General features: G+C 51.5%; 92 protein-coding genes, 3 tRNA genes and 6 pseudogenes. 21 read left to right on the top strand and 80 right to left on the bottom strand.

What is annotated here, in order from left to right; all coding sequences use genetic code 11:
• Positions 1 to 24 precede the first annotated feature (24 nt).
• Positions 25 to 711 carry a tRNA/rRNA methyltransferase gene (locus QUE74_RS27300; RefSeq protein WP_001223153.1) on the bottom strand — a complete coding sequence of 229 codons (687 nt, stop codon included), beginning with the start codon at positions 709 to 711 and terminating at the stop codon, positions 25 to 27.
• A gap of 399 nt (positions 712 to 1,110) precedes the next feature.
• Positions 1,111 to 1,251 carry a YjjY family protein gene (gene yjjY / locus QUE74_RS27295; RefSeq protein WP_001303782.1) on the bottom strand — a complete coding sequence of 47 codons (141 nt, stop codon included), beginning with the start codon at positions 1,249 to 1,251 and terminating at the stop codon, positions 1,111 to 1,113.
• A 95-nt stretch (positions 1,252 to 1,346) separates the two neighbouring features.
• Here yjjY and arcA point away from each other — a divergent pair, with 95 nt between their 5' ends.
• A complete protein-coding gene (gene arcA, locus QUE74_RS27290; protein WP_001194358.1) occupies positions 1,347 to 2,063 on the top strand; it encodes a two-component system response regulator ArcA in 717 nt (238 codons plus the stop codon).
• 59 nt (positions 2,064 to 2,122) lie between these two features.
• Here the strand turns inward: arcA and creD are convergent, their stop codons facing one another.
• From creD to creA, 4 genes are read right to left on the bottom strand one after another with little or no spacing between them, the layout of a single operon-like run.
• Entirely contained in the window at positions 2,123 to 3,475 is a 1,353-nt protein-coding gene (gene creD, locus QUE74_RS27285) for a cell envelope integrity protein CreD (RefSeq protein WP_000920297.1), read from the bottom strand.
• A 57-nt stretch (positions 3,476 to 3,532) separates the two neighbouring features.
• Complete coding sequence (gene creC, locus QUE74_RS27280) at positions 3,533 to 4,957, bottom strand: two-component system sensor histidine kinase CreC (RefSeq protein ID WP_001219599.1); 1,425 nt, start codon at positions 4,955 to 4,957, stop codon at positions 3,533 to 3,535.
• On the bottom strand, positions 4,957 to 5,646 hold the full coding sequence (gene creB / locus QUE74_RS27275; protein WP_001188688.1) for a two-component system response regulator CreB: 690 nt from the start codon (positions 5,644 to 5,646) through the stop codon (positions 4,957 to 4,959). Before creB ends, creC begins: the two co-directional genes overlap by 1 nt.
• Before the next feature lie 12 nt (positions 5,647 to 5,658).
• Positions 5,659 to 6,132 carry a protein CreA gene (creA, locus tag QUE74_RS27270; RefSeq protein ID WP_000875487.1) on the bottom strand — a complete coding sequence of 158 codons (474 nt, stop codon included), beginning with the start codon at positions 6,130 to 6,132 and terminating at the stop codon, positions 5,659 to 5,661.
• A 210-nt stretch (positions 6,133 to 6,342) separates the two neighbouring features.
• On the opposite strand from creA, the gene robA reads away from it, so the two are divergent.
• Complete coding sequence (gene robA / locus QUE74_RS27265; RefSeq protein WP_000371674.1) at positions 6,343 to 7,212, top strand: MDR efflux pump AcrAB transcriptional activator RobA; 870 nt, start codon at positions 6,343 to 6,345, stop codon at positions 7,210 to 7,212.
• On the opposite strand, the gene gpmB is transcribed toward robA, so the two are convergent.
• A complete protein-coding gene (gene gpmB, locus QUE74_RS27260; protein WP_000942351.1) occupies positions 7,209 to 7,856 on the bottom strand; it encodes a 2,3-diphosphoglycerate-dependent phosphoglycerate mutase GpmB in 648 nt (215 codons plus the stop codon). The genes robA and gpmB overlap by 4 nt on opposite strands.
• A 51-nt stretch (positions 7,857 to 7,907) precedes the next feature.
• On the opposite strand from gpmB, the gene yjjX reads away from it, so the two are divergent.
• Entirely contained in the window at positions 7,908 to 8,423 is a 516-nt protein-coding gene (gene yjjX / locus QUE74_RS27255) for an inosine/xanthosine triphosphatase (RefSeq protein ID WP_001361184.1), read from the top strand.
• On the opposite strand, the gene trpR is transcribed toward yjjX, so the two are convergent.
• Both trpR and sltY read right to left on the bottom strand, forming a co-directional pair.
• Positions 8,417 to 8,743 (bottom strand): trp operon repressor, encoded by a 327-nt coding sequence (gene trpR / locus QUE74_RS27250; RefSeq protein WP_000068678.1) that lies wholly within the window; start codon positions 8,741 to 8,743, stop codon positions 8,417 to 8,419. The two genes, yjjX and trpR, sit on opposite strands and share 7 nt — an antisense overlap.
• Before the next feature lie 89 nt (positions 8,744 to 8,832).
• On the bottom strand, positions 8,833 to 10,770 hold the full coding sequence (gene sltY, locus QUE74_RS27245; RefSeq protein WP_000409431.1) for a murein transglycosylase: 1,938 nt from the start codon (positions 10,768 to 10,770) through the stop codon (positions 8,833 to 8,835).
• A gap of 210 nt (positions 10,771 to 10,980) precedes the next feature.
• On the opposite strand from sltY, the gene ettA reads away from it, so the two are divergent.
• On the top strand, positions 10,981 to 12,648 hold the full coding sequence (gene ettA / locus QUE74_RS27240; protein ID WP_000046754.1) for an energy-dependent translational throttle protein EttA: 1,668 nt from the start codon (positions 10,981 to 10,983) through the stop codon (positions 12,646 to 12,648).
• A gap of 55 nt (positions 12,649 to 12,703) precedes the next feature.
• On the opposite strand, the gene nadS is transcribed toward ettA, so the two are convergent.
• The 5 genes from nadS to serB form a co-directional block, all read right to left on the bottom strand.
• A complete protein-coding gene (gene nadS, locus QUE74_RS27235) occupies positions 12,704 to 12,988 on the bottom strand; it encodes a NadS family protein (RefSeq protein ID WP_000007436.1) in 285 nt (94 codons plus the stop codon).
• A 1-nt stretch (position 12,989) separates the two neighbouring features.
• Positions 12,990 to 13,322 carry a type II toxin-antitoxin system RelE/ParE family toxin gene (locus QUE74_RS27230; protein WP_000513551.1) on the bottom strand — a complete coding sequence of 111 codons (333 nt, stop codon included), beginning with the start codon at positions 13,320 to 13,322 and terminating at the stop codon, positions 12,990 to 12,992.
• A gap of 91 nt (positions 13,323 to 13,413) precedes the next feature.
• Positions 13,414 to 14,646 (bottom strand): multifunctional transcriptional regulator/nicotinamide-nucleotide adenylyltransferase/ribosylnicotinamide kinase NadR, encoded by a 1,233-nt coding sequence (gene nadR, locus QUE74_RS27225; RefSeq protein WP_000093831.1) that lies wholly within the window; start codon positions 14,644 to 14,646, stop codon positions 13,414 to 13,416.
• 20 nt (positions 14,647 to 14,666) lie between these two features.
• Positions 14,667 to 16,049, bottom strand: coding sequence for a DNA repair protein RadA (gene radA, locus QUE74_RS27220; protein WP_001029698.1), 1,383 nt, complete (start codon positions 16,047 to 16,049; stop codon positions 14,667 to 14,669).
• 48 nt (positions 16,050 to 16,097) lie between these two features.
• Positions 16,098 to 17,066, bottom strand: a complete 969-nt coding sequence (gene serB, locus QUE74_RS27215) for a phosphoserine phosphatase (RefSeq protein ID WP_001132947.1) — start codon at positions 17,064 to 17,066, stop codon at positions 16,098 to 16,100.
• Between the two features lie 105 nt (positions 17,067 to 17,171).
• Here serB and QUE74_RS27210 point away from each other — a divergent pair, with 105 nt between their 5' ends.
• The 3 genes from QUE74_RS27210 to QUE74_RS27200 are packed head-to-tail and all read left to right on the top strand — an operon-like array spanning position 17,172 to position 19,155.
• Positions 17,172 to 17,816: a YtjB family periplasmic protein gene (locus tag QUE74_RS27210; protein WP_000124615.1), complete on the top strand. Its 645-nt coding sequence runs from the start codon at positions 17,172 to 17,174 to the stop codon at positions 17,814 to 17,816.
• A 27-nt stretch (positions 17,817 to 17,843) separates the two neighbouring features.
• Positions 17,844 to 18,860 carry a lipoate--protein ligase gene (gene lplA / locus QUE74_RS27205; RefSeq protein ID WP_000105841.1) on the top strand — a complete coding sequence of 339 codons (1,017 nt, stop codon included), beginning with the start codon at positions 17,844 to 17,846 and terminating at the stop codon, positions 18,858 to 18,860.
• A gap of 31 nt (positions 18,861 to 18,891) precedes the next feature.
• The gene (locus tag QUE74_RS27200; RefSeq protein WP_000566247.1) at positions 18,892 to 19,155 is read left to right on the top strand and encodes a helix-turn-helix domain-containing protein; all 264 of its coding nucleotides are present in this window, start codon (positions 18,892 to 18,894) and stop codon (positions 19,153 to 19,155) included.
• A 160-nt stretch (positions 19,156 to 19,315) separates the two neighbouring features.
• Here QUE74_RS27200 and deoD read toward each other — a convergent pair whose 3' ends face one another.
• The 4 genes from deoD to deoC form a co-directional block, all read right to left on the bottom strand.
• Complete coding sequence (gene deoD, locus QUE74_RS27195) at positions 19,316 to 20,035, bottom strand: purine-nucleoside phosphorylase (RefSeq protein ID WP_000224877.1); 720 nt, start codon at positions 20,033 to 20,035, stop codon at positions 19,316 to 19,318.
• A gap of 56 nt (positions 20,036 to 20,091) precedes the next feature.
• The gene (gene deoB / locus QUE74_RS27190; protein ID WP_000816471.1) at positions 20,092 to 21,315 is read right to left on the bottom strand and encodes a phosphopentomutase; all 1,224 of its coding nucleotides are present in this window, start codon (positions 21,313 to 21,315) and stop codon (positions 20,092 to 20,094) included.
• Positions 21,316 to 21,366: 51 nt separating this feature from the next.
• Positions 21,367 to 22,689, bottom strand: coding sequence for a thymidine phosphorylase (gene deoA / locus QUE74_RS27185; protein WP_000477811.1), 1,323 nt, complete (start codon positions 22,687 to 22,689; stop codon positions 21,367 to 21,369).
• A 163-nt stretch (positions 22,690 to 22,852) separates the two neighbouring features.
• The gene (gene deoC, locus QUE74_RS27180; RefSeq protein WP_001295412.1) at positions 22,853 to 23,632 is read right to left on the bottom strand and encodes a deoxyribose-phosphate aldolase; all 780 of its coding nucleotides are present in this window, start codon (positions 23,630 to 23,632) and stop codon (positions 22,853 to 22,855) included.
• A 258-nt stretch (positions 23,633 to 23,890) separates the two neighbouring features.
• Between deoC and QUE74_RS27175 the strand changes: the two genes are divergently transcribed.
• Positions 23,891 to 25,441: a YjjI family glycine radical enzyme gene (locus QUE74_RS27175; RefSeq protein WP_001143282.1), complete on the top strand. Its 1,551-nt coding sequence runs from the start codon at positions 23,891 to 23,893 to the stop codon at positions 25,439 to 25,441.
• Positions 25,413 to 26,276 carry a YjjW family glycine radical enzyme activase gene (locus tag QUE74_RS27170; protein ID WP_001088435.1) on the top strand — a complete coding sequence of 288 codons (864 nt, stop codon included), beginning with the start codon at positions 25,413 to 25,415 and terminating at the stop codon, positions 26,274 to 26,276. The genes QUE74_RS27175 and QUE74_RS27170 overlap by 29 nt, the downstream gene beginning before the upstream one ends.
• A 228-nt stretch (positions 26,277 to 26,504) precedes the next feature.
• Here QUE74_RS27170 and QUE74_RS27165 read toward each other — a convergent pair whose 3' ends face one another.
• The 5 genes from QUE74_RS27165 to prfC all read right to left on the bottom strand — a co-directional run bounded on the left by QUE74_RS27165 (position 26,505) and on the right by prfC (position 31,353).
• The gene (locus tag QUE74_RS27165; RefSeq protein ID WP_000563035.1) at positions 26,505 to 27,287 is read right to left on the bottom strand and encodes a metal-dependent hydrolase; all 783 of its coding nucleotides are present in this window, start codon (positions 27,285 to 27,287) and stop codon (positions 26,505 to 26,507) included.
• Positions 27,284 to 28,357 carry a patatin-like phospholipase family protein gene (locus QUE74_RS27160; protein ID WP_000531528.1) on the bottom strand — a complete coding sequence of 358 codons (1,074 nt, stop codon included), beginning with the start codon at positions 28,355 to 28,357 and terminating at the stop codon, positions 27,284 to 27,286. The genes QUE74_RS27165 and QUE74_RS27160 overlap by 4 nt, the downstream gene beginning before the upstream one ends.
• 121 nt (positions 28,358 to 28,478) lie before the next feature.
• Positions 28,479 to 28,640: a DUF1328 domain-containing protein gene (locus tag QUE74_RS27155; RefSeq protein WP_000490275.1), complete on the bottom strand. Its 162-nt coding sequence runs from the start codon at positions 28,638 to 28,640 to the stop codon at positions 28,479 to 28,481.
• Between the two features lie 128 nt (positions 28,641 to 28,768).
• Positions 28,769 to 29,374 carry a molecular chaperone OsmY gene (gene osmY, locus QUE74_RS27150; protein WP_001295410.1) on the bottom strand — a complete coding sequence of 202 codons (606 nt, stop codon included), beginning with the start codon at positions 29,372 to 29,374 and terminating at the stop codon, positions 28,769 to 28,771.
• Positions 29,375 to 29,766: 392 nt separating this feature from the next.
• Positions 29,767 to 31,353, bottom strand: coding sequence for a peptide chain release factor 3 (gene prfC, locus QUE74_RS27145; protein ID WP_000202561.1), 1,587 nt, complete (start codon positions 31,351 to 31,353; stop codon positions 29,767 to 29,769).
• Positions 31,354 to 31,572: 219 nt separating this feature from the next.
• Between prfC and QUE74_RS27140 the strand changes: the two genes are divergently transcribed.
• Positions 31,573 to 31,821 carry a DinI-like family protein gene (locus tag QUE74_RS27140; protein ID WP_001217550.1) on the top strand — a complete coding sequence of 83 codons (249 nt, stop codon included), beginning with the start codon at positions 31,573 to 31,575 and terminating at the stop codon, positions 31,819 to 31,821.
• Between the two features lie 324 nt (positions 31,822 to 32,145).
• Here the strand turns inward: QUE74_RS27140 and QUE74_RS27135 are convergent, their stop codons facing one another.
• The 23 genes from QUE74_RS27135 to QUE74_RS27025 all read right to left on the bottom strand — a co-directional run bounded on the left by QUE74_RS27135 (position 32,146) and on the right by QUE74_RS27025 (position 54,664).
• A complete protein-coding gene (locus tag QUE74_RS27135; RefSeq protein WP_000701866.1) occupies positions 32,146 to 32,718 on the bottom strand; it encodes a DUF4376 domain-containing protein in 573 nt (190 codons plus the stop codon).
• Positions 32,719 to 32,732: 14 nt separating this feature from the next.
• Positions 32,733 to 34,823 (bottom strand): prophage tail fiber N-terminal domain-containing protein, encoded by a 2,091-nt coding sequence (locus QUE74_RS27130; RefSeq protein ID WP_286331884.1) that lies wholly within the window; start codon positions 34,821 to 34,823, stop codon positions 32,733 to 32,735.
• 65 nt (positions 34,824 to 34,888) lie between these two features.
• Positions 34,889 to 35,488, bottom strand: coding sequence for an Ail/Lom family outer membrane beta-barrel protein (locus QUE74_RS27125; protein ID WP_001230293.1), 600 nt, complete (start codon positions 35,486 to 35,488; stop codon positions 34,889 to 34,891).
• Between the two features lie 66 nt (positions 35,489 to 35,554).
• Positions 35,555 to 39,250 carry a phage attachment tail tip protein J gene (gene gpJ, locus QUE74_RS27120; protein WP_286331883.1) on the bottom strand — a complete coding sequence of 1,232 codons (3,696 nt, stop codon included), beginning with the start codon at positions 39,248 to 39,250 and terminating at the stop codon, positions 35,555 to 35,557.
• Between the two features lie 243 nt (positions 39,251 to 39,493).
• Positions 39,494 to 40,138, bottom strand: a complete 645-nt coding sequence (locus QUE74_RS27115; RefSeq protein WP_000246334.1) for a tail assembly protein — start codon at positions 40,136 to 40,138, stop codon at positions 39,494 to 39,496.
• A complete protein-coding gene (locus QUE74_RS27110; protein WP_000194734.1) occupies positions 40,036 to 40,779 on the bottom strand; it encodes a C40 family peptidase in 744 nt (247 codons plus the stop codon). The genes QUE74_RS27115 and QUE74_RS27110 overlap by 103 nt, the downstream gene beginning before the upstream one ends.
• Positions 40,780 to 40,789: 10 nt before the next feature.
• Complete coding sequence (locus QUE74_RS27105) at positions 40,790 to 41,488, bottom strand: phage minor tail protein L (protein WP_001355231.1); 699 nt, start codon at positions 41,486 to 41,488, stop codon at positions 40,790 to 40,792.
• A complete protein-coding gene (locus QUE74_RS27100) occupies positions 41,488 to 41,817 on the bottom strand; it encodes a phage tail protein (protein WP_000846686.1) in 330 nt (109 codons plus the stop codon). Before QUE74_RS27100 ends, QUE74_RS27105 begins: the two co-directional genes overlap by 1 nt.
• Positions 41,814 to 44,324 carry a phage tail tape measure protein gene (locus QUE74_RS27095; protein WP_286331882.1) on the bottom strand — a complete coding sequence of 837 codons (2,511 nt, stop codon included), beginning with the start codon at positions 44,322 to 44,324 and terminating at the stop codon, positions 41,814 to 41,816. The genes QUE74_RS27100 and QUE74_RS27095 overlap by 4 nt, the downstream gene beginning before the upstream one ends.
• The gene (locus QUE74_RS27090) at positions 44,305 to 44,718 is read right to left on the bottom strand and encodes a phage tail assembly protein T (protein ID WP_000533421.1); all 414 of its coding nucleotides are present in this window, start codon (positions 44,716 to 44,718) and stop codon (positions 44,305 to 44,307) included. Before QUE74_RS27090 ends, QUE74_RS27095 begins: the two co-directional genes overlap by 20 nt.
• A gap of 26 nt (positions 44,719 to 44,744) precedes the next feature.
• A complete protein-coding gene (gene gpG / locus QUE74_RS27085) occupies positions 44,745 to 45,176 on the bottom strand; it encodes a phage tail assembly chaperone G (protein ID WP_000479033.1) in 432 nt (143 codons plus the stop codon).
• Positions 45,177 to 45,189: 13 nt separating this feature from the next.
• Positions 45,190 to 45,942, bottom strand: coding sequence for a phage tail protein (locus tag QUE74_RS27080; protein ID WP_000235024.1), 753 nt, complete (start codon positions 45,940 to 45,942; stop codon positions 45,190 to 45,192).
• Between the two features lie 7 nt (positions 45,943 to 45,949).
• Entirely contained in the window at positions 45,950 to 46,345 is a 396-nt protein-coding gene (locus QUE74_RS27075; protein WP_000683095.1) for a phage minor tail U family protein, read from the bottom strand.
• Positions 46,342 to 46,875 carry a phage tail protein gene (locus QUE74_RS27070; protein WP_000974976.1) on the bottom strand — a complete coding sequence of 178 codons (534 nt, stop codon included), beginning with the start codon at positions 46,873 to 46,875 and terminating at the stop codon, positions 46,342 to 46,344. Before QUE74_RS27070 ends, QUE74_RS27075 begins: the two co-directional genes overlap by 4 nt.
• 15 nt (positions 46,876 to 46,890) lie before the next feature.
• A complete protein-coding gene (locus QUE74_RS27065) occupies positions 46,891 to 47,244 on the bottom strand; it encodes a head-tail joining protein (protein WP_000753002.1) in 354 nt (117 codons plus the stop codon).
• A gap of 11 nt (positions 47,245 to 47,255) precedes the next feature.
• On the bottom strand, positions 47,256 to 47,654 hold the full coding sequence (locus tag QUE74_RS27060) for a DNA-packaging protein FI (protein ID WP_000158892.1): 399 nt from the start codon (positions 47,652 to 47,654) through the stop codon (positions 47,256 to 47,258).
• Positions 47,655 to 47,695: 41 nt separating this feature from the next.
• Positions 47,696 to 48,721: a major capsid protein gene (locus QUE74_RS27055; protein WP_000063270.1), complete on the bottom strand. Its 1,026-nt coding sequence runs from the start codon at positions 48,719 to 48,721 to the stop codon at positions 47,696 to 47,698.
• 54 nt (positions 48,722 to 48,775) lie between these two features.
• A complete protein-coding gene (locus QUE74_RS27050; RefSeq protein WP_001355467.1) occupies positions 48,776 to 49,108 on the bottom strand; it encodes a head decoration protein in 333 nt (110 codons plus the stop codon).
• Positions 49,109 to 49,117: 9 nt separating this feature from the next.
• Positions 49,118 to 50,437 carry a S49 family peptidase gene (locus QUE74_RS27045; protein WP_000123223.1) on the bottom strand — a complete coding sequence of 440 codons (1,320 nt, stop codon included), beginning with the start codon at positions 50,435 to 50,437 and terminating at the stop codon, positions 49,118 to 49,120.
• Positions 50,418 to 52,019 carry a phage portal protein gene (locus tag QUE74_RS27040; protein ID WP_064236932.1) on the bottom strand — a complete coding sequence of 534 codons (1,602 nt, stop codon included), beginning with the start codon at positions 52,017 to 52,019 and terminating at the stop codon, positions 50,418 to 50,420. Before QUE74_RS27040 ends, QUE74_RS27045 begins: the two co-directional genes overlap by 20 nt.
• Complete coding sequence (locus tag QUE74_RS27035; RefSeq protein ID WP_000198153.1) at positions 52,016 to 52,222, bottom strand: phage head-tail joining protein; 207 nt, start codon at positions 52,220 to 52,222, stop codon at positions 52,016 to 52,018. Before QUE74_RS27035 ends, QUE74_RS27040 begins: the two co-directional genes overlap by 4 nt.
• Positions 52,219 to 54,144: a phage terminase large subunit family protein gene (locus QUE74_RS27030; RefSeq protein WP_001027382.1), complete on the bottom strand. Its 1,926-nt coding sequence runs from the start codon at positions 54,142 to 54,144 to the stop codon at positions 52,219 to 52,221. Before QUE74_RS27030 ends, QUE74_RS27035 begins: the two co-directional genes overlap by 4 nt.
• On the bottom strand, positions 54,119 to 54,664 hold the full coding sequence (locus tag QUE74_RS27025; RefSeq protein ID WP_000453574.1) for a DNA-packaging protein: 546 nt from the start codon (positions 54,662 to 54,664) through the stop codon (positions 54,119 to 54,121). Before QUE74_RS27025 ends, QUE74_RS27030 begins: the two co-directional genes overlap by 26 nt.
• A 388-nt stretch (positions 54,665 to 55,052) precedes the next feature.
• Between QUE74_RS27025 and QUE74_RS27020 the strand changes: the two genes are divergently transcribed.
• Positions 55,053 to 55,265: a YlcI/YnfO family protein gene (locus QUE74_RS27020; RefSeq protein WP_000095729.1), complete on the top strand. Its 213-nt coding sequence runs from the start codon at positions 55,053 to 55,055 to the stop codon at positions 55,263 to 55,265.
• 1,035 nt (positions 55,266 to 56,300) lie between these two features.
• Here QUE74_RS27020 and QUE74_RS27015 read toward each other — a convergent pair.
• The 5 genes from QUE74_RS27015 to QUE74_RS26995 form a co-directional block, all read right to left on the bottom strand.
• Positions 56,301 to 56,525, bottom strand: a complete 225-nt coding sequence (locus QUE74_RS27015; protein ID WP_000735650.1) for a hypothetical protein — start codon at positions 56,523 to 56,525, stop codon at positions 56,301 to 56,303.
• A 23-nt stretch (positions 56,526 to 56,548) separates the two neighbouring features.
• A complete protein-coding gene (locus QUE74_RS29675) occupies positions 56,549 to 57,016 on the bottom strand; it encodes a lysis protein (protein WP_001082614.1) in 468 nt (155 codons plus the stop codon).
• Positions 57,013 to 57,144, bottom strand: a complete 132-nt coding sequence (locus QUE74_RS27005; RefSeq protein WP_420056221.1) for a hypothetical protein — start codon at positions 57,142 to 57,144, stop codon at positions 57,013 to 57,015. Before QUE74_RS27005 ends, QUE74_RS29675 begins: the two co-directional genes overlap by 4 nt.
• Before the next feature lie 12 nt (positions 57,145 to 57,156).
• Positions 57,157 to 57,339 (bottom strand): hypothetical protein, encoded by a 183-nt coding sequence (locus QUE74_RS27000; protein WP_052834940.1) that lies wholly within the window; start codon positions 57,337 to 57,339, stop codon positions 57,157 to 57,159.
• A gap of 155 nt (positions 57,340 to 57,494) precedes the next feature.
• On the bottom strand, positions 57,495 to 58,028 hold the full coding sequence (locus QUE74_RS26995; RefSeq protein ID WP_001092885.1) for a lysozyme: 534 nt from the start codon (positions 58,026 to 58,028) through the stop codon (positions 57,495 to 57,497).
• A gap of 86 nt (positions 58,029 to 58,114) precedes the next feature.
• Between QUE74_RS26995 and QUE74_RS26990 the strand changes: the two genes are divergently transcribed.
• Positions 58,115 to 58,471, top strand: coding sequence for a hypothetical protein (locus QUE74_RS26990; protein ID WP_000818213.1), 357 nt, complete (start codon positions 58,115 to 58,117; stop codon positions 58,469 to 58,471).
• Positions 58,472 to 58,480: 9 nt separating this feature from the next.
• Here QUE74_RS26990 and QUE74_RS26985 read toward each other — a convergent pair.
• The 9 genes and pseudogenes from QUE74_RS26985 to QUE74_RS26940 form a co-directional block, all read right to left on the bottom strand.
• Positions 58,481 to 59,121 (bottom strand): annotated as a pseudogene (locus QUE74_RS26985) (hypothetical protein).
• Positions 59,122 to 59,124: 3 nt separating this feature from the next.
• Positions 59,125 to 59,340 carry a class II holin family protein gene (locus QUE74_RS26980; protein ID WP_000284518.1) on the bottom strand — a complete coding sequence of 72 codons (216 nt, stop codon included), beginning with the start codon at positions 59,338 to 59,340 and terminating at the stop codon, positions 59,125 to 59,127.
• Positions 59,341 to 59,901: 561 nt separating this feature from the next.
• A complete protein-coding gene (locus QUE74_RS26970; protein WP_000216624.1) occupies positions 59,902 to 60,066 on the bottom strand; it encodes a DUF3927 family protein in 165 nt (54 codons plus the stop codon).
• Positions 60,063 to 60,494 carry a tellurite resistance TerB family protein gene (locus tag QUE74_RS26965; RefSeq protein ID WP_001355126.1) on the bottom strand — a complete coding sequence of 144 codons (432 nt, stop codon included), beginning with the start codon at positions 60,492 to 60,494 and terminating at the stop codon, positions 60,063 to 60,065. Before QUE74_RS26965 ends, QUE74_RS26970 begins: the two co-directional genes overlap by 4 nt.
• Before the next feature lie 173 nt (positions 60,495 to 60,667).
• Positions 60,668 to 60,744: transfer RNA gene (locus tag QUE74_RS26960), tRNA-Arg, on the bottom strand.
• Positions 60,745 to 60,757: 13 nt separating this feature from the next.
• A tRNA-OTHER gene (locus QUE74_RS26955) sits at positions 60,758 to 60,838 on the bottom strand.
• Between the two features lie 7 nt (positions 60,839 to 60,845).
• Positions 60,846 to 60,920 (bottom strand) — tRNA-Ile (locus QUE74_RS26950).
• Positions 60,921 to 60,960: 40 nt separating this feature from the next.
• Positions 60,961 to 62,019 carry a DNA-methyltransferase gene (locus tag QUE74_RS26945; RefSeq protein ID WP_000799665.1) on the bottom strand — a complete coding sequence of 353 codons (1,059 nt, stop codon included), beginning with the start codon at positions 62,017 to 62,019 and terminating at the stop codon, positions 60,961 to 60,963.
• Between the two features lie 150 nt (positions 62,020 to 62,169).
• Positions 62,170 to 62,373, bottom strand: coding sequence for a hypothetical protein (locus QUE74_RS26940; RefSeq protein WP_000917725.1), 204 nt, complete (start codon positions 62,371 to 62,373; stop codon positions 62,170 to 62,172).
• Positions 62,374 to 62,642: 269 nt separating this feature from the next.
• Between QUE74_RS26940 and QUE74_RS26935 the strand changes: the two genes are divergently transcribed.
• Positions 62,643 to 63,089 carry a hypothetical protein gene (locus tag QUE74_RS26935; RefSeq protein ID WP_001038608.1) on the top strand — a complete coding sequence of 149 codons (447 nt, stop codon included), beginning with the start codon at positions 62,643 to 62,645 and terminating at the stop codon, positions 63,087 to 63,089.
• Between the two features lie 85 nt (positions 63,090 to 63,174).
• On the opposite strand, the gene QUE74_RS26930 is transcribed toward QUE74_RS26935, so the two are convergent.
• From QUE74_RS26930 to QUE74_RS26865, 13 genes and pseudogenes are all read right to left on the bottom strand, one after another.
• A complete protein-coding gene (locus tag QUE74_RS26930) occupies positions 63,175 to 63,540 on the bottom strand; it encodes an antiterminator Q family protein (protein WP_001204819.1) in 366 nt (121 codons plus the stop codon).
• Between the two features lie 17 nt (positions 63,541 to 63,557).
• On the bottom strand, positions 63,558 to 64,547 hold the full coding sequence (locus QUE74_RS26925) for a DUF968 domain-containing protein (RefSeq protein ID WP_001202270.1): 990 nt from the start codon (positions 64,545 to 64,547) through the stop codon (positions 63,558 to 63,560).
• 9 nt (positions 64,548 to 64,556) lie between these two features.
• The gene (locus QUE74_RS26920) at positions 64,557 to 65,072 is read right to left on the bottom strand and encodes a hypothetical protein (protein ID WP_001223333.1); all 516 of its coding nucleotides are present in this window, start codon (positions 65,070 to 65,072) and stop codon (positions 64,557 to 64,559) included.
• A 15-nt stretch (positions 65,073 to 65,087) separates the two neighbouring features.
• A complete protein-coding gene (locus QUE74_RS26915; protein ID WP_001072669.1) occupies positions 65,088 to 65,903 on the bottom strand; it encodes a KilA-N domain-containing protein in 816 nt (271 codons plus the stop codon).
• Between the two features lie 151 nt (positions 65,904 to 66,054).
• Positions 66,055 to 66,450 (bottom strand): RusA family crossover junction endodeoxyribonuclease, encoded by a 396-nt coding sequence (locus QUE74_RS26910; RefSeq protein WP_000767110.1) that lies wholly within the window; start codon positions 66,448 to 66,450, stop codon positions 66,055 to 66,057.
• Positions 66,447 to 66,773 (bottom strand): LexA family protein, encoded by a 327-nt coding sequence (locus tag QUE74_RS26905; RefSeq protein WP_000210144.1) that lies wholly within the window; start codon positions 66,771 to 66,773, stop codon positions 66,447 to 66,449. The genes QUE74_RS26910 and QUE74_RS26905 overlap by 4 nt, the downstream gene beginning before the upstream one ends.
• Positions 66,770 to 67,422: pseudogene (locus QUE74_RS26900) on the bottom strand (phage N-6-adenine-methyltransferase). Before QUE74_RS26900 ends, QUE74_RS26905 begins: the two are co-directional and overlap by 4 nt.
• A complete protein-coding gene (locus QUE74_RS26895; RefSeq protein WP_000055024.1) occupies positions 67,422 to 67,910 on the bottom strand; it encodes a PerC family transcriptional regulator in 489 nt (162 codons plus the stop codon). The pseudogene QUE74_RS26900 and the gene QUE74_RS26895 overlap by 1 nt, the downstream one beginning before the upstream one ends.
• On the bottom strand, positions 67,907 to 68,731 hold the full coding sequence (locus QUE74_RS26890) for a helix-turn-helix domain-containing protein (RefSeq protein ID WP_000061530.1): 825 nt from the start codon (positions 68,729 to 68,731) through the stop codon (positions 67,907 to 67,909). Before QUE74_RS26890 ends, QUE74_RS26895 begins: the two co-directional genes overlap by 4 nt.
• The gene (locus QUE74_RS26885; protein WP_000620696.1) at positions 68,728 to 68,952 is read right to left on the bottom strand and encodes a hypothetical protein; all 225 of its coding nucleotides are present in this window, start codon (positions 68,950 to 68,952) and stop codon (positions 68,728 to 68,730) included. Before QUE74_RS26885 ends, QUE74_RS26890 begins: the two co-directional genes overlap by 4 nt.
• Positions 68,949 to 70,100, bottom strand: coding sequence for a Rha family phage regulatory protein (locus QUE74_RS26880; protein WP_001087304.1), 1,152 nt, complete (start codon positions 70,098 to 70,100; stop codon positions 68,949 to 68,951). The genes QUE74_RS26885 and QUE74_RS26880 overlap by 4 nt, the downstream gene beginning before the upstream one ends.
• A complete protein-coding gene (ymfL, locus tag QUE74_RS26870; protein WP_000515860.1) occupies positions 70,097 to 70,648 on the bottom strand; it encodes a protein YmfL in 552 nt (183 codons plus the stop codon). Before ymfL ends, QUE74_RS26880 begins: the two co-directional genes overlap by 4 nt.
• Positions 70,649 to 70,691: 43 nt before the next feature.
• The gene (locus QUE74_RS26865) at positions 70,692 to 70,892 is read right to left on the bottom strand and encodes a helix-turn-helix domain-containing protein (RefSeq protein WP_000649477.1); all 201 of its coding nucleotides are present in this window, start codon (positions 70,890 to 70,892) and stop codon (positions 70,692 to 70,694) included.
• Positions 70,893 to 70,982: 90 nt separating this feature from the next.
• Between QUE74_RS26865 and QUE74_RS26860 the strand changes: the two genes are divergently transcribed.
• Positions 70,983 to 71,657, top strand: a complete 675-nt coding sequence (locus QUE74_RS26860; protein ID WP_000859465.1) for a LexA family protein — start codon at positions 70,983 to 70,985, stop codon at positions 71,655 to 71,657.
• A 195-nt stretch (positions 71,658 to 71,852) separates the two neighbouring features.
• On the opposite strand, the gene QUE74_RS26855 is transcribed toward QUE74_RS26860, so the two are convergent.
• Positions 71,853 to 72,062 (bottom strand): hypothetical protein, encoded by a 210-nt coding sequence (locus tag QUE74_RS26855; RefSeq protein WP_021559686.1) that lies wholly within the window; start codon positions 72,060 to 72,062, stop codon positions 71,853 to 71,855.
• Between the two features lie 844 nt (positions 72,063 to 72,906).
• Between QUE74_RS26855 and QUE74_RS26850 the strand changes: the two genes are divergently transcribed.
• The 6 genes and pseudogenes from QUE74_RS26850 to QUE74_RS26830 form a co-directional block, all read left to right on the top strand.
• Positions 72,907 to 73,269 carry a YfdP family phage-associated protein gene (locus QUE74_RS26850; protein WP_000135680.1) on the top strand — a complete coding sequence of 121 codons (363 nt, stop codon included), beginning with the start codon at positions 72,907 to 72,909 and terminating at the stop codon, positions 73,267 to 73,269.
• 65 nt (positions 73,270 to 73,334) lie between these two features.
• Positions 73,335 to 74,159 carry a YfdQ family protein gene (locus tag QUE74_RS26845; RefSeq protein WP_000081305.1) on the top strand — a complete coding sequence of 275 codons (825 nt, stop codon included), beginning with the start codon at positions 73,335 to 73,337 and terminating at the stop codon, positions 74,157 to 74,159.
• 127 nt (positions 74,160 to 74,286) lie between these two features.
• Positions 74,287 to 74,823 carry a 5'-deoxynucleotidase gene (yfdR, locus tag QUE74_RS26840; RefSeq protein ID WP_000008209.1) on the top strand — a complete coding sequence of 179 codons (537 nt, stop codon included), beginning with the start codon at positions 74,287 to 74,289 and terminating at the stop codon, positions 74,821 to 74,823.
• Positions 74,814 to 75,176, top strand: a pseudogene (locus QUE74_RS26835) (YfdS family phage-associated protein). The gene yfdR and the pseudogene QUE74_RS26835 overlap by 10 nt, the downstream one beginning before the upstream one ends.
• Positions 75,176 to 75,301, top strand: a pseudogene (locus tag QUE74_RS29670) (hypothetical protein); the annotation flags it as partial. The pseudogenes QUE74_RS26835 and QUE74_RS29670, both read left to right, overlap by 1 nt.
• A gap of 414 nt (positions 75,302 to 75,715) precedes the next feature.
• A pseudogene (locus QUE74_RS26830) lies at positions 75,716 to 75,955 on the top strand (DUF551 domain-containing protein); the annotation flags it as partial.
• A 476-nt stretch (positions 75,956 to 76,431) separates the two neighbouring features.
• Here the strand turns inward: QUE74_RS26830 and QUE74_RS26825 are convergent.
• The 6 genes and pseudogenes from QUE74_RS26825 to holD form a co-directional block, all read right to left on the bottom strand.
• Positions 76,432 to 77,151: a hypothetical protein gene (locus QUE74_RS26825; RefSeq protein ID WP_000040218.1), complete on the bottom strand. Its 720-nt coding sequence runs from the start codon at positions 77,149 to 77,151 to the stop codon at positions 76,432 to 76,434.
• Positions 77,152 to 77,390: 239 nt separating this feature from the next.
• Positions 77,391 to 78,647: a tyrosine-type recombinase/integrase gene (locus QUE74_RS26820; RefSeq protein WP_001218284.1), complete on the bottom strand. Its 1,257-nt coding sequence runs from the start codon at positions 78,645 to 78,647 to the stop codon at positions 77,391 to 77,393.
• A gap of 226 nt (positions 78,648 to 78,873) precedes the next feature.
• Positions 78,874 to 78,942, bottom strand: a pseudogene (locus tag QUE74_RS29665) (hypothetical protein); the annotation flags it as partial.
• Between the two features lie 90 nt (positions 78,943 to 79,032).
• Positions 79,033 to 79,710 carry a pyrimidine 5'-nucleotidase gene (yjjG, locus tag QUE74_RS26815; protein WP_000870712.1) on the bottom strand — a complete coding sequence of 226 codons (678 nt, stop codon included), beginning with the start codon at positions 79,708 to 79,710 and terminating at the stop codon, positions 79,033 to 79,035.
• Between the two features lie 14 nt (positions 79,711 to 79,724).
• A complete protein-coding gene (gene rimI, locus QUE74_RS26810; protein ID WP_001092460.1) occupies positions 79,725 to 80,171 on the bottom strand; it encodes a ribosomal protein S18-alanine N-acetyltransferase in 447 nt (148 codons plus the stop codon).
• The gene (gene holD, locus QUE74_RS26805) at positions 80,140 to 80,553 is read right to left on the bottom strand and encodes a DNA polymerase III subunit psi (RefSeq protein ID WP_000204018.1); all 414 of its coding nucleotides are present in this window, start codon (positions 80,551 to 80,553) and stop codon (positions 80,140 to 80,142) included. Before holD ends, rimI begins: the two co-directional genes overlap by 32 nt.
• A 102-nt stretch (positions 80,554 to 80,655) precedes the next feature.
• On the opposite strand from holD, the gene rsmC reads away from it, so the two are divergent.
• A complete protein-coding gene (gene rsmC, locus QUE74_RS26800; protein ID WP_001272323.1) occupies positions 80,656 to 81,687 on the top strand; it encodes a 16S rRNA (guanine(1207)-N(2))-methyltransferase RsmC in 1,032 nt (343 codons plus the stop codon).
• The last annotated feature ends 74 nt before the right edge of the window (positions 81,688 to 81,761 follow it).

Here is an 81,761-nt window from a genome sequence, read left to right as displayed (position 1 = left end):
GAAAAATACTTACTAAGGCGTTTTTTATTTGGTGATATTTTTTTCAATATCATGCAGCAAACGATGCAACATTGCCGTGTCTCGTTGCTCTAAAAGCCCCAGCCGTTGTTGTAACCAGTCGACCAGTTTTGTGTCATCTGCCACTGCCAGGGTCGTCAGCAATGACATGGCTCGTTCGCGTAAAGCTTGCAGTTGATGTTGGTCTGCCGTTGTGTCACTTTTGGCCGGTTGTTGTATTAATGTTGCTAATTGATAGCAATAAACCATCACCGCCTGCCCCAGATTGAGCGAAGGATAATCTGCCACCATCGGCACACCAGTAAGAACGTCAGCCAAGGCTAACTCTTCGTTAGTCAGCCCGGAATCTTCGCGACCAAACACCAGCGCTGCATGGCTCATCCACGAGGATTTTTCCTCTAACAGCGGCACCAGTTCCACCGGAGTGGCGTAGTAATGATATTTCGCCCGACTGCGTGCAGTGGTGGCGACAGTGAAGTCGACATCGTGTAACGATTCAGCCAGAGTTGGGAAAACTTTAATATTATCAATAATATCACCAGATCCATGTGCGACCCAGCGGGTAGCTGGCTCCAGGTGTGCCTGACTATCGACAATTCGCAGCTCGCTAAACCCCATCGTTTTCATTGCCCGCGCCGCTGCCCCAATATTTTCTGCTCTGGCGGGTGCGACCAGAATAATCGTTATACGCATATTGCCACTCTTCTTGACCTAATAACCGCGCACAGGGTGATCATTGTCAACTTATTACGCGGATCGAATTTACAAACTCTTAACGTAAGTCGCAGAAAAAGCCCTTCACTTAGCTTAAAAAAGACTAAACTATTTCCTGACTGTACTAATGGTTGAATTGTTAAAAAATGCTACATATCCTTCTGTTTACTTAGGATAATTTTATAAAAAATAAATCTCGACAATTGGATTCACCACGTTTATTAGTTGTATGATGCAACTAGTTGGATTATTAAAATAATGTGACGAAAGCTAGCATTTAGATACGATGATTTCATCAAACTGTTAACGTGCTACAATTGAACTTGATATATGTCAACGAAGCGTAGTTTTATTGGGTGTCCGGCCCCTCTTAGCCTGTTATGTTGCTGTTAAAATGGTTAGGATGACAGCCGTTTTTGACACTGTCGGGTCCTGAGGGAAAGTACCCACGACCAAGCTAATGATGTTGTTGACGTTGATGGAAAGTGCATCAAGAACGCAATTACGTACTTTAGTCATGTTACGCCGATCATGTTAATTTGCAGCATGCATCAGGCAGGTCAGGGACTTTTGTACTTCCTGTTTCGATTTAGTTGGCAATTTAGGTAGCAAACATGCAGACCCCGCACATTCTTATCGTTGAAGACGAGTTGGTAACACGCAACACGTTGAAAAGTATTTTCGAAGCGGAAGGCTATGATGTTTTCGAAGCGACAGATGGCGCGGAAATGCATCAGATCCTCTCTGAATATGACATCAACCTGGTGATCATGGATATCAATCTGCCGGGTAAGAACGGTCTTCTGTTAGCGCGTGAACTGCGCGAGCAGGCGAATGTTGCGTTGATGTTCCTGACTGGCCGTGACAACGAAGTCGATAAAATTCTCGGCCTCGAAATCGGTGCAGATGACTACATCACCAAACCGTTCAACCCGCGTGAACTGACTATTCGTGCACGCAACCTGCTGTCTCGTACCATGAATCTGGGTACTGTCAGCGAAGAACGTCGTAGCGTTGAAAGCTACAAGTTCAATGGTTGGGAACTGGACATCAACAGCCGTTCGCTGATCGGCCCTGATGGCGAGCAGTACAAGCTGCCGCGCAGCGAGTTCCGCGCCATGCTTCACTTCTGTGAAAACCCAGGCAAAATTCAGTCCCGTGCTGAACTGCTGAAGAAAATGACCGGCCGTGAGCTGAAACCGCACGACCGTACTGTAGACGTGACGATCCGCCGTATTCGTAAACATTTCGAATCTACGCCGGATACGCCGGAAATCATCGCCACCATTCACGGTGAAGGTTATCGCTTCTGCGGTGATCTGGAAGATTAATCGGCTTTACCACCGTCAAAAAAAACGGCGCTTTTTAGCGCCGTTTTTATTTTTCAACCTTATTTCCAGATACGTAACTCATCGTCCGTTGTAACTTCTTTACTGGCTTTCATTTTCGGCAGTGAAAACGCATACCAGTCGATATTACGGGTCACAAACATCATGCCGGCCAGCGCCACCACCAGCACACTGGTTCCCAACAACAGCGCGCTATCGGCAGAGTTGAGCAGTCCCCACATCACACCATCCAGCAACAACAGCGCGAGGGTAAACAACATGCTGTTGCGCCAGCCTTTCAATACCGCCTGCAAATAAATACCGTTCATTAACGCCCCAATCAGACTGGCGATTATCCATGCCACGGTAAAACCGGTATGTTCAGAAAGCGCCAGCAAGAGCAAATAAAACATCACCAATGAAAGCCCCACCAGCAAATATTGCATTGGGTGTAAACGTTGCGCGGTGAGCGTTTCAAAAACAAAGAACGCCATAAAAGTCAGTGCAATCAGCAAAATAGCGTACTTAGTCGCCCGATCCGTTAATTGGTATTGATCGGCTGGCGTCGTCACTGCGACGCTAAACGCCGGGAAGTTTTCCCAGCCGGTATCATTACCTGAAGCAAAACGCTCACCGAGATTATTAGCAAACCAGCTGCTTTGCCATTGCGCCTGAAAACCAGACTCGCTGACTTCCCGTTTGGCTGGCAGAAAATCACCTAAAAAACTGGGATGCGGCCAGTTGCTGGTTAAGGTCATTTCGCTATTACGCCCGGCAGGCACCACAGAAAGATTGCCGGTACCGCTTAAATTCAGCGCCATATTCAGCTTCAGGTTCTGCTTCCGCCAGTCCCCTTCGGGTAAAGGGATATGCACGCCCTGCCCGCCTTGATCTAACCCGGTACCGGGTTCAATGGTCAGCGCCGTTCCGTTAACGTCAGGTGCTTTCACCACACCTATACCACGCGCATCCCCGACGCCAATCACAATAAATGGCTTGCCTAAGGTGATATTTGGCGCATTGAGTTTGCTAAGACGCGAAACATCAAAATCGGCTTTTAGCGTTAAATCACTATGCCAGACCTGACCGGTATAAATCCCAATCTTGCGTTCTTCCACGTTCTGATTGCCATCAACCATCAATGACTCAGGTAACCAAAAATGGATAAAACTTCGTTTCCGCTCCACGGTTTTATCCTCTTCCTGCACCGTATAAAGCTCGGTCACAGGAATAGCGATGAGCGGTCCAACAAGTTTCTGCGGCCCGCTGGTACTTTGCCGAATCGCATCTTCCACATCGCTACGATAATCGGCACGTTCGACAATCACCTGCCGAATCAGCATTATCGGAATCAACAACAGCAATACTGCAGCAAACAGGGTGGTCATTTTCCAGAACAGGGGGGATTTCAACATAGTCTTCTCCTTTGCAATGACCGCAGGTTACAAAGGCTATGTGGGAAGAATTTGAAGCTATGTGAAGTGACGGTGAAGTCGAAGCGAAGCCAGCACACCGCCTTGTGGCACGTTACACAGTGTGACTTCGCCATTAAGCAAACGGGCAACCTCACTGACGAACGCCAACCCCAGACCACTACTTTTTTGCCCATTCGCACGCGGCAAAGAGTAAAAGCGTTCAAAAATACGTGAAAGCGCGTAGTCAGGAATACCACTACCGGTATCCAGCACCTTAAGCGTGACGTGTTTCTGCTCCACTTCGGCGCTTAGCGTTATACGACCGCTCTCGGGGGTAAAATCGATGGCGTTATCCAGTAAATTCCCCAGCGCCTGCTCCAGTAACGTCGGTTCAGCAGCAACATTAACCTCGGTGGGCATAACATGTAGAGTGATGTTTTTTTCCGCCAACTGCACGGTGCGCGCTTCGCTGACGCGGCGAAATAATGCCGCCACATCAACAGCAGTCAAAACGACTTCCTGACGATTCTCCAGTCTTGCCTGGCGTAGTAACGTTTCCACCAGTGCCTGCATTCGCGCATTTTGCGTCAGAATGTTGTCGGTAAAACGAGCCACCACTTCCGGCGGCGGACCTTCGCGTAAAATTTCCGCCGCTCCACGAATCGCCGCCAGTGGGCTTTTTAGCTCATGAGTTAACGCATAAACATACTGCTCAATATAGTTTTTCCCTTCCAGCTTCACGCGCATACTTTCCAGCGCCTGCGCGAGTTTACGCAGCTCGCTACTACCGAGATCGGGGAGAGGAACGGGCTTATTGTCAGTGACAGAATCAGCATAGCGAGTGAGCCGGGCAATGGAGCGGTTGATCCACCAAACCATGCCTGCGCCAATCACCAGTGCAATCCCCAACAAAATGGCGCTGGCCCATAAAATTCGCCGCTCGCTGCGCTTAATGACCGGAGCCATCGCCGCGTTCGGTTTGCCTACGCTCAAAACGCCAATAAGCCGCGAGCCGTCCATAATTGGCGCGGCAACATACATCACAGAACTTTCGGGATCGTCAGGATTTTGCAATGTGCTGCGCGCACCATACTGACCACGCAACGTTAGCCAGACGTCATTCCAGCGCGAGTAATCCTGTCCAACGGCTTTATTTGCCGAATCGAACAATACTTTGCCCTGCGCATCGGTCATATAGACATGATATTCATTGCGCACTTTGTTAATGCCACCGATATTGGCGCGAAACGGGCGATGTTGTAGCTGATTAAACGCCTGCGCCAGTTGCCCATGCGTTGGGTCCCCAGAGAGCAAATCGGGACGCGCCAGCTCCGCCAGCAACGTTGCGGTGTCGATCAACGTCCCCTCCGTTGCTCTTCGCACGCCCGGTTTAACTTCTTTGACAAAAATAGCCAGTACGAACCAGGCCGCCACCGCCACCAGTAAAAAATAGCCCAGCAACAACCGCATGCCGATACGCATTACAGGCCCCTCAGGCTATATCCCATGCCGCGATGAGTATTAATCGGTGAAAGATCGGGGTTGATGGCGCGCAGCTTGGCACGCAGCGTTTTAATGTGGGTATCGACGGTGCGATCGTAGGTGTCCTGCGCATCTTCCCACACGCTATCCATCAGTTGCTGGCGGGACCAGACGCGGCCCGGCGACTTGAGTAATGTTTTCAGCAGCAAAAACTCATACCGCGTCAGCGTTAATGGCGTGTCAAACCAGCTGATCTGCGCCGCAGGTTCATTCAATTCAAAATGACCAATACGGATAACGGGAGACGGCGTCGAGAACTTCCTCACCCGACGCAGTAAGGTGCGCACTCTGGCGCACACTTCGCGAGGTGAAAACGGTTTAGCCACGTAGTCGTCAGCGCCAATTTCCAGCCCAAGCAGGCGATCGACCTCTTCACTTCGGGCCGTCAGGAACAGTACAGGTAACGCCGGATGGAGCGCCAGTAACTGGCGGCACAATTCAAAGCCGCTGATATCAGGCAAACCAACATCGAGAATCATGACATCGGGAACCTGCTGGCGAGCTTTATCCAGCACCGGCAAGCCTCGCTCAAAGACCTCGACGTCAAAACCTTCCTGTTGCAACATGTAGACCAGCGTGTCGGCTATCCCTTGCTCATCTTCCACTAACCAGACCGTTTCCCGTTGCATAAATCGCCTCTGTTATTGCCGCCACGGCATGACAGGAACCGCGCTAATCGCGTTTTTCGGCGAACCTTCTACAACTTTGTCGGAGTAAGCCAGATAAGCGAGCGCGTTGCGTTTGGCGTCATAAAAGCGCACGACCTGTAACGACTTAAAGACCAGGGACGTGCGTTTTTTGAATACTACCTCGCCCTGAGCTTTGCCGTTTTTAATACGATCCGACAGTTCAATCGGCCCGACTTGCTGACAAGAAATGGCCGCATCGGAGGTATCTTCTGCCAGGCCCAATCCCCCTTTAATACCGCCGGTTTTCGCCCGGCTCACATAGCAGGTGACATTTTTCACATCGGGATCGTCAAAGGCTTCTACGACAATTTTGTGATCAGGACCAATCATTTTAAATACAGTGTCGACCGAACCAATCTCTTCTGCATGAGCCAACGGCCCCAGCATTATCAGGCTTAAGGACAGAATCAAATGCTTGTATTTCATATTGTTACCATTTTTATCTATGACATGAGCAATTAGTTCACCACGATAAATAACATATTGATTAAGAACAAAATCTCAATACTTTTATTTCCGTCAAGACCTAAAACATACTCGACTAAGAAAAAAACACTGAATGCTAAAACAGCAAAAAATGCTATTATCCAATTACCTGATGTCAGGTGCTCGTTGTTGAAAGGATGAGGATATTTTATGGATCAGGCCGGCATTATTCGCGACCTTTTAATCTGGCTGGAAGGTCATCTGGATCAGCCCCTGTCGCTCGACAATGTAGCGGCGAAAGCAGGTTATTCCAAGTGGCACTTACAGAGAATGTTTAAAGATGTCACTGGTCATGCTATTGGCGCGTATATTCGTGCTCGTCGTTTGTCGAAATCGGCGGTCGCACTACGCCTGACTGCGCGTCCAATTCTGGATATCGCGCTGCAATACCGCTTCGACTCTCAACAGACATTTACTCGCGCATTCAAGAAGCAGTTTGCCCAGACTCCTGCTCTTTACCGCCGTTCTCCTGAATGGAGCGCCTTTGGTATTCGCCCGCCGCTGCGTCTGGGTGAATTCACCATGCCAGAGCACAAATTTGTCACCCAGGAAGATACGCCGCTGATTGGTGTTACCCAGAGTTACTCCTGTTCGCTGGAACAAATCTCTGATTTCCGCCATGAAATGCGTTATCAGTTCTGGCACGATTTTCTTGGCAACGCGCCGACCATTCCGCCTGTGCTCTACGGCTTGAATGAAACGCGTCCGAGCCAGGATAAAGACGACGAGCAAGAGGTCTTCTATACCACCGCATTAGCCCAGGATCAGGCAGATGGCTATGTATTGACCGGGCATCCTGTGATGCTGCAAGGCGGTGAATATGTGATGTTTACCTATGAAGGTCTGGGAACAGGCGTGCAGGAGTTTATCCTGACGGTATACGGAACGTGCATGCCAATGCTTAACCTGACGCGCCGTAAAGGTCAGGATATTGAGCGATACTACCCGGCAGAAGATGCCAAAGCGGGAGATCGCCCAATTAATCTGCGCTGTGAACTGCTGATTCCGATCCGTCGTTAACGCTGCAGCTCATCTAATGCAGGGGCGTCCAGATGCGAGATGTCCCCTGCGGTTTCAACCACCCAGCCAGACGCCAGCCACAAGCTTTCCTGATAATCCACGCGCGAAATAGAACAGTTACGCAGACGTAAGCGACGCTCTGCCCATGCTGGTAATCCGAGAATCGTACTCACCAGGCATCCCAGTGCAATACCGTGGCTCACCAGCAGCGGTCGGCTTCCCTGCGGTAATTCCCGGCAAGATTCCAGTGCCGCATTGACACGATCACTGAGCTCCTGCATAGACTCGCCTTCAGGAATACGTCCGTCGACAGTGCCATTGACCAGCTGGCGACGCCAGTTTTCTTCTTCTTCGGTGAGTGAATCGATATTTCTTGTTTCCAGTACACCCATATTTAATTCACGCAGGCGAGAATCAAAGATGATGTCACAGCCGCAGGCCTGGGCGATGATTTCCGCCGTGCGGCGGGTGCGCCCTAAATCGCTACTGATGATATGCGTAATGCCAAGCTCTTTGGCACGGGTCGCCACCTGCATCGCCTGTTGCTCACCTTTGGCAGTCAGCGGGCTATCAGACTGGCCCTGAATACGTCGCTCGGCGTTCCACTGCGTTTCACCGTGGCGGACTAGGTATACCTGTAACATGCTTTTTTTCCGTATACTGCTGTAACGTTAATTTTCTGAGTAATGCTGATTATGCACCAAGTTGTCTGTGCGACCACCAATCCCGCTAAAATTCAGGCCATTCTGCAGGCATTTCACGAGATCTTCGGCGAAGGATCCTGCCATATTGCATCCGTTGCCGTCGAGAGCGGTGTACCGGAACAGCCCTTTGGCAGTGAGGAAACGCGCGCTGGCGCACGAAATCGGGTAGCAAATGCCCGCCGTTTACATCCAGAGGCTGATTTTTGGGTGGCGATTGAAGCTGGCATTGATGGCGACAGCACCTTCAGTTGGGTGGTGATTGAAAACACCAGCCAGCGCGGCGAAGCGCGTTCGGCAACTTTGCCGTTACCTGCGGTGATTCTGGAGAAAGTGCGTGAAGGCGAGGCGCTCGGCCCCGTGATGTCGCGTTATACCGGCATTGATGAAATTGGCCGTAAAGAAGGTGCAATCGGCGTATTTACCGCCGGGAAGCTCACTCGCGCCAGCGTCTATCACCAGGCGGTGATCCTGGCGCTGAGTCCGTTTCATAATGCCGTGTATCAGTGATCTTTCAGCAACACCTCTTCCAGCCACTGGCGCAGCTCGACAGGCGCGGCTTTCAGACTGTTAGATCCACGCGTAATCGTCGCGATGCCAGCGCCGAGTTCATTTTTCAACTCACGCTGGCTCATTTCGCCGCGCAACAGCTCTTCGACAATACGCACGCGAGTCCCCAACGCTTCGCGCTCATCTGGCGTCAGCATCAGGTTTAACAACGGTAAATGGAGATCGTTTTGGTAGGCATTCTTAAGCAGGTCGACAAAACGTAACCACTCCTGGTGACGCTGTTCTGCCATCGCTGCTGAATAGGGTGATTGTTGGGCCATAATATGTCGCCATTGTTAGCGGGGGAAGCAAAATGCCTCCCCCGGTTGTACTCGCTAAAGAGTACGATAGCATATCATAAACGTGCGGATCAGTAACGACGTCCCCATTCCGTGGCGCTCATCAACGTTGGTTTATCCCCCATGAAATAGCGGTAGTAAGCGTCATAAGCCAGCACGTTCTTCACATAACCGCGCGTCTCAGAGAACGGAATACTCTCGACAAATGCCACTGCGTCGATTCGACCAGCGCTGTTGCCAAGCCAGGTGCGCACTCGTCCAGGTCCGGCGTTATAAGCTGCTGAGGCGAAAATACGGTTATTGCCAAACTGCTGATAAACATATTGCAGGTAACTGGTGCCGATGTTGATGTTCGTTTCCGGATCCAGCAATTGCCCAGGGCTGCTGTAGCCAGGAATAGAGAACATCTTCACCGTATGGGTCGCCGTACCAGGCATAATCTGCATCAGCCCGCTGGCCCCTACCGGTGACTTCACTTTCGGATTCCAGGCGCTCTCCTGACGGGCAATCGCCATCGCATAGCTTTGCGGGATCTCCTTACCGCTGGTGTAACGTTTGAAAAGATCGTTGTAGGCCAGCGGGAATCGCTCTTCCAGATGATCCCACAACTTCCCGGCGATCGTCGCCTGAACGCTGAGATCCCACCATTGGTTGTTGAAAGCATACCGTGCCAGCTGTGCCTGCTCTGTTTTTGACTTGCTCTTCACCAGATTGGCCCACTCGCTACGCGCGGTGTTATCGAGATTCCAGTACATCAACTCGCGCACGCGCGCCATCTCCGGCCCCTGAGTCAGGGTGCTGTCAACATTCTGCGGCGCTTTATCAATCTTCAGCTCATACTCTTCGCCGATGCGCTGTGCAGCAACCATCGGGTAGAAACCACGCTGTTGCATGAGTTGATGCAGAATCTCTTTCGCTTCAGCTTCGCGTCCGCGTTCCAGCAATAAATCGGCCTGCCAGTAACGCCATTCATCTTTCTCTTTCGCTTCCATCGGCAAACGCGCCAGCCAGGTATTCAGGCCACGCCGATCGCCAGTACCAAGCGCCATCCGTACTCGGCGTTCAATCAACGAGGTGGATTGCGAGCGCATAATGGCGTCATCGCGCCATTTCGCCTGCTCGTCGGTGACATCGTTGCCCATCAAACGCCAGGCGACGATATCGCGCAGTTCCTGAATCTGATCTTCATTAAGCTGCTGTGCCTGAGCAAGCGATGGGATCATCAGCCGTGCATTTTCAGCATCCTGCCGCGCCACACTGGCAAACGCCACCGCCGCCATTTGACGGGTAAAATCGGTCGCTCCGGTTGTACGCGCGAAGGTCAGTACCGTATTAGGGTTGTTCGCCAGTGAAATGATTGCCGAGGCGATAGTCTGGTAATCGGCAGGCATCTGCCCTGCCAGCACTGTCACCAGGCCTGTGTTACCCGCTTTCATCGCCAGACGGATACGCTCCAGATACGCCAGCGGATCTTGTTTGCCTGACGCACGCCAGACGCTAAATAACTTGTCACAGGCGTTAGGCTGGCTCTTGCCGGTTAGCCACAGCTCTTTCGCCCCTTGCCAGGCTTCTTCACTCTGCCCGGTATTCCATTTCGCATAGTAGTAATTACATTGCGCTTCGGTAGTTCCTGGCTTTTCCGGGCTAAAGGCTAACAAACCACGCCAGTCTTCACGCCGCGCCAGTTCATTGACGAAACGAGATTGTAGCGTGCGAGCGGGAGGAAGCGTGGGGTTAGCGCGAACAAAGTTAGTGACCGTCACCGCCGGTTGATTCATCAGATCATCGGTGATCTGGCGGTATTCCAGATAGGGATAAAGTGGATAATCCTTCAGTCCAGGCATCATTTGTTCGACCACATCCATTTGTCGATTATCCCAGGCCTGCTTAATTTGCGCGTAACGGCTACGCTGCTCATCCAGTGAGTCGGCTCGCGCCACGCTGCTGACCGTCAGCAGACAGACACCGACAGCCAACAGCCGCCAGGTAACGTGTTTGGCTTTTTCCACAAGCGCATCCTCTAAGTGTCAATACATCAATGCAGCGTCATGCCGCGTAATAGATTTATGCTAACCAGTCATTGCCGTTTACGCCACGTTACGGACACTTTTTTACTTTTACTGCGAGGGTGATCGACCGGCTGGGATTAGATAAGGAAACAGGCTACACTTCGCCTTTGAAAACTCATCATCACGATAAACATAGAGGCGAAGTCCAACGTGGCTCAATTCGTTTATACCATGCATCGTGTCGGCAAAGTTGTTCCGCCGAAACGTCATATTTTGAAAAACATCTCTCTGAGTTTCTTCCCTGGGGCAAAAATTGGTGTCCTGGGTCTGAACGGCGCGGGTAAGTCTACCCTGCTGCGCATTATGGCGGGCATTGATAAAGACATCGAAGGTGAAGCGCGTCCGCAACCGGATATCAAGATTGGTTACCTGCCGCAGGAACCTCAGCTGAACCCGGAACACACCGTGCGTGAGTCCATTGAAGAAGCGGTTTCTGAAGTGGTTAACGCTCTGAAACGTCTGGATGAAGTGTATGCGCTGTACGCCGATCCGGATGCCGATTTTGACAAGCTGGCCGCTGAACAAGGCCGTCTGGAAGAGATCATTCAGGCTCATGACGGTCATAACCTGAACGTTCAGCTGGAGCGTGCGGCTGATGCGCTGCGTCTGCCGGACTGGGACGCGAAAATCGCTAACCTTTCCGGTGGTGAGCGTCGTCGCGTGGCGTTGTGCCGCCTGCTGTTGGAAAAACCAGACATGCTGCTGCTCGACGAACCGACCAACCACCTGGATGCCGAATCCGTAGCGTGGCTGGAACGCTTCCTGCACGACTTCGAGGGCACCGTGGTGGCGATTACCCACGACCGTTACTTCCTCGATAACGTTGCAGGCTGGATCCTCGAACTTGACCGCGGTGAAGGTATTCCGTGGGAAGGTAACTACTCCTCCTGGCTGGAGCAGAAAGATCAGCGTCTGGCGCAGGAAGCTTCACAAGAAGCAGCGCGTCGTAAGTCGATCGAGAAAGAGCTGGAGTGGGTACGTCAGGGAACTAAAGGCCGTCAGTCGAAAGGTAAAGCACGTCTGGCGCGCTTTGAAGAGCTGAACAGCACCGAATATCAGAAACGTAACGAAACCAACGAACTGTTTATTCCGCCAGGACCGCGTCTGGGCGATAAAGTGCTGGAAGTCAGCAACCTGCGTAAATCTTACGGCGATCGCCTGCTGATTGACTCCCTGAGCTTCTCGATCCCTAAAGGGGCGATCGTCGGGATCATCGGTCCGAACGGCGCGGGCAAATCAACACTGTTCCGTATGATCTCTGGTCAGGAACAACCAGACAGCGGCACCATCACTTTAGGTGAAACGGTGAAACTGGCATCTGTCGATCAGTTCCGTGACTCAATGGATAACAGCAAAACCGTTTGGGAAGAAGTTTCCGGCGGGCTGGATATCATGAAGATCGGTAACACCGAGATGCCAAGCCGCGCCTACGTTGGCCGCTTCAACTTTAAAGGGGTTGATCAGGGTAAACGCGTTGGTGAACTCTCCGGTGGTGAGCGTGGTCGTCTGCATCTGGCGAAGCTGCTGCAGGTTGGCGGCAACATGCTGCTGCTCGACGAACCGACCAACGACCTGGATATCGAAACCCTGCGTGCGCTGGAAAACGCCCTGCTGGAGTTCCCGGGCTGCGCGATGGTTATCTCGCACGACCGTTGGTTCCTCGACCGTATCGCCACACACATTCTGGATTACCAGGATGAAGGTAAAGTTGAGTTCTTTGAAGGTAACTTTACCGAGTACGAAGAGTACAAGAAACGCACGCTGGGCGCAGACGCGCTGGAGCCGAAGCGTATCAAGTACAAGCGTATTGCGAAGTAATGCGTAAAATGCCGGATGCGGCGCGCCAGCATCGCATCCGGTAATAGTTAAATGATTAATGGGAGGCAAGTTCCCGGAAAAAGGCAGGATTTTCTTTAATTGTGGCAAGTACTTTTGCAGCCAATCCCGTAGGATTTCTTCGCTTCGATTCCCAGCTTTTAATGGTATCCACACTGGTTCCCAGAGCTTTTGCCATCTCACTTTGCGAAACGTTGAGTTGCTCACGAATAGCTTTAACATCCGCAATTTCGTAGCGGGTCACCCGTGCAGGTTCTTTTAAACCTTGTTTAATCTCGACAGCCTCTTCCAGAGAGGTTTTCAACTCATCAAAAAAACTCATTTTATACCTCACCTTTGAGCAGTTTCGTCAACTTCTTTAGTTGAGCTTTTTCCGTATCTGTCAGACTGTCTTTGGCATTCTTCGGATAGGCCATAATCAAATAAATAATCTCTTCCGTCGCCAGAAAGTAAATTATTCTGACACTACCACTTTTTCCCTGTGAACCCGCAGCCATTCGGACTTTACGCAATCCACCAGTCTGCTGAATGAGATCACCTTTATCGGGAGTTCCGATGAGTTCTTTTTGCAATTCCTTTAATTCATCATCGGTTGCAATCTGCTTGATCTGACGCGTAAACATTGGCGTCTCTATAAATATTATCGCCTTGCCCATTACCCTTCCCTGGCAGGTACATTGTACACCAAAATGGAGTACTAAGTACACTTTTGAATCAGTAATATCACTCAACATCTTATAAAGATGATTATCCCTGCTCCCCCATCATCTCCCGCACCAACTCCACGCAGCGCAGGAAACGGCTGTCGTAATCGTCCTCTTCAACCCGCACAAATTCGATATTGTTCTCTTCCAGCATTTCCACCAGCAAGTTCTGGAACTCTTTGCGATCCACCGAACTGCCGAGACTGCGTAAACCATCCGCCACCCACGGCGTGTTGTTCTCCAGCAGAATCACCAGATCAAAACGGTATTCATCGATCAGCGCCTGTACGAACGGATGCTCGCGCCCTTCGTACTTTTTGCAGAACGCCTGAGTTGTCACAAAATCGGTGTCGATAAACGCCACTTTATTGGCATATTTTACTGCAAAATCAATATATTGAGCGTGTCCAAGTGCGATTTTATCGTAGTCGGAATACTGCAATGCGATCTCATCGCCGCCAAGATGTGAAAAGACATAATCGCGACCATATTCCCATGCACTGGTAGTGTTGAAGATATTGGCAAGTTTGTTTACCAGGGTGGATTTACCGCTCGATTCGCCGCCGAGGATCGCCACGGTGCGCACAAAGAACGGCTTCACTTCGGTAGGAATATATTCCCAGTAGCGGAACGGATTTTCGCGGATCTGCGCACCACTGATACTCATAAAAGTACGTTTCGGATCGACCAATACCGTTTCGATCCCCAGATGTTCCATATACTGCGGCGCGTCGGCTTCTTCCGAGGTGTAGATCAGATCCGGCTGGATCCCTTTTTCAGCCATAAACTTTTTGATGCCGTTGCTCCACACATCCCAGCCATGCGGATACGGCTCCATGCCCTCTTCGTTGAATGCATGAATGCGAATATTTTTCTGATATTTAAAAGTTTGCAATAACCAGCGCAGACGATCCGGCACCGTGGGCTGCTGCGACATGGCGCTGTCTTCGAACAACGCGCGGTCGCGGGTAGCGTCAAAGCCCATAATGATATGCAGCTCGTCAACCTGACTACAGGCACGCTGGATAAGGTAGATATGTCCGGTATGCAGCGGGTAAAACTTACCGAATACAACACCAATAGTTTTCTTCTGCCGGGGAAATTCAAGTCCCAAATAACGGTGCAACGCCTCCAGCTTTTGCGCGCTGGGGCTTTTAATTTTGGCATTCAGTAACTGGCTTAAATACCCTTTGGTCATACCGCTGGCATCAGCCACCTGCTGTAGCGTACAGCCCTGTTGCTTGATGGCAGTTTTCAGATAATCAAATGACGACATATCTCCCTCCCTATCTCTCATTATAAGTCGTCGAACACGCTAAGCGCGTCGGAGAGTTTTTTAACGCCAAAAATCTGCATCCCTTCCGGCGCTTTTTTCGGCACGTTGGCTGCCGGAACAATCGCCCGCCGAAAACCGTGTTTCGCCGCTTCAGAGATTCGTTCCTGGCCACTGGGCACTGGACGGATCTCACCTGCCAGCCCGACTTCACCAAACACCACCAGATCCTGCGGCAGCGGTCTGTCACGCAGGCTGGAAACCATCGCCAGCAGTAATGCTAAATCGGCACTGGTTTCGGTTACCTTCACGCCACCGACCACGTTCACAAACACATCCTGATCGGCCATTTGCAGGCCACCGTGACGGTGAAGCACCGCCAGCAGGATTGCCAGACGGTTTTGCTCCAGCCCTACTGCGACGCGGCGTGGATTCGCCATCATCGAGTGATCGACCAGCGCCTGGATCTCCACCAGCAGCGGACGCGTTCCTTCCCACACCACCATCACTGAGCTGCCGGAGGTCACTTCATCGCCGCGACTTAAGAAGATGGCGGAAGGGTTGCTAACTTCACGCAGTCCCTGTTCAGTCATCGCGAAGACGCCCAGCTCATTCACCGCGCCGAAACGGTTTTTATGACTGCGTAAGGTGCGGAAACGGGAGTCGGCATCGCCGTCCAGAAGCACCGAACAGTCGATACAGTGTTCCAGCACTTTAGGGCCAGCCAGCGAACCATCTTTGGTTACGTGCCCCACCATGACAATCGCCACACCGCGCGTTTTGGCGAAGCGCGTCAGATAAGCCGCCGTTTCACGCACCTGTGCCACGCTGCCAGGCGATGACTGAACATCCGCCATATGCATCACCTGGATGGAGTCAATGACCATCAGCTTCGGTTGCTCTTCTTCGGCAATCAGGCAGATCTGTTCGATGCTGGTTTCCGACAACATATTGAGATTGTCAGTCGGCAGGCCGAGGCGATGAGCGCGCATTGCCACCTGTTGCAGCGACTCTTCGCCAGTGACATATAGCGTTTTCATCTGCTGCGCCAGTTTGCACAGCGTTTGCAGTAGCAGCGTGGATTTCCCCGCGCCTGGGTTACCGCCAATCAGAATAGCGCTTCCTGGCACTACGCCGCCGCCTAATACGCGGTCGAACTCTTTAAATCCGGTGGAAAAACGCGGCAACTCCTCAAGGCTGATATCGGAGAGTTTCTGGACTTTTGCTACCCCGGCGCTACCGGCATAGCCACTGAGACGCTCGTTACGCGCCACCGTTGGCGACGCAGCAAGACGCACCTCGGTGATGGTGTTCCAGGCATGGCAGGCGCTGCACTGCCCCTGCCAGCGCGGATAATCGGCCCCGCATTCATTACAAACAAAGGCGCGTTTTGGAGCTTTTGCCACGGTGTACCTCGTTAATGCTGTGCCGCCCGCAGGATGACGGGCGGGCAATTACTTCTGATTCAGGCTGCCAGAGAGGATGCAGAATACCCCCATCAGGTCAGCGTGACGGATGGTGACTTCCGTCTTTTCATTCACTTTTGGCTTGGCATGGTAGGCAATCCCCAGACCTGCCGCTTTGATCATCGGCAGGTCGTTGGCACCATCGCCAATCGCCACGGTTTGCGCCAGCGGGATTTCATACTCCTGCGCCAGGCGGGTCAGGGTTTTCGCTTTATACTGAGCGTCTACAATGTCGCCAATCACATTACCGGTAAATTTACCGTCCATGATCTCCAGTTCATTGGCTACTACGGCGGTCAGGCGCAGCTTATCGCGCAGGTATTCGGCAAAGAAGGTAAAACCGCCGGAGGCAATCGCCACTTTCCAGCCCAGCGTTTCCAGCTTGAGTACCAGTTGCGTTAAGCCTGGCATCAGCGGCAGATTTTCACGCACCTGTTGCAGAATATTGGCGTCAGCGCCTTTCAGCGTTGCCACTCGACTGCGCAAGCTGGCAGCAAAATCGAGTTCGCCGCGCATCGCCCGCTCGGTTACTTCCGCCACCATCTCGCCCGTTCCGGCCAGTTTGGCAATTTCGTCAATACATTCAATCTGAATGGCGGTGGAATCCATGTCCATCACCAGCAGACCTGGCGTGCGCAGATGCGGAATTTTCCCCAGCGGCGCGACATCCAGTTGTGCTTCATGGGCCAGGCGCGTAGCCCGGGCGGTAAGCGAACCTGCCAGACGAATCACCTGATAATCTTCCACGCACCAGGCGGCAACAATCACCATCGCCGCGCCCAGTTTGCTCTGGTATTGGGTCAGACGTTGTTTATCCAGCCCACGACCATACAGCAGCCAGCCGCTACGACCTGCGTGGTAATCCAGTGGCATCACTTCATCACCACTTAATGAAAGAGGCAGACCAGGCCATAAAGAGACATCTTCAGGCAGGTCGCACCAGGTAATGTTAGGCATTAAGGCTCCTGTAAAATCGTTCGAAGCAGGGAAAATAACGCATGAGGCTACCTTGTATCCATTGCTTCTGGCAACATTAAGTCTCAAATTTTCAAAGGGTGGAAGATGGCTCGCACAAAACTGAAATTCCGGCTGCATCGGGCAGTGATTGTCCTGTTCTGTCTTGCCTTGTTAGTGGCGCTGATGCAGGGGGCATCATGGTTTAGTCAAAACCACCAGCGACAGCGTAATCCGCAGCTGGAAGAACTGGCCCGCACCCTGGCGCGGCAGGTGACGCTGAACGTTGCGCCGCTGATGCGTACCGACTCGCCGGATGAAAAACGTATTCAGGCGATCCTCGATCAGTTAACGGATGAAAGCCGCATCCTCGACGCGGGCGTGTATGACGAACAAGGCGATCTTATCGCCCGTTCTGGCGAAAGCGTCGAAGTGCGTGACCGGCTGGCGCTCGACGGTAAAAAAGCGGGCGGCTATTTTAACCAGCAGATTGTCGAACCCATTGCAGGGAAAAATGGTCCGCTTGGCTATCTGCGCCTGACGCTCGACACCCATACGCTCGCCACCGAAGCTCAACAGGTGGATAACACCACTAACATTTTACGCCTGATGTTGTTGCTCTCGCTGGCAATCGGCGTAGTGCTGACCCGCACGCTGCTACAGGGTAAACGCACCCGCTGGCAGCAATCCCCCTTCCTGTTAACCGCCAGCAAACCGGTGCCGGAAGAGGAAGAAAGCGAGAAAAAAGAGTGACCCATTACTACAAGAAAGGAAATCGTTATGTCCACATTACGCCTGCTCATCTCTGACTCTTACGACCCGTGGTTTAACCTGGCGGTAGAGGAGTGTATTTTTCGCCAGATGCCCGCCACGCAGCGCGTTTTGTTTCTCTGGCGCAATGCCGACACGGTAGTGATTGGTCGCGCGCAGAACCCGTGGAAAGAGTGTAATACCCGGCGGATGGAAGAAGATAACGTTCGCCTGGCACGGCGCAGTAGCGGTGGCGGCGCGGTGTTCCACGATCTCGGCAATACCTGTTTTACCTTCATGGCTGGCAAGCCGGAATACGATAAAACGATCTCCACCTCGATTGTGCTCAATGCACTGAACGCGCTCGGTGTCAGCGCCGAAGCGTCCGGACGTAACGATTTGGTGGTGAAAACCGCCGAAGGCGACCGTAAAGTCTCAGGCTCGGCCTATCGCGAAACCAAAGATCGTGGCTTCCATCACGGCACCTTGCTACTCAATGCCGACCTTAGCCGCCTGGCAAACTATCTCAACCCGGATAAAAAGAAACTGGCGGCGAAAGGCATTACGTCGGTACGTTCCCGCGTGACCAATCTGACCGAATTGCTGCCGGGAATTACCCATGAGCAGGTTTGCGAGGCCATATCCGAAGCCTTTTTCGCCCATTATGGCGAGCGTGTAGAAGCGGAAATTATCTCCCCGGACAAAACGCCGGACTTGCCGAACTTCGCCGAAACCTTTGCCCGCCAGAGTAGCTGGGAATGGAATTTCGGACAGGCTCCAGCGTTCTCGCATCTGCTGGATGAACGCTTTACCTGGGGCGGCGTAGAACTGCATTTCGACGTCGAAAAAGGCCATATCACCCGCGCCCAGGTGTTTACCGATAGCCTCAACCCCGCACCTCTGGAAGCTCTCGCCGGACGACTGCAAGGCTGCCTGTACCGCGCGGACATGCTGCAACAAGAGTGTGAAGCGCTGTTGGTTGACTTCCCTGAACAGGAAAAAGAGCTACGGGAGTTGTCGACGTGGATAGCGGGAGCGGTACGGTAACTCGCTGATTAAAATATCCAGGGAAGGAAATATGATCGATCTGAAGAACCAGGAACGGGAGATTATCAATTTAATGTTCAGCCAGGGTATATCCTGGCTAACCGCCGTGCGTATCAGGCATAAACTATCACTTGCTGAAGTTAGTAAAATGTTGGGTATCTCGATTAATTCTCTAAAACAAATCGAAAAGACGGAACGGCTTAGTTCAAACATCAAAAACAAAATGGCAGGAATTTATGGTTGTCCGCCAGAGTTGCTGATATGCCCTTACTGGATGACGGCTGAACATAAATGAATAGTTTCGTGAATAGATACTCGAATGGATTTAATTTTCTATCCATATGAAAAATAATAGTAAATCTATAAATCAGTCGCTATTGATGAATAGATACTAAAAAGCCGGAGCGGTCTCCCGCTCCGGCTTCACACGACAATCGCCTTTCAGCGAAACACAATTACTCTTTATCGCCCAGCAGAACGGATTCCAGTGCGATTTTGATCATGTCGTTGAAGGTAGTCTGACGCTCAGCGGCAGTGGTCTGCTCGTGCGTGCGGATATGGTCAGATACGGTGCAGATGGTCAGGGCTTTCGCGCCGAATTCTGCAGCGACGCCGTAGATACCAGCCGCTTCCATTTCCACACCGAGGATGCCGTATTTTTCCATCACGTCGAACATTTCGCCGTCCGGAGAGTAGAACAGGTCAGCGGAGAACAGGTTACCAACGCGAGCATCAATGCCCAGTGCTTTAGCTGCATCCACTGCGTTACGCACCATGTCGAAGTCAGCGATAGCGGCAAAGTCATGGTCTTTAAAACGGATGCGGTTAACTTTGGAATCGGTGCAGGCACCCATACCAATCACTACGTCACGCAGTTTTACGTGCGGCAGAACTGCACCACAGGAACCAACGCGAATGATTTTCTTCACGCCGAAATCGGTGATCAGTTCTTTAGTGTAGATGGAGCAGGACGGGATACCCATACCGTGGCCCATTACAGAAATTTTGCGGCCTTTGTAAGTACCGGTGAAGCCCAGCATACCGCGAACGTTGTTCACTTCACGAGCATCTTCAAGGAAAGTTTCAGCAATATACTTCGCACGCAGCGGGTCGCCTGGCATCAAAACTACGTCAGCGAAATCGCCCATTTCTGCATTAATGTGTGGAGTAGCCATCATTTTATCCTTTTTGTGACATATTAAAGGCGGAGTCACTGCTCCGCCCAAATCCATCAGAACATGGCTTTGCCATATTCCATATCAGAAGTACCAAAATATTTTGCCAGAGTCTGGCCGATATCCGCGAAAGTTTCACGGTGCCCCAGCGAACCCGGTTTTACTTTCGGGCCGTAAACCAGTACCGGAATGTGTTCACGGGTATGGTCAGTACCGGTCCAGGTCGGATCACAACCATGGTCAGCAGTGAGGATCAGGATGTCGTCATCGCGCAGCAAAGACATCAGCTCTGGCAGACGGCGGTCGAACAGTTCCAGACCCGCAGCATAACCGGCAACGTCGCGACGGTGACCCCAGGAAGAGTCGAAGTCAACGAAGTTGGTGAAGACGATGGTGTTATCACCCGCTTCTTTCATCTCTTTGATGGTGGCGTCAAACAGCGCGTCCAGGCCGGTCGCTTTCACTTTTTTGGTGATGCCGCAGTTAGCGTAGATGTCTGCAATTTTACCGACAGAAACCACCTGGCCGTGTTTTTCATCAACCAGTTTCTGCAGCACGGTCGGTGCTGGCGGTTCAACAGCCAGGTCATGACGGTTACCGGTACGCTGGAAGTTACCGGCTTTGTCGCCGATAAACGGACGAGCGATAACACGACCGATGTTGTAGCCGCCGTTGGTCAGCTCTTCACGGGCGATTTCGCACAGTTCGTAGAGTTTATCCAGACCGAAAGTTTCTTCATGGCAGGCAATCTGGAACACGGAGTCAGCGGAGGTATAGAAAATCGGCTTGCCGGTTTTCATGTGCTCTTCGCCCAGCTGATCCAGAATGACCGTACCGGAAGAGTGGCAGTTACCGAGGTAACCCGGCAGATTAGCGCGCTCGACCAGTTTATCCAGTAGCTCTTGCGGGAAGCTGTTTTCGTGATCGGAGAAGTATCCCCACTCAAACAGAACCGGGACACCGGCGATTTCCCAGTGACCAGACGGGGTGTCTTTACCGGATGACATTTCGTGCGCCCATGCGTACGCGCCGATAACTTCAGCGTTGCCGTCCATTCCCGCCGGAATGAAACCGGTAGAACCTTCGTGTGCTTTCGCCAACCCCAGACGGGTCAGATTTGGCAGATTGAGCGGGCCTTTACGACCATTATCAGCTTCGCCTTTGGCACAAGCTTCTGCGATATGACCCAGGGTGTCAGCCCCGACGTCACCAAAGCGTTCTGCATCTTCTGTAGCGCCGATGCCGAATGAGTCCAGCACCATAATAAATGCACGTTTCATATGTTCTCCGTACTCAGTGCTTCAAATTTAAATGATCAGATCAGTATACCGTTATTCGCTGATACGGCGATAGACAGTTGGTGTGCTTTCCGGTGCTTTATCGGCAAGTTTAATTGCCGCTTTCACCGCTTTCGCCGCTTCCTGCCAGCTGTTTTCGTCTTTCGCGTGGATAACCGCCAGCGGACGCTGACCGTCTACCTGGTCGCCCAGACGCGCCATATCAGTAAAGCCGACGCTGTAATCGATGGTGTCAGATGCCTGACGGCGACCGCCGCCCATTGCAACCACTGCCATTCCCAGCGCGCGGGTATCCATTTCACTGACAAAACCTTCGGTATCAGCATAGACTGCTTTCGTCAGCATCGCTGTCGGCAGATACTTCGCGTAGTTCTCAACGAAGTCGGTCGGGCCTTTTTGTGCCGCTACCATACGACCAAAGACTTCTGCCGCTTTACCGTTGTCCAGTACCGCCTGCAATTTCGCGCGCGCTTCGGCGTCATCTTTCGCCAGTTTGCCGGAGATCAACATCTCCACGCACAGTGCCATCGTGACATCAAACAGACGCGGGTTACGATACTCACCAGTCAGGAACTGCACCGCTTCACGAACTTCAACCGCGTTACCTGCACTGGAGGCCAGCACCTGATTCATATCGGTGAGCAGCGCGGTGGTGCGCACGCCAGCGCCGTTAGCCACGCCAACAATCGCTTCGGCAAGGGCTTCAGAGAGTTCGTAGGTCGGCATAAACGCGCCGCTACCGACTTTCACGTCCATCACCAGCGCGTCCAGACCTTCCGCCAGTTTCTTCGCCAGGATCGAGGCAGTGATCAGCGGGATGGAATCCACGGTTGCGGTAATATCGCGGGTCGCATAGAAACGTTTATCCGCCGGAGCCAGTGAACTGGTCTGGCCAATAATCGCCACGCCAACATCTTTAATAATTTCGCGGAAACGGTTGTCATCTGGGAAGATGTCGAAGCCAGGGATGGATTCCAGTTTGTCGAGCGTACCGCCAGTATGGCCGAGGCCGCGACCGGAGATCATCGGAATATAGCCGCCGCAGGCTGCGACCATTGGCCCCAACATCAGCGAAGTCACATCGCCGACGCCGCCGGTCGAGTGTTTATCAACAATCGGGCCATTCAGATGCAGGCTTTTCCAGTCGAGAACGGTTCCTGAATCTCGCATCGCCATCGTCAGCGAGACACGCTCCGGCATTGTCATATCGTGGAAGAAAATGGTCATCGCGAGGGCGGCAATCTGCCCTTCGGAGATAGTGTTGTCGCGAATACCGTTGATAAAGAAGCGAATTTCTTCATCGCTCAGCGCATGACCATCACGTTTTTTACGAATAATTTCTTGTGCGAGAAACAAGGTAACCTCCCGTGGAATAAGTTTGAAGGCGTTGTTGCCAGATGGCGGATGTTGTTATTGCCTGATGCTGACCGCTTCTTATCCTGCCTACACGGCAATCGTCCCGTAGGCCGGATAAGGCGTTCGCGCCGCATCCGGCATCCACCCTCTGGCAAAAGGCAGCTTAGTAGCTGCTGGCGCTCTTACCGTCGCCGTGGCCCAGCGCTTTCAGCAGGCTTGCCAGCAGGCTGGAAGCACCAAAGCGGTAGTGACGCGCATCAGCCCAGTCAGCACCGAACAGTTCATCTGCGATGGCAAGATATTTCTGCGCATCTTCCGCAGTACGCACGCCGCCCGCCGGTTTGAAACCAACGGTTTTTTCTACGCCCATGTCGCGAATCACTTCCATCATGATGCGCGCGCTTTCCGGCGTCGCATTCACAGCCACTTTACCGGTAGAGGTTTTGATGAAATCAGCACCCGCTTTGATGGATATTTCAGACGCTTTGCGGATCAGCGCTTCGTCTTTCAGTTCGCCGGTTTCGATGATCACTTTCAGCAGTACATTCGCTGCCGCGCAAGCCTCTTTACAGGCTTTCACCAGGTCAAAACCTACCTGCTCGTTACCCGCCATCAGCGCACGGTACGGGAACACCACATCAACTTCATCGGCACCGTAGGCGATTGCCGCGCGGGTTTCGGCCAGCGCGATTTCGATATCGTCGTTACCGTGTGGGAAGTTGGTTACCGTAGCGATACGGATTTCCGGGGTACCCTGCTCTTTCAGCGTTTTGCGAGCAATTGGGATAAAGCGAGGATAGATACAGATAGCGGCGGTATTGCCGACCGGAGTTTTGGCCTGATGACACAGGGCGATCACTTTCTCGTCGGTGTCGTCGTCATTCAGGGTGGTCAGGTCCATCAATTTCAGTGCACGCAGGCTGCTTGCTTTCAGATCAGTCATTTCATTCTCCTGGCTTGTCGCCAATAAAATTCACCTTGCGAGTTTGTTAGTATTCTAACATCGACTCCGCAACACACTTCGATATACATCACAATTAAGGAAATCTACTTACAAAATTGCATTACTGTAATGCGATCTGGTTCAAATAATTCACTTTCAAATGAATGCGTCAGTGGTGGCAAACGCATCAGGATCAAAGTGAACATCACGAAACTTCTTACAATGGCGCATCACCTTCGGCATAAAAAGGAACAGAAGATGCCCACTTCTCATGAAAATGCACTGCAACAACGTTGCCAGCAAATTGTCACCAGCTCAGTACTTAGCCCGGAGCAGAAGCGCCATTTTCTGGCGCTGGAAGCAGAAAACAATCTGCCTTACCCACAGCTTCCTGCCGAAGCCCGCCGCGCGCTGGATGAAGGTGTAATCTGCGATATGTTTGAAGGTCATGCGCCGTATAAACCGCGCTATGTCTTACCCGATTACGCCCGTTTTTTGGCCAACGGTTCCGAATGGCTGGAGCTGGAAGGCGCAAAAGATCTTGATGACGCACTCTCTCTGCTGACCATTCTTTACCACCACGTTCCTTCGGTCACATCGATGCCGGTCTACCTGGGGCAACTGGATGCGTTGTTGCAACCGTATGTTAGAATTCTAACACAAGACGAGATCGATATTCGAATAAAACGTTTCTGGCGTTACCTCGACAGAACCCTGCCAGACGCCTTTATGCACGCCAATATTGGCCCATCTGATTCACCCATTACCCGTGCGATTTTACGCGCAGACGCAGAGCTGAAGCAGGTTTCACCGAACCTGACTTTTATCTACGATCCTGAAATCACCCCTGATGACCTGCTGCTGGAAGTGGCGAAAAACATCTGTGAATGTAGCAAACCGCACATCGCCAACGGTCCCGTGCATGATAAAATTTTCACAAAAGGGAGCTACGGGATTGTGAGCTGTTACAACTCACTGCCGTTAGCGGGTGGTGGCAGTACGCTGGTACGCCTCAACCTGAAAGCCATTGCCGAGCGCAGTGAATCGCTGGATGACTTCTTTACGCGCACTCTACCGCACTACTGCCAGCAGCAAATCGCCATCATCGATGCGCGGTGTGAATTCCTCTATCAACAATCACACTTCTTTGAGAATAGCTTCCTGGTGAAAGAAGGGCTGATTAACCCTGAACGTTTTGTGCCAATGTTTGGCATGTATGGGCTGGCGGAAGCGGTTAACTTGCTGTGTGAAAAAGAAGGAATTGCCGCACGTTACGGTAAAGAAGCCGCCGCAAATGAAGTGGGTTATCGCATTAGCGCGCAACTGGCGGAGTTTGTCGCCAATACCCCCGTGAAATATGGCTGGCAAAAACGCGCCATGTTACACGCACAGTCGGGGATAAGTTCCGATATCGGCACCACGCCGGGCGCGCGTTTGCCGTATGGCGATGAGCCAGATCCGATCACCCATCTGCAAACTGTCGCCCCGCATCATGCTTATTATTATTCCGGCATCAGCGACATTTTGACGCTCGACGAAACCATCAAACGTAATCCGCAGGCGCTGGTACAGCTTTGCCTCGGTGCCTTTAAAGCCGGAATGCGTGAATTTACCGCCAATGTCAGCGGTAACGATCTGGTTCGCGTTACCGGTTATATGGTGCGTTTGTCGGATTTAGAAAAATATCGTGCCGAAGGTTCACGTACCAATACCACCTGGCTGGGAGAAGAAGCCGCACGCAACACTCGTATTCTGGAACGCCAGCCGCGCGTTATAAGCCATGAACAGCAGATGCGCTTTAGTCAGTAAGATTATCCCCTTCTCCTGCGTTGACGGGCCAGGCAGTCGTCTGGCTCTGTTTTTACAGGGCTGCAATCTGCGCTGCAAAAACTGTCACAATCCGTGGACGATGGGGCGCTGTAATGATTGCGGTAAGTGCGTGCCACAGTGTCCGCATCAGGCGTTGCAGATTATTAACAGCAAAGTAGTGTGGAACGCAGCCGTCTGCGAGCAGTGTGATACCTGTCTGAAGATGTGTCCGCAACATGCCACGCCGATGGCGCAATCCATGAGCGTGGATGAGGTGCTTAGACATATCCGCAAAGCGGTGCTGTTTATCGAAGGGATAACGGTAAGCGGCGGCGAAGCCACGACCCAGCTGCCGTTTGTGGTGGCGCTGTTTACTGCCATCAAAAACGATCCGCAACTGTGCCATCTCACCTGTCTGGTGGACAGTAACGGCATGTTGAGCGAAACCGGCTGGGAAAAATTACTCCCAGTGTGCGACGGCGCGATGCTCGACCTCAAAGCGTGGGGTGGCGCGTGCCATCAACAGCTAACCGGACGCGATAATCAGCAGATCAAGCGCAGCATTAGTCTGCTTGCCGAGCGCGGCAAACTGGCAGAACTGCGTTTGCTGGTAATCCCAGGCCACGTGGATTATTTGCAGCATATCGATGAGCTGGCGGCGTTTATCAAGGGTCTTGGCGATGTTCCGGTACGCCTGAACGCGTTTCATGCTCACGGCGTGTATGGCGAGGCGCAAAGCTGGGCGAGCGCCACGCCGGAAGACGTTGAGCAATTGGCTGATGCGTTACGGGAGCACGGGGTGAGCCGATTAATATTTCCGGCGCTGTATTTGTGACATGGCGGATGCAGCCTACGGTTCGGCACAGACCTGTAGGCATGATAAGACGCGTCAGCGTCGCATCAGGCATTGTGCGTCGACTGCCGGATGCGGTGTGACGCCTTATCCGGCTTACGGTTCGGCACAGACTTGTAGGCATGATAAGACGCGTCAGCGTCGCATCAGGCATTGTGCGTCGACTGCCGGATGCGGTGTGAACGCCTTATCCGGCTTACGAAGGGCAGACTACCCACGAACGTTAAACACCGCATACGTGTTATTAAGCAACACTTCGGCAATCTCATCCGCGGGTTCCGGGCGTAACTCGCACAGCACGGCAAACACACGGGCGGCCTGTTCAGGGCGATTAGGCTGCCCCTGAAAACCATTGAGCGGCATATCTGGTGCGTCGGTCTCCAGCAACATCGATGCCAGCGGCAGCTTTGCGATGACATCGCGGGTTTTACTGGCGCGTGGATAGGTGATAGTACCGCCTACGCCAATTTTGTAGCCCAGCTGCACAAACCGTTCGGCCTGTTGCAGGCTGCCAGAAAAACCATGAACCACACCAGTGCGTGGCAAATTTTGGCGTTTAAGATGCATCGCCAGTTTGTCGTGCGTGCGCCGTGAATGAAGGATCACCGGCAGATCGTAGCGTTTCGCCAGTTTCAGTTGTTCATCAAGCAACCACTGCTGCCTCTCAAATTGCGGATCGTCACCAAAGAGATCCAGGCCGATCTCCCCCACCGCCACCACCTTCGTCGGACGTCTTCCCAACGCCTGCTGTAACTGATCCAGCGATGCATCGTTATGTTTTTCCAACATCCCCGGATGGAACCCTAAAGCGGCATACAGCGGTTGATAATTTTCCGCTAACGCCTGCACGCGGGCAAAATTTGCCGCCTCGGTGGCCGGAACAATGATCTTGCCTACGCCCGCTTGTGCCGCGCGTTGCAGGCTGGCCTCTTCATCGCCACTAAACGGCGGGAAATCAAAATGGCAGTGGGTGTCGATAAAACGGCAAATCAAGCCAAATCCTCATTGTTAAATGTCGGGTCGTTCGCCTGTGGAGCGTCTATCACCTCGGTAACCAGCGTATCGTTGGCGACGGGTGCAGGCGGAATAACGATCGACTCCGGCGTCACCACCGGCACCAGATGGCGGCTCAGCGGCGCTTTTTCAGTCAATAACTTACCGACCGTTGCCAGAAAATAACGCCCGCATAAACGCCCAAGTTTATAGTCTTCACGCAGCGCCGGAATCCGACTGCCGAGCGCGATACTATGTAATGGCTTCGGCGGATAAATTTCGAATATCCTCAACTGGCCCGGTGGTTTCTCAATAAATTGCTGAATCTCACGATAGCTGGTTTCATGATGCTGCACCAGATTGACCAGCGGCTGCAGGCTACTGTCACCCAGCCAGCGTTCCATGCGTTTGAACCACTGCGGCGTATAGTACATTTGTGACGGCACAGTGCGGATAACGACCAACGTTTTTGCGCCCTGCCTTGCCGCCTCTTTAACCGGGATCGCATCACTGATCCCGCCATCCAGGTAATTAATGCCTTCCAGCGACACTCCGCTACGATAAAAGCCAGGTATTGCACTGGAGGCGCGAATCACATCCAGCCAGTTTTGTTTGGTTGGTAAAAAGTAATTCGGCGCGTAGTCATCCTGACGACAGGCGCACATATAAAACGATTTGCCGCTGTCAAATAGCCGCGCTGCGGTGTCCATTTGCAACGGCATCTGGCTTGCGGTGGCCTCCACCAGCCAGTCGAGATCGATAAGATTTCCTCCACGGACAAAGCGCAATGGATCGAAAAATTCGCGTTTTGTGGTATAGCGCATGATGACTTTGCGCGCGTAACCGGGCTGATTGCAGATATACGCCGAGAGGTTCTGCGCCCCGGCAGATGTGCCGAGATAAAGATCGAAAGGATTAAACTGCGCGCGCATAAACTCATCCAGCACGCCAGCTGTGAAAATTCCACGCTGCCCGCCGCCTTCGCACACCAGAGCTATTCGTCCAGGCTGGAACGGCCTTAGCGACAACGGCGCAATATTACCAAGCGTTACAGGTATTCGCTGCCCCACCTCTGCCTTCCTGTTTTTGTTGTGAAAGAATGACAAAGTAACGCAATTTATTATTCGCTAAAACCGCAAAAGCCAGTCCGCTGGACTGGCTTTGGATAAAATTTTCTTAATGGTCTGAAATCTAGGGTCGTTTTCGGCCCATGAACAAACTCACCAGGAACAGAATAATCCCGACGACAAAGACAATTTTAGCTGCGCCTGCAGCAGTACCGGCCAGACCACCAAACCCAAGTGCGGCGGCGATTAACGCGATAACCAGAAATATGATGCCCCAACGAAACATATAAGCGTCTCCTTTACCATAGTTAATGTCACCGCTTGATATGAGCGTGAAAATCACTCAATGCGATATTTTTAGTGTGGTGCACATCGCGCCTCCCGACAAAGTTCGGGAGGACGAATTACGACGAATTACTTAGTTTTCAGATCATTTTTAACGCTTTTCACACCATCTACCGCTTTGGCGATACTTTCAGCACGGTCACTTTGTGCCTGAGAATCTACGGTACCGGAGAGCTGAACCACGCCATCGGTGGTTTCAACTTTCACTTTACGTGAAGGGACGATATCGTCCGCCAGCAGCTTAGCTTTGATTTCACTGGTGGTGGCGGTGTCACCCGCGTAGCCCTTCACAGAGCCTTCTTTAGCGTCGCGAACGTGCAGTTTGTCGCTGACAGAGGTCACGCCTTCAACGCCTTTCGCCACTTTCACTGCCTCTTCGGCCTGGGCCTGGCTTTCAACGAAACCGCTCAGGGTCACGACTTTTTGATCGGTTTTGACAGAGATATCGGTGCTCTTGATGTTGTCATGATCCACCAGGGCCGCCTTCACTTTCGCGGTGATAGCGCTGTCATCCATGAAATTACCGACTTTATTCATAGAGCTATCGACTTTTTGCCCTGCGCTTTCATTGGTTGTCTGCGCGTTGTTTTCTGCGTAGGCAGAGCCGGTCGCGACGGCAGAGGTCAACATTACAGCCAGCAGAGTTTTCGAAATCTTCAGTCTTGTCATAGTCATCGATTTATTCCTGTATGTTTGCTCGTAATTTGAGCCTGGCAACACGAGGTTGCATTGCTGAATAGGGAGAGACTTCACCCTCTACAGAAGTCAACGGTCTCCATCACAAAATCGATGGGTGATGAATAACGACCATTACAGCCTCTGAATCAGTTATTAATATCGGTAGAATGACAATCGACGGCTTTAGATACTGATATCTACGCATTGAACGGTATTTAACGCCGTCAGAAATGTCATTACTTTGTTAAATATAGATCACAATTTTGAAACCGCTCGGGATATCAGCGAAAACATAAGCAAAAGTGAATGTTTTAAGAACATTCCGTAAGCGGCTAATAAGGAAGGGAAATTGACAGGGCGCAGCGGCTACCGCGCCCTGGAGGCAAGAATTAATGCTCGCGAGTCTGGTGGAACTGAACGTCCGGATAACGTTCCTGTGCCAGGCGCAGGTTGACCATGCTGGTAGCGATGTAAGCGAGGTTATCGCCGCCATCAAGCGCCAGTTGGCTTTCGTTCTTACGCTTGAACTCTTCGAATTTCTTCGCGTCCGCACATTCTACCCAGCGTGCAGTGGCAACGTTGACTGACTCATACACTGCTTCAACGTTGTATTCGCTCTTCAGGCGCGCTACCACCACATCAAACTGCAGCACACCAACCGCACCAACGATCAGGTCGTTGTTGGAGATCGGACGGAACACCTGCACCGCGCCCTCTTCGGAAAGCTGTACCAGCCCTTTGAGCAGCTGTTTTTGCTTCAGCGGATCTTTCAGGCGGATACGACGGAACAGTTCCGGCGCAAAGTTCGGGATACCGGTGAACTTCATCATCTCACCCTGGGTAAAGGTGTCGCCGATCTGAATAGTGCCGTGGTTGTGCAGACCAAGGATGTCGCCCGGATACGCTTCTTCAACATGCGAACGGTCGCCCGCCATAAAGGTCAGCGCGTCGGAGATCACCACATCTTTCGCGGTGCGCACCTGGCGCAGCTTCATACCTTTTTCATATTTACCAGATACCACACGCATAAACGCCACGCGGTCGCGGTGTTTCGGGTCCATGTTGGCCTGAATTTTAAATACGAAGCCGGTAAATTTATCTTCGCTCGCCTCTACGATACGGGTATCAGTCTGACGCGGCATCGGCGCAGGTGCCCACTCTACCAGGCCATCCAGCATATGATCGACGCCGAAGTTACCCAGCGCAGTACCAAAGAACACTGGAGTAATTTCGCCCGCAAGGAACAATTCTTTGTCGAACTCGTTAGACGCGCCTTTCACCAGTTCCAGTTCGTCACGCAGCTGCTGTGCCAGATCTTCACCAACCGCAGCATCGAGATCCGGGTTATTCAGCCCTTTAACAATACGGACTTCCTGAATGGTGTGACCTTTACCGCTCTGATAGAGATAGGTTTCGTCTTTATAAAGGTGGTAAACGCCTTTAAACAGCTTGCCGCAGCCAATCGGCCAGGTGATCGGCGCACAGCCGATTTTCAGCTCGTTCTCAACTTCATCGAGCAGCTCCATCGGATCGCGGATATCACGGTCAAGTTTGTTCATAAAGGTGAGGATCGGCGTATCGCGCAGACGGGTAACTTCCATCAGCTTACGGGTACGATCTTCAACACCTTTTGCGGCGTCGATAACCATCAGGCAGCAGTCCACCGCCGTCAGGGTACGATAGGTATCTTCCGAGAAGTCTTCGTGCCCGGGGGTGTCGAGCAGGTTAACCAGGCAGTCGTGATACGGAAACTGCATCACAGACGTGGTAATGGAGATCCCACGCTGCTTTTCCATCTCCATCCAGTCCGACTTAGCGTGCTGGTTGGAACCACGGCCTTTTACTGTACCGGCAGTCTGAATGGCCTGTCCGAACAGCAGCACCTTCTCGGTGATGGTCGTTTTACCGGCGTCCGGGTGAGAAATAATTGCAAAGGTTCTTCTTTTCGCTACCTCTGCGGCCAAAAGGCTTGTCATAATTGTTGTCTCTTTGATTATGTACAATCATATGTACAAAGAAAAATTCATGCCGCTGATTGTACATTTTGGAGGTATCAGAGCATAGCAGAACATGATCAGTAGGTGTATTTGTAGCCAAAGAACATTTGTACATGCAGCAATCTTTACTCTATTGACACTGTTTATTCATACAGTAAAAAATAGTGCTGTATACAAATACAGTATAGAGGGATTTTTATGCGTATTGAGATCTGCATAGCCAAAGAGAAAATGACTAAAATGCCAAGCGGTGCTGTTGATGCGTTAAAGGAAGAATTAACTCGGCGCATCAGTAAGCGTTATGACGATGTAGAAGTAATCGTAAAAGCCACCAGCAATGACGGGCTTTCTGTTACACGCACCGCAGATAAGGATTCTGCAAAAACATTTGTTCAGGAGACTCTGAAAGATACTTGGGAGTCTGCTGACGAGTGGTTTGTTCACTAATAGACACGTAAAATCGGTAACGGCTGGAAATAATTCAATACTCGCACTATCGGAAGTTCACCAGCCAGCCGCAGCACGTTCTTGCATACGACGTGCCTGCGGTTTCAACTCCCGCCAGCTCCACCACTTTTGATAGGACTGCAACCGGACAGCGGCAATAAAAACAGCCACTTACGGACACTGACCAGACAGTAAGCGGACTTAAAAAAGACAAAAATATACACGCAAAATGCACGTGCATTTCAAAAAAGCCTCTGATTGTGAAGTCAGAGGCTTTTCTATTTGTAACTAAGAGTAACAATTCAACATAACGCAACCTACCAATTACGTCACGTCAAACGCTCTGATTGAACGCAAATCATCCAGATTATTCAGTTGTTCCTTCATCTCGCGCTGGCGTTCGTGGATTTTAAAGCCCTCCGCCACCATGGCCACCATCATGGCATCGTTCAGCGCAATAAGTTTCTCCCTGGTCAGTATGACGTTGTTATTATCCGCATCAGTCCAGAAAAAACCATCCGGAAGCAGCCCGGCCTGCGCTGTTGCAACCACGGGCGCAAGGCGTGACTGCGAGGTTTTTCCGCCATCAAAACGACGGCCATCAAACGTGAAAATAAACTCAACGTTTTCCTGACTGTCGCGCCATGCCTCAATTTCCCGCCTTTTGGCATCCTTTGCCGCTGCAATAAGTTCCGGCGTGACGGTGAACGGGGCGATTTCGCCCCATTTCCCGCTTTGCAGCTCCTGCCAGACATGCTGGCCTGTCGGGGCCATATCATCCTGTATGGCGGTATACAGGACGAACTCCGTTTCACCTTCAAATAACACCTCGCAGTCAACCGCACCATTTTCAAGATAATGCGCGTTTCTGATGCCTTTCACCGCTCTGATTTTCATGTCTTATTTCCTTATTACTCAATGCGTACAAAAAGACCGATATAGCCACGCGTTGTATCGTGACTAATGCGGGTCCCCGAAAGCGCCGTGTAACGACCGGGGAAGTTGTATTCACCAGCACCGCCAATCACAACCTGCGGTGAGGATGCGTATGTCCCTGTATCGCTAACCCGTGCACTCATAGCCAGAGGGCCAAGACGGGAACCCGGCACAATATCACCGAGCCCCAGAGACGCATCTGCACCAAAACTCTCCCCCTGATATGCCGCCATAATCGGCACACCAACGGCCGGGTATTTATAATATGAGCCTGAGCCCGCCATCCTGGACAGCAGGTACGCCAGTGAATCTCCGTCGTATACAACTACCCGCGATGACATGTTCCAGCTGTTATCGCTGTCGTTGTACCGGTACTGCATATAGTGAATACAGTGTTCACCCTGATAATACTGGTTGTAGCACATCAGGGTTTTAAATTTGCGGACTGTGTCGGATTCACTGTTGGCGTACGGTGACCACATCACATCAATAATGCCGTTAAATTGCGTGGTACCGGTAAGCAGTTGCGAGGAGTCTGTAATACTGACCGCATACCGCCCCGGCGTGACTTTCTTCAACCACTCAACGAAATCAGACAGCCCCTCAAACGCCAGAGCGTCAGTGCTGGTGAATGCCTGTCCAAACCCATACATCCCGGACAGGGCCAGCCTGCCCGGTGTGCGGTCACGGATATCACTCTGGGGTTCCATCGTCGCAGCCGCGTTCAGCTCAAGCTCCGTGCGCATGGCTTCAGCCGTGTCATGCGCCAGTAATGCGCGGCCCTTCTCTGACAGCAGAGACAGTGAGGCATTCCCGTCTGTATTGAAGTACAGAAGATTATCTGCCCGTTGCGTCAGTGCGCTGATTGCCGTTAAGACGTCATTAAGCGGTTGTTTGCCTGCCAGCGCGTTTGTGATTGTCGTCGCAAAGTTCGGGTCATTGCCCAGCGCCGCTGCCAGCTCGTTCAGGGTGTCCAGAACTTCCGGCGATGAGCCAACCAGCGCAGCAAGCAGTTTGCGCACAAACGCCGCGTTCGCTGCTTCCAGACCGGCGGCATCATCCGGTGGGGTTGGGGTGGTTGGGGTGCCGGTGAAGGCCGGACTGTCCAGTGGCGCTTTTGTTTTCGCCTCGTCCATGACGTCTTTGACAGCCTTTGGCGTGGCAGCCAGTTCCTCGCTGTCGTTGTCCGTATCACTACAGAGTTGCACCAGACCTTTTTCTGTCGTGGAGGCATTTGTTGCATTCAGGTCATCAACTATCTGCTGCGTCTCATCCCTGTACTGTTTCGCTTCCTGCGCATTGTCTGCACCTGCATCCTGGCTGGCTTTAGCCTGTCGGGCGTATTCGGCGGCACTGTTTTTGTGCCCCAGCGCCGCATTTGCCGACAGTTCTGAACTGGTCGCTGCTGATGATGCGGCATTATGATAAAGGCGGGCGCGTTCGGCGGCATCGACTGATTCGTCCCGCGCTGTGCCTGATGACTGTGCGCTGTTTTCTGCCTCACCCGCAAAACGTTCCGCATCATCACGGGCCGTTGCGGTTGTCGTCACATCCTGTGCCGTCTGCTGTGCGTTTCCGGCTGCAGCTTCGGCGCTCTGCTGTGTCTGATTTTTTAGCTCTTCTGCCTCATCCTTACTAACCGCCGCAGATGTTGCTGCATTGATTGCATCATCAGCAGCTGTTTCTGCTCTCTCCCTGTCACTGACCACCTGCTCAGACAAGCGAACAACGGTATTTACCATTTCCTCAAAACGCTTCATTACCTCAGGGCGTAAATCACCCTCCTTTGGTGCATCCAGAAAAGCATTCAGCGTATCCGGCTCATCTGTCGGTGCAACATAAATTTCCCCCGCCTTTACAGGAGGATGCCCTGAGCGGGACAAAAATACATCATAAAATCCCGGCTCAGCATTAATAGTATACCCGCCATCACTTCCCGTAAGACAGGTTGCCACAATATTAACCACAACTGTCGGACTGGTTCTTCTGGCTCGCAATTCAATCGCACAGTTTACGACAGGCTCACCCGCTCCGTCCTTCAGGACACCTGAAATCTTTACTGCCATATTCACCCCACAAAAAAGCCCGCCTGAACCCGGCGGGCTGTCATAACACTGTGTTACCTGGCTAATCAGAACTTATAACCGACACCCACGATGAAACCGTCAGTGCGCCAGTCGCCACTGCCGGAGCCTTCATAAGCAATATCAATAGCCACGGATTCGGTCGGGTTAAACTGCACGCCAGCTCCCCACGCCAGAGACGTGTTGCTGTGGCGACCGTCATCACTTCCGGTCAGCACATCGTGCGTTTTCCCCTTATTGTCAGTTACGCGGAGATAATCCCCGGAGAAAGTCGACACACGGCTGTAAGCCACACCCGCCATCGCATACGCGCTGAACCATTCATTCACGCGCACAGACGGCCCCGCCATTACGCTGAACCAGCGGTTACGAACGGAATCTTCATGCCAGCGGGTATCGCTGTAACGGGTCAGCTGGCGATTCTTGTCTCCTGCATAGCTGAATGACGTCACCATACCCAGTGTGTCCGTAAACTCATAACGGTATTTCACGTTAATCCCGTTCAGATCATCGCTGCCGGGAACGTTCGTCGAGACATGAAGATACCCCGCGCTCAGCGTGGACTGATGTTCAGACGCCCATGCAGGCGCACCGGATAAGGCCAGACAAATGGCTGCGGACAAAATGGCGGCATAAAGTTTACGCATAATTACCTCTCGCTTTTCTGCAATAAAAAAGGCGTCATTTCTGACGCCCGTTATGGGTTATAAAATTCAGCTGATACTGATACCTGCTGTGGATTTCTTCATCACCACAACCAGCAGATCGCTGATACTGGTTGTTGGTGTCCAGTTATTCGCTCCTGATGAAGATACGGTGAATGTCAGTGTCAGCGTCCCCTGTCCGGCAGGCATATCTATAACTGAGGAAAATACGCCCTGAGCATCCGTCGTGGACTGATTAAAAATCTCCTGACCATTGCGGGTCACTCTTAACCGGCAGGTTGAATACCAGTATGACTGTTGGTTATTACTGTTGAAATTCTCATGCTTACCACCGCGGAATAACACTGGAGGTATCATGACCTGCCGGTCAAACTTCTGATCATCACTGATTCTTACCGTGATAGTGCCGCTGGCATAAGTGCTCGTGCGGGGGAAAGACTTGCTGACCGTTTTGACAATATCGCCTTCAATCTGGTTGGCTGACAGTTTCCCCTTAATCTGACAGTTCTCATTTATCGTGACGTTGTTGAGCGTCCCGGAGTTCGCATTCACGTTACCGCTGATATCGGCATTTTTAGCGGTCAGCTTTCCGTCCGGTGTCAGGGAAAATGCAGGAGGATTACCGCCGCTGGTAATGGTGGGAGCCGTCAGATATTTCAGGAACACTTCATTCATGAATATCTGATCACCCTGACCAACAAACATCGGTTTTGTGTTGCCATTTGCAGGATTAATCATCGCAATCCTGTCTGCCGCCAGCAGCACCTGACTCTGCATGCCGTCGGGGGTGTTCTCAATACCGGCACCGATACCCGCAATATAAAGGCGACCATCCTGCATCTGCTGCAGTTTCACGGCCCACATACTGTTCAGGTTATTACTGGTGTCCGTCTGAACCTTTTGTATCTGCTGGATGGTGGCCTCCTGATCTCCCAGCTTCTGGTCCGTTGTCGTCATGATTTCACTGCTTTTTTGATCCACATACTGGCGAACCTGCGCTATCTGGCGTGCATTCTCCTCATTACTCTGACTGACCGTCTGCGTGAGTTCGCTGCTGACGTTATCCACTCTCTGGCTCACCTGTGATATACCCAGTGACAGCTCATCATTTTTTTTCGCAACCAGCTGTGTGAGGCTGTTTTCTGTCTCCCCGATTTTTTGGGTCACTTCAGCAATATCACTCTCTATCTGCTGATTGATCTCATCCTCCAGTTGCTCAACTTCACTGCGCAATGCCGAGGCATTAATACGATCGTTCAGCTCCTGCCCCAGCAGGGTGCTGTTTATTTTCCCTTCAAAAAAATTGAGATACACCTCAGCATCATTAACCGGCTGGCCAACAGCTTCCACAAACGCTGATTTACCGACGATGTTCACACTGCGGATATAAAAGTAATAATCATGGCCCGGCCTGATATTAATACTGGCAGCTGTCCAGTACATCGCCGTACCAAGATAGCGGGCTGTGGTTTCAACCTGCCGGATATCCGTAATCTGATTTTCCGAGAACCAGAACTCAAACTGCACCGTCGGGTCATACACCGCAAGACGCGGGACTGCCGTTATCTGAAAATACCCCGGTATCAGTTCAATCTGTGACGGCGCTGCCGGGGCGTTAATCCGGAATGAGGTGGTGGCGGGTTCCCCCTGCTGGCCATAACTGTTTATCGCCCGCACCGTCAGGGTGTATTCCCCCAGTGGCAGACCACTGAAACGGTGCGCCGTGTCTGCAGTGATGGCGTTGGTCACCAGACGGCTGTCTTCACCGCTTCCACGGTTCAGGCGCAGACTGAAGCGCACACCCTTCACCACCCGCGGCGTGTCCCATTTCGCCTGCGCCAGATACTGGCCATCATCCGCGCTCACCTCCACCGTGAGGTGCTGCACTGCCGGAGGAGTGACGCTGTTCAGGGAGCCGGACAGCGGCTCAAAGGTGGCCCCGTTATCCACAATGGCTTCTTTTTCCGGTACGTGCTGCACCGCCGTGATGGCAAAGGTGCCGTCCGTGTTTTCCCGGATGGCCACACAGCGGAACAGGCGACGTCGAAGGCCGGGAATTTTCAGCCCCCATACCCCGTATGTCGCCACGCCATCAGGCAGGGCGCTGACCTGTATCCGGTCAGGAGCAGGCTGTGCCGTGATGTCCACACTCACCGGCTTACCGCTGCCATTAATCAGGTTCACCGTGGCGGTACCGGTCTCCGGAAGCGTCACCTCCCGGTCCAGCGTCAGGGTGAGACTGGCGGCATCGATGTTCAGAATGCGCCCGCCGGTCAGGGTCCCGGCGTAGTCGTTATCACAGACTTCAATGATGTCACCGGGCGTGTGGCGCAGCCCCTGTGATCCGAGCGTGAAATCCACCGTCTGCGTTTCCAGCAGTTCGGTCTTTATCACCCACAGTCCGGCACGGTGAGCCTGACCGCGACTGGTACAGCCGAACGCATCCATCTTCAGCAGATTACGTCCGTAGCGCAGTATGGCTTCCGGGTCTTCCACCAGTTCAGTGGAGGTCTGCCAACCGTTCTGCGGGTCGGTGTAATTCACCTCCACCGCCGTGTGCCGGTCCTTCAGGGCGCTGAAGCTGTAGCGGAAGCCCACACCGTTATCATCCACCACCACATCGCTGTTGGTGTAGGGCCACACCACATCCGACGGGCGGTCCTGCACGAACGTCAGCGTCTGCCCGTTCCATACCGGCATACAGCGCATCGCCGAGCAGAAATCACTGAGCACATCCCACGCCTTACGCTGTTGTGACAGGTACGCATTAAACGTCATCCGCGGTTCGGTCCCCCCGAAGCCATCCGGCACCGGCTGGTCGCAGTACTGCGCAATGGCATACAGAGCCCATTTGTCCACGTCTGCGGCCCCCAGACGTTTCCCCATCCCGTAGCGCGGGTGGGTCAGCATGTCCCACAGGCACCAGGCCGGGTTGTTGCTCCAGGCCGGTTTCATACACCCGTCCCAGATACCGCTGTAAGTACGTTTTTCCGGGTCATAGTTTGACGGCACCTGAATGATGCGACCGCGGATATGGTAGTTCACAGTTATCTGCTGACCGCCAAACTGCTCCGCATCCACCTGCAGGCCCACAATGGCCGTGTTCGGGTAGCACTGTTCCACATCGATGATTTCGGTGTATGACGACCACAGCGTTCTGTTCTGCAGCTGGTCCGTGGTGCTGTCAGCCGTCTCCCTGACCATCCGGATGTTAAAGGGGCGCTCAGGCAGATTATTCAGAATCACCGACGTCAGGTACTGCGAGGTGGTCTTACCGTTAATGGTGACATCCTTTTCCGTCACCCAGCTACCGTTACGCTGCAGCTGAATCAGCAGACGAACAGAAGCCGGATTACGGTCGCCCCTGGAGGTGGTCTCCACCAGTGACTGTACCCCGAAGGTGACCCGCAGGCGGTCAATGTTCGCGGACGTGATGGTACGCGTCACCGGCTTTGCCTTCGTCACTTCCACACCCAGCGCAGTTTCAGCCCCGGAGGACTCAAAACCTTCCGGCGGGGTCTGCTCCTGCTCCCCGGCGCGCCAGACGGCGGTCACACCGTGTATCACGGGATTGCCGTCCGTGTCCGTCAGCGGGGTTTTATTCACCAGGATACTCTGCAGTCCCTTCACCGGGCCTTCTATCGGTCCCTCTCCAATCGCATCAATCACGCTCATCATCTGCGTGGACTTAAGATTGTCCTTTGCCTCAACTGGCGTGTGCGCCTTGCCGCCACCTTTTCCCATTGCCTCACCCTTTACTGTGATAACTGTTACGCACAAAAGAACAGGCCCCCCGGGGATGCCTGTATCATAATGACTGAATAAAAATTCTGAGTTTATTCACATTTCCGGAAACTGACGGTTGCAGGAATAACTCCACATTTTTACAGTTCTTCAGCCTGATAAAGGCAATTGGTCAAAACTTAACTAATCAAGGTGACTATTCATTTCTCCCGTAATATTCGTGAGTATTACGGGAGATTTTTTTTATCCTCTGCCGATAACCACCACTTTCCCGTCACCACCTTCATCACGGGTACTGATGTCCTGGGATATCCGTCGGGAACCAACCAGCATTTCACCGTATGGCACCGGCACCGGATTACCCTGAGCAATCATATTGTCCAGCGAGGAAAAGTAGGTGTTCTGTCTGCCGTTATCCGTTGTCCGGTAATCCGGTGTTTTTGCCTTCGGGGCCAGCATCTGTGCCACCCCACCCAGCGCCATTGCAGTCCCCATGGCAAACATAATATTGCTGGCTGCAATACCGATACCCGGCATCCAGATAGCTGCCGCAGCCAGCGCAACGCCAAGAACCGCCTGAAACACACCCCCACTTTTGGCTCCTTCAGTCCGGGGTACCAGATGAATGACATCCCCCGGGCTCAGTGGCTCATGCAGTCGGGTCGATATCTGGTCCGGCGCAGTATCCTCACCGGCAATACGTACCCGGTACCAGCCTTCGGTCATCTGACGGCGGAATCCCGGCAGCTGCAGAGACAGCGCCCGGATGGCTTCCGCTGCCGTGTTCACATACAGGCTGAGGCGGCGGCCAAATCGTTGTAAATCCCCGTGAAGGCAGATGCGGACCAGTGGCGGTGATGCCAGACAGAATGCGTTCGTCGTTGCCATTTTTCAGAATACCTCTCCCGTTTACTCAGTTGTTCAGGTATATGGTGAAGCAGTTCACCGTTACCGCAGTAAATGGCGGCGTGATTGGCCACCGATGCGCCAAAGCAGCACAGCAGGATATCGCCCGGCTGTGCAGAGGGCAGGGGCACCCGGTAAAAGCCCGTGGCCTCCATATTGTCCAGGTACAGGTTCTGGCCGTTGCGCCACCACTCATCCTCGCGCGCAAAATCCGGCAGCGTTATCCCTGCCAGATGGTATGCATCCCGGAACAGGGTGTAACAGTCCGTCACACCATGTTCAAAGCGCCGTCCGGTCAGGTGCGGCACACAGCGGAACTTGTGAATCGCCCCCCGGCAGACCAGCCACCAGGACAGGGCACTTTTCACCTGCAGCCGCCGGTCCGCCTCGCTCAGCCAGGGCAGACCACCGGGATGACTGTGGACCAGTGCCACAATCTCCCCCTGCATCTCTGCCCGCAGCCAGTCCTCCGGTGCAATACGAAAATATGCCTCAGGCTCTGCGGAGGTATTCACGCAGGGAAGATACCTGTCTCCCTCCGGCGTTCTCACCACGAAGCCGCACGACTCCGCAGGCGCACACCGCCGGGCATGCGCCAGAATCGCTGATTCAGTCTGTGTCATAAAATGGGATTTACTGCGAAAGTTTATTAATGGAAAGGAAACCGCCAAAATTAGCGACCATGCCGCGCATCTCACACCCGCGCATGCACTTGCTGCATTTGTCCTTACGGATATCTGTGGTGGGTTTATCGAACTCATCCGCCACTGCCGGACCGTTATACCCGCATTCATCTCCCCGGTAATCCCACATACAGGTATTCGCCAGCATAATGCGACCGGGAAACAACGCCCCGTCCGTCTCGGTCGGAGTGGCCAGCACAAACGAGGCCGTCATGGCCGTCAGCTCTGACATCTGCTCCACCACCCAGCGGTCGCTCAGCTCCTGCTCCGGGTCCGCCTCCGGATTGCCCGCAACGAAATTCACCGCATCCAGAAAACGCGCATACACCCGGCGGCGGACCACCGTTGCCCCCACCAGACTCTGCAGGTCCTCCGCCATCCCGGTGACAAGGCCAAACAGATTGGACACCGTCAGCGACGGTCTGGCACTGCTGCCCTTCCCGTTCATCTCAAAGCCGCTGCCGTCAATCGGGTATGCCTGATATTCCCGCCCCTGCCAGGTCACCGGCTCCCCTTTTTCATTCAGCTCATTGCAGAAAAAATACCGCTCACCGCCCTGCACCGTCAGGTCGATTTCCCAGAGTACCACCCGCGGTGACTGCTCTGATTTAACCGACTCGTTAAGACTTTCTTCGTGGATATCCTGCATCAGTTCACCACCTGCTTAAACTCCGCGCTGAACTCAACGCGCAACATCCCGACCCGCGCAGACCACCCGGCACAGGTCACCTTTATCTGCCGGTATGCATAAGGCGGTGTCCACAGAAACGCCTTCCAGCCACCGTGCTCTGCCAGGAACGCCTCCAGATGCCGGGCCTCCTCCCGGGTCACGGAAAGCATCACCCTGTATGTTTTCAGGTCAGCATTCAGTCCCGCCGCCATGCGCTGCGAATACCCGTCACCAAAACGCACTTCACGCACCGATGACTGCGAGTTCACCTCCATATCCGGCTTCACTTTCCAGTGAAATGTTTTCATCGCCCGCTCCCTGATAACATACCGCCATCACGTAACTGCAGCCGGAGCTCATCCTGCGCCCCCTTACGGGCCATGTCATACACCGCTTTCATCAGCTGCGGCCCCGCCTGTCCGTTGATACCGTCGTTCTGAATCACCACGTGATTGTTCTGATTAAAATTAATGCCTTCCACCCGCCGCATCTGCGCCGGACTTCCGGCACCACCCACATAACCACCTTCCGCATAGCCATGCATCAGGCGGTACAGGTTGCCGACGCCAATCCGGCTGGTCGCCTCCTTCGTGAAGACAAACTCCCCGCGGTGAACAATCCCCGCAGGCTCGTATTTGCCGCCAGTACCTGTAAAACCACCACCGGCAAACCCAATGGCACTACCGATACTCCCGACAATCCCCACCATTGCCTGCTTAAGCAGAATTTCTGTCATCATGGACAGCACGGAGCGGGTGAAGCTGCGCCAGTTCTGTTCACTGCCGGTCAGCATCGCCGCCATATTCTGCGCAATACCATCAAAGGTCTGCGTGGCCGCGCTTTTAACCTGCGAAAAACTGTCCATGGCACTTTCCGCCCACTCACCCCAGCCGGATTTCAGCCCGACCATCCAGCTTCCACGAAGCTGCTCCTCCGCAGACCAGGTGTTCTTCAGTGCAGATGTGGCCTTCGCCAGCGCATCCGGATTATCACCGTACACGTCACGAAGGCGCTGCTCTTCCGACTCCCGCTGCGCCTGACGGTCGGTGAGGCCGCGGGCTTTTGCGCTGATGGCGGCCTGCTTCGCGCTCTGCTGCTGTTCAAACCGCGCCGCCTGCTGTGCCAGCTCATTCAGCCGTTTCTGGTGTTCAACCTTGTCGCCCAGGTCAGCCAGCTGGCGTTTGTACTCCAGCGTCTCTTTCTCATGGGCCAGCAGCGATTTTTCCTGCCCGGATAACTGCCGTTTCGTGGCGGCCTCTTTCAGGACCGCATACTGATTTTCCGCTTTCCATAAATCACGGCGCTGCTGGCTGATTTTCTCATTCGCACCGGCATGCTTCTCCAGCGTCCTGAGCTCAGTTTCAAGCGCCAGCATGGCTGCATGCGCCCGGTCTTCCTGACGCTCCCCGGCTGACACTTTGACACCTGACGACTTCGGTTTTTTCAGCGTCGATTCATAATCCTTTTTCGCCGCCGCCATCAGCGTGTTGTAATCCGCCTGCAGGATTTTCCCGTCTTTCAGGGCATTATTCAGCTCTTCCTGCCGGTCAGTATATTTCTCCAGTGGCGTCAGCAGGCGCTCATACGCCTTCTGCGCCTCTCCGGTATACTTCAGCTGTGACGCCTCACGCTCAGCCCGGTCCCTTGCCACCAGTTCACCGGCTTTTTCCATATCCGACTGCAGCGTGGCTGCCGCCAGCCCCAGACGGGCATTTTCACGGTCATCCCATGCACCCTGAAGGTTGGCACGGAAAGAGGAGGTCTTTCCCCGGCGCTGACTCCGGCTCTGGTACCACTGCCATTTTTTATCCGCCTCATCAAATGCCTTCTGCGCACTGGCGAGCATATCCGCTGAGGATTCAGGACGACCGATATCCAGGATGGCATCCCACATCAATTTGAATGCCTTCCCGGTTTTATCCGCCCAGGTTTCCAGCGTCCCCATGTTTTCTTTCAGGCGACGGGTCTGCTCATCAAAGCCTTTTGTGGCGATATCGTTCGCCGCCTGTAAGGCCCCTGCCTCATCACCCGAACGCTGCAGCTGCGCAACATACGCAATCTGCTCTGCCGTCACGTTACGGAACTGGCGCGCCATAGCCATCAGTCCCGACGTCGGGTCGGTGGTCAGCTTTCCAAAAGCCTCTGCAACCTTGTCCACTTCCACACCGGATACAGAAGCAAAACGCGCCACACTCTGGTTGATGGCATCAAACTGTTCACCACCACGCACACCGGCATTCACCAGGGCTGCCAGTGACTCACTCGCCTGGTTAAACGTCAGCCCTGCTGCCTGTCCGGCTCTGGAGAGCGTCAGCATGCGATCGGCAGTCAGTCCGGACTGATTACCGGAAAGAACCAGGGTTTTATTAAACGCTGAAAGCGTGGAATCCCCCTGGTACCAGGCATACGCCAGCGCACCTGTCGCCACCGCCAGCGAGGTGACCCCGACCATCGGCAGGGTGATCGCACCGGCAAGCCCCCTGAACATGGGGAGCATCCCGCCGAAGGCGTCCTTCACCTGACCGCCCTGTTGCAGCAGAATAAGCCAGGGATTCTGACCACCGGCAAGCTGCGTGGCGATATCCGTAAACTGTGCAGGCAGGGTACGCATGGCCGCTTTATACTGCCCGACGGAAATCCCGGCTTTTTGTGCAGCCAGCGCCTGACGGCTCAGGCCCTGTTCAACAGCACTGGCGGTTTTTCTGGCGTCGGTATCCAGTCCTGAAAAATGACGCCTTACCCGGCTTATCTGCTCATCGAAACGGACCGCATCCAGACTCAGGTCAATAACAAGATCACCAACCGGCTGGGACATATCTCACACCTCCAGGAATCCCCGCTGAAGCCATCATTAATGCGACATCATCCTCACTGACATCCACCACATCCGCAGAAGGTGAAATATCGCCCCCTCCTTCCCCACCAAACCGGATGCCTCCGGCAAGTCCTGCCGCTTTCTGCATCAGCATTTTTTCCTCATCCGCCATCTCCGTCTGCTCTTCCTCACGCCGGGGGGCAAGCAGACTGAAGTCCGAGGGATACATATCCGGATCGCAAAAAAACAGGCTGAGTACGGTGTACGTCAGCCCGGAAAAATGCATATCCAGCTGGGTATCGTGAAAATAATGCGTGCGGTAAAAATGTCGCCAGTCGGCATATTCGGTGGATGTCATCCCGGCAAGCATGGCGCGCCAGTCAGGCCTCCCCATCTCACGCGCCAGTCTGAGGGCAAAATTCAGCTCGCCGTCGAAGACTTTCCCGCAGAAAAATCATCATCAGTAAGCGCATTATTTTTCGCCACTTCGGTGATATCCGTATCCACATGAACAGGCTCACTCATCCCGGACAGACGCAACACCACGTCTTCCGCCCGGGCAATGGCATCAGCAGGCCAGGTGGTCAGGACTTCCTGCTCAATCTGCATCACAGCCTCATTCATTGACGGTGACTCCGTTTTCTGCGGATGGTTATGCCACAGGGACATCGCCACCAGAAACGCCCCGGTTCTGACAAGGTCTTCCACGCTCACCTGCAGGTTGCCGCTGGCTTCAGACTCTTCTGCCCGCCGTTTCAGGAGGGCAAGATGCTCTATACGCTGCAGCGCAGACAGTTCGGAAAGGGTGACGGACACACCGTTATATTCAAATTCTTCTGTTTTCAGAAACATGTATTACCTCCGTTTACCCTGCAGCGCCCGCTTCAGTAACGGTGACTTCAGCTACCGTGGCAAACTGACCATTACCGGAAATCACGGGGATACTCACTTTTCCAGCCTTAACCCCCGTCACAGTGATCACCATATCTTTCACAGCAATGGTTCCCGTTGACGGATCGGCGGAAACCGCTCTGAACGTCTTGTCGGTTGCACTTTCCGGCTCAAAAGAAACAGTCAGGGTGGTTGCTTTCCCTTTTTCCACAGTACCGGATGTCGGCGTCACCTTAATTGCAGTGACCGGCGTAATTTCGCTGCGTTCTTCCGCCACGGAGGGTTTGCCCACGTTGGTAACTTTCACTGTTCGGGTGATCACTTCTTTCGCCGTCACGGCCTTACCGATACTGCTGACCCAGCCACGAAACACATCCACCGTGCCATTCGGAAAACGGATTTTATAGGCCCGGACATCGCCGCTTTCAAACCAGCCTATAAGCCCTTTCTGGCCTTCCTCTCCCGGTTTCCAGGCCAGCGTAAAACTGGTATCACCCGCAGATTTCTGTCCCTGCCCGGTCGCGGTCCAGTCCGCGTCTTCATCATCCAGGTAGTTATCATCGTAGGATTCTGCCGTCATCTCGCCGGGTGTCAGATCCTTCACCTTAGCCAGTCGCTGCCAGTCATCGTCTGACAACGGGTTTGCATAAGCATCACCCGTGCCGGTGTAAACCCACAGTGTGGTACCGGCACCTTTTACCGGCGCCAGGGGATTTGGTGTTGCCATATCGTCCTCACATCTCGTATGTAATGGAATAAGTCAGATCTGCAGAACTCCACAATGCCATATCGTCATCACGACGATAGTCATAGCCCTGCGTAACCATCGTGGTAATCATGCCTGCCAGTGCAGGGATCGCCGCCATCGCCGGGTAAATCCGGCTTTCCATCCACTGATCAAGCTCTGAATCCGGTACCTGTGCCGGTAAAAACACCTCAATATGCAGTGTGGCCCGCCAGGTATCTGCATCCAGCTCTTCACCGGTATACTCTGCATCCGTCAGATAAACCGCGACCGCGGGAAAATCCTCTTCGTCAAAAACAACGGGGCGACCATCAAACAGCGTCGCCCCGTGTTCATGCTGCTCCAGTGCATCCAGCACTGCCCCGCGGATATCAGTATGTTTCATCGTTTTATCGCAATCCTCAGTTGTTGTTTCAGCGCGTATGCCAGTTCTTCTGGCAGGCGTTCACGCCGGATACGGTCAACGTTCTCATCAAACGCCTGTTTCAGCGGGGCCGCCATCGGGATTTTCACCACATCAATGGGGTAACGGTTTTTCCCGGCCACACGCTGCATGACATGCCAGCGACCGTTTTTTAATCGCTGGATAAATGCCCGCTGATACCGATGCTGACCAGCTTTAAGTATGCTGTTCGGACGACGGCCCAGCCTCCTGATCCCCAGCTTAATCACAGGAAGATCACCGCGGTTAACGATAATTTTTGCATTCGGATTTCTGACCGTCGCCCTTTTCAGCCTGGCCCTTTCCTTTACCAGTTTCCGGCGTACCTTTGTCTCACGGGCAACCTGTGACGCCGACTGATTTATTGCCGTTGTGGCCACACGGTTAATGGCCATTGCTGAAGCAGCAGGAATGGCGTTTTTACGAACCCGGCTCAGATTATCAATCGCCTGATCAAGCCCTTTTATCGCCATAATTTCACCCTGCGTTTATCGTCGCCGGTTAACTGCGGGTGGTTGCCCACGGTTGAGCCAGATATAACAGCTGCCCCCGTCATCCGGAGAAACACGATCCGCCCAGAACATCTCGCCGTTAATGGTCAGCGTGTCTCCACGCCGCAGTTGCCGCACATCATCAGTCCGGACAAACAGGGACGGGCTGGAGCCTTCAACGCGCACGCCCTGTCCGGCATAGCTGATATTTTCAGGGTCATCAAAAACACCACGTATCACAGCACCGGACTGCTCACCGGATGTCATGGTGGCTGACGTTCCCATGTACCCGCGTATCGTTTCATCGGCGCGGGCAATGGCAGCATCGAACAGGTTATCGAAATCAGCCACAGTGCCTCCCGTTATTGCATTCTGGCCAGGCCACGTTCTGTCATTTCGGCTGCCACACCGGCAGAGACACGAAACGCCGTTCCCGGCAGCACAAATGCCACAGGTTCATCCCGCGTGGCGTGAAGTGCATCGGTATGCAGCGTCACCAGTGCCACAACCGTGACCAGAGCAGCCGTATCCTGAATCACGGTATCCGGCTGCGCTGATACCACCTCATTTTCATGCCCGGTCAGCGCATTTTCCGGGCTGACAGACGTGTCCTGACCGGCTGCGTCATCCGTGTCATCAAGCTCCTCTTCCAGCTCTGCCACACGGAGCGCCAGTTCTTCTTTCGTCCCCGTCAGGCTGACATCACGGTTCAGTTGCTCACCCAGCGACCGGAGACGGGCAATCAGTTCATCTTTCGTCATGGACTCCTCCACAGAGAGAAAATGGCCCCGAAGGGCCATGATTACGCCAGTTGAACGGATACGAACTCATCAGGATCAGCCAGCAGCATCAGCGGTGCTGACTGAATCATGGTGAACTCTCGCGCCGGATCGCCGGATGTCTTCCAGTTTTTCGGATAACGGGGAGACGCATTAATACCCTCACTCAATGCATCCGCATCCTGAATACAGCCATAGGTGCGCAGACCGCGTGCATGAGTGTTACCCAGCACCATCGTGTTGTCCGGCAGGAAGTTCTTTTTGACGCCGTTTTCCACGTACTGTCCGGAATACACGACGATGGCCACATCGCCATACATTCCCTTATAAGACACCGCTTTGCCCAGGTCTTTTACCGCTGTCTCCAGTTCGGAATGAGAGCCGCGACGGGTATCCAGCTTCTCCCTGACGGCTTTGAAGGAACGGAACTGCGCCCAGCCTTTCGGATCAAACACGATGATATTCACCACACCGCTGGCGTTCAGCGCGTAGGCTTCGATATCGTCGGTCGGGTCATATGTGGACTTGTCACGCTTGCTCCACTCCGTGCCGCCGGACTGCGTGATGTTGTTCGCCGCACTGCGGCCCATATCCACCTCAACCGGATCGAAGGCTTCACCGGTCATGGTGTATTTGCCCTTGAGCACGGCAGAAACGGCCTGCATCTCTTCGACCTGAGCAATGGCCAGCTCTTCGTCTCGCATGTTCTGCATGATGATGCGACGGCGGCGGTAAGCCGGGTCCGCCAGATTCTGCGGATCTTCATCCGGCAGGCGACGCAGGGTCATCTGCGGATTCACCTCATGCTTGGGCTTGACATATCCCGGTGTAAATTCAGAGGTGGAGCCGCCACGGGAGCGGATAACCTCACCGGAAACAATCGGCGAAACGTACAGCGCCATGTTTACCAGTCCCGGAATTTGTGAGAGATAGACTTTCTCCGTGGTGAAGGGATAGCTCTCACGGAAAAAGAGACGCAGAAACAGCGGATCAAACTTAAATTTCTGCTCATTTGCCGCCAGCAGTTGGGCGGTTGTGTACATCGACATAAAAAAATCCCGTAAAAAAGCCGCACAGGCGGCCTTTAGTGATGAAGGGTCAGGTTAAACGATGCTGATTGCCGTTCTGGCAAACGCGGTCCGTTTTTTCGTCTCGTCGCTGGCAGCCTCCGGCCAGAGCACATCCTCATAACGGAACGTGCCGGACTTGTAGAACGTCAGTGTGGTGCTGGTCTGGTCAGCAGCAACCGCAAGAATGCCAACGGCAGCACCGTCGGTGGTGCCATCCCACGCAACCAGTTTACGGGTGGAGGTGTCCAGCATCAGCGGGGTCATTGCAGGCGCTTTCGCACTCAATCCGCCGGGCGCGGTTGCGGTATGAGCCGGGTCACTGTTGCCCAGCGGCTGGTAATGGGTAAAGGTTTCTTTGCTCGTCATAAACATCCCTTACACTGGTGTGTTCAGCAAATCGTTAACGGCATCAGATGCCGGGTTACCTGCAGCCAGCGGTGCCGGTGCCCCCTGCATCAGACGATCCAGCGCAGTGTCACTGCGCGCCTGTGCACTCTGTGGTGCTGCGGCCAGAATGCGGCGGGCCGTTTCCACGGTCATACCGGGGGTTTCTGCCAGCACGCGAGCCTGTTCTTCGCGTCCGTGAGCCTCCTCACAGTTGAGGATCCCCATAATGCGGCTGTTTTCTGCCGCAACCGCTGCGGTGATCTGCGCGTTCACGTCCGGCTGCGCCGCGCTGGCGTTCTCGCCCTCCTTCGCTGGCTCCACGCTGGTGATGTCAGCCTGCGAAGCAGTGGCTGAAACAGTTGTTGATTGAGTCTCTTTGGTCATTCGCCCTCCTGAGAGACGGGATTTACGTGCATCCAGTGCATCACGCATGACGGTGATCGCATCGGTGCTGTTAACAAGTTCATCAGCCAGTCCGGCATCAATGGCCTCCTGACCGCTGTACACTGCAGCCTCGGTATCCAGCACAGCCTGCACGGACAGGCCGGTATATGCCGACACCTTCTGTGCAAACATCCGGCGGGTTGCATCCATCCGGGACTGCAGTGTTTCCCGGACATCATCCGGTAGATGGCTGTAGGGGTTGCCATCCACCTTATGGCTGCCGCTGTAAATCAGCGTGATTTCCACGCCCTGTTTCTCCAGCGCAGCGCCGTAATTACTGTGAGCCATCATGACGCCGATGGAGCCTGTCCGGGCGGTCTGCGTGACCAGACGTCGGGAGGCGGCGCTGGCAAGCAACTGACCTGCACTGCAGTTCATGTCGTTGGCCAGCGCCCATACCGGCTTTATGTCACGCACACGGGCGATGATGTCAGCGCAGTCAAATGCCCCTGCCACCATCCCGCCTGGCGTATCCATATCGAGCAGAATGCCGGCCACCATCGGGTCGCTGGCAGCCTGTTGCAGACGGGCGATAATGCCGTTGTAACCGGTCATCCCCGAATACGGCTGCAGCGCCCGCGTCCGGCTGACCAGCGTGCCGGACACCGGCAGCACGGCGATGCCGTTCATGACCTGATAACTGCGGGCCTGTCGTGGTCCGTCATCATCACCGGATAACGCCAGCGTCGCGGGTGCCTCTCCGGCAGCCAGGCTGTCACCGGACACCGCATCCGTCAGGCGGCTGATCCCAAGCTGGCCAGCAAGCGCACAAAAGAAAACCCGCGCATAGGCGGGTTCAAGCATCAGCGGCTCATTAAAGGCCATGCTGGCAATATGCGGGAGATTACGCAGCTCTGCTGTCACTCTTCTCCTCCTCTGTTGATTGTCGCAGCCCGGATTCAAATGCCGCAGCCGCCCAGGCGGGCGGTTTAAGACCAGCTGCGCGGCGCTCCATCGTTTCACGGACCTGCTGGGCAAAAATTTCCTGATAGTCATCGCCGCGTTTTGCACACTCTTTCTCGTAGGTACTCAGCCCGGCTTCTATCAGCATCACCGCTTCCTGAACTTCTTTCAGACCATCGATGGCCATACGACCGGAGCCTATCCAGTCGCAGTTCCCCCAGGCACTGCGGGCTTCCTGAAAACTGAAGCGCGCTTTTGAAGGTAACGTCACCACGCGGCGAACAATGGCCTCTTCCAGCCAGCACAGAAACATCTGGCTCGCCTGACGGGATGCGACGAATTTTCGCCGCCCCATAAAGTACGCCCACGACTCGTTCGCACTGGCCCGTGCCGTGGAGTAGCTCATCTGGGCGTAATTCCGGGAAAGCTGCTCATACGAGACACCCAGCCCGGCAGCGATATACCGCAACAGTGACTGCTCAAACACGGAGTAGCCGTTATCCGTGTCCTGAGCCGTCTGCAGGTTCAGTGAGTCCCCCGGCATCAGGTGCGGCACTTTTGCGCCTCCCAGACGGACCGGTGCTGCGGCGTAATACGCGGCAATTTCACCAATCCAGCCGGTCAGCCTTTCCCGCTGCTCCTGACTGTTCGCGCCCAGAATAAAATCCATCGCTGACTGCGTATCCAGCTCACTCTCAATGGTGGCGGCATACATCGCCTTCACAATGGCGCTCTGCAACTGCGTGTTCTGCAGCGTGTCGAGCATCTTCATCTGCTCCATCACGCTGTAAAACACATTTGCACCGCGGGTCTGCCCGTCCTCCACGGGTTCAAAGACGTGAATGAACGAGGCACGACCGCCGGGTAACTCACGGGGTATCCATGTCCATTTCTGCGGCATCCAGCCAGGATAGCCGTCCTCGCTGACGTAATATCCCAGCGCCGCACCGCTGTCATTAATCTGCACACCGGCACGGCAGTTCCGGCTGTCGCCGGTATTGTTCGGGTTGCTGATACGCTTCGGGCTGACCATCCGGAACTGTGTCCGGAAAAGCCGCGACGAACTGGTATCCCAGGTGGCCTGAACGAACAGCTCACCGTTAAAGGCATGCATGGCCACACCTTCACGAATCATCATGGTAAACGTGCGTTTTCGCTCAACGTCAATGCAGCAGCAGTCATCTTCGGCGAACTCTTTCCATGCCGCTTCAACCTCGCGGGAAAAGGCACGGGCTTCTTCCTCCCCGATGCCCAGATAGCGCCAGCTTGGGCGATGACTGAGCCGGAAAAAAGACCCGACGATATGATCCTGATGCAGCTGGATGGCGTTGGCGGCATAGCCGTTATTGCGTACCAGATCGTCTGCGCGGGCATTGCCACGGGTAAAGTTGGGCAGCAGGGCTGCATCCACACTTTCACCCGGTGGGTTCCACGCCCGCAACTGCCCACAAAATCCGCTGCCACCGCCGTGATAACCGGCATATTCGCGCAGCGATGTCATGCCGTCCGGCCCCAGAAGGGTGGGAATGGTGGGCGTTTTCATACATAAAATCCTGCAGGTCCCCTGCGTCGCTGTGTCATGCCGGTCTGCACTTCCAGCTCTGCAATATATTTTTTCAGGTCAGACACGGAAGTGGTCGTAAACTCCACCCTTCGTCCGTCTTTCTGTACTGTTGCCACCCGTTTTCCTGTCATCAGGTCATGCAGTGCCGCACGGGCAGCGGCAAGTTCTTCCTGTCGCGTCATTCATCCTCTCCGGATAAGGCACGGGCGTAATCTGCCAGTGTTTTCTTGTTGGTTGCTGCACCATCCTCTTCCTGCAGGCTCGCCAGCAGCGCACTGAGATCCAGCTGCCAGCGGGAAATACTGATGCGCAGCGCCGCCAGCGCATAAACGAAGCAGTCGAGTGCCTCATTGCGTCGCTTTTTGCTGTCCCACAGTATTTTTTTCCTGCCATCCACCCATTTTTCGACCTGCTCTTCAGCAGTCAGCTGCTGCGCTTCGGTCAGATCAAAAATATCCGGGTTATTCGGGAAGTGAACGGCACCGGGAAGCGGTTCATCCCCTTCCGGCGTCAGTGTGAAGCGGTTATAAATCTGCTCTTTCGCGGTATCCGTACCGATTTCGGTAAGGTAAACCCCGTTTTTGTTTCGCTTACGTGGCATGCTGGCCACAGGCTTACCGTAGACGGATGCCCCTTTAATGGGGATCACCCGGAACAGCCCATGCTTTTTCGAGCGTTCATACACAATGGTCGGGTCAATGCCCCCAATATCCCAGCAGATACGGGATACCGACATTTCTGCACCATTCCGGCGGGTATAGGTTTTATTGATGGCCTCATCCACACGCAGCAGCGTCTGTTCATCGTCGTGGCGGCCCATAATAATCTGCCGGTCAATCAGCCAGCTTTCCTCACCTGGCCCCCATCCCCATACGCGCATTTCGTAGCGGTCCAGCTGGGAGTCGATACCGGCGGTCAGGTAAGCCACACGGTCAGGAACGGGCGCTGAATAATGCTCTTTCCGCTCTGCCATCACTTCAGCATCCGGACGTTCGCCGATTTTCGCTTCCCACGTCTCACCGAGCGTGGTGTTCACGAAGGTTTTACGTTTTCCCGTATCCCCTTTCGTTTTCATCCAGTCTTTGACAATCTGCACCCAAGTGGTGAACGGACTGTACGCCGTCCAGATGTGAAAGGTCACACTGTCCGGCGGCTCAATCTCTTCACCGGATGACGAAAACCAGAGAATGCCATCACGGGTCCAGATCCCGGTCTTTTCGCAGATATAACGGGCATCAGTGAAGTCCAGCTCCTGCTGGCGGATGACGCAGGCATTATGTTCGCAGAGATAAAACACGCTGGAGGGATCATCCGGCGTCCATTTGAGGCCAAACGGCGTCTCTTTATCGCCAAATTTAAGGTACTGCTCCTCCCCGCAGTGCGGGCAGGCAACATGAAAACGCATAAAATGCGGGGATTCACTGGCTGCACGCTCAATCTGACAGGTGCCTCTCACTTTGGGCGTGGAGCCACGGATGGACTTTGGCCAGACCGAGCCTTCAATACGCTTGTCACCCAGGAACGTCGGAGAGCCTTCCTGTTCAATATCATCATCAAAGGCAGCAAGTTCATCATAACCCGCCACATCCACTGACTTTTCACGGTAGTTTTTTGCCGCTTTACCGCCCAGGCACCAGAAACCACGCCCATTGGTGAAACGCTTCATGGTGAGCGTGTTATCCCGGTGCTTTTTGCCATACCACGGGGCCAGCGCCAGCAGCGACGGAATATCGCGGATGGTCGGCTCAACGTGGGTTTTCATAAAGTTCTCGGCATCACCATCCGTCGGCAACCAGATAAGGGTGTTGCGCTGCTTATGCTCTATGAAGTAGGCATAAACACCCAGCAGCATTTTGGAATAACCGACACGGGCAGACTTCACCACATTCACCTCACGGATGTAGTCGCTGCCCATCGCATTCATGATGGCCCGCTGAAAGGGCAGTGTTTCCCAGCGCCCTTCCTGGTATGCGGATTCTTTCGGGAGATAGTAATTGGTATCCGCCCATTCAACGGCGGTCTGTGGCTCCGGCCTGAACAGTGAGCGAAGCCCGGCGCGGACAAAATGCCGCAGCCTGTTAACCTGACTGTTCGATATATTCACTCAGCAACCCCGGTATCAGTTCATCCAGCGCAGCTGCTTTGTTCATGGCTTTGATGATATCCCGTTTCAGGAAATCAACATGTCGGTTTTCCAGTTCCGGAAAACGCCGCTGCAACGACAGGGGGATCCCGTCGAGAATACTGGCAATTTCACCTGCGATCCGCGACAGCACGAAAGTACAGAATGCGGTTTCCACCACTTCAGCGGAGTCTCTGGCATTCTTCAGTTCCTGTGCGTCGGCCTGCGCACGCGTAAGTCGATGGCGTTCGTACTCAATAGTCCCTGGCTGGAGATCTGCCTCGCTGGCCTGCCGCAGTTCTTCAACCTCCCGGCGCAGCTTTTCGTTCTCAATTTCAGCATCCCTTTCGGCATACCATTTTATAACGGCGGCAGAGTCATAAAGCACCTCATTACCCTTGCCACCGCCTCGCAGAACGGGCATTCCCTGTTCCTGCCAGTTCTGAATGGTACGGATACTCGCACCGAAAATGTCAGCCAGCTGCTTTTTGTTGACTTCCATTGTTCATTCCACGGCCAAAAACAGAGAAAGGAAACGACAGAGGCCCAAAAGCTCGTTTTCAGCACCTGTCGTTTCCTTTCTTTTCAGGGGGTATTTTAAATAAAAACATTAAGTTACGACGAAGAAGAACGGAAATGCCTTAAACCGGAAAATTTTCATAAATAGCGAAAACCCGCGAGGTCGCCGCCCCGTAACAGGCCGGATCGCCAGAAAGGACCCTAAAATGATAATAATTATCAATTAAATAAAAGTTATCTCAACCGACAAGTTCACCATGAAAGAGGACAAATAATGAGTTCGGTCTCAATGCATTAATTGATCTGCATCAAATTTAAGTAAAAACATCTTTGGACAATACAGAACACTGCCGTGAATATGGAAAAAGACAATGTCATCGAAGAACAAAACCAGCAAAACAACAACCCGTAACATCCGTTTTCCCAATCACATGATTGAGCAGATCAATATCGCCCTTGAGCATAAAGGCTCCGGCAACTTTTCGGCATGGGTTATTGAAGCCTGTCGCCGGAGGCTGGCAGCAGACATAAAATGTGCCCGTCAGTTAACTGTAACAAAGAATGATACACCGTCTGCTCTGTGATAACTGTTCATATAACCATTTCTTTATATTGCTGAATTTACAAAAAGTCGCAGTTATTAGTCGTATTTATTCCGAATTGAAATCATCCGTCATATAAAATAAAAAAGAATAACAATAATAATCTTCTACCCTTATCAGTACCTTTACTGCTGTGCTCCAACACAGCAGTTTTTTTGATTATGCTCACATATTTTTCATCCCCACCGCACTGCACATTATAACTGTTGCTTTTCAATTCAGGCTTTGTGCAGGTATGTCTGAATCTCCTCCGGGAGAGGTCTTCATCGTTATCAGCCCCAAAACACACCAGCGACACTGACAAAGAGCCTGCGAGTGCAGTTGCCCCGTTTTCATTTTATGATGTATTCACCCAGTCAAATAATGAGCAAATTCAATCCATGTCAGACGGCAGAGAATCATAAAATTTAACCATCGTGCTTACATAAACAATCCGATAAAGACTTAACATACTTAAAATCGCATATTGCATAAGAATAAATAATAAGTCATCAAAAAACATCGGGCAAAACTACCGCAACTCCAGTTAAAAAGACAATATATTAATCCAGCGACCTCATTTATTATTCAGAAATGCTTAATAATAAGATATTTCCTGTTATTCCTTTATGGAGATCGGGTAACTGCTCCATGCCAGTCTTGTTGAATGGCTCAAAAAATAAGAGAATAATTCATAACATATATTGTAATTCAGGCTCGGTTATTTCGAATTGAATACTTGCATTAAAATCTGATAAAAAATTCGTCATAACAACAACATTCTCTTCTGCATGTGCCATAACCTGCCGTAACAACCCGGCAGGTTTTTTTATTGAATAAATTTCCGGTTTCTTCCACCATCGCACCGGCCAGGCGACTATGAGGGGACAACGCCGCGCTCCGTTAACGCAGTAAACCCCGGTGTGTATCGTTTTTGATTATCCCCGCACACTCGCGCAGAGGAGTCTCCCTGTCGGGCTACGGTCTCTGTTAATACGGGAATACGGCGACAATACCGCGCATGGATAATAAGGTCGCTCAACACACTGGCTGTAATGCAGCCGATACCATGCGGCATTTAGCGGCATTCATCGTACACTCAACGGTTAGCTCTTCATTCGTGGCATTCACCTGAAAGATCCGGGAGTGTAATTGCGTACATTTACCACTGAACGAACCTTCAACAAGAACACGACCACGCTGCAAAATACGGAACAGAATTGTTCCCTGAAAAGGCTTTACGGTTACCAGTAATTTCTTCATGCATTCTCCGGATAACAAAAATACTAGTTAATACACTGAGTGCGGATATATTCCTGCGCCCCTTCCAGCTGCTTCTGCATCATCATCAACCGCTCTCTGAGAGTGAAATAATCCCGTTCAACTGTGTCTGCCAGTCGGGGGCCGGTTGCATTATCCACGCCGGAGGTGCCGGTGGCTTCACGCACGGTACCGGAGCAGGTGGCGTTGATCCGCAGGCGCTTACGACCAGCGGCAACATCAGCACGCAGAGTTTCATTTTCAGCTCTCGCATCGGCTAATTCCCTCGAGTATCTGGCATCAAGTGCAGCGACATCACGCTGGCGTATCTGCATATCAGTAATTGTCGCGTTCGCCAGCTCCAGCTCTCTGACTTTTTTATCGCGCTGCGCTTTGTAGGTGATGGCGTTATCGCGGTAATGATTCAGCCCCAGACCAAGCGCACCACAGGCTACCAGCAGGACAATAATCACCACACACAGAACACGGTTCATATCCCCCTCACCCCATCATCCCCGACGAAGACAACATCATCCAGCCTAAGAGCAACCAGCATTAGTGAAAATGAAATGCCGACGATTACACAGAGGATCTTCGCCAGCGTTATGAGCTTGTCTGACATGCTTAATCCTCTTCACGATTTCAACGCAATGACCAGTTTTGCCAGCCCATACAGCATCGGAGACACAGCAATACCGACCGCCACCCACTTAATAGCAAAAGCCAGCGCTCTGCTGATGTCATCAGTTACAGGCGCTTTCAGTTCAAGGCCGTTTTTCATAGTCAACCTCAACAGAATTCGTTTATACTTTTCCATGTTCTCCCTTGCCTTATCCAAGGTCAGAAACACAAAACCCCGCTTGCTGCCAACAAACGGGGTTTTACTTTTATTCACTTAGGTTTTGCCAGTTCGCAGGATTTCGTGTTATCCGTCCGCGTTGGTCAACGTCATTTTTCAGCAAAATATTCTGCTTATCTGTCGATTCCCCAGCACGCCAGCGCGCTCTCCTGGTCACGACGGGATATCTGACCGTAACAGTTGTTTGAGCGGATACGGCAGTCTCTGCCACCGTCCTTAATCCACCAGCGAATCGCTTCACACGCTCCCCTGCGATCGCCTGCATTAATTCGTTTATAAAACGTCGACGGGAAACACTTACCGGGGCCAATGTTATACGGGCAGAATGACGCGATCCCCGCTTTCTGGGGTTCAGTCAGTGGCACTTTGATGTTTTTCGCCACCCATGCCAGCGCCTTATCACGTTCAATGGCGTTAACCCGGTCGCATTTTTCCTTTGACAGCTTCATGCCAGGAATAACAGGCTTACCATCCACCCGGGTGGCTCCACGGCAGATGGTCCAGATCCCCGCACCATCACGGTATGCCGTGGTGTGGTTACCTTCCTTTTCATCCAGAAACTGGTCGAGGATTTCAGGCGCAGGCGCACCTGCGGCAATCAGCGCCAGAACGGCAGCCGACAGACCGTATTTGATTTTGGTGTTCATGGATATTTATCAGGATTTATCGGTTCCGAATCCCTGGATATGTTAAGTCTTCAGCCTGCCAGTGGTGGGCACTGGTGTTTTACCTGATGGCTGAAATATATCTGACAATTCCCGTCGAGGATTTAGCAATGTATAACGATGAACATAAATATACCGCCTGCATGCAGGCCATGAATGAACAATTTAAATCAGCATTCCTTAAACTCATTCAGCAAAACCACAAAGCAGTAAAATCCATTCAGGCTGAGCCGTATGGACACCTCACACCACCAACTCTCGACATTATGTCCAGAATATTAACACCAGCCATGCTTCTACGTCTGAAAGACAATATAAATGACTGGTTAAACGAAGAATTAAACTACCTTGAATGTGAGTGGGATCATCATTACGCCAAATCACAAAAAGAACGCATCTTCCGTCGATTATCCGGCAACAGATAACGAGCCAGCTTATATACGTCCTTTAAGATAAGTCAGTCCTGGATGAAACCAGTAAGCAGGCACTTTTTTAAAGGGTGGATTATCAAAATCACGAAGAAGAGCCTCCCGCACAACTGCATCCTTGTCCGCACCACTGGCCAGCGCTTCAATCTCAGCAGCTACCTGCAGATATCCCATGCAACGACCAATGCGCTTCATTAGTCCCTGCTTTTTATTGTTCTTCAGGTAATCAATGGCAAATTCAATGAGCGCCTCACTGTGCTGGTGCGATGCTGGTGTTACTTTTCCATCTTCACGGATCGTGATATTCCAGTCATCGCTTGTCACAATAAAAGATGGCCGATTCCCCCCCCATGCCTGGTCTTTATCCGGTGCAGACGCAATAAAATAACGTTTATTGCCTTCCTCTCCGGCACTTTTAACTGTAATGGAGTACTTTTCTGACAATGCGGTCGGTAAAAACTTTTCCTGCAAAATCTTCTCAAAGGTCCTGCGAGCAATTTTGATGCAATCATCGTAAAACGCTGCTTCCTGCTCATCGCGGCGTTTTTTTCATCTTCAGAAACCATCAGCACCGACAGTTTTTTATTCAGTTCAGTGATTTCATTTTCCAGGCAACTTATGCGCTGATTCATTTCTTCATGGTTCATCGTCTACTCTCCCCGCGCCGCCTTACGCCGGTCCTCTCTGATTTTGAAATACAGGTTAGTCAGGTACGTCAGCAGGCCAAACAGCAGACTCCCCAGCACACCTATCGCCACCCACTGGGACGGAGAGACTTTGTCCAGCAGCTGCAGTAACCAGTATCCCGTCCCCACCGCTGACGTGGTGTATGACACACCTGTTGTGATTTTTTCCATCTGGTACATACCCCGTCTCCCGTTATCCGGAAACTGACAACAATAAAAAAGCCACCCGTTAATTACTGATGGCTCTGATGCATAAACGTCATCATTCCTGACCGTTATGATTGACAATGGTTATCATTTTTATATAAAAATACTCCCGATATGTGTTACATATCATTTCTCCACGGGGAATATCCCCACGCCAGCGTCAGACTCGTTTTCCCGTTCTCTTCTGTGCTGGCGTTTTTTTTATTATGATGTCGGTACATTTATCTCCAGCACCAGGCTTTCAATCTCAACACCATACGCGGAATTTTTGGGCGTAAAAAATCCCCTCCGGTGAGGGGATTTGCTTATGTAAACATTTACACTGCTTACCTGCATGGTGCCGGGTGCCTCCCGGTGAATTCAGTATCAGCACCTGAATCCGCAATTATCCCATATACCTACTTGCTGATTGCCCCTCCGCACAGGGGGATTCACCATGCGAAATTTTTTTAACAAATGCTCAGTCTGACAGGCAACTGTCAACTGGCTGAATTGTGAGACATTTAAAATTTTCGGGGCGTAACTGATACCCGGTTAACTACCTGGCATGTCCTTTTTCACCAAAGGAAAAAGCACCACCACAATACCGACCACCAGCACTCCATCCGCCAGCACCGACATGATCCTGCTGGTGAAATCCACCATCACCACCAGAAACAGCAGGAGTGCCACAGCGGCCAGACGCAGTTTTACCGTCACAGGTGGTTCTCCAGTCGCAGGCCAAGAACACCAGCAATCTCTTCCAGAACCTTACGCTCTTCCGGCTCAATTTCACCATCTGCTTCAGCAATGGCCACCGCCACATCCAGCACATCTTCCGCTTCACGCGTATCGTGTTTCACATCTTCAATTTCACGCAACGCTGCACGACGACCAATTTTAAAATTGGTGTCAAGCTGACCTGTGATCGTGGCACTGATGGCATTAATTTCTGACGTAAACGTGGACAACGCTGGCTGGTTACGTAATACCTGTTCGATCTTCGCTTTCTCTGAAGTCTCACATTCACCATCTGCATAGGCCACTAGGTAGGCAGCATTAATAACCGCCTGTGCCAGATCGCGTTTCTCAAACTTTTTAATTTCAGTTGCTGCTCTGCGGGTTTTCTTTTTGAAAATACCAAACATCGTGACTTTTCCTTTTAGTGGGTGAGCCTGCGCCCTGCGGGGACCAGCCCACAGAGAAAGTCACACTGACCATCCCGTAAGCTCCCCCCTGAAAAGCTCTGTGGTTTTTGATATACGCCGGGCGTGGCGCGGATACAAAAAAGGCCCGCAAAAGCGAGCCAGGAAAATAAGTATGGCGCGTTGTACTGGATTCGAACCAGTGACCGATTGCTTAGAAGGCAATTGCTCTGTCCGACTGAGCTAACAACGCATGATGCAGATAATGGACCGCCATCGAGGACTCGAACCCCGCACCAACAACCCTGTTATCGTGTCGTCTGCTCTTCCTGATGAGCTAATGGCGGTACGTTATGGTGGCCCTGCTGGATTTGAACCAGCGACCTGGCGATTATGAGTCGCTCACTCTCACCACTGAGCTAAAGGGCCGGGCGCAGGATAATAACGGTACGTAACTAATTCTGCAATATCATCCGTTCTGACTGACTAAATCCTGAACTTCCTTGACCGTCTGCTCAAAACGCTCAGTCTCCAGCTCAACGCCAATTGCACGACGTCCCAGCGCCATCGATGCTTTGACCGTCGAACCCGACCCCATGAAAAAATCTGCAACCAGATCTCCCGGACGACTGCTTGCGCTGATTATCTGCTGCAACATTTCTGCCGGTTTTTCGCACGGATGTTTCCCGGGATAGTACTGCACCGGTTTATGCATCCACACATCGGTGTACGGCACCTGCACAGTCACACCGAAATACCGCCGCAAATTTTTATATTCTCTCAGCAGTTCCGTATACTGCCGGTTCAGTTCACTGTATGTGCTGACCAGCTGGTGGTGTGGCTGCTCCAGTTCACCGCGCTGATGTTTTTCTGCTGCAACACGCGCAAACAACGCCTGCAATTTGTTGTAATCAGCTTCGTTCGGTAACTGCCACTGACTGGTACCAAACCAGTGCGAAGCCATGTTTTTCTTTCCGGTGGCTTCCGCTATCTGTTTTGACGTTATTCCCAGTTCGGCACGAGCATCCCTGAAATACGATATCAGCGGTGCCATTATGTGCTGTTTGAGTTCCCTTTCTTTTGCCGCATAGCCGTCACTTTTGCCGCGATATGGCCCCTGGTAATGTTCAGCAAACAGAACGCGCTCTGTGGCAGGAAAATATGCGCGCAGACTTTCTTTATTACACCCATTCCAACGTCCGGACGGCTTCGCCCAGATGATATGGTTAAGCACGTTGAAACGTTCACGCATCATGATCTCAATATCAGATGCCAGGCGATGCCCACAGAACAGGTAAAGGCTTCCGGCAGGTTTCAACACCCGCCAGAACTGGGCCAGACAGTGGTCCAGCCACTTAAGATAATCTTCGTCCCCTTTCCACTGATTGTCCCAACCGTTGGGTTTCACCTTGAAGTAAGGCGGATCGGTAACAATCAGGTCAATGGAATCATCAGGCAGGGACTGAATAAAATGCAGGCAATCAGCGTTGATTAAATCAACACTGTTTATTTTTACAGTATTTTTCATGGATCAGTAAGCGTAACTCTGGTAGGCTCACTCTGCTTTTGCGCTAAAGCAGTGGGCCGTGGTTCGCTTGTGACCAGTAAGCATGAGCGAATGGCTGGCAGGTGCTACCAACACCCACCAGCCGCCCATTTTCACAGCAGGAAACCGCCATTACTGGCAGCGTCTGAATTTATTCCCGTACCCGCCGTTATCCTTCGCCAGACCCGCCAGAACTAACTGAGTCAGTATTAACTGGCACCGGACTTCGCTTACTCCGGTAGTTCTCGTCATCATGCGTGGCGTTACCCACTTGTCAGCAGGTAAGAAATGAAGGACTGCGGCGGCGGTTTCTGTCATATCTTGCTGTTTTAGCATGTTTTTTCCCTTCTGGTTAACATGACATACCAATAACTCTTGTCTAAAAAGCCAGCAAGATAAAAAGTCAGTATTCACGACCACCAGCGTGTTTACTGTACTGCACCAAGTTTACAGGTACAAAAAAACCGCTCAGCGGCGGGTTTAAGTTGTGTGGCGAAGTAACCACTCTTAACAGCATATTTGATTTTTTACGATTGTAAACGGTTGATTATTCATCTCCAATAAAAATAATTGTGTAGGTATGCCCTTAACAATGGATAAGAAACATGAATAAAATGACTGTATTATTACTTAGCGCAACTATCATTTCAGGTTGTACTTCTTCCGTACCATTGATAAAGAAAACTCAATCAGGAAAACCTGAGGGGGTTTATCAAAATACGACAAAAGATAAAGTCAAAGATGCCCTTGTGAATTACTGCAATAGTAGAGGGTTGATAATTTACAACGCGGATAACAGCAGTGTTATATGTGGTAAAGAACTGGAAGGCGGGTCTGCTGTTTTTGGACAAATGTTAATCGGCAATGCCTATTCAACAACCCCGGTATCAAAAGTCAGATTTACTATCGCTCAAGTTAATAACGATACAAAAGTGTGGGCCGATATGTGGATGGAAACTCAAATGGCAATGGGGCAAGTACAACAAATGGCTATAACAGACAACGCAAGCAAAAACACTATCCAACAACGTCTTGATGAATTAAAACCTTAAGTAAATTAATTAAATAAAATGGGGAGAAATAAATCGACTCCCCACACATTAAACTGATTCAATTACCCCCTCAATAAGAGATCTTCTAACGATCCATCTCTAGCTCAATTTCTAACATCATTAACATGCCATCAACTACACCTTCAGCCTTTTGCAATAAACGCCCAACCCAGCAATCAGAACGCCCATGTTTACGGGCAAGCGCCATAAACGTCATACCACCTACATAATAATCCACTAATAAATCGTGCAAATCGCTGTTGTTCTTTTTCAGGCGAGCCATGCACCCACAAATGATCATCGCGTCATCGTCACAACATTGCGGGCGGGATTTTACTTTTGAAGGGATTAGTCCTTTAAATCCTGCAGCAATAGACGACCAGGTGACATCCTCGTGATTATTTGCCACCCATGCCCCCCAACGTTCAAGAACCATTTGAATATCACGCATCAACTTTCTCCACAAAATCAGGCCAGAACGCCAATTGCCAGCGCACGATCGATAAAACGAAATATCAGCTCCAGCTGGGAGCCATACTTCTCTTCAAATGCCACGGTATCCGCATGCAGCTCGTCGTGATGCTTTCTGCACAAAGGCAACACAAAAAGGTCATGCGCTTTTGTTCCCATTCCACCCTGACCGTGACCTATCAGGTGGTGGGGATCATCAGCAGGCTTTCCACAACATGCACACGGCTGTGTCTTAACCCAGCGCGTGTACTTTTCATTAACCCAGCGGCGACGTTTGGGGCGTAACATAAAAGACTCCGGCGACTCCGGATCCACTTTCAGCGCCAGCACCTTTTTCGCTTTATCCTGGATGATGCTGGTGGCAGGAACCGAAGGCACAAGGTCACACTCCCGGGTGACAGACGGCACAACAGGCGTCGGTAATCTCAGTGCCTTACGGGCTGCACTTTCCGGTAAGGCATCCGCCAGGTCATTACGAGCCAGCCACCAGCACAGTTCCGGCATTGTCACAACGTGACTATCATCAAAACCGAGATCCCGACGCACGACAGATAACACCCACCGGGCACAGTTATCCGTTGCCATTGATTCCAGCCGTTCCGTGAACTGATCGCGCAGCTGGTTATCGCAGTGCCAGCACAGACGGATTGCGCCCGGAGCGTGTCGCATTGTGGTCATATTCTCGCTGTGCCAGTCGGAATGAGGCCACTGGCAGCCTTTTTCACGAAGTAACCAGCTTTCAAGACATTCCACGCCACCAGCACGACGGATTACCGCCTCATTGCGGAACATAGCCCGAACGGCAGGATCATCCGCCAGCGGTTGTGATGCCGCCGGAACGGCACCACTGGCAAAAGATGAATAACGTTCCGGCTCAGGCTCCAGCAGGACACGCCCCTGCATAAACAGGGGCATCAGCTCTGAACCGGGTCTGAACAATACGATCCCCATACGTGGGGCAATTTCAGGGGTCAGTAGTGCTCTCAACGTAGAACCTCACAGCACAATCTGTTTCAGTTTCTGTACCGCTTTCCCCATATCCGCCATAGCATCAACAAACTCATCAAATTTACGACTTGCCATTCCATACGCCTGGAGGATTTCCAGTTTCAGAGGATCCAGTTGCTTTTTAATTTCCGCACGATCATTAAATTTCTTCTCTGCTTCTTCCGCAGCCCTGATCAGCTCCTCAGCATGCCTGCGTAATTCATCCGGAGTAACGGTCTTTTTAATCACAACGGGTTCCTCTGTTTTTACTGGTATTTCACTATTTACTGCCTGATGTCCAAATTTAGGATGATGTAACGTTGTAGTTCTTCCATCATTCGCAACGACCAGAAGTCCACTGTCGCGGATAATGCCAATGAGTATCTCCTTATCCCTTTTATTCAGCAGACTGTACGCCTGCACTTTCTGTGATATCTGGGTCAGTGTTGCGCCTTCCGGCATTCGTTCAACAAAACGTTTAACCCTGGATAAAACTGGCTGCAGATGGGGTGGTGTAATTCGCATGCTCCACGCCTCCCATCAGTGAACGGTATCGAGCAGCTTTAACAGCTCAGGGAATCGGGATTCGAAGAAATGCGGCTGCGTCTCGCGCGGATTTGCAGGACTGGTGATGTTCTTGCCGAACATGCAGCCTTTCGCCGTCAGCGACCAGAATTTTTTGATGTTGTTAATCGCGGTACGGCTGTATCGTTCGCGTTGTTCAACGATCCCCAGCTTCGCCATCTGGTGATATGCCTGATTAGCCGTCAGGCGGATACCATACTGCTTCAGCAGTGCACTCAGCGACAGCGTAGGGCGGCTTGAACCATCTGGCGCATCAGCAGGTGCATCAATGGCATAGATCGGCATAAGTTCAGGAAGACCTGCTACCTTTGATAATTTCTGGTATGCACCAAGTTTCGAGGAGTTTGACAGATTTAGAGTCTTTGCTGCTGATTCAAGCAGAATGACCCCGGATTTAATTTTGTCGGATGTGGTTTCTTCTGGTGATGAATTATGAAGCGCATCAAAAGTACGTATCACTTTTAAGCTGAATGCCGGGCTGATCCACATTGCATATGCATAGACCAGCTCTTTACAGACATACGTCCCACCATTGCGCCCCTGAATGGTGATGACAGGAATACTACGGGAATCTCCCGTAGTTTCTTCTTCCAGTAATTCCACAAGAGCCTTCGTTTCAGGACGACGCATAAACTCGTGAACTTCCAGCGAACGGGAGGAGCGATTCTCACCAGCGGCAAGAAGAGCAGCTTTCTGAAGGTCGTTAAGACAGTAGTTAGATTCAAAGTACTGGCGCACAGAAACGCCATCAATTACAAGCAACTGATTCATTGGTTTCTCCACAAATTTCGGGACTGCACTCCCTTTTCGTTGATGCAAGATGAACTTACTGCGATTTTTAATAGTTATCAAGGATACACTGTTCATAAATACAGTATCTTTAACGAGGTAATACCCAAATTTAGGGTGTTGCTCAATTCCGTTACCGAGTTGCTAATTTGCAACTCGCTTTTTCGTACTTACTGATAGTGATCTCGACCTTACCTTCCGGGATAACCGGTCCCCACTCCACCAGCATTCTTTTCACCTGACTGTCGTCTTCCCACACCCCCGCGTGGGTCAGGGCGTCAAACAGCGCCTTGTTATAGTTGTCCAGATCGCGGATCCGGTTATCCGGAGGAAACAACACGATCTCCACTGAAGCAGGTGCCGACGTTGGTTTCGGCAGACGACGTAACTGCTCAACTATTGCTGCGCACGCCGCGCTCTGGAATTTTCGCCCCGCCGCGCTTATCAGGCTCTTACCAGCAAACGCCCCTTTGTTGGGGTGTCGCCAGTACGTGTTCACGCTGGGCGGGAAAGGCAGTATTAGCTTCATACTTTCAGGCCCCTCTCATGTAACCAGTGGGTTGCACGCAGCCTGGCGTTTTCCTCACCGGCAAGCAGTGAGCGGATAATCCCGACCGCCTCGCTGTCGTCGTCCTTCATCGCAGTATGAAGCGTTATCCCCCGGGCCACGCCACGCTTTATCGTGATGACGCCTTTTTTCTCCAGTGCGCGAAGATGCTCCACCGCTGCATTCACTGAACGGTATCCCAGCATGGTTGCCACCTCCTGATTGGTTGGCGGGAAGCCACGTTCTTTCTGATAAGAAATCAGCATATCCAGCACCTGCTGCTGGCATTGAGTTAACGTCGTCATGCCGCCATCTCCCTGACCAGTTTTTCCGCCTGCTGGCGAACCTGCGCCAGAAACGCCTCACCACATGCCTCAAGTTCATCGCGCCCGATGTAGCTGATTGCCGGTCCCTTCCAGGTCTGTCGAAAACAGCAATAGCACCAGCGAAGAAAGCGCCTGTCGGCACCTGCTTCTCATCTTTCGGGATAAACCAGGCAGGCAGTTCAAAACCAATACGCCCGCGAATAAAAGCAATATGATCTGCATCTTCCGGCCACCACACTTCGCTGGTGGCAGCTTTGATCAGGAAAACATAGCGCCCGCCTTTATCACGCATGGCACTGGCATGTTTCATGATGTAACGCATGCCGGTGATGTATTGCCCCTCATGCTGACTGGCGCGGCTGTATGGGGGATTACCAAAGGCAGCACCTTTAAGCTCCGCAAGACGTTCTGACCAGTCATGCGCCAGCGCGTTGTCTTCCGCCGTGTAATACGCGGTACATTTGGCGTTATCACCGTCAGTAAACAGATCCAGGACAAACGGGCCAAACAGGGTGTTAATTCCCCAGAAAATGTTACCCGGCGTGCGCCACTGATCGCCCACTTCCTTCAGTTCATGGGCTGGTTTGTTCCGCAGTTCCACCAGCGCCCGGCAATATTTATTACTCATTAAGCCCCCACGTAATTCCCTGACAGATACCACTCTTCACCCGATGCAGCGCGCTTGCTACTTTTCCGTAAGCACCGCTCACGACGCGCCAGAAAATTGTTTCGTTCTGGCAGGGAGTGGCTTTCACGGAATGCCGCCATCCACACGGTTGCAGCACGACGAAATAAGCCCCTGGACTCCAGTTCTTCCGCCTGGCGGGTCAGGCACAAAATCACCCGTGGATCGTTAGTGCCGACATAGAAATTGCGCACAGGTCTGGTTTCACGAACTGGTTGTGGTTCCGGCTCCTGCGCTCTCTCAGTCAGGCGTGGGAAATGTCTGCGTGTATCTCCTTCACAACGGTGAGCCACACGCCCACTCTGACGTAACTTGCTTGCTGACTGCAGAACGCGCTGTCGTGAGTAACCAGCAAAAGCATCCGCAATGTCTCCGGAAGTACACCCCGGATGGGCTTCAATGAATTTCTGAACTTCATTCAAAAGACTCATAATCCCCCCCTGAATCCTGCCGGGATCTGGCTGTAGTCCACGTTGTCGTAACTGGCTTTGAAGTACGGGTCCTCGCGTCTGGCTGCAGATACCGCAGGAACTTCCCAGGATTCTTCGAAATGACGATCCGGACCAAAGAACGTGACAGCCTGTTTCACAAATTGTGTGCCGCTGTTACCCATCGCAGATACCCAGCCCGCGTAGCGTTTCACACCTTCCAGCATGGTTTCGGGGTTTACTCCCTCATTCAAACGGGCTTTCCAGGCTTTGAAGGCTGCAGATTTTGAATTGCCACCAGCACGTTTGGGATATGCCAGCCATGCCTGCTCAAACTCCGGAGAGTATTCCGGTCGGTTTGAACGAACTCGCACGGACTCATCAACTGATGCACCAACAGCTATTGGTTCATTGACTGGTTCTTTGACTGGTTCAAAAGAGTGACTGGTTCTGGGTGAATCTCCTGCACTACCCCCTGGTGCAACTCCTGCACTACCTGGTGAATTTGCTGCACCAGATAGTGAATTATTTGCACTACCCCCTAGTGAATCTCCTGCACCATCCAGATGAAGGAGATAGATATTACTTGAGTTACCTTTTTCACCTTTCCGGGTGACTTTTTTTACCAGCCCGGACTCACAAAGGGCCGCAATATGATTCATCACAGAACGTTTGCTAATCTCGCACTGGTCAGCAATATGCTGGTAGCTGGGCCAGCACTCACCCTGATCGCTGGCATTATCAGCCAGCTTGATCAGAACCAGTTTTCGCAATGGATTACCCACTCGAATTTTCATCGCTTTAACCATCAGCTCCATACTCATGCTGCACCTCCGAGATGCTTCATGTTTTTTCCGGAGCGAAAGGCTATAAGCGGCATACTGACGCGGTAATTACGGCCCAGCGGTTCACAAATCACCTTCTGACATTCACGGTCAACCAGGCTAACACGTAGAACATGCCCTGCAGGCGTGGTGTACCACTGACCCGGTCGAGGACAACGGAAAGTCTGATTGGTAAACCGTTTGAAAATATTCCGGATCATTTGCGCCCCCTTACCTCGGAAGAGTTCAGCGACGAATGAATAAGACGGGCAAGAAATGCCGCATCGTTAATTCGGTCATACAGACTTACAGCCAGCGGTGATTCAGCTTTTTCCAGCATGGGATAAAGCTGCTGCAACCAGACCTGATGAATTGATGAAATGTAGGAATAGAGTACGCTGGCGTTATGTGCAACGTCGCTCGGTACAGCGGGCTTTGAAAGCTGTTTCTCCATCTGGTTAAAGGCATTGATGTATGCCTCTTTGAACTGGGCAGCACGTTTACCCGTGAAACCCATAGCAAGAAACGCAAAACCGTCGCGGGTTATTTGATAGCAAGGTAGTTTGCGGCCTGTGCAATCGGTGTAATCACTCACCGAAAAATTGCGGGCAGTGAATGATGCGGAGCATTCAAGCGTGCGGATCTTTTTCAGTACATCGTCATGACGTTTGGAGAAGAAGTTGGCAACAGCCAGGGATGAAGTAACAGCCTGACCATCAACGATGGCAATTTCAGGTTGAGTGAGGGTTGGGATCGTAGCCATGATGGCAGCCTCTTTGGTGATTTTTAATAACTCACCACCAAGGCTTTCCACGACCTTATTGGTGGTGAGACGTACAGGGGTGGAAATACCGGTCACCAAAGAACCCGGCCCAACCGAAGTTGGCCCTGCACGCCCCACCATAATTTGGGCGTAATGCTGCTCATGACACAAAAAAACCGCAAGAGCGCGGTTGTGCGCTTTGGTGAATTCCGGGTTTCCACGCCCGGCACCCGCTTTATAAGGTGCCTGAACAGTGTAACGTCCCGGAATGGCAGAATCAATGTGCTGGTGGTCCTTCACACTCAACAAAATCACGCCTGAATTTCCACAAAGGGCTAAAGCACTCATGCGGGTAGTCTTTGCGAAGATAGATAACGCGCTGTGTTTCTGGCTCCCAACGAATAACATGAACATAAAGTCCTCTTCCGTCACGAAACCAGCGGTTAAGTTCCTGCACAACTCGCCCCCCACAGTCAGGTAAAGTTCTCTGTGGTTACTTACAGCCAGGAGATTTGGTAATCTGCATTCATGCCGTAACAACAGGTGTTCAGCGACGCTGACCACCAGCTGTTGCGACAAATGGTTATTTGCCGTTAAACTGTTCATGCGTTAGTTTCTCCACAGACACAAAACGCCACGACGCCCGGAGCTGCACACTCGCGGGCGTCACTCTTTTCTGGAGCGCAAAAGATTTTGTAGACCAGTGCTGCATGCTCCTGGAGCTTCGAAATTGACAGATACAACTCATCATTAATTGCTGTCTGCTCGTGTGGCTCCACTACCCCATCTTCGATTGCCGAACGAATCTGCTTTGAGTAACTCCCGATCTGTTCGATGACTTCCAGCAGGCGCTGGTTTATATCGGCGTTCTCTACTTCCTCAATTTCAGGAAGCGATACAAACACCCCACCAGCAGACTGTGCGACAGCATCCGCAATGTAGTGAGTGCCAGCCGCGCGCTGTAAAATCATTGCCCATCCCAGCGGGAAAATCTGATCGCCATCTGCACGAAGGCGGTTGAATAAAGCGTTCTCTGTTACATCCAGCCACTCAGCAGCTTCAGCGTAACCCCCCGGCAACGCCGCGATAGTTTTTCTGACAGCTTTCACGTACCACTCAGGCTGTTTTTCTACTTTCCAGTGATGCTTACCCACGGTTAGCCTCATCGTTCTGTGGTTAAAAATTAAAGGTGTTCTGTTAATCTTTCGGATAGATATCCGGTCTTAAGTCAGATTTCGTAATTGCACCTGACGTGCATTGCTCAAGTTTTTTAGCCAGCACAAAACTGGCTTTTTTATAACCATTGAAAACCAGCCGTAAGTAGCCTGGTGTTGAGCCAACTTTTCCGGCCAACTCGCCCTGCTGTTCTTTGGTTAAAGAGTCCCAATACGCTTTCATACAATATGTACCTCTTATATACATATTACATGATTGAAATGAACCTTCAAGATACTTGTACCCTATCGGTACAAAGGTTTTAATTTCGTTATGAAAACAGTCCATGACATCCGGCGGTCTAACGCCAGAAAACTGAGAGATGGTGTTGGCGGGAATTCTTCCTTTGCCACCATGATTGATCGCGAACCAACCCAGACCAGCAGGTTTATGGGAGATGGTGCTACTAAAAATATCGGTGACAGCATGGCACGGCACATCGAAAAATGTTTCGACCTGCCTGTCGGATGGCTTGATCAAGAACACCAGACAACGAACATCACAAAAAAACCTGATGTTTCAATCACTAATAAACAAATAACGTTAGTCCCTGTCATATCATGGGTACAGGCCGGAGCATGGAAAGAAGTTGGCTATTCTGAGGTTGATTTGAGCACAACAGAAACATATCCCTGCCCTGTACCCTGTGGCGAAATGACTTATATATTGAGGGTGATTGGTGATTCAATGATTGATGAGTACCGTCCGGGGGACATGATTTTTGTCGATCCAGAAGTACCAGCCTGCCACGGCGATGACGTTATTGCATTGATGCACGATACAGGTGAAACCACCTTCAAAAGGTTGATAGAAGACGGGACACAGCGTTATCTCAAAGCATTAAACCCCAACTGGCCTGAGCCTTACATTAAGATAAACGGTAATTGCTCTATCATTGGTACAGTTATTTTCTCAGGAAAACCAAGAAGATACAAAATTAAAGCCTGATCAATGTCTATGAACCTGCTTCGGCAGGTTTTTTTATACTTGACAATGTACCATTAAGATACATAATGTACCTGCATAAGATATCGAACAGGCAGGACGCCCACGAAGTAGCCGTCCGGGGCATACGAAGACCGGAATGGTTCGTAAATAAAAAAGCGCCCAAGTGGACGCTTCACTTTTGAACTGGATTTATAATCAATTATTTTCTTCATAAATGTTTTGTAATGTATTTATGAGATTTGGTATTTCTTTTATGGGAAAAGAATATATTGGACTTTCGATAATTTTATCAGATTCAAATGGTGGTTGTTTGCAGGACAGTTGAACTATAACTGAATTATGATCTTTAACTGGCACACAGTACCAACCACATACATCAAAAACAGGAGTATTTTGATTATCCATTATGTCCTCGACAACTAAAAACACTGCGTACAAACCTCAAAAGCAGGGAGTTATTTATAAAATTTCATAAAGAATAATTACTGATAGCGACAATTCATTGTTCTTGAATTTTGAAAAATAGCAAGACAAAACAATGTAAACTTATTTAAGAAAAGTTCTTATTATGTAAACAAAACAACCAATTCGTTATATAGGAAAAACAAATAGTACGCAAGAAAATATTCAACAGGGGTATTACATTCAACCATAAGAGTAATCGTCTCTTTGGTAACTAATACCGAACATTTTATTGTAACACGTCGTATGGCACATGCGTCGTTAGCGGTCTGGGGACGTTAAAGGGGACAATCCACTCCTTGCTCGGGCAAACAAACCAGGTAGCCGGAATGTGCAAGTCAATGATGATGCTGATAAGACGCCTAACCAGCGTGGCGATCCGGTTTGACGCCTGGGAAGAGACCAGGGTGCAACGATGAGGGCATTTATGGAGCCGCGACAAAGTGTGGTGCCATAACTGGCTAAGTGCTCTCAGCGTTGTGGTAATCCGCGAAATGGCGCGGCGGTAAGTATGGCGGGGTTACTCTTTCCCCGTTGAGGACACCGGATTGTCAGGTTGACCATACGCCTGAGTGACAACCCCACCACAACAGCCACTGCTTTGGCGGTACCAGCTTGTACCCTTGCTTCCGGCTGGTACCGTCCTTTTTACAAAACAGAGAAGAGCATCACCGGACGACGGGCTCATAACCCAATCCATCCGGGCGGCTGCCACCGCAGGTGTTCTTCTCTGTTTTGTGGAGAAACCAACCGGCCTTGCAGGGTCGATATGATGAGGAGCAGCAAAATGGCTAGCGAACGCAGTACTGATGTGCAGGCATTTATCGGGGAGCTGGACGGCGGCGTATTTGAAACCAAAATCGGCGCAGTTCTCAGTGAAGTCGCTTCCGGTGTGATGAACACGAAAACCAAAGGTAAGGTCTCACTCAACCTGGAAATCGAACCATTTGATGAGAACCGTGTGAAAATCAAACACAAACTCTCATATGTTCGCCCGACTAACCGCGGGAAAATTTCCGAAGAAGACACCACCGAAACGCCGATGTATGTCAATCGCGGTGGTCGCCTGACTATTCTGCAGGAAGACCAGGGACAATTACTGACTCTTGCCGGTGAACCTGACGGAAAACTCCGCGCAGCAGGTCATTAATATCGTTCTTAATTAACTGATTATTTATCTCATCACTGAATATCTTTATATAGTGAGGACTTATTATGTCTCAGAACTTAGACGCAACCGCAATTAATCAAATCCATGCCCTTATTTCTGCTCAGGGTGTTAATGAAATTATCAGTAAGATTGGTGCCGATGCTGTGGCATTGCCTGAGAATTTCCGCATTCATGATCTGGAAAAATTTAATTTAAATCGCTTCCGTTTCCGTGGTGCGCTTTCCACTGCCAGCATCGATGACTTTACCCGTTATTCTAAAGATCTTGCAGATGAAGGCACCCGCTGCTTTATCGATGCTGATAATATGCGTGCCGTCAGTGTGCTTAACCTGGGTACTATTGATGAACCAGGTCACGCAGATAACACCGCCACTCTCAAACTGAAAAAGACAGCACCGTTCTCTGCCCTGTTGTATGTTAACGGCGAGCGTAACTCCCAGAAGTCACTGGCAGAATGGATTGAAGACTGGGCCGACTATCTTGTGGGCTTTGATGCTAATGGTGACACCATTCAGGCAACAAAAGCGGCTGCGGCGGTCCGTAAAATCACGATTGAAGCAAACCAGACCGCTGATTTTGAAGATAATGACTTCAGCGGCAAACGCTCCCTGATGGAGTCTGTCGAAGCGAAGACCAAAGACATTATGCCAGTGGCATTTGAATTTAAATGCGTTCCGTTTGAAGGTCTGAAAGAACGTCCGTTTAAATTACGCCTCAGCATTATCACTGGCGATCGTCCTGTACTGGTTCTGCGCATTATTCAGCTGGAAGCGGTGCAGGAAGATATGGCTAACGAATTTCGTGATCTGCTTGTTGAGAAATTCAAGGACAGCAAAGTAGAAACCTTTATTGGTACTTTCACCGCCTGATTTCATTACTGCAAATGCCCCTGCGGGGGCATTTATGGAAACGTAATTTACTCAATAATCGCCGGATGGTGAGGGATTCTTTTTACCAGAATTCAGCGCGGTGCAGCGCATATACGTGGAGAACAAAATGTCATTTATCAAAACTTTTTCTGGGAAGCATTTTTATTATGACAGGATAAATAAAGACGACATCGATATTAACGATATCGCGGTTTCCCTTTCAAATATCTGTCGCTTTGCCGGTCATCTTTCGCACTTCTACAGCGTCGCCCAACATGCGGTTCTTTGCAGCCAGCTGGTGCCGCAGGAATTTGCTTTTGAAGCGTTAATGCATGATGCAACAGAAGCGTATTGCCAGGACATTCCCGCACCACTGAAACGCCTTCTTCCTGACTATAAACGGATGGAAGAAAAAATAGACGCCGTAATCCGTGAGAAATACGGGTTACCCCCGGTTATGAGTACACCCGTGAAATATGCCGATCTCATCATGCTGGCAACCGAACGCCGCGATCTCGGGCTTGATGATGGCTCTTTCTGGCCTGTACTGGAAGGCATCCCGGCAACAGAGATGTTCAACGTGATTCCACTGGCACCGGGCCATGCCTACGGGATGTTTATGGAACGTTTTAACGATTTATCGGAGTTACGCAAATGCGCATGAATGTTTTCGAAATGGAAGGGTTTCTTCGCGGGAAATGTGTACCGCGAGATCTGAAAGTGAACGAAACAAATGCTGAGTACCTGGTACGTAAATTCGACGCGCTTGAAGCTAAATGTGCGGCACTGGAAAACAAAATAATACCAGTGTCAACTGAACTGCCACCAGCAAATGAAAGTGTTCTGTTATTTGATGCTAATGGAGAAGGCTGGCTGATTGGCTGGCGTTCTCTCTGGTACACCTAGGGACAAAAAGAAACCGGAGAATGGCAGTGGACATTTCAGGTCGGGGACCTTGAAAACGTCAATATCACTCACTGGGCAGTAGTGCCAAAAGCACCGGAGGCTGGAGCATAATGACCACATTTACCAATAAAGAACTGATTAAAGAAATCAAAGAACGAATCAGCAGCCTAGAGGTTCGAGACGATATTGAGCGCCGTGCTTATGAAATTGCTCTGGCATCGCTAGAAGAGGAGCCGGTGGCGTGGCTGCATTCAGAAAATGGCTTAGGTATTCCGGCAATAACGAGGAGTAAAAACATTGCTGACAGTTGGTTATCAAAGGGCTGGTATGTTCAGCCGCTATATATAGCCAAGCCAGTGCCGGTAGTGCCAGATGCTCGTCCGTCTTTAAATAATGGCATAGTCGGTTTTGATGAAGGCTGGAACGCCTGCCGCGCCGCCATGCTTCATGGTGCCGAACCTGTAAACCAAACTTACAAGTCACCACACACGCAGTTTGAACAAGTTGCTGACCTCTACGAAATGCAATTTGATGACGGTCGCACTTGTGCCTTTCACACTGATGCGCAAAAGGCTGCGCAATGGCTTCAGGTGTGCGACGGAAACAGGGTTCAGGAATACGTTAAGCTGGAACGGCTGCAGAACGCGCTGTCTGGCAACTCTCCGGTAAGTCCAGGTGGTTGGATAAGCTGTAGTGAGCGAATGCCGAATGATAAACAGTATGTTTGGTGTTGGGGGAAGTCTTACGGCTGGACTGAGTGCGATACCTTCGAAGGGTATTACGATTGGTCGAGAAACAAATGGTGGGCAGTTACTGACAATGAGGAAGAACAGGCATCGAAAGTAACCCACTGGATGCCACTACCGGAGCCGCCGCAGGAGGTGAAGTAATGAACAACTTAATGACAACTAAACAAGTCGCCGATTTCTGTGGTGTTTCAGTATCGACAGTTCTTCGCTGGAACAGCGTAAACAGGAGAACTGGTCAGAAATACAGGCCTGACTTTCCAGATCCTGATATTAAATCCTGCCCAAATAAATGGGCATCACACAAGATTTACAGATTTGCGGGAGTGATTGAGTAATATGTATTAGCTTAGATGTGAGCTGACACATCTATGCTTAGATGCCAAACCTAATCTGAGCGTCCACTCTTTACCAAGAGCGGACGTTACCAATGACCATATGACATGAATCGATAAGATCAAAACATTATCGCCAAGAAATGTCATACCATTGATACAAATAAAATTGATTACCCCCTTACTCTTGTTGAAAAGTTAGTCGTAGAGTACCTATCGCAATGTAATCAGCTTTAATCATCTGAAAATTACTCCTTAAAAATTAGCTTTTATATACTGAACAAATTAAATCTCTGTTTCTTTTCCTGCTCGGCTCAACCAATACTCCATTGTTTGAGTATGAATCTTTTCAGCGTATATTTTATCAATTAATTTATCTTGTTTTTCTTTAATGACTTCACGCAGTGAATCATATAACATAAAAAAACGTTCATCATCTTCCTCATTATTACCGTAATTTATTTGATTGAGCTCTGAAAAAATATGATAGTACCTTTTTTTCTTGGTCCCCGGCAATATTAAAACCAAGCCACATTGATCATATTCGAATTCACCTTTATGGGCAGCAAAGTTATGTCTAACATTCATAATAGAATCATGTAAATCTCTATATTTTTCTGGCACATGCTTTCTCTGCAATGTGAATCGACGCCCTTTCGCCTCTGTAAAACACTTACCGTAAGTAACAACTTTTGATATAAACAAAGACTTTAATATTAGATTCTTTTCTAAATCCGGATAAATAAAGTGTTGTTCTTTATTAATGTTATTACAAATATTTTTTATTATATTCTCCCAACCAATAACATTCCGAAGATCTTTATCAAGCAACTGTAAGGCCACATATTGTTCTACAAAGCGGCCTTTTAAAGGTATTCGTGGTAATATTACACCTTTCTGCTTATAAATTCTTTCTATCGTATTATCTGGATATTGGATCTTCCTTATTTCTATTCCGTCTTCTTCTGATACCCTTACTAATGGTTCATTTTTTAACTTTGACATGTTAACCCTCTTAAATAAAAAACTAACTTTATCCAGATAGTGTCCGTTAAGAAGTTTTCGTTACAACTAAGTTTCTAGGTAAATCATGAATCGACCTATAGTATCAAAAACATTTGGTGGTAAACATCTGCATTTATCAAATGGCAGGAGCGATTTAGGGGCATAGGGATAGTGATGATATCGATACCCGCCCCCTCTTATGTCAACACAATGGCGTAAACTTAACGCTCACATCTCGCTCAAAGTGTGCTAGGAGATTTGGTTATGTTCAGGTGATACAAACCGTCAGTTTGACAATTAACAATCGATTCAACCCTCTTCCACCATGCCAGGTAAGCTTTACGCTGTTCTTCTAGATAATCACTCTTATCATAAACTTGCCATACCCCTGGCAGCTTATGACCAAGCATAATTTCTGCGATATGAGGCGCAGTAAGATCAGAAAAATTTGTTCGAGCTGTACGTCTCAAGTCATGAAGAGACCAATGAGGGAATTGATATCCTAAACACCGCCATGCGTACTGCATTAAATTGTAAGGCAGCGACTGCAATGATGTCCGACCAACGGGTTCCCTGCTTCCTTCCTTAGTAAAAAGCATATCGGAACCATTGTTCATAGAGATAGCGTACTTTATAAGCTCTTCAACCGGTTCAATAATGGGCCGCTTTAGCGGTTCGCCTGTTATCTCCCCAGTCTTATGTCGTTCTGGTGGTACAGTCCATACTTTATTAATGAAATCAAAATCGTCCACCCGGGCGGTAATTAGCTCTGAACTACGGCAACCAAAATGCAGCAATAGTTTAATGAAGGCCCGGTATTTAGGAACCATTCGAGAACCATCGATCGCAGCATAAAGGATTTTAATTTCATCATGTGTCAGAAACCGTTTCTTCTGACCTTTACGGATATCCATATCTTTACCCGTGATATCCGACAGCGGGCGAGTTTCAATGAGCTTTCTCTTATACGCCCAGACATGGGCCTGCTTTGCGTTAATTAGCAATCGGTCTGCTATTGCTGGAGTCTTAGTGCTAAGAGGCTCCAGGACTTCTAACCAATCATGCAATGTAGCTGCATCGTGAGGGATATTCCCGATTTTAGAGAACAGGTGCAGCTCAAACGAGCGAAGTATCTGTTCAGAACCTTTTTTATTTTTTACACAATATGCTTCATACCAAGCACGGATCACAGACTCTACCGTCATGGCTTCAGTAGCTTTTCGTTTTTCAGCCTGCTTGACCAATCGTGGATTACGGTTTGACTCGAGTTCACCACGAAGACGGATAACTTCTTCTCTGGCCTCTTTTAATCCAGTTGCCGGGTAAGTTCCGATATCAAGACGCTCACCTTTCCCTGCCCATTGATAACGATATTGGAACACTACGCGACCTTTCGGTGATACTCTGACAGACAGACCATCACGATCGGATTTAACCAAAACCTTATCACGTTCCTTTCCAACGACTGAACGCAACCACGCATCAGACAGCGCCATTACTCACCTTGTACAAATCGCAAAACACCTCTGCTGTTTTGTACATTATGTACAAGCATATGTACAGATTTTTGATGAAAGCAAGCTGATCGATTTAAAGTTACATGAAAGAGTTTTCAATTAAAGAAGCTACATAACCAAATGTATTTAAATGAGTTACATAACTCAACCTAAATTAACTGAAAGGATTTTGAAAGAGTAAAAGAGCTTTAATTTGGGCTTAATTATTGGGGTGAGAAATAATGGCAAAAGTGCGGCGCTTCGCCACCTCTTGCAAATAAGGAGACAACGTCATAATTCTTTCTTCTTGAGTAAGCGGCATCGCGCCGCGCTTGTTGAAAACGAAAAATTGCGGCTATTTTACCCATCAACGGGGGGGAGGCAATCAGTGTTTACACAGGAGCTGCTCCAGTTCGTGCAACGAAGAAACGGTCCAGGTAGGCGCGATGCCTTCTGGTTGCTCGCGATTGTGAGCATTCAGCCAGCAGGTCGCAAGCCCGGCGTTGATGCCACCGAGAATATCGGACTCGGCAGTGTCGCCAACCATCAGCACGCGTGAACGGTCAGGATTGCCCGCCTGTTCCAGCGCATAATCGAAAATTTTCTTATTCGGTTTGGCTACGCCAACTTCTTCGGAAATCACCAACAAATCGAAATAATCACGCAGGCCCGTGCGTTCCAGACGCACTTGCTGCAAGGCGCTAAAGCCGTTGGTGATGATGCCGATTTTGGCGTTGCCGCGAATGGCATTAAGCAGGGAAACCGCGCCCGGCAGCGGTGTGCAAATTTCCGCCATCGCATTAATGAAGGCCTCGTTGAGTTTACCTGGCTCGACGTTCAGCCGTTCGGCCCAGCTCTCAAAACGCCCGTGCTGAAGCTGTAATGAAGTGATCGCACCGTTTTGATAATCTACCCACAGGGGCTTGTTAACGGCCTGATAGTCCTGAAAATCTTCAGCGGTAAAAGTGACGCTGTAATCAAGAAACATCCGCTGCAGGCCGGTGAACGAGTCAAAAGTAAACAGCGTTTCATCGGCATCAAAGAAAATCCAGTCCCACTTCATTATTCCACCTTGTCTTACATACTGATTGGCAACGCCATGATGATGGCGTCTTCGCGACCGTCCTTGGTGGGGTAGTAATTGCGGCGAATCGTCGCCTCGTTAAAGCCTAAACTTTCGTACAGGGCAATGGCGGCAGCGTTTGAGGCACGGACTTCCAGCCATAGTGTCGCCACGCCGCGTTTTTCCAGTTCGTCGATCAGATGTTCCAGCAGCGCCCTTCCCAGCCCCTGACGCTGATAGTCGGGATCGACCGCAATATTGAACAATGTAGCTTCATCCAGCACCACTTGCGTAATCGCAAACGCCGCCATTTTGCCGTTTTGCGTTAACTGAAAGTTGAGATAACGCTCGCCCTGGTTGCTGGCAAAGGTTTTTTCACTCCACGGAAAGGCGTGGGCGCGTTGTTCAATGTGGTAAGCCGCTGGTAAATCAGTCGTTTCGAGGGAAGAAATCGTGTTCATATGTGCAAATTTGTTGCCATAACGCGGCGCGTGCCGTTGGGTTTGCCCGTAATTCGGTGAGCGCTGGTGATGCCACCTGAGCGCCTTCCAGTGATAGCGGTTCATCAGTACCCAACCGCCAGCTGTTGCAGCGACTACCTTGCGGCAGCATCGCGATCTTTTCTGGCGTCAGTTGCAGCACCTGGTCGGGGCTGACGGTTAATGCACGCAGAACATCGCTCACTAAAGGATCGGTCAGGGCGGGAAGATCATTTGCCACCATCACCAGACGGACGTGTGCCGGGATCGCAATGGCAATCTCCCCCTGCAACGCGCCAGGGCGACGCAGCGACCACTGGGTAATGCCCAGCTGCTGTAACTGCCAGTCTCGTCGGGATGTCATAGCGAATCGCTCCTGTTGTCAGGGGCGCAAATATAGCAAATTCGTCGATACCGCGCCAACATATGGCTATAATCGCCGCCAGTATCAATTGAGGAGCATTCCATGTCTGCATTTACCCCGGCAAGTGAAGTCTTGCTGCGTCACAGTGATGATTTCGAACAAAGCCGTATTCTGTTTGCCGGAGACTTACAGGATGACCTGCCCGCGCGTTTAGATACCGCGGCCAGCCGTGCTCATACCCAGCAATTCCACCATTGGCAGGTGTTAAGCCGCCAAATGGGTGATAACGCCCGTTTTAGCCTGGTGGCAACGGCGGATGACGTCGCAGATTGCGATACTTTGATTTACTACTGGCCGAAGAACAAACCGGAAGCCCAGTTTCAGTTAATGAATTTACTTTCTCTGCTGCCGGTGGGGACGGATATTTTTGTTGTTGGCGAGAACCGCAGCGGCGTGCGCAGCGCCGAGCAGATGCTTGCAGATTATGCGCCGTTGAATAAAGTCGACAGCGCCCGTCGCTGTGGCCTCTATTTTGGTCGTCTGGAAAAACAGCCGGTATTTGATGCCGATAAATTCTGGGGCGAATACAGCGTCGATGGCCTGACGGTGAAAACGCTGCCTGGCGTGTTTAGCCGCGACGGTCTGGATGTCGGTAGCCAGTTGCTGCTCTCGACGTTAACTCCGCACACGAAAGGTAAAGTGCTGGATGTCGGCTGCGGTGCAGGCGTTCTTTCAGTTGCCTTTGCACGCCACTCACCGAAGATTCGTCTCACGTTGTGCGATGTTTCTGCGCCAGCAGTTGAAGCCAGCCGTGCAACACTTGCGGCCAACGGTGTTGAAGGTGAAGTCTTTGCCAGCAACGTCTTTTCTGAGGTGAAAGGTCGTTTTGATATGATCATCTCCAATCCGCCGTTCCACGATGGGATGCAAACCAGTCTGGATGCAGCACAAACGCTGATTCGCGGCGCGGTGCGTCATCTTAACAGCGGCGGCGAGCTGAGAATTGTGGCGAACGCCTTCCTGCCTTACCCGGACGTGCTGGATGAGACATTTGGCTTCCACGAAGTGATCGCGCAAACCGGGCGCTTCAAGGTGTATCGCGCCATTATGACCCGCCAGGCGAAGAAAGGTTAAGTATCCCGCCGCAAGCCTTGTTGGATGCGGCGTGCTCGCCTTATCGCCTTATTACAACCTACAAAACCTGTACG

Origin of the sequence: Escherichia sp. 10290 (assembly GCF_030295155.1) — a bacterium.
In the GTDB taxonomy this organism is placed as follows: domain Bacteria; phylum Pseudomonadota; class Gammaproteobacteria; order Enterobacterales; family Enterobacteriaceae; genus Escherichia; species Escherichia coli_F.
The sequence above is the reverse complement of the archived record's forward strand: the minus strand, read 5'-3'. Positions and strand labels throughout refer to the sequence as shown.

Excerpts from the sequence above, each read along its gene's own strand:
- QUE74_RS27300 (WP_001223153.1), bottom strand. The coding sequence starts at position 711 with ATGCGTATAACGATTATTCTGGTCGCACCCGCCAGAGCAGAAAATATT.
- yjjY (WP_001303782.1), bottom strand. The coding sequence starts at position 1,251 with ATGACTAAAGTACGTAATTGCGTTCTTGATGCACTTTCCATCAACGTC.
- arcA (WP_001194358.1), top strand. The coding sequence starts at position 1,347 with ATGCAGACCCCGCACATTCTTATCGTTGAAGACGAGTTGGTAACACGC.
- creD (WP_000920297.1), bottom strand. The coding sequence starts at position 3,475 with ATGTTGAAATCCCCCCTGTTCTGGAAAATGACCACCCTGTTTGCTGCA.
- creC (WP_001219599.1), bottom strand. The coding sequence starts at position 4,957 with ATGCGTATCGGCATGCGGTTGTTGCTGGGCTATTTTTTACTGGTGGCG.
- creB (WP_001188688.1), bottom strand. The coding sequence starts at position 5,646 with ATGCAACGGGAAACGGTCTGGTTAGTGGAAGATGAGCAAGGGATAGCC.
- creA (WP_000875487.1), bottom strand. The coding sequence starts at position 6,132 with ATGAAATACAAGCATTTGATTCTGTCCTTAAGCCTGATAATGCTGGGG.
- robA (WP_000371674.1), top strand. The coding sequence starts at position 6,343 with ATGGATCAGGCCGGCATTATTCGCGACCTTTTAATCTGGCTGGAAGGT.
- gpmB (WP_000942351.1), bottom strand. The coding sequence starts at position 7,856 with ATGTTACAGGTATACCTAGTCCGCCACGGTGAAACGCAGTGGAACGCC.
- yjjX (WP_001361184.1), top strand. The coding sequence starts at position 7,908 with ATGCACCAAGTTGTCTGTGCGACCACCAATCCCGCTAAAATTCAGGCC.
- trpR (WP_000068678.1), bottom strand. The coding sequence starts at position 8,743 with ATGGCCCAACAATCACCCTATTCAGCAGCGATGGCAGAACAGCGTCAC.
- nadS (WP_000007436.1), bottom strand. The coding sequence starts at position 12,988 with ATGAGTTTTTTTGATGAGTTGAAAACCTCTCTGGAAGAGGCTGTCGAG.
- QUE74_RS27230 (WP_000513551.1), bottom strand. The coding sequence starts at position 13,322 with ATGGGCAAGGCGATAATATTTATAGAGACGCCAATGTTTACGCGTCAG.
- nadR (WP_000093831.1), bottom strand. The coding sequence starts at position 14,646 with ATGTCGTCATTTGATTATCTGAAAACTGCCATCAAGCAACAGGGCTGT.
- serB (WP_001132947.1), bottom strand. The coding sequence starts at position 17,066 with ATGCCTAACATTACCTGGTGCGACCTGCCTGAAGATGTCTCTTTATGG.
- QUE74_RS27210 (WP_000124615.1), top strand. The coding sequence starts at position 17,172 with ATGGCTCGCACAAAACTGAAATTCCGGCTGCATCGGGCAGTGATTGTC.
- lplA (WP_000105841.1), top strand. The coding sequence starts at position 17,844 with ATGTCCACATTACGCCTGCTCATCTCTGACTCTTACGACCCGTGGTTT.
- QUE74_RS27200 (WP_000566247.1), top strand. The coding sequence starts at position 18,892 with ATGATCGATCTGAAGAACCAGGAACGGGAGATTATCAATTTAATGTTC.
- deoD (WP_000224877.1), bottom strand. The coding sequence starts at position 20,035 with ATGGCTACTCCACACATTAATGCAGAAATGGGCGATTTCGCTGACGTA.
- deoB (WP_000816471.1), bottom strand. The coding sequence starts at position 21,315 with ATGAAACGTGCATTTATTATGGTGCTGGACTCATTCGGCATCGGCGCT.
- deoC (WP_001295412.1), bottom strand. The coding sequence starts at position 23,632 with ATGACTGATCTGAAAGCAAGCAGCCTGCGTGCACTGAAATTGATGGAC.
- QUE74_RS27175 (WP_001143282.1), top strand. The coding sequence starts at position 23,891 with ATGCCCACTTCTCATGAAAATGCACTGCAACAACGTTGCCAGCAAATT.
- QUE74_RS27170 (WP_001088435.1), top strand. The coding sequence starts at position 25,413 with ATGAACAGCAGATGCGCTTTAGTCAGTAAGATTATCCCCTTCTCCTGC.
- QUE74_RS27155 (WP_000490275.1), bottom strand. The coding sequence starts at position 28,640 with ATGTTTCGTTGGGGCATCATATTTCTGGTTATCGCGTTAATCGCCGCC.
- osmY (WP_001295410.1), bottom strand. The coding sequence starts at position 29,374 with ATGACTATGACAAGACTGAAGATTTCGAAAACTCTGCTGGCTGTAATG.
- prfC (WP_000202561.1), bottom strand. The coding sequence starts at position 31,353 with ATGACAAGCCTTTTGGCCGCAGAGGTAGCGAAAAGAAGAACCTTTGCA.
- QUE74_RS27140 (WP_001217550.1), top strand. The coding sequence starts at position 31,573 with ATGCGTATTGAGATCTGCATAGCCAAAGAGAAAATGACTAAAATGCCA.
- QUE74_RS27135 (WP_000701866.1), bottom strand. The coding sequence starts at position 32,718 with ATGAAAATCAGAGCGGTGAAAGGCATCAGAAACGCGCATTATCTTGAA.
- QUE74_RS27130 (WP_286331884.1), bottom strand. The coding sequence starts at position 34,823 with ATGGCAGTAAAGATTTCAGGTGTCCTGAAGGACGGAGCGGGTGAGCCT.
- QUE74_RS27125 (WP_001230293.1), bottom strand. The coding sequence starts at position 35,488 with ATGCGTAAACTTTATGCCGCCATTTTGTCCGCAGCCATTTGTCTGGCC.
- gpJ (WP_286331883.1), bottom strand. The coding sequence starts at position 39,250 with ATGGGAAAAGGTGGCGGCAAGGCGCACACGCCAGTTGAGGCAAAGGAC.
- QUE74_RS27115 (WP_000246334.1), bottom strand. The coding sequence starts at position 40,138 with ATGGCAACGACGAACGCATTCTGTCTGGCATCACCGCCACTGGTCCGC.
- QUE74_RS27110 (WP_000194734.1), bottom strand. The coding sequence starts at position 40,779 with ATGACACAGACTGAATCAGCGATTCTGGCGCATGCCCGGCGGTGTGCG.
- QUE74_RS27105 (WP_001355231.1), bottom strand. The coding sequence starts at position 41,488 with ATGCAGGATATCCACGAAGAAAGTCTTAACGAGTCGGTTAAATCAGAG.
- QUE74_RS27100 (WP_000846686.1), bottom strand. The coding sequence starts at position 41,817 with ATGAAAACATTTCACTGGAAAGTGAAGCCGGATATGGAGGTGAACTCG.
- QUE74_RS27095 (WP_286331882.1), bottom strand. The coding sequence starts at position 44,324 with ATGTCCCAGCCGGTTGGTGATCTTGTTATTGACCTGAGTCTGGATGCG.
- QUE74_RS27090 (WP_000533421.1), bottom strand. The coding sequence starts at position 44,718 with ATGGGGAGGCCTGACTGGCGCGCCATGCTTGCCGGGATGACATCCACC.
- gpG (WP_000479033.1), bottom strand. The coding sequence starts at position 45,176 with ATGTTTCTGAAAACAGAAGAATTTGAATATAACGGTGTGTCCGTCACC.
- QUE74_RS27080 (WP_000235024.1), bottom strand. The coding sequence starts at position 45,942 with ATGGCAACACCAAATCCCCTGGCGCCGGTAAAAGGTGCCGGTACCACA.
- QUE74_RS27075 (WP_000683095.1), bottom strand. The coding sequence starts at position 46,345 with ATGAAACATACTGATATCCGCGGGGCAGTGCTGGATGCACTGGAGCAG.
- QUE74_RS27070 (WP_000974976.1), bottom strand. The coding sequence starts at position 46,875 with ATGGCGATAAAAGGGCTTGATCAGGCGATTGATAATCTGAGCCGGGTT.
- QUE74_RS27060 (WP_000158892.1), bottom strand. The coding sequence starts at position 47,654 with ATGACGAAAGATGAACTGATTGCCCGTCTCCGGTCGCTGGGTGAGCAA.
- QUE74_RS27055 (WP_000063270.1), bottom strand. The coding sequence starts at position 48,721 with ATGTCGATGTACACAACCGCCCAACTGCTGGCGGCAAATGAGCAGAAA.
- QUE74_RS27050 (WP_001355467.1), bottom strand. The coding sequence starts at position 49,108 with ATGACGAGCAAAGAAACCTTTACCCATTACCAGCCGCTGGGCAACAGT.
- QUE74_RS27040 (WP_064236932.1), bottom strand. The coding sequence starts at position 52,019 with ATGAAAACGCCCACCATTCCCACCCTTCTGGGGCCGGACGGCATGACA.
- QUE74_RS27035 (WP_000198153.1), bottom strand. The coding sequence starts at position 52,222 with ATGACGCGACAGGAAGAACTTGCCGCTGCCCGTGCGGCACTGCATGAC.
- QUE74_RS27025 (WP_000453574.1), bottom strand. The coding sequence starts at position 54,664 with ATGGAAGTCAACAAAAAGCAGCTGGCTGACATTTTCGGTGCGAGTATC.
- QUE74_RS27020 (WP_000095729.1), top strand. The coding sequence starts at position 55,053 with ATGTCATCGAAGAACAAAACCAGCAAAACAACAACCCGTAACATCCGT.
- QUE74_RS27015 (WP_000735650.1), bottom strand. The coding sequence starts at position 56,525 with ATGAAGAAATTACTGGTAACCGTAAAGCCTTTTCAGGGAACAATTCTG.
- QUE74_RS29675 (WP_001082614.1), bottom strand. The coding sequence starts at position 57,016 with ATGAACCGTGTTCTGTGTGTGGTGATTATTGTCCTGCTGGTAGCCTGT.
- QUE74_RS27005 (WP_420056221.1), bottom strand. The coding sequence starts at position 57,144 with ATGTCAGACAAGCTCATAACGCTGGCGAAGATCCTCTGTGTAATCGTC.
- QUE74_RS27000 (WP_052834940.1), bottom strand. The coding sequence starts at position 57,339 with ATGGAAAAGTATAAACGAATTCTGTTGAGGTTGACTATGAAAAACGGC.
- QUE74_RS26995 (WP_001092885.1), bottom strand. The coding sequence starts at position 58,028 with ATGAACACCAAAATCAAATACGGTCTGTCGGCTGCCGTTCTGGCGCTG.
- QUE74_RS26990 (WP_000818213.1), top strand. The coding sequence starts at position 58,115 with ATGGCTGAAATATATCTGACAATTCCCGTCGAGGATTTAGCAATGTAT.
- QUE74_RS26980 (WP_000284518.1), bottom strand. The coding sequence starts at position 59,340 with ATGTACCAGATGGAAAAAATCACAACAGGTGTGTCATACACCACGTCA.
- QUE74_RS26965 (WP_001355126.1), bottom strand. The coding sequence starts at position 60,494 with ATGTTTGGTATTTTCAAAAAGAAAACCCGCAGAGCAGCAACTGAAATT.
- QUE74_RS26945 (WP_000799665.1), bottom strand. The coding sequence starts at position 62,019 with ATGAAAAATACTGTAAAAATAAACAGTGTTGATTTAATCAACGCTGAT.
- QUE74_RS26940 (WP_000917725.1), bottom strand. The coding sequence starts at position 62,373 with ATGCTAAAACAGCAAGATATGACAGAAACCGCCGCCGCAGTCCTTCAT.
- QUE74_RS26935 (WP_001038608.1), top strand. The coding sequence starts at position 62,643 with ATGAATAAAATGACTGTATTATTACTTAGCGCAACTATCATTTCAGGT.
- QUE74_RS26930 (WP_001204819.1), bottom strand. The coding sequence starts at position 63,540 with ATGCGTGATATTCAAATGGTTCTTGAACGTTGGGGGGCATGGGTGGCA.
- QUE74_RS26920 (WP_001223333.1), bottom strand. The coding sequence starts at position 65,072 with ATGCGAATTACACCACCCCATCTGCAGCCAGTTTTATCCAGGGTTAAA.
- QUE74_RS26915 (WP_001072669.1), bottom strand. The coding sequence starts at position 65,903 with ATGAATCAGTTGCTTGTAATTGATGGCGTTTCTGTGCGCCAGTACTTT.
- QUE74_RS26910 (WP_000767110.1), bottom strand. The coding sequence starts at position 66,450 with ATGAAGCTAATACTGCCTTTCCCGCCCAGCGTGAACACGTACTGGCGA.
- QUE74_RS26905 (WP_000210144.1), bottom strand. The coding sequence starts at position 66,773 with ATGACGACGTTAACTCAATGCCAGCAGCAGGTGCTGGATATGCTGATT.
- QUE74_RS26895 (WP_000055024.1), bottom strand. The coding sequence starts at position 67,910 with ATGAGTCTTTTGAATGAAGTTCAGAAATTCATTGAAGCCCATCCGGGG.
- QUE74_RS26890 (WP_000061530.1), bottom strand. The coding sequence starts at position 68,731 with ATGAGTATGGAGCTGATGGTTAAAGCGATGAAAATTCGAGTGGGTAAT.
- QUE74_RS26885 (WP_000620696.1), bottom strand. The coding sequence starts at position 68,952 with ATGATCCGGAATATTTTCAAACGGTTTACCAATCAGACTTTCCGTTGT.
- QUE74_RS26880 (WP_001087304.1), bottom strand. The coding sequence starts at position 70,100 with ATGAACAGTTTAACGGCAAATAACCATTTGTCGCAACAGCTGGTGGTC.
- QUE74_RS26865 (WP_000649477.1), bottom strand. The coding sequence starts at position 70,892 with ATGAAAGCGTATTGGGACTCTTTAACCAAAGAACAGCAGGGCGAGTTG.
- QUE74_RS26860 (WP_000859465.1), top strand. The coding sequence starts at position 70,983 with ATGAAAACAGTCCATGACATCCGGCGGTCTAACGCCAGAAAACTGAGA.
- QUE74_RS26855 (WP_021559686.1), bottom strand. The coding sequence starts at position 72,062 with ATGGATAATCAAAATACTCCTGTTTTTGATGTATGTGGTTGGTACTGT.
- QUE74_RS26850 (WP_000135680.1), top strand. The coding sequence starts at position 72,907 with ATGGCTAGCGAACGCAGTACTGATGTGCAGGCATTTATCGGGGAGCTG.
- QUE74_RS26845 (WP_000081305.1), top strand. The coding sequence starts at position 73,335 with ATGTCTCAGAACTTAGACGCAACCGCAATTAATCAAATCCATGCCCTT.
- yfdR (WP_000008209.1), top strand. The coding sequence starts at position 74,287 with ATGTCATTTATCAAAACTTTTTCTGGGAAGCATTTTTATTATGACAGG.
- QUE74_RS26825 (WP_000040218.1), bottom strand. The coding sequence starts at position 77,151 with ATGTCAAAGTTAAAAAATGAACCATTAGTAAGGGTATCAGAAGAAGAC.
- QUE74_RS26820 (WP_001218284.1), bottom strand. The coding sequence starts at position 78,647 with ATGGCGCTGTCTGATGCGTGGTTGCGTTCAGTCGTTGGAAAGGAACGT.
- yjjG (WP_000870712.1), bottom strand. The coding sequence starts at position 79,710 with ATGAAGTGGGACTGGATTTTCTTTGATGCCGATGAAACGCTGTTTACT.
- rimI (WP_001092460.1), bottom strand. The coding sequence starts at position 80,171 with ATGAACACGATTTCTTCCCTCGAAACGACTGATTTACCAGCGGCTTAC.
- holD (WP_000204018.1), bottom strand. The coding sequence starts at position 80,553 with ATGACATCCCGACGAGACTGGCAGTTACAGCAGCTGGGCATTACCCAG.
- rsmC (WP_001272323.1), top strand. The coding sequence starts at position 80,656 with ATGTCTGCATTTACCCCGGCAAGTGAAGTCTTGCTGCGTCACAGTGAT.